This is a genomic window from Mucilaginibacter gossypii (assembly GCF_900100945.1).
GTDB classification, from domain to species: domain Bacteria; phylum Bacteroidota; class Bacteroidia; order Sphingobacteriales; family Sphingobacteriaceae; genus Mucilaginibacter; species Mucilaginibacter gossypii.
On the sequence record NZ_FNCG01000006.1, the window covers coordinates 115,343 to 230,685 of the forward strand.

Genomic DNA, 115,343 nt, shown 5'->3' on the forward strand with positions numbered 1-115,343 from the left:
CGATCATTACCTGTGCCCATGGCATTTCAGAGCAGTTTACGTATAGTATCTTGCTTTCAGGATCAACAGCAGCTCCACCCCACTCGCCCCCACCATCAAAACCGGGGAAGATCCAGCCTCCCTCCTTGCTTGGCGGGGTGAACATGATCCGGTTTTTAACCTGGTTATATTTTGACAGCATTTCCCTGTGCACTTCGGGCGTACGGTCGGTAACATCTTCGGGATTAAACATTTGCCGGGCGAAAGGTTGCGGCAAAGTTGGGATGGGTTGCGTAGGCCAAACTTCTTCGCCGGGCAGGGTTTTGGTTGGCACAGGTTTTTCCACTATTGGGAATATAGGTTTACCATTCGTTCTGTCGAACATAAATACATAACCATGCTTGGTGATTTGTGTTACGGCATCTATCTTTTTACCGTCTTTAACAATGGTTACAAGGTTTGGATTGGCGGGCAGGTCGCGGTCCCACAGGTCGTGATGCACAAATTGGTAATACCATTTCAGCTTACCTGTAGCTGCATCAAGTGCCAGCAACGAATTGGCAAACAGGTTTTGCCCTTTCCTGAACCCGCCATAAAAGTCGCCACCTACCGAGCCGGTGGGAATATACACGATCCCCCGCTTTTCATCCAAAGCCATCCCTGCCCAATTATTAGCCCCGCCAAATTTTTTGTAAGCCGCTGTATCTTTCCAGGTATTGTACCCCACTTCGCCGGGATGCGGTATGGTGTGGAAGATCCATTTTAACTTTCCTGTCCGGGCATCGTAAGCACGCACGTGCCCAGGAGCCGCATCAGCTGATTCGGATACGCGGTCACCAACAATCAACACATCTTTATAAACCACGCCGGGCGTAGTTCCCGCGACAAATGATTTGGTATCCCTGTCTAAATTCTTAGTAAGGTCGAGATATCCACCCTTGCCAAATGAGCGCACCGGAGTGCCGTTTTCGGCGTCAATAGCCCAGGTTTTAGCTCCCACGCTGTAGAAAATCCTTTTTTCGCCGCCATTATCATTTTGCCAGTATATTACTCCACGGCTCACTTTATAGTAAGCCATAGGGTCGCCATTATTAGTAGTATCATCCTTAGCGGGGTCAAACAGCCATTTTTGCAGGCCTGTAACAGCATTTAACGCAAACAGCTTCAATTTAGGACTGGTACCATACAAAATACCATCAACCATAATAGGATTGCATTGATTTTGGCTGAGATTGGCAGTATCCTTATCGCCTGTGCCAAAAGTCCACATCACTTTTAGTTTGTTTACATTATTTAAAGTAATTTCATCATTGGATGAATACCGTACCCCTTCTTTTGAACCCGCATAGGCAGGCCAACCACTATAGTTATTGTTTTGATTGCCTTGCTGATTTTTACAGGACGTATAAATGCCTGCCGCAAAGCACAGGGCTATCAAATACCGGGTGTTAATCATTTATAATGTAAAATTTGGCGTTAATTGGGTCCCGACGCATTTCAGTATACATGGCGCGGCGCGTGTTAGCAACAGTGCTCTCTAAATGTATGAATAAAAATTATTTTACAAATATTCATCCGTTGCCTGCGTATATCATTTCGTCCATAAAAAATGCCATAGCTAATAAAGCCATGGCATTACAAGATGTATCACAAGAATCCTCTACAGGGAATCCTTACTTTTATTTCTTCACTAAACTAACAGGTGCAACCTCCTGGCTCAACAGTTTTCCAAACAGCTCCCAGCGTTTTGCGGGAGCTTTTGTGGTGCCTCCGTTTGATTCAATGTAGTTTTTCACCAAATCCTGGCCGTAATTATAATTGATAACATAACTACGATATTTTTTGATAAAGCTGATTGATTTTTGAGCAGTCTCATCGTTCATAAGGCAATACTTTCTAAGGTACGACAATGCTTTATCCTGGCTCATGGTATTATTGATCAAGCCTCTTGCTGCCTCGTTGCGGGCATAGTTTAAAGTGCCTTTTATAGCAAGGGCCTTGAAATACAGGTCGGCACCGGCGGTATCCAAACCGGCCAGCGGCAGCAATACGTTTTTCGCAAACTTTATTTTATCATCACCGGGAAAAGCTACTTCAATACCGTAATTGGCACTGCCCTCGGCAATCAGCGATTGCGGACTGAACAACGGGTATAGAGAAATTTCAACCCAACCTTTATCATGGTAAAGGTTTTTCTCCAGCAACATATTGTATACATGGTGTCCGGGATAACTTTCATGACTGCCCACATCGATGGCACGGTCAATAAAAATCTTCAGATCGGTATTGATCTGTACGGTGCTCTTATACCCCCCTTTATACCAGTTATAACCCGACCATGGCTTATTAGTTACATATTCCAGCGTAAATGTTTCGCCGGCAGGCAGTTGGTAATGGGCAATTGTGCGCTTGCGGGCTTCGGCAATAGCCGCTTTTATAACAGGGTCTAATTTATCTTTTGGTATAATAAACTTATTGGCCAGCTTTTGAAACCTGTCGTTCACGTTTCCTTTACCCGGTAAAATGCTGTCGAGCAGGGCTATCTGCCCCTTAAAAAAATCATCGGTATAAACCGGGGCAGCTACACCAAATAACTCGCGCGATTCTTCATCAAAAGGCCTTTCCTCTCCCGAAAAAATACGGATCCGGCGACTGAAAGCAACCAACTGATCGGCCATCCAATTAGCGCGGATCTTATTGGTATCAATTTTCGAAGTATTGGCGATGGTGCGCAGGTCATTCATCAGGCTGTTTGCCGACGCCAGCAGACTATCCTTAGGGAAAGTTTTCAGTGGCTCCGATTTTGGCTTCAATGAATCCGGCCCATAATAAGCATCTACAAAGTCGCCGTCGTATTGCCCTATTGCAAGGCCAAGCTTTACATATTCAACAGCAAGGCTATTGAGCTTTTTATTTTCGAGCTGCTGTGCCGGGCCATGCCCACATGAAAACAGTAATAACAAAGGGGCAAAAAACAGTAGTTTTTTCATGGCGATTGATCTTGTACGGTAAATGTGGCGCAAGATAATAATTCCATTTAGTATAAGAGGAATGCTAGCCTTACCGTAAGGGTTGTACAAAAGCTTAGGGTTTGCTGAACGAATTAAGATTATACGTTACCCCCACCGCTACACCCGTAGACTGCAGTTTAATATCAGAATATCCAACTCCTGAAATTGGCACTTTCATATATGGCTGAACACTTACACCAACTTTTGAATTTATTTTATGTTCATAGGTTGCATTTATATTGATAATGCTCAATAAATACCCCTTACTGTTTGGTACGGTATAATTTTGAGGCCAAGCAGCACTGTTAGCACCATCGGCATAATTATAAGTATACTTTTCATGCAACATCAGATAGGACGATAAACCAGTGCCTACCGATAATTTATTGCGAAAATTGCCATATACCTGATAGGCTATATTAACCGGAATATCAAGCATTTTACAGTCTGCCGTTACATCCGTTGGCTCATTTTTAAACACATATGCAGTGCGATAATTGGCAAAGCTTGTATTGTAAGGTTTTGATGAATACACAACACCACTTGTAATTGTTAACTTTTTAGTGGCACCAAATGAAAGCAGCAAACCATAATTGCTGCCAACCTTGCCCTGGAACGAATTTGTACCATTAACATCAGAAGAAGCCAAGGCCGTGATAGCCCATTGCGGCCGGTAACCAAAGCTCTGTTTAATTATTTTTTTATTGGATTTCGTTGCAGGTGCTTGAATAGGTTGTCTTTCAATATTTGTTTTAAAATCAGGAACAGCTAAAGGAGAATATTGTATATCAAGTGATAACGCTCTATTTACCAGTAAATTTGAAATGGTACCATTATTATTAGCCGGCTCAGCACCTGCCATCAGGGCGCGATCGTGTTGCATAATGGTATCCCGGCCGCTGATTCCCTTTTTGTTTGCACCGCGAATATTACGGTGGAAGCTGGCGACAGATGGTGTTAAGCTTATCTGGCCTGTGTGAGCATGATTGCCTGTATTGCTGTTGGCAGCTATGTTGCTGTTCCCGGCTGGCCGGGTTGTTAATAAACTGTCTGTTGGTGGTTGCGGCGTACTCCCGCCACTGGTTCCGGGATTTGTTTTAGGCGCAGCGGGCTTAACCTTAGCCTGTTGTTGCCCAGCTGTATTATCATCCTTTACATTAGGTTTAAAAAACCACCATCCTAAAAACAGCAGTAACATCGCTGCTATTCCGCTTGCAATTGGCAACCAGTAAACAATTCCACGACGTTTCTTGCCTTTGTCAAGCATTTGCTCAAGCGCATTCCAGTCATCCTCGTTAAACGCGCGATGATTTGCCGGGTCTTCCAGTCCCTTCTTAAAAATGTTATCTAAATCTTCTTCGCTTTTCATCCTCTGATACCATTATTAAAAAAGGTTGTCCTTACATCTATACCTATGCCATTATAGGCCACAATTGGGTTAATATCCATACCCCTGTTGTAATTTGTTTTATTAGCAGTTTCCTCTGCTTTTAATATCATTTGTTTTAGTTTTTGACGCGCTTTGTGCAGGTTTGACTTTGATGTGCCCGAATTAATATTTAGCATTTCCCCTATCTCTTCATGCGAATAACCGTCAATCGCAAAAAGGTTAAAAACCGTACGATAAGCCTGCGGCAACTGCTGTACCATAGCCAGCAGGTCTTCATAATTTAAATTTTTATCTGTCAGGTCTCCCTCACTCACATTTTCTGCCTTCTCCAAATCCTCGGTATAGGCCATTTTTAAATTGGCACGATAATAATCAATAGAAACATTCATCATAATACGTCCAATCCATGCTTTAAACGGCCTTGAAGTATCAAACCTGTCTATATGGGTAAATACTTTCATAAAACCCTGGTTCATAACTTCTGCAGCTTCATCACGGTTACCTGCATAACGGAGACAAATGCCCATAGAAAATCCATAAAACGCCTTATAGAGCATTTTCTGACTTTTCCTGTCCTGCTTTACGCAGCCATTGATCAGTTGATGTAACTCTTCTTCGCCCATACGGGGGTTATAAACTCAGAATCAAACACATAAATTTAACCTTATCTACGCACATCACGGCAACTATTATTAAAAGGTTGCCCGTTGTGCAAAATAATTTAAATTTTTCTCACAATTGGATAAAATCATGCACACTTTTCTCACCTACGGAAATCATTTATACAAAATATGCACAAGCTAACACAGCCTCAATAAAATCTTTGCAAATAATTATATTTTTGCCAATGAGGCAACCTGTACGTGTATTTATAGCGTAATACCATGTAAACCCCGCCTGCTTTAAAGGCCTTTTATGAGAATCGACATAAACCCAAACTTCCCTGTAAAAAATTGTAAAACCTGCGGGACACGTCCGATAATTGAACAAGCAAAAGATCGCTGGATTATCCTGTGCCCCAATCCGAATTGTCGAAATGCCATTTCTGACAAGCTGATTAATATAACAGAATGGAATAAGCAAAATCCATAATGTTTTTTCGCCGGTTTATTTATCTTAAGGCAACCATCCCCGGAACATGCACGATATATATTATAAAAGGGCATAACAAGCCCTTAATAATTTATATACTAATAATACTACTGCTGCATGGTACCGGTGTCTGTTGTGATCATTACTAAAAACGAAGCTGCCTTAATTGAAGATTGTATAAAAATGGCTTCTTTAATTACCGATGATATTGTTGTGATTGATAATGACAGTACCGATGGCACGCCGCTTATTGCCTCCCGTTATGGCTGCAGGGTGTTTCAAAAAAGCTGGAGCGGATATGGAGCAAACAAAAATAAAGGGGTAGCCCAGGCCCGCTACAACTGGATCTTAAGTATTGATGCTGATGAGGTACTTGATTTGGAGCTTATTAAATCGCTCCATAATTTAACCTTTGACAAACCGAATGTTGTTTACGATATCAAATTCAAATCATACTTTGGCAAAAAGCTGATCCGTTTTGGTAATTGGGGAAATGATCATCACGTGCGTTTGTTTAATCGTTCATTGGTAAAATGGGGCGAAACCGAGGTACACGAAACCTTGCTTTTGCCTTCCGATGCCGAGATCAAAAGCATAGCGGGTTATATCCAACACCACTCTGTAACCGATATTGACGACTTTAAGCGTAAAGCTATTCTTTATGCACAGCTAAGCGCAGCCAAATATTACAAAGCCGGTAAAAAGGCAACGTTTATCAAGCTATATTTCTCGCCCGCTTTTGGCTTTTTACGCAATTACATTATCAGGCTTGGTTTTTTAGATGGAGCTGAAGGATTGGCTATAGCGCGTGTTATTTATAAAAACACACGCCTTAAATACGCTTATCTGAAACAATATAAAGAGTTGTCTCAAACGCGAAACACCTATCGTAACGAGTTGGCTATAGAGCAGATTAACTGACCAAGGTATGGTATGGTATCGTATAGTTGGCAGTCTGAAGTCAAAACTAAATAGGACTTTTGAGCTGAGGCTAAGTACTATCGACTTAAAACTATTTGTCCAGCACCTGTTGGTAAAACTTCAACGTTTGCCTGGCCAATATATCGATATCAAAACATTGTTTTACCTTTTCATTGCCAGCTAAAGCAAGGCGCAGGCGTTTTTCAGGCTCATTGAGCAATGTAACTATTGCCGATGCTAATTCCTCAATATTGTCTGGATCTATCAGCAGCCCGTTAACGCCATCATCAATAAGTTCGGTGCCGGATGTTCGGTTTGAATTGATCACCGCTGTTCCACATGCCATGGCCTCTAACGGCGCAAGTGCAAAAGCTTCGGCATATGATGGGAATACCGCCACTGCCGAATTACTTAAACAGGCATAAAGTTCATCCCTCCCCACATGCCCTTTAAACACAACACTGCTTTTTGCATCCTTCTGCAAGCAGGCGATTACTTTACTTACCGGGCCTTTCCCCAGTATCAGTAACCGGGCATCAGGGACCTGTTTTATAACTATATTCCAGGCCTCCGCTAACTGAAAAATCCCTTTTTTTTGTACAAGGCTCCCCGTAAAAACCACCTGCTTCGCACCGGACATGTCGCTGCTTCCAATGACGATATTTGTATCTATACCATTATACAACACCGTGATGGATTTGTTATACGACAGGTAATCAGCACTTTTTTCTGCGGTATAGGCGCTTGCACTGCTAACAGCCGCTGCGCGGTTTAAAATATCCTGCTCCATTTTCAAAATATGCGGTGCTACCGGTATCCCTGCCTCAGCATTAAAGTAGGTAATGGAACCATTAAATTTAACAACTACGGGAACAGGTAATGTGGGAAACGGCACATATGATTTACAAAACCTGATATAATCATTATAATCGGGCATTTCAATAATGTTGATCTGCTCATCGGCTATCATATGTTCCAGCTTTTTTTGATAAGCCGCAATGCTTCTTTTTATATCCCGTTGCGTAATACCTGTATCCAGTAATATCCTGTTAAGCATCCGTACCCCGGCAGACCGCTGATTTTCAAACCACTTATCATCAATACTCCAGCGATATCTCAAAACTTTTACACCTTCATCCTCAAATTCATCCGCGCCTCCGTATCCGCGGCTATACAACCCGGCAACAATTACCTTATGCCCCAGCTTTACCATTTGCCGTGCAATGAGCCGCACATAGGTTCCAATACCGCCATGCGGTCCGGGAGGATATTCATCGCACAGATATAAAATGTTCATTGCGCTAAAAACTGTTTACTGTTTTGAATATTGCGACTGCTCAATTGGTTTGACATTAAAGCTACTAACAGATAAAAAACTATCCCCAATAAAAGCCTGAACAAGAAATGTATGTTTATTGAAGCTGTGATAAACCAGCCAGCCAAAGCAGCAGGGAACAGTATCACAAATGGCCTTAAGCTGATATGCATGATATTTTTATTCACTAACCTGTAATAGAGCACCGCCTGTAATATATTGGTAATTAAAAATGCCATAGCCGAACCAATACCATTCAGTAGCGGGATCAATATCAGGTTAAGCGCAATATTTGTTGTAGCACAGATTACGGTAACAGATGATACAGCCTTGTACTTTTTAACGCTAAAACTTAACGACCAAAGCAGGTTTATGAAAAACTGCAGGGGTATACACAATGATAGGATCAAAAATTCGGTAGCATTGGCCGCGCCATATTTGTCGCCAGTTATCATCCCCACTACAGGTGTCCAAAGTATATTAAGGACAAGTGGTAAGAGCATAGCCAACAGCAACTCGACTGTATTAAAGGAATTTACCTGCTCCTGCAATTGGCTAGATGGCTTTAAGGCCATCAGCCTTGACAGGCGCGGTAAAATAACAGGAGCTATAATAAGCATTGGCAACCGCGAAAGCTCATAAGCCCGGTATGCGAAACTATAATCGGCCAACACGGTTTTGCTCGCCATAAAACCCAGCAATAGCCAGTCCATCCGCGACAAGCTCATATCAAATATTACCGATACGTACTGCGCCGTGGCCTCTTTAAGCAACTTTTTATAAGCCCGAAATTGAAATTTAAAACTGAAATCTGTTTTCGTGATAACATAAATGAGAAGGGCCAGCAATTCGGCACCGGCTGTGCCTATCATTACCATTACTATAGAGCGAACTTGTAATTGGTGTATAGTAATAAGATAAAATGCGCCACAAACCCTTAAGCTGTTACTTATAACGGCAATTATGCCATAGGGTGTAAATTTTTCCTTTGCGTTTAGAAACTGCTTTAGCGGAATACCCAGGAAAAGCAGGCCCTGGGCTATAAAAAACCATGGCAGCGCCCGGTAAATATTGTCGTGCAATATTAAACTTAATAATAACAGTACACCCAGGGTTACAAAAAAAGTAGTGAGCGAATGGAACAAAAATGCAGCCGCCGCCCAATCCGACCGTTGTGAGGCTGCTATACGCCTAATCACTACCTGCTCCAGTCCAAACCCCAGTATGGTGGTAACAAATATCGATAAGGCATTCATCCAGCTAATGGCCCCAAAACTGTCCTTACTCAGGTAAACAGAAATAATATAAAAAAAGATACTGCCAAGCACCTGCAAGGCAAGTGCCTGCAAACCTGACGAAAAAAACCTGATGAACGCTTTACTCCTGAACAACGACGTATATGTTTATACTCTTATACTATTGTTTTTATCGGCCGGTTGCCTGTAACATTTTAATATCCCGGTTAAATATCTGCATATATCAGCACATTAACGAGGCAACCATTCCATTTTTTGGCACGTAACCTATTTAAACAAAACAATTGCGACAAGGCCGGCAAAACCGGGAAATGAACATCAATAAATACAAGGGAATAATGACAATCAGTTTGCCGGGTTTTGATATTAAGAGGTGGAAAACTTATGCCGATTGGCGGCTGCTGATCTTCCTGCTGCTGTTTATCAACGTGCGGATCCCATTTAAGATAGTTGCGTTGATTTTTGTTTACATTAGCCAGTTTAACTTTCAATTTGGCTTTAAGCTGCGCAATTCAAGGATCCCGTTATTCTATCTGCTGGTTTTCCCTATAGCTATTGCCGCAGCAGTCATCAACCAAAATTTTTCCAACCTGTATTATATACCTGTTTTTGGCTGGGCTTTGATATGCTGGGCGCTGGCCCTGCTGGCGGTTCACCAGGTTAAGCTGATGGTTGATAAAACAGATGCCGAAACCATTTACCGTACACTGATCATTTTTTTTATCATAAACGCAGCTTTCTCGGCGGGTAACCTAACGCATATTATGTGGATCACTAAAAGCATTAACCCCTATGCTTTTATGGGAATGCATCAGCGCTATTATATCAATACCGGCGATAATGTAATGGGCATAAGCTTTGACATTTCATCAACCAATGCTGTTATCTGTGCTTTCGGTGTGTTTTACTTCATTTATAAGAATAGCTTGCCCATGATGATCGTGTGCATGAGTACGCTGGCACTTACCTACAGTAACCTCATCAGCATTTTGGTACTGCTGATTCTCGCTTTCATTTTTGTTTATAAAACCACGCGCAATCAAAAAAGCATGATAGTAGTGGCATTGCTGCTTTATGTAATCTCCCTCGTCAAAATATCGCCGCAAAATGAAAAGTATATTAACGAAGTGACTAAAAGTACGCTGCGGGAAAATCGTATTGAAAAACAGGGCCATGCAGCAGTGCAGGCAACAACTGCCAATCCCGGAGGGCGATTCATAACCAGGGATGAACAAAGAAGGAGATTTGCACAAAACTATCTGGATAGCCTAAGCAGGATAAAGGCTGAACAGGAAAAACCAAGCGCACTTGATAAAAAGATCAAAAGCTTGCCGCTTACCGATGACGGCAGGCTATACATCCCGGCACCAAACACACACTTTGCGGAATTTTATAACACCGGCGAAATGACACCCGACAGACAACAGCTTATCGACTGTATAGCTGCTCACAGGGCTCAGCTATCGCTTTGCCGGCTTGAGCCCTTCAATCCTGCATTGCCTGGAAAGATTACCGGTGCAATACAAACCTTTAATTACCTTACCAGCCACCCTTTACAAAGTATAGTGGGCTTAGCTCCCGGAAATTTTTCATCCAAAATAGCTTTCAGGGCGGTTGGTGCCGGTATAAGGGGCAATTATCCCCCAAAATACATCTATATCAACCCAGCATTTATGCACAATCATTTAGACCTGTACCTGAGCTTTTTCAGCAAGGATGCAGGTTTCCGTTCGGTACGCAATAACCCCTACTCCACTTACGATCAAATGCTTAGTGAATACGGTATCCTCGGGTTGCTTGCCCTGCTTATATTTTACATTGGCTTTTTTGCCCGGCATTATAAAAAGCTTAGTTACGGTTTGCCCATATTAATAATGGTAACGGGCATATTTTTTCTTGATTATTGGTTTGAGCAACTCTCGGTACTGGTAATTTTTGAATTGATGTTACTCCTCAATATAAAAGAAACTACTACACCCCATTTAAAAACAAAAACTACAGTGCAGGAGGAACTTGCGTATGCATAGTCCTCAAATTACTGTTTTAATGCCTGCTTATAATGCCGGTAAATATATTCGCGAAGCCATTACATCGGTACTTGAACAATCGTTTGCTGATTTTGAATTGCTGATTGTAAATGATGGCTCAACTGATGACACGGCAGATATTATTAACTCATTTAACGATGAGCGTATAGTGGTTTTGGGCCAGGAAAACAAAGGTGTAGCTGCGGCCCTCAATAAGGGTTTACGCCACGCGCGGGCGCCTTATATAGCCCGTTTCGATGCCGACGATGTATGTTATCCTTACCGCCTGCAGGTGCAGTATGATTTCATCACATCTCATCCCTATTATAGCATTATTGGTTCGGGAGTTGACTATACCGATGTTAACGGCGATCTGATATTTACCTGGCAACCTGACGCCCTGAGCCATAACCAGATAAGGCAGCTCAGTTACAGGATTTGTCCCTTCATTCACTCCAGTGTATTTTATAAGCGTGATACCGTTTTAAATGCCGGTGGCTACAATGAGCTGGCCTACACTTTTGAAGATCATTTTTTGTGGGCAGGTATTCTTAAACACGAAAAAGCTTTTAACCTTAATCAACCGCTCATTAAGGTGAGGCTCAATGCCGAATCCGTTACCATTGATGAAAAATGGCGTACAGGTAAATTCAGGCAGATCAAGTACAATGCCCTGCGCAAGGGGAGCATTACTGAAGCCGAAGGAAGGCAGTTGTCTGAGATCGGCATTAAACAGTTATCTCCACGCATCAAAAAAGGAGCTTATTATGCCCTGCTCGGCAAAAAATACCTGTGGAATAATTATCAGCCGGAAAAGGCAAGGGAAAACCTGCTGAAAACACTTTCTATCAGCCCGCTGCATCTCAAAAATTATTTTTTGCTGCTGATGTCATTTCTGCCCGAGCGTATGCTGATGAGTTTATATCAATTAGGTAAACGCAATTTCCGTTTAGCCGAAGCCGAGCTGCCAACCGCTGTTTTAAATCAAAACGAATTGAATTATGGCAGCTAAAAAGATAAAACTGTTTGTTGATGCCCACTCCTTTGATAAAGAATTTCAAGGAGCGCAAACTTTTATACGCGAATTATACAACCACCTGCTGGCCCACCGCCCGGACATAGATATTTACATCGGCGCCCACGATACCGATAATATCCGCAGATTGTTCCCGCTGCTGCCGCCGCAAAACATATTGCCTTATAAAAACAGGGGAATCAACATCCTGCGCTTTGTATTTGATATACCGGCCTACATCAAAAAATACAGGTTTGATTTTGCACATTTTCAATACGTCAGCCCTAAAAAAATGGCGGGCTGCAGGTACATAGTAACCATGCATGATATGCTGTTTAATGATTTCAGGAAGGATTTCCCCATCCTGTTCAGCTTAACGCGCAATTACCTTTTTGGTCGCAGTATTAAAAATGCCGACATCAAAACCACTGTATCCGACTATTCAAAAGAACGGATCTGTAATTATTACCAAATCCCCGCTGACGAAGTGCATATTATCCAAAACGGGGTAAATAACTCATTACTGCAATACCAGTCATCAAAAAAAAAGGCAGAAGATTGGGTAGCAGAAAAATTCGGCATAAGAAATTTCATCCTGTACACCAGCCGCATTGAACCCCGCAAAAACCACCTTTTGTTACTGCAAAAATATTTGAAACTGAAGCTATACGAAAAAGGCATTAGCCTGGTGTTCATTGGTAAAGCATCCATAAAAACTCCGGGCTTAGCCAAGCTCATCAAGAGCCTTACGCCTGAGCAAGAGCGGTTTTTCAGGTGGATACCGCGGGCAGAACAAGCGGATCTGGCAGCTTTTTACCGGGCCTGCAGGTTGTTTGTATATCCCTCAAAAGCCGAAGGCTTTGGGATCCCGCCGCTTGAAGCAGCCATTTGTGGGACGCCGGTACTATGCTCTTCAGAAACAGCCATGAAAAACTTTGGCTTTTTTGCGCCATATACTTTTAACCCGGCCAATCATACGGATTTTGAGCAAAAGCTATTACTTGCCGCACAGCAACCACCCGGCGATGCCTTCACCAGCCAGGTAGCGCGGCATGTTGAACAGCAATACCACTGGCAAAAAAGCAGCACCATATTTTACAACTTGTTACAAGCAAATTTTCATTGTCATGAAACTAAAAATAGCGATCTTAGGCACGAGGGGCATCCCGAACTACTATGGCGGGTTTGAGCATATTTCCGAATATGTATCGGCCGGTTTGGTAAAAAAAGGGCACTCAGTTACCGTTTATAACTCCCACAACCACCCTTATGAAGCCGATACCTGGAACGGCGTTAACATTGTACATTGTTACGATCCGGAGTATCTGATAGGCACTGCCGGGCAGTTTGCCTATGATTTTAACTGCCTTATGGATGCCCGTAAACGTAAGTTTGATGTGGTACTGCTTATGGGCTACACCAGCAGCTCGGTTTGGGGCCACCTTTACCCGCCCAACAGCGTTATCATTACCAATATGGATGGATTGGAGTGGAAACGCTCCAAATACTCAAAGCCTGTACAACAATTTTTGAAGTACGCGGAAAAGCTGGCCGTGAAACATAGCCAGTATTATATTTCCGACTCAAGGATAATTAGGTCATATCTTAAGGATAAGTACGAGGTCGACAGCCGTTATATCCCTTATGGAGCCGATCTGTTTTCAGACCAGGAGCGAGAGCAGTTTGATAAAAGCGAGGTGCTTAAAGAAGATTATTTTTTGCTGATGGCCCGCATGGAGCCCGAAAACAACATCGAAACTATTTTAGAAGGCTTTAACAACAGTTCATCAAAAAAAAGCTTTATGGTTTTGGGAGATACCAGTAACCGCTTTGGCAAATTCATAACCCACAGGTTTAAAAACGATGATCGCATCCAGTTTAAGGGCGCTAATTTTGACAATTCGGTTGTGCGTGCCCTACAGAACAACAGCTACCTGTATTTCCACGGGCATAGCGTGGGAGGTACTAATCCGTCCCTGCTTGAAGCCATGGCCAGCGAAGCCCTGATTGCGGCCCATAATAACCCTTTCAATAAATCGGTACTCAATTCAGATGCTTTTTATTTTGATAATGCTAACGAGGTACGCCATTTGGTTGAGAATGTACAGCGCAAGGATACCGAACGCGAAATGGTGAAAAACAATCTTCATAAGATACAATACCAGTTTAACTGGGAGGTAGTGATTAACGATTACGAAGATTTTATACTGGAATGCTATCAGCAACAACATGGAAAAGTTATTAAGGCCTGATGATGCTTTAAACAACAGGATAAGCTATTACCTGCTGATGCTGTTATTGCTGAGCCTGCCCTTTAACCTGTTTTACAGCCACCTGTTTTTAATAGGCCTGGCCCTGCATACTACTATCCAAATTCGCAAAACAACTATAAAGCCGCTATTAACAAGGGCTAACTTTGCTTTGGCTGCTGTTTTTTTTGTAACGCTTTTGAGCATTATTTACACCACCAATAAGCCCCAGGCTTTTACAGAGTTAGGCAGGCAGGTTACTATTTTGCTTATCCCGTTAATCTTTTGTTTTAACCCGCTCGATTTAAAAAAATACCGGCATAATTTTTTATTCGTATTTTCATTAGGCTGTACCATCACTATCACTTATCTTTTTTTACAGGCACTTTTTACCATAAAATATTATCATCTGCCTTTAAAAGCATTGGCTTCTTCTGCGTTCACAAACCACAATTTTTCGGAACCACTGGCGATCCATGCCACATTTTTTTCCATGCAGATAGCCATAGCGCTGGTTTATCTGCTGTATATTTTGGTAAGGGAACCGGTAAAGACCCGTAAATTTTTCTGGCTTACTTGCTGTGGCATTTTAGCAATGGGCATTCTGCAGCTTAGTTCAAAATCGATATTTATAGCTTTGCTGCTTATTATAAATATCGCGCTGCCCTTATTTATACTAAAAGGGCGAAACCGCTTCAGGTTTATGGCCATTAGCACAGCATTATTTATAGTGGTGATGGCAGGCATTTATACCCGGGATACTTTTAAAGAACGTTATGTAACCGAGCTAAAAAAAGACCTAAGTCAGTCAACCGATGCCGAGCTTACTGATCCGCGATTAGCGCGCTGGAACGTGGCCATTAGTGTGGGAGCACATTCGCCTGTTATAGGTCATGGCGCAGGCACTGAAATTGGTTTGCTCAAAGACCCATTTTTTGACCATCAATTTTACCGCTCGTACCTGGCCGGGTTAAACGCACATAACCAGTTTATCAGCTTTTTTATTAAATCGGGGGTCGTTGGGTTGATGGTTTACCTGTGCGTGCTGGCATTTGGCATCAGGGCAGCCGTTACAAAACGCGACCTATTGCTCATGGCTTTTATGGTTATTATAACCGTCGTTTCCTTTTCAGAAAACTTTTTAGATGTGGATAAAGGCATCTTTTTTTACAGTGTATTTTTCTCACTACTAATATTTTCTGCAAGCTCAGAAACAACAGCTACCCACGCTAAAAATATTGTGTAATTAGTTTATTAACAGGCAACCAAAGCTGCAAGGGGTACGTCATCATTATATATACAAAGACGTGAAAAGTACAGTCATCTTAGTTGAACAAAACAATAAACGATTGTTAAATATCCGGAATAATATTTTAGCTACCCTTGCCTATTTTGACATGTGGGACTACCCGTTAACCTACGGCGAAATATTACTGTTTTTAGAAAACAAGTATGGCCGGCATGATTTCACTGAAGCGCTTGATCAACTTATCGTCAATAAGCTGGTATTTCATTTCGATAGGTTTTATTCGCTCAAAAACGATTATATGATAGCGGTGAGGCGTAATAAAGGAAACAAAAAAGCTGCCGGGCTAATCAATAAAGCTAAAGAAATAGGCGCGTTCCTGATCCGGTTTCCTTACGTTCGTGGTATAGGCATTTCAGGTTCTTTGTCCAAAAACTTTGCCGATGACAATTCGGACATTGATTTTTTTATCATTACCGAACGCAACAGGCTCTGGCTTGCACGTACGTTTATGCATATGTTCAAAAAACTTACCTTTTTAGTTGGTAAGCAGCACAACTACTGCATGAACTATTATATTGACGAAGCCCAACTGCAGATAGTTGAAAAGAACATTTATACAGCAATTGAAGTAGCAACTATTATCCCATTAGAGGGTGACCTTACCTTTGAAAGCTTTTATAAATCTAATGCATGGACCTCCGGTTTCCTGCCTAACAAATGTATGCGCCTCGCTACTGCTAAACCATTAAAAAAGCGGTGGTATAAAACATTTACAGAAAGCCTGTTCAATAATCCATTCGGCGATTGGCTGGATAATGTATTGATGAAAATCACCTCCGGGCGATGGAACAAGAAAACTGAAATGAAGAAATTGAATATGCGGGGTACGGTAATGAGCATGGCCGCAAGCAAACATTTTGCCAAGCCCTCTCCCGAAAACTTTCAAATTAAACTGATAGAAAAATACCAGATTAAAGTTTCCATGCTGTTACAACAATTTGAAGAGCGGATGGCGCAGTAAAACTACTCCTTATCGTCATACCGAATTTATTTCTGCTCTAAAATGCTGAGTCTAAAATTTGCATGAGACAGTTGTTCTATAGTTTCCGCAAAAAGTTCGGGGCAACTTTATCAATTACCTTTTCCTCAGCGAAATAATATAATAATCGCCCACGTACTTAAACGGCCAGGTGGCCTTCAACCTATTCTCCCAACGGGCAAGTGTTTTATAGGCACGCGGATGTTTTTCGGCAAAGCCTTCAATATATGATGGCGGTACGATGGTACACAAGCCCTCAACATCCAATACTTTAAAGTCGGATTTTAAACGTTTTTTAATGTAGGATGGGTTGTAATAGAAACAATCAAAGTATACACCTTCAACATGCGCCTTGCGGCCATTACTGCTAAAAAACCGGCGAAAAGCAGTTTTAAATTTCCCTTTAAATACCAGTAAAGTTTCCCAAAGGCAGAATTTAGGCAGCACCACCAGGGTCACTGCGCCGCCGGGGTTTAGCAGCCCGGCAAATGAGCTCAATACGTTTTCCAGTTCGCCAATACAATTGAGGCCTGCAAAGTTGGAAAAGATCAGATCATAAGGGCCTTTGTTGTTTAGCTGTTCAAGCTGCGTATATGAACAAAGCTCATTGCTTACTGCATGCTGCATATCATACTTTACCACCTTTTCGCGTAGTTGCTGCTGCATCCCTTTTGAAATATCAGTAGCATGTACTTTAAATCCTTTTTGTGCAAAAAACAGTGCATCTTCACCGGTACCACTATTCAGTTCAAGGATGTTGCTTCCAGGCTTCAGGTATTGCAGGATATGATCACGCACGCGTTTGCGCTTGTACGCAATTATCGTGTCGCCTGAGTACAATTCATCAAAAACTACCGACTGGTTGCTAAATGCAGCCTCGGCAAATTGTTCGTTTATACTTGATGCGGTGCCGGTCATATTGCCTTTTCAAATTTCTCCAGTTTCAGCTTTTCAAGATAGGTAAGCGGTGCATAATAAAAAACCGATAATGCTTTCCTGATATTTTTTACCGAGCTCCCGAACGGATCTTTCAGCAGTTTTTGGAAGCTGTTTTTAGCCAGGTGCTTGTGATAGTTGCGGTGGACGTATTTATGCAATTGCTTGTAGTAAAAAGGCGGATAGGTATTTTTAAACATCAGCGCCATCTCGTCGGAGTCTGTCCAGTTGGTTTTCTTTTTCAACTCGGTTTTAACGCGTTCGTAAAAACCGGTACCCGGCAGCGGATACGATACCGAAATACCAATTTCAAATGGCAGCAACCGGTTAATCATATCTATGGTAAGCGTAATATCATCCCGCGTTTCTTCGGGATAACCGAACTGGATAAAGAACGATGGCTTAATACCATGCGCTTTCATGAGGTGCGTAGCCGTATGTATCTGATCGATAGTGATCCCCTTATCCATGGCGTCCAGTACCTTCTGCGATCCGCTCTCGGCCCCTATCCATACATTCTCACAACCGGCTGCGGCCAGGGCTGCTACGGCTTCTTTCTCGGCCAACAAATCGGCCCGCGACTGAATCTTGAAACGGATCTTAATTCCCTCCTGTGTCAGCAGCTTGGCAAATTCCTTTACCCAACCGGGTTTCAATCCAAAAATATCATCGCAAAACCAGATATGATCCATCTGGTACAGCTCCTTAAGCATTTTAAGCTCATTAACAATATACTGCGGACTGTGAGAATTATACCGGTTGCCATAAATAGGCTTGGCACACCAGTTACACTTGAATGGACAACCGCGGGTAGTTACCACATTAATTGAAAAACAACCCGCATTCTTCATCCACATATCCCGGTAGGTATCCATATTCACCAAATCCCAGGCGGGCATGGGCAAACTATCCAGTTCCTTCATTACCGCGCGGCCGGGTGTTTTAATGATTTCGCTGCCGTTCGTGTAAGCTAATCCTTTTATCTCAAAATGATCAGTATTGCCACTTCGGATATGTTCAATTAGTTCTATCAGCGTTTGTTCGGCTTCACCCAATATCACAAAATCAGCTCCTTCGGCAAGATATGCTGCATACCGATCGGTTGAATCTGAGCTGGAAACGATAACTGTACAACCACGTTCCTTAGCCAGCTTGCACATTTTAAATGCAGCTTCGCGCATATTAGTGAGGCACATTTTGGTCAGGTAGTTGAACCCATCATCATAAACCACAAAAAAATCCGGTTTATTCAACTCAATAGCGGCTATCACCTCGTCAGGATTGCTCACAAACATGGTATCAAACAGACTTACCCGGTAACCCTGCTCCCGCATCAGCGCAGCAGCGTATATAGTACCCAGTGGCGCATAAGGTTGCCCTATGCCCCATTGCTTTGGGTCGAACCGTAAAAAGTAAGAATGTGTAAACAGTATATTGTTCATGGTGTTTTAGCCTGTTTCTAAATCCAGGAAAATTTCCTATACCCTCCCAGGGGAAGAAATCGCACATTTCCGCGCTTCATTGCCTTTTTATTATCAATCCAACCTCGCCAGCGGCGATAAATTAAGCGAGCACACACATTTAACACAGGTAGGGTCATTAGCCATATCCAGTGTTTTGCGAAAATTGATCGCCTCTTTGCTGTTCAAAATATCATTTAATGAATTATCCCTGATGTTACCTATCGCCTCATGAAAAAAGCAAGGCCTTACCGCGCCATCAGCCTCAATCACTGCCGATACCCATGGTGCATTACACTTTTTAAACGGGAATGCATTATGGCCATAAAAAGCAGCATAATAACCATAAATATCCCGGATCCTAGCCGGAGATTCGGCAATGAACCTGTTGGCAAAATCGCTTTTATTAGCCAGCACCTGGTTTGTCATTTCCTGAAATTCGGCAAGTTCATTTTCAGTCGGTAATATCTCATGTTGCCGAGGCTCGGCCCATGCTGTTTGGCGGTTAAAGGCATGGCTGCTAACATCAGCCGGTAAAAAACTTACCTGGTCTATCTCCATTTGCCTTGCTGCTTCAATAATAGCCGGCCAGTTCCTGTAATTTAGCCGATGGACCACTGTACGAGCTGTTATGCGGTATTTTGGTTCAATAGATTTAATGAATTTCACCCCCTCCCGGAGTTTATTGAATGCGCCAGGTACATTCCGGATAGCGTCATGTAAAAGCTCATCGCCATCTAAAGAAACAATGAGGTCGTCAACCCATCTTAAAATATCGAACGCGTTTTTTTTGATAGACAAACCTGTCGACAGCAGCGTAACCTTGATCTTTTCAGCACGCAAAATCTCGCATAGCCTGAAAAAATTGGCATTCAGCAATGCCTCCCCGCCCGACATCAATACCTGCTTTGTACCGAATTTTCGTAAAGCACTTAACAGATCGGTCACGTCGGCTTCGGTAAGCTGCTTCAGGTTTTTATTATCCTTCCAGATATCGCACATAACGCAACGGCAGTTGCAGGCACTGTGCGGCATCAAAATCACGATGGGTAGCGCAGCGATGCGGTGCGTTTGCAATGTGCGGAAACGCTGAAAGGTATGATATAATGATTGGCCTGTCATCTGCATAAATTAAAATCCCTGTATTTCGGGCTGCCTGTAACGCCAAACCTTTTGTAGCAACTTTATTTCATAAGGATAATGGTACATGCTCGCCTTATAACGCATGGTTGCTACCAGTTTAATGGCCATACGTTTAATCATATTGAGCCTGATATCAGTTACCGTTGGATACACCCCGTTCAGCACTGTTTCAAAATTTCTGATCTTATCAATCATCTCCGGCGTGAGCCATGGCGTGAGCGGATTTTTACGAAGATCAAAGGCTTCCCATGCCGGGCTGATCCAGTCCTCCAGCGTTTCGGGGAAACGGAAGCCGCTTTTCATTACCTGCTTAAACAATTCCGACCCTTCGGTAGGCACAGGACTGTAGGTATAAATTACGATCTCGGTTTTACGGTTAACAGCCTTTACCTTTTTTATAAAGTCTATTTCAAAATCAATTTGCGACTGAACCTGTTCCTGAGTTGGCGCCGGAGTGCCTAATACAAAAGAATATTCGGGTATGATATCAAACTTTTTAAGGCGTTCGGCAAACTCAATGATCTGGTCGCCTGTTTGCGTGCCGCCCTTATCCATCTGCTCTAAAATGGTGTTGTTACCACTTTCGGCTCCGAAAAAGATGATCTTACATCCTGATTCGCGGATTGCGGCAAGGGATGAATCTTTAAATTTCGACATGGTATCGATGCGGGCCATACCCCACCAAGTCATGTTTTCGGGTTTGATTAAACGGGCAAACTCAACAGCGCGCTTTTCTGATACAAAAAAATTGTTATCATGAAACTCAATGGCATCTGCACCCCATTTATCTTTAATATATTTTACATCCTTATAAACATTCCGGGCCGATTTTGCCTTCCATCTTGCCTCATATATTGGCACTACAGCACAAAAGGAGCAGGTGAAGGGGCAACCGATGCTGGAGTGATAAGCCATCGTTTTTTCGCCCAGGTAAGTTTTACCCAAAAACTTGGTGATGGGATAAAAAGTATTCAGCTTATCATATGGCAAGGCCGGTAGGCTGTCCTGATCTAAAAGGTCTTCCTTAGCGGTTTTGATGATCTTGCCATCGGTTGCTTTATAGATGAGGTTGCGGATAAACTCATAAGGTTCGTTTTTCTCCAGGGCATCAATCAAGGCGGGGAAAGCGTGATCACCAGGCCCGTTGATAATAAAGTCGACATAACCGGAATATAAAACCGCGTTAGGTTGATTTGATGGGAAATACCCCCCCCAGATCATTTTGGTATTGGGATATCTTTGCTTTATAATTTTTGCCGCAGTAATAGCCTGCTTTAACTGCGGACCGGGCATAACTGTAAACCCAAAGTATTTAAACTCGCCGGTGCTTAAATAGCTATCTATCTTAACCATCGGGTCATGCTCACAATTGCCGTCAACAATTACCCAATCATATTTTCCATCAACCGAGGCCGCTATATTTAGTATCGAATTAGGTATGCGATACTTGTTATTTGCACTGCGCGGGTTAAATAATAATATCTTGTTCATCTGTTAGTATCAATACTTTGCTTTCAATCCCCCCGGCAATGGGTTTATCTTTTAGTTTAAGCAACCTGTAAAGCACCCCTGCCATTACAAAGTCTGCACACAAAATAAAACCCACTGCCATACCCAATCACAAATGAGGGGGATTGCCCATTCAACAATTAATCTGAGCTTCTACATTATCACTTTCACACTAATAAATACGCCCTGGCTTTCACACAGGTTGCCTGCCTTTATAAATAAAATAGCTGGCAACCATTATTATTTAACAGCCGTATCTGCTGATATAAGGTTTAATTAAATACCCCCGGAACCGTGATCCAAACTGTAAAAAATTATATTAAGCAGCGCTTTTTCCCGCCCGATATCATAGAGAAAAACTCGGTGGATGCCTACGATATCTGGGCCGAGCATTATGATGCGCAGCCAGGTAACCTCATGCTCGATTTGGATGAAGTTTTGTTTCCCCGCCTGGTTACGGATACAGTTATCGCCGGTAAAAACGTGGCCGATATTGGCTGCGGTACCGGCAGACATTGGGAAAAGATGTTTGCGCTAAATCCAGGGCGGTTAACAGGCTTTGACACATCGGGCGGAATGCTGTCCCGTTTACAGCAAAAGTTTCCATCGGCAAATATTTACCGAATTACCGATGACCTGTTCGGTGACATGCCATCGGGGAGTTTTGACACCATAGTTTCAACCCTTACCGTTGCGCACATCAAAAATATTGAAGTTGCCTTGCAGGCCTGGATGCGGATCCTGAAACCGACCGGCGACATCATTATTACCGATTTCCATCCGCAGACATTGGCAAACGGCGGCAAGCGGACATTTAAACATGGCAGTAGTTTTATAGCGGTCGAAAACTATGTACACCCAGTAAATACCATTAAAGATCTGTTGCTGAACAACGGTTTTAAGCTAATTGCCGAAGAAGAAATTAAAATAGATGAAACCATGAAGCATTATTATGCCAATAAAAACGCGCTTCATGTTTATGATAAATATAAAGGCTTCCCCATTATTTACGGGTTGCACTTGACGAGAACTGATGGTACTGAATAACGTGATGATACCGGGAAACGATGCCGTGGTGAGCATAAGTATAAGCGAGGGTAAAATAAAACAGGTTTCCCCCTCACATACTGATGACCGCGAACAGCTGACCTTTGTGAATGCCATTGCTTTTCCGGGCCTGATCAACTCGCATGACCATCTTGATTTTAATCTTTTTCCGCAGCTTGGCAATAAAACCTATGAAAGTTATACTGAATGGGGAAAACACATTCACCGCGCTTACGCCGTTGAGATTGCATCTGTGCTAAAAATCCCTATTGCCCTGCGCGAACGCTGGGGTGTTTATAAAAACCTGCTTTGCGGCGTTACCACAGTGGTAAACCACGGGGAAAAAACTACCATAAATGATCCTCTCATCACCATATTTGACAATTGCCAGAGTATCCACTCCGTCCGGTTTGAAAAAAACTGGAAGAAACGGCTCAATAACCCGCTTAAAATAAATAAACCGGCCGTCATCCATATAGGCGAGGGCACAAACGATATCGCCCATACCGAAATAGATGAACTAATTAAATGGAATATCCTTAAGCGTAAACTCATCGGGATCCATGGAGTAGCTATGGATCCTCAACAAGCCAAACATTTCGAAGCCCTGGTTTGGTGCCCCGAATCAAACTATTTCCTGCTTAATAAAACAGCGGCCATTGATGAGCTAAAAAGCAAAACAACGATTTTATTTGGCACAGATAGCACACTTACCGGGCATTGGGACATCTGGCATCACATTCGCCTTGCGCGTAAAACCCAAATGCTTAATGATGATGAATTGTACAACTCTCTTACTTCATCCCCTGCCCAAACCTGGAAACTAAATAGTGGCAGCATTACCAGCGGATTTGACGCCGATATTGTAATAGCCAAAGCAAAAGGCAAAGTTGGTTTGCAGGCTTTTTATAATATAACACCCAATGATATTTTACTGGTGATGCATAAGGGCGTGATTTTGCTGTTTGATGAATCGCTTTATCACCAGCTTACGGGTATAATTACCCAAAATTACAGCAAGGTCTTTACCGGCAACCATTTCAAATACGTGATGGGCGATATCCCTGGTTTAATAGCCGAAATAAAACGATACAAGCCGGATGCCTGTTTTCCCATACCTCACCCAGCCCTGCCTGCCGCATGAATATCATCAAAAAAATATGGTCAAAATCGAAATCCAAAGCGGTTTATTTAAGCGGTGGTGGATGCCACGTTTTGGGGTTGGATAAAGACCTTGATACCTCTAAATAAAAATAGCATTTGCTTTTGCCACCATTAATACTTTTTAAATGAGATACGTTTTAGCCAGTTATGTGTACACCAAAGAGTTTAACCAGCCACAGGCCTGGTTAAAGCGCATTAACATGTATACCGGCATATTAGATGCCCTGGCCAAAAGCAACGAGGTGATCAGCATTGAACAAATCAATTACGAAGGTGAACTGACACAAAACGGGGTTAACTACCATTTCAGAAGATACCCAAAAGCGGCGCTCAAATATTTTCCGTGGGCTTTGCATTTGTATATTAAAAGCCTTAAATCCGATGTGGTAATAGTACATGGTTTGCATTTCCCCTTGCAGGTTATCCAGCTACGCCTTATGCTTGGCCGCAAAGTAAAGGTCATTGTACAAAATCATGCTGAAAAACCTTTTACCGGTTTAAAAAAACTACTTCAGCGGGCAGCCGACCGGTTGGTTAACGCCAACTTGTTTGCATCGCATGATATGGGTATGGAATGGATTGCCGCCGGCAACCTCAAATCGCCCGGTAAAATACATGAGGTAATGGAAGTTTCCTCTGTTTTTTATCCTATAAGCCGCTTGGAAGCCAACTCTCAAACAGGTGCACAAGGCAACCCGGTGTTTTTATGGGTAGGCCGTTTAAACGAAAATAAAGATCCGTTAAACGTGGTGAAAGCCTTTTTGAAATTCGCCGAAAGTTCGCCCGGGGCAAAGCTCTTTATGATCTATCACACCGAAGAGTTACTGCCGAAGATCAACGATTTATTAAACTCATCACCAAATATAGAAGCCATTGAATTAATTGGCGAAGTACCACACGCCGATTTATTGTACTGGTACAACAGTGCCGATTTCATTCTCTCCGGCTCACATTATGAAGGCAGCGGCACCGCTATTTGCGAAGCCATGTCATGCGGATGCGTGCCGGTGGTTACAGACATCCTTTCGTTCAGGATGATCACTAACAACGGTGAATGCGGCGTATTGTATGAACCGGGAAATGAACCTGCATTACTTGATGTGCTCCTGCAAACTACACAAATGAATGTTGCAGAAAAGCGGAGATTATCCATTGAATATTATAAGCAAAACTTATCGTTTGAGGCTATTGCAGAGAGGATCGAGAGCATAGTGCAAAGCCTTTGAATGCTTGCTCTTACAATCACCAGCTGCGGATAAAACCTACCGCTCAAACAACCCCATCATCTTCCTCACATTATCCCTGATGTCATAAACCAATACATTTTTCTTCCCCGAATCCGGTTCATCCAAAATACAACGGATAGTTTGCCCGGCTTCTTCCATATTATTTACAATAAACCAGTTGGTAATATCATTATCCATCGGCTTAACAAAACTTACCACTTCGGCTGCCGCATACAGAGCTTCAAGGCAAACGGCGCCGAAGCCTTCATATTCCGAAGGATGAAATAACACTCTCGAGCGCTGCATCATTTTAAGCACTTCGTGATGCGGTAGTTCGCCTGCAAGGGTTACGTTACTTTCAAGTTGCTTTGATTTAATTCGTTTTATTAACTTTTCCTTTTCAGGGCCGTCGCCGCATATTACCGTTTTTATATCCGGGTAATACTGCTTCAGCATGGCAACAGTTTCTATAAACAGGTGAAACCGTTTCAAGGAAATAAGTGACCCTGCCCCTAAAATATGAATGTCTTTTCCGGCAGATAAATCACCAAATAATGAAATATCTATTCCCACAGGGATAACATTCAGTGGTTTTACATTGTAGTTTTTGGTGAACTCCCGCACAATAAAATCCGACAGCGCTATCAGCTCCTCTCCTTTGGGCTTTATCCACTTAGCATATTTGTTCCCCCTTTTTGCATCCTGCCCCAGCATCCAGCAGTGGTGCTTAATATTTTTTATCCGGGCAAAATAATGACCAACAAAGGCACATTCGCCAAGCCAAAAGCTTAACAAGCCCATTATTTGGTATTGTTTGTTTAAATTCCCTAAAGCTCGCCATACTTTTAGCCAGGTATTCAGCCTGAATAGTTTACCACGGCTTCTTCCTCCAAAACTGATCACCCGTATACCATGCCAATCATATTCGGCAGCGAAAAAGGGATATTGAAAACTTAGCACAATGATATGCAGTTCCGGATTTTCGGCCTTCAACGCCCGTACAAAAACCCGTTGAGGCGGTAAGCAGGTAGTATCGGCTTCGTTTTCGGGGAAACCGGGGCTCAGGATAAGCAATGCTTTTTTACGGTTATCATCCATTGGGCGAGATCACTTTATTACAGATAGCCAGGCTGTCCTTGTTATGGGTAATCAGGATGATCATTTTCCCCTGCCGGGCCAGTTGCCTCAATTTGGTTAACAATTCATTTTCCGCATCTGTATCCATTTCACTGAACGGCTCATCTAAAATTAACAGATCGTGATTATGATAAAGCGCCCGGGCCAGCATGATCCTTTGGCGCTGACCGCCGCTGATGTTCTTGCCGTTTTCGGTAATAACTTTAGCTGTGCCTTCTGGGTAATCCGCAACCAGCTTATTTAATCCGCAAAACTCCAGTACACTGGTTAACTTTTGCTCATCGGCAGTTTTATCGTCAAGTATGATGTTTTTCAGGATAGTATCATATATAAAAAACGGTTGTTGTTTAACCAGGGAAATGTTTTTACGGTAAAGCCGGCGCATTGGCGCGGCAGCAATTATATTGTTGATATAAATGCCCCCTTCGGCCGGCTCCAAAAAACCGGTTAACAGGTTAATGATAGTAGTTTTCCCCCTGCCTGAATTCCCCGAAATGCCCATAATATCACCGGGAGTTATCTCAAGGTAAAGCTCATCCAAAACAGTTTTGTCCGGATAACTGAAACTTACTTTTTCAAGTTTCAATGACCAAATCTGTTCGTCAACAACCTCATTAACCTGTGGTTTATCATCTTCTTCAATGATCAAATCGGCCAGGATAAATTCATAGGTCTTCATTTGCCCGCTGCTGTTCAGTATTTTTACAATACCTGGGATGATCTTATATGCTGCCGCCACAAAAATGCCGATGGTCAGGATACTAACCACCGGAGTATCGCCCGTTAATTTGTTTACAGCGATGAGAATAAAAAAACCCAGAACGGCAAATACTTCCATCAACCGTGAAGGCAGGTTTTGCCAGGTTTGCTGTGAAGCTATATTTTGATTAAGCTGCTGTTGGCAGCTAAAAAACCGGCGACTAAAGAAATCATTTTTTTGATAAATATTGCTCTCCACGTAACCTGATAAGGATTCGTTTAAATGCTGAAGCGTTTTTTCGCTCACAGTTTTGATCTGTGCCCTGATAAATTTTAGCCTGGTTTTAATGAACCAGCCCAAAGCCGCGACAGGTGGCAGCAGCAACACAAACAACAAAACAAACAAGGCCGGGTGATAGAACATAATAGCCCCAATAGTAAAAAGGATCAATACCGTTTGAGATACTATTTGCTGAAAATTGGTGAGGATGTAATGACTAAATTCAATCGGCTGCTGGCTGATTCGCCGGATATGGATAGATGAATCAACGTGTATAAACTGGTCAAAATCTGCATCAAGGTAATTCCTGATATTACGTTCGGACAGCCTTGAAGCCACCTTGTAAAAAAAATGCTGCTGCGCATTTTGCGCAAAGAAACCAATACAGTTTTTTACTGCAAAAAGCACCAGGAAAATACCGATGAGCCACAATGATTTATTATTGGTAAAGCCGACCGGTAAAAAACTATAATTATTTCCCGGCTCTCGCTGTGTATAAAAATTAACTATCAACAGCAGCAAGCCTAAAAAAGCAACATCCAACAGGGCGATAACAATATCGACAATAATTGACCTGATGAGCCTCCGCTTTTCAGATCGATCAAGTATGAGCAGAATACTTTTTAAAATTTGCTTCAAGAGGATGATAAAACAATAAAACCAGGTTCATCACTGGTTTCATTGTTAACTACGTTTTACACACCTTTAAGGTTGCTTTATAAAGGGGGATAAAATGCCCGACAAGCAATCAAAATAAATTGTTTAAGCTGTTACTTTTGATAAATTACAGGCATAGTTTAATAATCTCTATAAAATTGTTAAATTTCGGCTTCGCATTTATAAAAGAAGTAAAACAACCTTCATGAGTTTAGAACCTTTCCTTGCCGTATTTGTGATCACCCAATTCAGGAGGCACCTGAAGAACGACGGGCTGCTAACCAAATGGAACAAATACCTTAACATAGGCTATTATATTGCTATTGCCATATTTGTGTTTGGTGTAAGTTTTGACCACGGCGAGAGGCTGACTATGATACTCTCCCATTTGTTTTTCTTAGGGGTTGTCATATCACCCTATTATATCGAAGACCTGAAATCAGGCAAACAACTTGCTTTTGCATTGATTCCTTATGCAATTGCCGGTTTAATAAAAGACTTATTGGAAAAATGGTTCCCTAATTTTTACGACAATCACGATAACCTGATACAAAGCCTGGTAATGTTTTCGCTTATCTGGGCATTTTCGCTTTGGCTTATCAGTCGCAAACAAACCAAAGCACTTGAAAATGAGCGCAAACAACGCTTTGCCGAGCAGGAGCAAAACCGCATGATGGCCGCTATGAAGGTAAACCTTGAAAGCGAAGTTCGTGAGCGCACAGCCGAACTTACCCGCCAAACAGAAGAATTACAGCAGACCCTGTCCGAGCTTAAGAGCACCCAGGCGCAGCTGATCCAATCGGAAAAAATGGCCTCACTGGGTGAACTCACTGCCGGTATTGCACATGAAATTCAAAACCCGCTGAACTTTGTGAACAACTTTAGCGAGGTAAGCATTGAACTGCTTGAGGAACTAAAGGACGAAGTACTTGACAAACTGCCCGACGATGTGAAGGAAGATGCGGGCGATATTATTAACGACATTACCCAAAACCTGAGCAAAATAAACCAGCATGGCAAACGTGCCGATGCCATCGTAAAAGGCATGCTGCAGCATTCGCGTGCTACAACTGGTAAAAAGGAGCCCACTGATATCAACGCCCTTGCCGATGAATACCTGCGACTAAGCTATCACGGTCTGCGTGCCAAGGATAAATCATTTAATGCAGGCATGAAAACCAGTTTTGATCCTGATCTGGGTAAAATAGAAGCTATTCCGCAGGATTTGGGCCGCGTACTGCTTAACCTGTTTAACAATTCGTTTTACTCGGTAACCGAAAAGAAACGGATTTTGGGAGAAGGGTACGAACCAACCGTAACAGTTAATACCAAAAAGGTAAAATCGCCATCGGGTGCTAATATGGTGCAAATTACGGTGGAAGATAATGGCACTGGAATTCCGCAAAAAGTGCTGGATAAAATTTACCAGCCCTTTTTTACCACCAAGCCTACCGGGCAGGGCACCGGGCTTGGTCTTTCCATGAGCTATGATATTATCACCAAAGGGCACGGTGGCGAACTGAACGTTGAAACCGCCGAGGGCCAGTTTGCACGGTTTGTAATTTGCATACCTGTTGGTAATGTTGCCCAAAGTTAAACACGGGTAATTTTTGCGTTTTATCAAAATAACACCACACAAAAATATAACTTTGAAGTACTATGAAAATACTTGTTGTTGATGACGAGGCGGATGTTCAACCCTTGTTTTTACAACGTTTCAGAAAAGAGATTAAAAGCGGCGAAGTAGAGTTCAACTTTGCACTATCGGGAGAAGAGGCTCTTCATTTTTTAGAAGATCATCATTCGCAGGTGATCCTGATCTTATCTGACATTAATATGCCGGGCATGAGTGGTTTGGAGCTATTACGTAACATAAGGCGCAACTATGAAAAACCACCACCGGTGGTAATGATGATCACCGCTTATGGCGATGACGAAAACTACAAACAATCAATGGAGCTTGGTGCCGACGACTTTTTAACCAAGCCGCTTGATTTTAGCAACTTAAAAGACAAACTTAAACACTTAGAACAATAATGGCCAAGATACTGGTAGTAGATGACGAGCAGGACCTGGAATTACTGATCAGGCAAAAATTCAGGAAAAAGATACGGGAAGGTGTGTATGAATTTGTATTTGCCCAAAATGGTTTTGAAGCGTTAACTCAACTGGCCTCCCACCCCGATATTGATGTAGTTTTAAGCGACATCAATATGCCTGAAATGGATGGACTAACCCTGCTTACCAAACTGCCCGATGCTAATCCTATATTAAAAGCAGTGATGGTTTCTGCATATAGCGATATGGATAATATCCGCACGGCCATGAACCGCGGCGCATTTGATTTTGTTTGTAAGCCGGTAAACTTCGAAGATCTTGACATTACTATTGAGAAAACTTTACAACACGTTATCGAACTTAAGAAAACCATGCAGGCCATTAAGGAGAACAATATCCTGCGGATGTATGTGGATGAAAATGTACTTAACTTCATGACCCATAAGGAGTTTGAGAACAGCCTTTTGAGTAATGAAACTATCGAGGCAACTGTGCTATTTATTGATATCTGCGGCTTTACCGCCATAACCGAGCATGTTGCCGCCAATACGGTTGTAGGTATGATCAATAAGTACTTTGATGTAATGGTACAGGAGATCATTGCCCAAAACGGTCATATTGATAAGTTTATGGGTGATGCCGTAATGGCCGTTTTCCGCGGTGAATATCACCTTGACCGCGCTATTGACGCAGCCCTCGCTGTTCGCGATAAAATGCACGAGGCCGATGAAATCCAGGCGGGTGATAAAACTTTTAAGCCTTCTGTTTCAATTGGCATTAATTCGGGTGAGATGATTTCGGGTAATATCGGTTCGGCCACCTTAAAACGATTGGATTATACTGTAATAGGCGATGCTGTTAACCTGGCTCAGCGCCTGCAAACAGTAGCACAAGCCAACCAGATCATCGTTAGTGCCGATGTATATGAACAGGCTAAAGGATCTTTCGCCCTCAATAAAATTGGTGAGGTAAGCCTCAAGAACAAGTTAAAACCGGTGGAGATTTACGAGGTTGTTGATTAATTAAAAAATAGCTACCGCGGGTTTAGTGTAACCCGTGGTGTAGCATCATTGAAGTTTCCAACTTCACCCATCATTTTTGCCATAGATTACAAACGCAGGTCCGGATTAAGCACGCATAACCGTTAAAAGTTTGCAGGTTTGCTACGCTTCACTGCAATTTTGGTATAAACTCGCTTCAAGGACTTTCTGTTAGCAGCGTCATTCAATTCGTCGGCCACTGCAAAAGCTTTTGTAATCAATTCTGCCCATTCCGATGATTCATGTAACATTTCATTGATCCTATCACCGACGGAGTATATATCCTGATTGGTTATTATATGCAATTTGATGTGCCCCGGAAGAAGCGTATCGGCATCCCTTCTTCTCATTCTCGCAAAATGATATTGGGCCGCCACAACAGCTTCAATAGCTGCAGAACGTAAATCCACAGCCTTGTTATCACCAACATTTTTGCGGGCATTGGCGGTGTTAAACGCCCAAACCTTGCCATCAGAGAATGCAACAACAGCCTGTAGTACTGCATAAGTATGCATTTCTAATATCAGAGCAAAAGCGGTTTCTTCTTCATTGGGCGCCTCTATACCTAAGTCTTCGAATTTCAGCGCAAATATCTCATCTCTCAACTCCAGGTATCTTTCATAACGGTAGTCGGCTATTTCTTCACCCGTCTTACGGTAGCACCTTTTTTGGTAATACAGATAAAGCAATCTTCCGAAATAGAAAAGTACCAGGCCTCCAAAATACCAATATTCCTCTTTCATTTTGCAGTTTAGGTTGTTGTAAGATACGTGCCTTGCTGTTGTTGTTTTTTTCAACGACCACTTAAAATGGTTTTACGATTGCATCGCCCGTTCATTATAAATTCAAATCCTGCTTATGTACTCATTACAAATGAGCGCCAGCCCCCCTCATCAGCAGCAACAGTTAAGAAAAACTTAAGACTTAGAACCCAAGACTTAGAACTTCCAATTAATGATCTCTCACCTTTTTCTTCAACACCCCGCCCGCGGCTTCTTTGATGCTGTTTGTAAAAACAAAGGCCTTAGGGTCAATACTATGAACCAGGTTTTTTAATCTGCGAACTTCCAAACGGGTTACTACAGTGAAGATGATATCAACCGGTTGATGAACGTCAAAACTCTCCTTCATAAAGCCACGCTCACCTTTGTAAATGGTGATCCCGCGACCGAGTTCCATCACAAGCCGTTCTTTAATTATTTCGCTTTGACCAGAGATGATATTTACCGCCGTATATTCTTCCAAACCATCAATAACAAAAGTGATGGTGCGCGATGCCGTATAATAGGTTAAAATGGAGTACAACGCCGTAGGCAAACCCAACTCAACTGCGGCTATCAGGAAGATGATAATATTAATACCTAAAATAATCTCACTGATGGTAAAACTGCTGCGTTTTAATGTGTATAAAGCTAATATCTCGATACCATCCAATGCGCAGCCTCCTCTTATCGATAACCCCACACCCAGGCCCATAAACACGCCACCAAAAATAGACACCAATAGCTTGTCCTGGGTTATAACTGGGTACTCTATAAACTGCAGGCACAGGCCAAGTCCAATTACACAGGCAAGCGTTTTTAGCGCAAATGATTTATTAACCTGGAACATCCCCATAATAATAAAAGGGATGTTGGCTATAATTATTACATAGGCTATGTTGAAATGATAAAGCTCATGAATTAGCAATGAGATACCGGTTACCCCGCCATCAAAAAAGCTGTTGGGTACTAAAAAGCCTTTAAGTGCAAAACCGCAAAATAAAATGCCGATAATTACTGTGACTACGTCTTTTAAAATTTCTTCAATTTTCAAACCCGGTTGTGTCATTAATAGCAGTATTTAAATTTTTTTTGTGATAATTTTCAAATGCTCGTTTTTACCTTCAGCCCTGAGCCTGAGCGCCGTTTGGGTGAAGTAATGATGGCTTTGCAGGAATTTCACCTGCTGCCTGTCCCACTCCAATTCCGATTCAAGGTGATCTGTAATTACGAGTTCCGAAAATAACCTTTTGCTAAGGATAAAAAAATCATTTCGGCCCAAATAATCTAAATCAGCATCACAAATTATCTGGCCTAAATGATTGTGAGGGTTTTGCGGCATTTTGGTTGCCATAATAATATCGCAAACCTGCTCAATTTCATCACTTGTATAACCAAAATCAGGCAGATGTTGCCTCGCATTTTTGCATGAACCAGCCTCATGATTGACTTGCCCGAACAAAAAACCTGAATCATGATAGTAAGCGGCCGTAAGTAATAGCTCCAATTCGTCTCCGATTATCCCCTCACCCGCCGCAATTTGTTTTGCAGCAGTATAAACATCAAGCGCATGATCAGCATTATGGTAATGAAAATGTTTGGGGAGCTCTTTCTTTATTTTGTCGAGGATAAAGCCCCCGGCTTGTTCTACCTGCATTCAGTATTTATAATGGCGCTAATATATTAATTTAAGAAATATACGAATACACACAAGGACGCATAATTGCGTCTCCCTCGTACAGGTCATCATTGCATGATCGAAATAAATATTTAAAGCGGCAATTGTCTCTACAATAAAACAGAGCTTAAACAATTATCTTAGCACAATGAACAGCTGGTTTAAAAACTATAAAGGCATTATCTTATTACTAACAGGCATTATTATTGGCAGTATCGCCGGGGCAGTTTTAGGGAATAAAGTTGAAGTGATTAAACCTATTGGTGATATTTTTCTAAACCTGTTGTTCACTGCCGTTGTGCCGCTGGTTTTCTTTGCCATAGCATCGGCTATTGCAGCATTGGATAGTTCGCAAAAACTGGGCAAATTATTAGGCGTTACTTCTCTGGTATTTGTGTCGACTGTTTTAGTAGCTGCTATGGTTACCATTATAGCTATTTGGATCTTCCCTATCCATCAGCACCTTGTTGCCAGCCCCATAACTGAAGCTATCACCAAAAAACCATTCGGCGATCAGTTAACAAGCCTTTTTACTACCAGTGAGTTTTACCAGCTGTTATCCCGCAAAAGCATGCTGGCCATGATCATTTTTGCCGTGATCACCGGCTTTGCTACACTGCATGCAGGCGAAAAAGGCAAAGCATTTGCAGCTTTTTTACATAGCGGCAATGAGGTGTTCAAAAATATATTCAGCCTCATTATGAGGATTGGCCCAATTGGTTTGGGTGCTTATTTTGCTTACCAGGTTGGTGTGTTCGGTCCACAGTTGTTTGGCGGTTACGCGCGTTCTATGGCTTTATATTACGGCGTTGGTGCGTTTTATTATTTGGCGATATTTAGCATGTACGCCTTTATTGCCGGCGGCATTGGTGCAGTTAAGCGATACTGGAAAAACAACATTATCCCATCAGCTACAGCAGTAGGTACGTGCAGCAGCATCGCCACCATCCCGGCAAATTTGGATGCCGCAAAAAAAATGGGAATCTCTGATGCTATTGCCAATATTACCATTCCGCTTGGTGGCACTTTGCACAAAGATGGTTCAAGCATTTCGTCAATAGTAAAAATGGCTGTAGTTTTCGCGCTGTTTGGTAAAAGCTTTGACAACGCTGAAACTATAATCATAGCCCTTGCTATGACAGTTTTAGTGAGCCTGGTTGAAGGTGGCATTCCTAACGGCGGTTATATTGGCGAGCTACTTTTTATTTCGGCCTATGGTTTCCCGCCCGAAGCGCTCCCCCCGGCTATTATTATTGGTACACTGGTTGACCCAATGGCCACATTGTTAAATGCAACCGGCGATACGGCTGCTGCCATGCTGGTGGCCCGTTTTACGGAAGGAAAAGACTGGATGAAACCGCCCCCCGCTAAGGGAGAACTATAGCATATTCAATAAAGGTTTATTATATTGGCGTATAAATAAACCCTTCACTACCTGTATGCTTCACATTCTCTACATTATAGCCATAATTGCGGAAGCAATGACAGCCGCATTGTCCGCCGGGCGAAGAGATATGGATTGGGTTGGTGTTTGTATCATAGCCTGGGTTACAGCTTTAGGCGGCGGCACCGTTCGCAACATATTGTTTAATCATTACCCCATGAGCTGGGTTGAACACCCCGAATATTTAGTGATTACCGCAGCGGCAGCAATATTGGCCGCCATCATCGCACGCCTCATGACCAAAATGAAAACGCTGTTTCTTTACCTGGATGCTTTAGGATTGGTAGTATTTACTATTATAGGCTGCCAGATAGCGGAACAAATTGATCTGCCCTGGCTTATCATTTTGCTAAGCGGTATGATAACCGGTTGTGCGGGAGGCGTGCTGCGCGATGTGCTATGCAATGAGGTACCGTTGTTGTTCCGTAAAGAAGTTTATGCCAGCGCATCAATAGTTACCGGGGCATGCTATTTAAGCCTCGAACATTTGGGTGCTCCCAATAGCGCGACAATTGTAATAGCTTGTATTATTGGCCTCGCATTACGCCTGCTCTCTATCAGGTACAACTGGCAAATGCCCAAGTTTGTATATCGTGAAGAATGGCATTAATTCTTGATTTCGGAATTGGGATTTTCGATTTCGGATTAGTTATTAATTATACCTCCAAAGCTGAAACCATGGTTCACCACGGGCCGAAAGCCCACGCTAATTAGGCAGTGGCCGTTAACAGGAAAGGCGAGGTAAATCCTCGCCTTTCCTGTTTTAAATCTAAAAACGTCATTGTAATGACGAAATGTTTATTATTTCTCTGTACTCAACGAATACGGAACATCACTAACCTTCACACCTCTTATTTTATTAGGCTTAGGTGCCATATTAAAGTTAAGCACAGCTCCTTTTTTAAGTTCCGAATGGCTTAACCAGGTTAAATCATATGGCTTACCGTTAACGTTTAACATATTGATGTATTTATTAGCAGGGCTGTTGTTAGCTGCGTTAATCACTACGGTTTTACCATTCTCAAGGTTTAGCGTAATTTTCTTGAACAGTGGTGTACCCAAAACGTACTGATCACTGGCCGGAGTTACCGGGTAAAAGCCCATAGCCGAGAACACATACCATGCCGATGTTTGGCCATTGTCCTCATCGCCACAATAACCATCCGGAGTAGCTTTGTATAACTTCTCCATAGCATCACGCACATGGAACTGGGTTTTCCATGGTTCACCTGCATAATTGTACAAGTAAATCATATGTTGAATAGGCTGGTTGCCGTGGGCGTATTGCCCCATATTCATGATCTGCATTTCTCGGATCTCATGAATGGTTTCGCCGTAATAGCTATCGTCAAACACCGGTGGCATGCTAAATACCGAATCCAGCTTGGTAATAAATTTCTGACGTCCGCCCATTAAATCAATCAGGCCCTGCATATCCTGGAAAACGCTCCAACTGTAATGCCAGCTGTTACCTTCGGTAAACGCATCACCCCATTTAAACGGACTGAATGGTTTTTCAAAAGTACCATCCTGGTTTTTACCACGCATCAGTTTTGTTTCCGGATCGAACAGGTTTTTATAGTTCATGGCACGTTTTTTATAAATGCCAATCTCTGATTCGGGTTTGCCCAGTGCCTTGCCTAATTTATAAATCGCAAAATCATCATATGCATACTCTAAAGTACGGGCTGCGTTTTCATTAATCTTAACATCATAAGGCACATAGCCTAATTTATTATAGTACTCCACTCCCTCTCTGCCGGTAGCCTGCGGACCGGCATTATTTGCGCCGTGCACCAAAGCTTCCCACAAAGTACTGATATCATACCCGCGTAAACCTTTTAAATAAGTTTCAGAAACTACCGAAGCCGAATTATTACCGATCATCACCGCCGAATAACCCGGGCTCGACCACTCAGGCAACCAGCCACCTTCTTTATAATCATTGATGAGGCCTTCCTGCATTTCTTTATTGATGGATGGATAAACCAGGTTCAGGAAGGGATATAGCGCCCGGAAGGTATCCCAAAAGCCGGTACCGGCAAATTTATAACCCGGGAATACTTTACCTGTTGATGCGCTATAGTGTACAATCTTGTTGTCCTTATCTATCTCATACAATTTGTTCGGGAAAAATACCATGCGGTAAAAGCATGAGTAAAAGGTACGCATCTGATCAACAGAGCCGCCTTCAACCTGCAGGTGGTTTAGGGTTTTGTTCCAAACAGCTTTTGCCTTTTGACAAGTTACATCAAAGCTGTCTTTACCCTGCTCACGCTCCAGGTTCAACTCGGCCTGTTCAATGCTGATGAATGATGAAGCTACGCGCAAATGAACCTTTTCGCCTTGCGTAGTTTTAAAACCTATCAGAGCGCTTGCATGTTCAGCTTTTAGCTCCAGGCCATCAGTTTGCGTAGTATCGCTGAAAGTATGTGCATAGGTGATTGGCTTATCCACATAAATAACAAAATAGTTTTTAAAGTTTTTAAGCGGGCCGCGCGCATATTTGGTTGAATAGCCTACAATCTTCTTTTGATCGGGCATGATCTTTACGTATGAGCCTTTGTTCAGTGCGTCAATAACGATAAAGGAGCTATCAGTTTTAGGATAAGTAAACCTGAACTGTGCCGAACGCTCAGTTGGAGTAATTTCGGTAGTCACATCATGATCGGCCAGGTAAACGCTGTAATAGTATGGCTTAGCGGTTTCAGCTTTGTGCGAGAACCAGCTTGCCCTTTTATTTTGGCCTACTACTGCATGTTTGGTAACCGGCATAATGGCAAACTGTCCGTAGTCGTTCATCCACGGTGATGGCTGGTGGGTTTGTTTAAAACCGCGGATCTTGTGCGCATCGTAAGTATACGCCCATCCGTCGCCCATAACACCGGTTTGCGGTGTCCAGAAATTCATCCCCCAGGGAAGGGCAATAGCGGGATAAGTGTTACCATTTGAAAGGTCGTAGTGCGAGTCGGTACCCATCAACGGATTGATGTATTCAACAGGATCGGTAACCTTATTTACCTGCTGAGCAAAAGTACCGGATGCCAACAACACTGATGCGATAAGTACCAGGGCTTTTTTCATTGTTTTAATATTTGATTTTTGATGAAACGTTTTACCAGCCGTAAATATAAAAGACTGGCTTGATATAGCCAGTCTTTTAAGTGTATTATTTGCATTATACAATTACCAACCCGGATTTTGGGTTAATTTACTGTTAGTGCTGATTTCACGCTGTGGTATCGGCCACAGGTAATATTGAGTTTTAAAGGTTACACCCTGCTCTGTTTGCGAAGCGGTAGGATCGGCAAAGGTGTTTGATTGCGGCAAGTAGGCCATATGGGTACGCTGCATATCAAAGTATGCCTTATTTTCATAAGCAAGCTCATGGTAGCGTTCTCTCCAGATTGCCTGGCGGAAGGTATCTTTGGTTAAATTACTCAATGGCGCAAGTTTAGCGCGTGCACGGATAGCATTAACAGCGGCATAAGCTTCAGCAGTTGGCCCGCTTACCTCATTAGTTGCTTCGGCATAGATCAACTGAGCTTCGGGCAAACGCAATAAAGTCCAGTTCTCATCACTTCGACCGCTTTGAGCAGCACTTTCAACATGGAAATATTTATAAAGTGCATGTTCGCCAAACTGGATGATGTTGCCTGGGTTACCATATTGAGGATAGCTTGAGAAATAAAACTGGCGTTCCTGTGTACGCAGGTCGCCCGCCTCGTAACTTGCCACAAACTGATTGGTAGGGATCATAGCGCCAAGGTGGTCTCCATATGCACCAACCAACAGGTTAAACGGAATAGTTAACTGAGGAATGGCATTAGTTTGAGTACCCACCAGGTAATTGATCTGGAATATTAATTCCTGCTGATTTTTGTGCGCATTATCATGCAGGAATGCATAATCAGAAAACAGAGAGTACCAACCTAAAACAGGCTCAATTTCTGATGCTGCCTTGGCATAGTTTTCAGTTTGTTTTAGCGGGAAGCCTGCTGTTGTCAAGTAAACGCTGGCCAATAAAGTTTTAACAGCCCCCAACGAAACGCGACCGCTTGCATCAGTATTCGGCATGCCTGATGCTTCGGCTGCCTGTAAATCGCTGATGATTTGTTTATAAACATCGGCCACAGGTGTACGTGAAGGATACAGATCAGGGCTGCTCACTGTTTGCGACGCGGTAATCAGCGGAACATCGCCATATAAACGCACCAGGTGGTAGTAATAAAATGCCCTGAAAAAGTAAGCTTCACCTATCAGTTTCTTTTTTAATCCATCATCCATTGGTGATATACCAGGGATCTTTTCAATGGCAAGATTTGCATTGGCGATACCCTTGTAGCAGTTGTACCACACTGTTTCAAAACCAGGATTAACTGCATCGGTACGCTGATGGATCACATTACCATTGTTTACGCTCTGTCCTAACGAAGTGGCATGACCGGCAAACAACTCCAATGTAATAAAAGGGCTTTCACCATAAGCATCTCCGTTTTGAAAAAAATACATTACGTTGTACAAACCGTTTACAAAGGTTAAAGCCTGGTTTGAGCTGACAAAATAATTATCCTTAACAAAGTTGCTCTTATTTTTTTCATCAAGATATTTTTTGCAACCACTGCCTGTAGCAGCAGCAAGGATAAGTAACAGACCACCTACCCGGTATTTTTTAAAGTTAAATTTCATAATATGATGTTTTAACATTTTTTAATTAAAGACTAACATTAACACCTAACAGGAAAGTACGTGGTTTTGGATAATCATAAAACTGGATACCCTGGGTGAAGTTGCTTGAGGCATTGTATGTTGATACCTCTGGATCATAACCCGTGTATTTGGTTATCAGGAACAGGTTTTGTGCCTGCGCATAAACCCTTAAACGGCTTAACTTTAACTTTTTAAGAATATTGTCGTTAAAAGTATAACCAAGTGTTACTGCCCTGCCGCGAATAAAATTACCGCTTTCAACTTTGGTTGAATAAATTTCGGTTTGATAACGCACATAAGCGGGCCTACTTTCGGCAATGCTGGTATTTTGGTTAGTCGGTGTCCAGGCGTTAAGTACGGTAGCGTAGCTGTTTGCCTGACCAGTGCGGTCCTGGCCCGAGTGGCGGGTAAGGTTCATGATCTGATTACCGTAATTAAATTGCAGATCAACACCCAGGTCAACGTTTTTGTAGCGGAAGTTGTTGCTGAAAGTACCATAACCATCAGGTATTGATTTACCTAATACCACTTTATCGTCAGCGCTAACTTTGCCATCGCCATTGGTATCCTGTATCTTTAGGTCGCCTGGTAACAAGCCATATTTAGCAGCTTCGGTCGCCTCAGCAGTTCCCCAGGTTCCAAGCACTTTGTAACCATAAAAACTACCGGCCGGAAGACCGACCCGCATCAGGTTAAATTGCGAAAGGAAGGTTGGAGCAAGGAAGATATCATCATTAGATGCACCTAACTGCAAGATTTTGTTTTTTAGGAAAGAAATATTAAATGTAGAATTCCAGGTGAAATCCTGCGTTTTTATAGGAGTAGCATTGATCGTGAACTCAAGACCTTTGTTTTGCAGCTTACCTATATTTTTATATACGGTTTGAAAACCGCTTGTTTCTGGCAGTGGTGCATTTAAAAGCAATGCTTTTGTCTTTTTCAGATAAGCATCTGCTTCAATGTTTAAACGATTATTAAACAAGCCTAATGAAAAGCCTAAATCATACTCCGCGGTTTTTTCCCACTGCAGATCCTCATTACCTATCGAGGTTTGCGTAGTACCTACCGCACTGTTGCCACCAAAGGCGTAGCCAACTGTATTAATATTTGCGAGTGAACGATATTCACCAATTTCGGAGTTACCGGTTAACCCGTAGCTCAGTCTCAATTTCAGATCTGATATAGTTTTATTATCCTTTAAGAAATCTTCCTGAGATACGCGCCATGCAAACGCCGCAGAAGGAAAAAAGCCGTACTTTTTGTTGGTACCAAAGCGTGAGGAGCCGTCTTCACGCCCCGTTAAAGTTAACAGGTATTTCTCGTTGTAGTTATAGTTCAATCTGGCAAAAAACGACTGCATTTGCCATGCATCATAATCAGACTCTGGTTTATTGGGTACAATACCGGCAGATAAGTTATAATACTCATAAAAATCGTCAGACAATGTACCCGTTGATCCTTTTAAACGAAGTTGCTGATAGTTTTGACGTTCGGCACCTGCAACAAGGTTTATAGTATGTACCTTGTTAAAGGTTTTGTTGTAGGTGAAATAGTTTTGCCATTGCCAAAACGTCCTGTTAAACTCCTCTATCGAGGCCGAGCTATAGCTTTGTCCTGCAACAGGGCCGCCAACAAGCCCGCTTTGAGAAGCCGGGTTATAATTAGCAGATGTAGTTACTCCCAAAACGCTGCGAAATTCAAGACCTGGCAACAGGTTTAAATTTAAATAACCATTACCGCTGAAGATACGGTTGCGGGTAAGAGATTGAATTTCGTTAGCTTGTGCTACCGGGTTATCACCGCCTTCAAGGTTAGGATAATCAGTACGTTTACCATAGGTTCCGTCAGGGTATCTAACAGGAATAAAAGGCACCATCTCAATCAACATACGCGGAATGTTGTTGCCGCCTGTACCCTGATCCTGGTTACGGCCATCCTGGTAGTTGTAGTTTAATGTAGCACCAACCTTTACCCATGGTTTTATCTGGTTATCAACCGTTAAACGCACATTATAACGTTTCAGATAGCTGTTAAGGATAATACCTTCATCATCGGCATAGTTCAGGAATAAACCATAGTTTATATTTTCGGCGCCGCCGGTGAACGCAACGTTGTGGTTTTGGCTTACCGAAGTACGGGTTGTAGCCTTTTGCCAGTCAACGTCATATAATGGATTTAAATTTTGATCGAACAGTTTACCGATAAGTGCTGTTCTTTGCGTTACAGGGTTACGGTTGGTATAGTCGCCCGCAGCCCAGCCGGTAGGGTCATATTTTTTGATATTAGCATAAGAAACGTCCTCAATCTGCATAAACTGTTTTGAGTTAAGAACAGGTATCTCCTTAAACATATGATTTACGGCCATATAGGCATCGTACGAAATAGTACCGCCTTTTTTACCTCTTTTAGTGGTAACCAAAATTACGCCGTTTGCACCGCGTGTACCATAAATAGCGGTTGATGATGCGTCTTTCAGTACGTCGATAGTTTCAATGTCATTGGGGTTAATGGCGTTACCACCCTCTGTCCAAACCACGCCATCCACAACATATAACGGATCGGTATTGGTATTGATAGAGCTGTAACCACGGATACGGATCTTGGTTGCACCGCCGGGTGCACCTGAGTTACTTGATACGTTTACGCCGGCAATTTTACCAGACAATTCCTGCTCAAGATTGGTTTGCGGGCGCTCCTGCAATTGTTTTGCACCTACGCTGCCTACCGAACCGGTAAGGTCGACCTTTTTTGCGGTACCGTAACCAACCACAACTACCTCGCTCAATGCTTTTGGTTCTTCTGCCAATACAACATCAATCTGGCTCCTGCCTCCAATAGGCACATTTTGGGTTGTATATCCTATAAATGTAAACACCAGTGTTCCGTTGGCATCTGGCGCGTTGACGGTATATTTACCATTAATATCAGTTTGTACACCAACATTGGTACCTTTAACCTTAACAGTAACACCAGGGATAGGGCCTTTGGCATCGCTTACCGTACCCGTTACTTTAATTGGGGCAACAGCTACCTGGGATACAACAGGCTCATCCTTCTTTTTAACAACAATGGTCTGATCAAAAATTTTGTAGGTAAGCGGCTGATCTTTAAAGCATTGATCAAGCGCACTCTCTATAGTTACGTTTGCAACTTCAATGTTGATTGCTCCGGCCTTTGATACATCCTGCTTATCATACATGAAATGATAGCCTGTTTGTTTTTCAATGGAGCGGAGTACTTTTTCAACGGTAGTGTTTTTTTGGTGCAAAGTAACTATCTGGCTATAACTTTTGGCGCTCACATTGGTAAGGGCCGCAATTATAATAAAGGCAGTTAGCTTCATGGCCAATATAAATTTGCGTAATTGAGGCCATGCCAAAGGCGTAGCCTTAGAATTAAAATTCATAAGTTTGTAGAGTTTGGGTTAAACATTAACTTTCAATTCATCGATTGTACTTTTTTGGGGCCCAGATGTTTATGCCGGGAAAGTACTGCGAATACTTCCCGGTTTTTTTTTATGGTAACTTTTGAGATTACATGCATGTTTAAACGCATGATAAACCGTTTTACCAATGAGGCTCCTGTACCGTGGCTAACTTATCTCAGGTATTTCTTCCATCATAGGGTTGTTTAAATTGTTAACAATTGGTTGCTTAATATAGTAGGTATAATAATTATGCTATTGTTGTATGGTAATGCGCTTATCTTCAATTTTAAATTTTACCCCGGCATAGCCAAGCATGCTCATTAATTCGGATGCTTTTACATTTCGGGAGATTCGGCCTGTAAATTCGCGCTGTGGTATTTTGCCTTCGTAGGCTACCTTAACATCATACCAACGGGCAGCCTGCCTCATAATGGCATCTATCCCCGCATCCCTAAATTGAAAGATGCCGTCTTTCCAGGCTATCTCATCATCTACATCAACATCGTTAAGTACCTTTAACTTGCCCGCTTTATTGAGTACAGCCTGCTGTCCGGGTTTTAAAATGCCGATTGCAGTGCCGTTACTTATTTTTACTGATCCTTCTAATAAAGTGGTTTTCATTTCGGCCTCGTCATTATAGGCCATGATATTGAAATGCGTACCTAAAACCTCAACTGTAGTGTTATCGGATTTAACCCTGAAAGGCATCTGCGGATTTTTGGCAACCTCAAAGTAAGCTTCGCCGGTGATGGTGACCTCACGCGTTTTGCCCGTAAACCTGGTTGGAAAGCTTAATGATGATGCCGAATTTAAACAAACCTTGCTCCCATCCGGCAAAACTAACTGGTATTGACCGCCACGCGGAGTTGAAACAGTATTTATTACCGGAGCATCAACATTAGTACCGGTTTCGTAAACCAGCTGACCGTTGCGGGTTTTATTGATTTTGGTAGTACCCTGTTGCGCCAGCAGGCCGTTTTGCGCACTGTCAAGCGTAATAGTTTTGCCATTGGCCAATGTTAAAATTGCTTTGTTACCACCGGGCAAAGCATCATTTTTAGGATGAATTTTGGCAATATTTTTTTTTGCAATAACCTGCTTTTTTTGATAGCTATAAATGTAAGCGCCGAACCCAACAAGTAATAAAAATGAAGCGGCGACCCCTAACCTTCTCCACGGGAGATTATTATTCTTTACCGGTGCAGCAACAGATTGTTCGGGATTAGTCCTTAAAATCTGCATGAGCATATCCTCGCTCTTTGAGCGGTCAAAAAGCGGCCCATGATCGTCAAGCTTATCCCAGGCATGATGTATGAGCGATGCAAGCTCCGCATCGGTTGCCGATGAGTTGATGATCTCAAATAATTCATCGCGCTCGGCTGGCGTAGCAGTGCCATTATAATAAGTATTAAACAAATAATCAAGCCGGGCGTAAAGTTCGCTCATAGTAAATGTTTTTCAGTATAACTGTATAATTGGCTACAGTGAGTTGGGGCAGATCTCATATACATGACACCTGTGAGATTAAAAAAGGGGGTATTACTTTTTGAAAAAAATAAAAAAATGAATCAGCGCCATTACTAACGCTATCGCCTCCATATGTTCATGCACATAATCCTTTATGGATGAGGTGGCAATTTGAAGGTATTTCTTGACGGTTTCGCGGGATAGCTCGAGCTCATCGGCAATCTCATGATACTTTAAGCGGTTATGCCTGCTCATAAGGTAAACTTTTTGCTGCTGAGGCGGCAACTGATCAATGGCCTCATCAATCAAATTATAATAATGATCTGTTTCCTGAACTTCGGCATTAAAAGGCACAATGCGGGTTTCTTCCAACTTTTTAAGCTGCATCTGCTCGCGGGCAACTTTTCGCAAACAATTTAAAGCATGGTTTTTTGAAATTACAAACAGGTAAGCTTTGAAATTATCAACCCCCGTAAGCGTTTCGCGGGTCATCCAGATCTTCATAAACACATCCTGTACAACCTCTTCAGCCAGTTCAGCAGAATGGGTTATACGCAAGATATGAACGCCTAAACGCTGGTGATAAACAGAAAACAATTGACGAAAAGCAAACTCATTACCCTGAGCCACTTGCAAAAGCAGTTCCTTCTCATTTGATTGAGTAAATTCAAACATAGGCTAATGTATGGTTGCCGCAAATATTATAAAATTCGCAGTATTTGCAGCATTAATAATTATATCGATGAAACCAACGTATAACTGTAAAGAAATTAAAAATGTTTGAAAAAATATAAAACGGTCACATTCTCAAAGTTTTTTAACTATTATGTATGTATTAAATAAATGTCAATCAGTACAATGGTGTTGGCAAGCCATCTAAATTTACAACCCCTTTAATACCCCTATTGTATATTCCACCTGTTCGGCATGTACATCTAAATGAGTTACAAAGCGGATCCGGTTTTTACCTGTATCGCTTGCCCTGATGCCTTTGTCTGCAAGTTTGGCAAGCACCGCAGCAGCCGGTTCAACCGTATCAAATAAAACAATATTGGTTTCAACCGGAATTACATTGCTTACCCATGGCAATCGGCCCAGTTCCTCACCCAGAATCCGTGCATGGGCATGGTCTATCTTCAGGCGTTCAACATGATGGTCAAGCGCGTAGATCCCAGCGGCAGCTAAAAACCCCGCCTGGCGCATACCGCCACCCAATACCTTGCGGATACGACGGGCATATTTAATAGTTTCTTTGTCGGCTAATAAGACAGAGCCTACAGGTGCACCCAATCCTTTTGACAGGCAAACCGAAATTCCATTAAAATATCTGCCATACTCAACCGCAGCGTCACCGGTATGCGTAAGTGCGTTAAAGATCCGGGCACCATCAAGGTGAAGCTTTAAACCTTTCTCGCGGCACAAATCGGCAATGGGCTTGATATGTTCAAGCGTATAACAACTACCACCACCCTTGTTAACTGTATTTTCGAGCACCACCAAACTGGTATGCGGGTAATGGATGTTTTCAGCATTGATCTCCGGCTCTATCATTTCGGATGTAAGGATGCCCCGGTAACCATTCAACAATCGGGTTGATACTGCCGAATTAAAAGCAATGCCCCCGCCCTCGTACCTGTAAACATGCGCGGTTTGATCGGCAATGAGCTCATCAAGCGGTTGAGTAAAACATTTAATCGCTATCTGGTTGGTCATAGTGCCCGATGGGCAAAAGATAGCCGCCTCCATACCAAACATAGCGGCAGCTTTAGCTTCAAGGGCATTTATAGTTTCGTCTTCGCCAAAAACGTCATCCCCTACTTTGGCGCTCCACATGGCTTCGAGCATGCCGGGCGTTGGTTTGGTTACGGTATCGCTTCGGAAATCAACAGTGATCATATTAAAAAGTTAAAATTTGCGTTCTTTGTATCAGAATTCAGAACTCGTTATGCGCTCAATTTTAATCATTTTATTTTTCATGCTGTGTTTTGTATCAGCAAAATCGCAAAAATGGCAACAGGGTAGCTTTACTGATGTAAAGGGCAACCGCGAAACCGGGCTGATCCGCGCTAATCCTTCAGGAAAAGGGCCAATAAAAGGTGAAGGTTTCATTGAGTTTAAGGAAAACGAAAAAACTAATCCATATAAATTAAGCGCCAGCGATTTAAGATCGTATGTTATTGGTCAGGACAGCTTTGTTGTGGCGCATGCTCCGGCAAACGAATCGTGGACCAAAGAAGAAACCGACTTTGTAAAAGTAGTGCTTGATGAGCCGGTGAAGCTATTTATGGCTAAGGGAGGTAAAGGCGGGGGAGGCAGTGGCTTTGGTATTACACCGGGGATATCAGCAGGCTACGGAAGCGGTGGTTACGGCGGCGGAATTGGCGGCGGCATCGGCATTAACCTTGGCGGCGGCGGTGGCCGGGGCGGAAGTTCAAAAACAACCTATTATTATGGTGAAACCACTGCAGGTATGAAACGCCTCACCGATGAAAATTTTGAAGATATTATGAGCGATATCATGGGAGATGAACCCGACCTTGTTGATCAGATCCATGAGCATAAATACAATCTTAAGAGTATCGATAAGCTCATTGCAAAATTTGACGAATTGCAAAAAGCCCGGCAATAAATCTCTTTATCAAGCGGCAAACGGATAGATGACTACCTGATACATCCGGGTGGTCGTTTCTGTTTATAGGGACGCATAATTTACTTTTCCCCAAACGCTTATTCTCAAATCTTGCGTCTCAAATCTGCTACCTCCCACTCTTTTTTCTCCCCTGAACATCACGTGTTTAACCACAAATGTCAATAAATTAAAAACCATTTAGCATAATTAAAAGTTATTAAACTATAGTAATTCACCAAATAAATAACTTTTAATTAATTTATATCGACATCAACGGCTACTCATTACATTTTAATTCACTAATAAAAACAGAAAGAAAGATGAACATGAAAAAGTCAGTTTTAATAGCCGTTGCTTCATTAGCTATTGGTTTTTTATCAAACAAGGCAATAGCCCAAACACAGGATACAACCAAAAAGGACACTACTAAAGCAACTGCTGCTCCTGCAACATCAACAGCTGCCGCATCAGGCGATGTGGTTGGTGTGATGTCGACCTCAACTAACTACGCGCCAATGGCGCTTGCAATAAAATCAGCTCAGCTTGAGCCAACATTGCAGGCAGCCGGCCCGTTCACCATATTTGCCCCCAATGATGTAGCTTTCAGTAAATTGCCAAAAGCACAATTTGATGCCCTAATGAAAGATCCGGCTAAATTTGCTCCGATACTGAAGTATCACGTGGTAGCAGGTAAATACACTAAAACCGATATCATTAAGGCCTTAGGTACAGGCAAAGGCAAAGCCGACCTGAAAACCATCGACGGGCAAACATTGCATTTATCTGTAAATGATAAAAGCAATTTGCAGATCACCGATGCCAAAGGCAATGCAGTGTTGGTTACCGCATTTGACACCGAGGCCAGCAATGGTGTTGTACATGGCATTAATGGCATCATGATGCCTTAATCATAAAATACTTAGTTTAATTTTAAATCCATGAAAAACCCGGTCTCAATAACCGGGTTTTTCATTTAAGACGACCTTGTTAAATAATCGGCTTTAGTTAATCTAAAATCAAAATATTTACTTTTAGTCTTCTCGTCTGTAAAGTCTCCGGTAAGTGAAAAACCTGTCTTTTTTAACAGCCTTACCGAGCTTTCGTTCCCCTGTTTCGGACAAGCGGTTATCAATTCAAAATATTGATCATTAAAACCAAAAGCCAACACTGCAGAAATGGCTTCCTGCATAATACTCTGTCCATGGTAATCCGGATGAAGTTCATAGCCTATTTCGGCCTTTTTATTAGTTGGCTCAAGGTTCCAGTAACAAATAGATCCAATCAGCTCCTCTTTATCTTTTAAGGTTATCCCCCAGTAAAAGCCTTCGCCCCCACTTACTATTGCTTTTATCTTATTAATAAATGATAATGCCTGATCAATGGTGGTATCATTTGGCCGGTCCAGATATTTGTTCACTTCAGCATTAGAGCGGATAGCCAGGATCTGAGCGGCATCAGAATCAAGCAGCCCGCGTAAGCGCAAACGATCAGTAGTGAGCAAAGGTAATTCAGACATATGCATGTTATTCAATTTTTTTATTTTCCCTGTCGGCAATGAAAACCACGGGCAAACCAATACAGATCACCAGCGTAAGCATCCCAATGAGGATAGTAGTTACAGGTATATGGTACCCTGGCTTCGTCGTTATTTTACTGAGGGGTATTACACCTAAATTCATGATCAACCATGCCGCGATGCCGTATACAACTGCCACAAAGTACTTGTTGCGTAATCCGTTATAAAAGAATGGATACAGCAGAAAAAATACCGCGCTGAATAGAAAAGCGATCACATAATGAAAAATAACCCCGGCAACTATAATTTCGGCCCCGCCTGCAAAAGCCGCCGGTCCGAAGGCCCCGCTGGCAATAAACTTAAAAATAACACCAGGGTTTACTTTATAGTTCAGGATCATGGCTGCAAGTCCATCAAGCGTACCCGTTATAAACCCGGCGAACAGGATATTGACAAGTTTACTTTTCTTTTTCGGGTTTTCTTTTTTTAACATGGCAGAAGTTACAGAAGCGTAAATTTATGCTTTTAGGACGCTGTTTAAAAAAGAACAGAAAGTTTTTTGTAGAGGCGCATAATTGCGTCTCCCGGAAGACAAGCCGATTTAAAGGCTCCTGATCCTGTCGGAAATTGCATGTGGAAGACTCAATTATACGTCTCTACATTTAAAAACAATCAAATTTAAATAGCGTTTAAGACGCAATAAATTATATATGAAATACATTTTTAACCAATTGGATTCCAGCAATCAGATTATCACTTCAGATATTCATCCATAAAATAAAACACTCTTTTCCTGATCTCTTCGGCATCAAACATTACCCCGTAATGAGGCGCGTTGGGTACAATAATAAGTTCATTTTTAACACCGACAAGTTTAAGGTATGAACTTAGCAAAACCGATTGGGTGTAATTGACCGATTCATCCTTTTCGCCCTGAACAATGAGAAATGGCGGGTCGTTTTTATCAACATAGGTAACCGGGCTGGCTATATTGGCCAGATCGGGCCGCTCAATAGCATAAGCGCCAAGCAGCAGGTTAACCGGGCTCTTAGGATCATTAACATCGGTACCTTTAAGCGACAGGAAATTTGACGGACCGTAAAAGTCAAGCGCCAGTTTTATTTTAAAATGAGGTTTGTTTCCGTTGGGATAAAACTCCTTAATATTATTGTTATTGGATAAAGCAAGTAACGATGCCAGATGCCCTCCGGCCGAAAAACCTATCACCCCAAACTTATCTTTGTTAAGCTTATATTTTGATGCGTTTTGATAAAGAAACTCAATAGCCTGGTTACAATCCTGAATCTGCGCAGGAAATGGCGCGGTAGTACTCCAGCGGTAATCGATAGAGGCCACAGCATATCCGTTATCAATAAAACCCTGCACGGTTTTCTGCATATAGCCCATATCGGCATATTTATCATTCAGCATCCATGCACCACCGTGGATCCAGATAATAACCGAATAGCTTTCTTTGACTACCGGAGGCAGATAAACATCTAATAAGTGTTTTTTTAAGGTATCACCGGCATAATTAACATCACCATACAATATGGTGCCTTTTGGGAAAAATGGCTGTTTAGGACTTGATGTTTGTGCACAGACCGATATAGATAGGGTGCTAATCGTAACGATCAGCAGATTTTGGATTATCTTTTTCATAATTGGTTAATTGTTTAAAGATAATCCATATCCTTAAAAATCAACAACTAAATCCCAATCGAAAAATATAATATCCAGGCAATAAACAGTATTTGCAACGGAATGCGAAACCACAGGTAACCGGTACCGCTGCCATCATAAGTAGCTTTTTCTAAATCCACATGCTTCATGGCTGCATTGATATTAGCAGGCAGCATGACCACAAACAGAACAAGCAAGATAATCCCTGCTATATGCCTTGTAGCGTTAACCACCAGCAAAGCGCCGAGAACTATTTCCATTATCCCGGTTAAATAAACTAACGCTCCTTTAAACGGGATAAATGCAGGCATCATCATAACCATCCCTTTGGTAAACATAAAATGCCCCAATGAGGTAAACCAAAGCATCAGCATCATAGCTATGTTACCACTGAGCATGATATTCCAATCATCAACAAAAAGCCGGGAAATAACGGTCGTGAGGATAAAACCTATGATGAGAACGAGCAGGACTTTCATAAGGATTAACTAAAGTAAATATCGAATATCAGGCTTTTATCAATTGTTCGCCTTCTATCTTTTTTTGCAATTCCAATATAGCGCCAATTAAGGCTTCTGGCCTTGGCGGGCATCCTTGTACATAAACATCAACAGGAATTACCCTGTCAACTCCTTTTACCACGTGGTAGCCATGCTGCCAGTACGGACCGCCGCAGTTGGAGCATGAGCCCATCGAAATCACGTATTTAGGATCTGGCATTTGTTCGTAAAGGCGTTTAATACGTTCGGCCATTTTAAAGGTAACGGTACCTGCAATAATGATTACATCGGCCTGCCGGGCAGATGGACGCGGGAAAACACCAAAGCGGTCGAGGTCATAGGTTGAGGCCATGGAGCCCATCATTTCAATAGCGCAACAGGCTATACCAAAACTAAGCGGCCATAATGAAGATAAACGTGCCCAGTTAAGCAGGTCGTTCATTTTGGTTATCACTACACCACCATTCTCACTGGTTATATCGTTATTCATTTGCAGGCTTTTTAAAGGCGGGTTTAAACATAGGTTTGCGTGCGGGCTCAGTTGGCGGAGTGGTAGTAGCAGCGGCAGATGGAGTGGCAGCAGCAGTTGCAGTTACTACAGTATCAGCATTGAAAGCTTTTACCGTAAACCTGCTTTGCTCCTGATTTAACTGCTCATACAAGGTTGGCGGGATATGCACATCGGTATGCGGTACAACAGGGGTCGGTTTTATCCAATCCAGGTCGCCTTTGCGCCAAACGTATATTAAACCTACAATCAGGATACCTAAAAACACAAACATCTCAGCCAATGAAAGCCATCCCCAGCGCACATCCTGCGCAGCAATCTCATGGCTGCCAAATACCGTTGCCCATGGAAAAATAAAAACCATCTCCACATCAAACAACAGGAAAACTAAAGCTATAACATAAAAGCGGGGATTAAAGGGCAACCAGGCATTGCCTGTTGGTTCTTCACCACATTCGTACGAGCTAAGTTTTTCGGCGTTAGGATTATTGGGGGCTAAAAGTCTGTTGATAAAAAATATCACACACACCATTATTATCCCCGTAATAATAAAGATGAGTATCTTTCCAAATTCTGATATTTGCGAAACATCCGTCATGAGTACAAATTTAGTAAAACAAACAGATTTTGACGCTATAATAATTGGTGGAGGCGCATGCGGCCTCATGTGTGCCGTACAGGCCGGCTTTTTAGGCAAGCGGGTACTGGTACTTGAAAAAAACGACCGCGTTGGCGCCAAGATCCTTATTAGCGGCGGCGGGCGTTGTAACTATACCAACCTTTACGCTACAGATCAGCAATTTATATCGCAAAATCCACACTTCTGTAAATCAGCCTTTTCACAATGGACAGTTGATGATACCATCAGCTTTTTTGAAACTTATGGCATTACCGGCAAAGAAAAAACATTAGGTCAGCTTTTCCCGGTAAGCGACAAAGCAAAGGATGTAGTTGAGGTTTTCACGAACCTGTGCGACGACCTTGGCCAGGAGATCTGGGTAAATGCCGAAGTTAAAATGGTAGAAAAAACTGACGATGGTTTTACAGTTCGGGCCGAAGTTAACGGCAAACAGGAATATATAAGCGCTGCCAGTGTAGTGATGGCTGCCGGCGGTTTGCCCATCCCCAAAATGGGCGCTACCGATTTCGGACTCCGAACGGCGCGCAATTTTGGTTTAAAAGTTACCGACACCGCCCCTGCCCTGGTGCCCCTTACAATTACCGGCAAAGACCAGCCCTGGTATGAGCAATTATCAGGCAATAGCATTTTTTGTAGGGTTTGGAACGATAGGGCAAGCTTTGAAGAAAATATCCTGTTTACCCACTGGGGCCTCAGCGGACCAGCCATATTACAAATCTCCTCCTATTGGAAACCAGGAGAATCCATTAACATCGATCTCCTGCCCAATCAAAATATTGCCGGCCTGATCCAACAGGAAAAGGAAACCAACGGCAAAAAAATGCTGCTTGCATACATCGCATCTTTATATACCCGCAAGTTTGCCGAAGCGTTGAGCGACAAACTCCCCGCCGAAAAAAACATGGCATCGCTCACCAAAACCGACATTGAAAACATCAGCACCCTCATTCATGATTTTAAGGTAAAACCTGCCGGCGATAAAGGTTATGACAAGGCCGAAGTAATGCGCGGCGGTGTATCTACAGATGAGCTTTCGTCAAAAACACTGGAAGCTAAGAAAGTCCCCGGGCTGTTTTTTGGCGGCGAATGTGTGGATGTTACAGGATGGCTTGGGGGCTATAATTTTCAATGGGCCTGGGCAAGCGGCTTTGTGATAGCGCAAAACATATGACCGTTGACTTTTTTGCGATTACGCTGATTTCGTTGATGCTATTTTACCAGCTAACCTGCCACTATCATTCATTTGCCGACGTTCGGTGATGCCGGGAAATCCTCCTTTGCAATTGTAACAAATCGGGTGTCCCAATTTTTTGATTCTCCAAAAAAAAATAAAAAAAAGCCCGGCGTTCTTTTTTAAAAAAGAGGACTGTTCCATTTTTTGAGAGTGAAAACGCGGAACGCTTTAAAAATGAAACACATTGATTATCAAATACATAATATTTTACACGAAACACTGTTAAATATCTAATTATCAACAATTAAAACTTTAAGGAGTAAGCGCTTCTGGTTTCACATACGGGCTAAAACACCCTTTTTATTTTGCCATTTTTTAAGCCTTTTTGGATTTTTTTGATATTGACCGCGCCGGTTAGAAATAGCGCTGACAAAATAGCGCCACCAAAGTTATGAGTGTAAATACCTATTTTTAATAGCGTTTTTTAACTACCGCTCCACTATCTTATAATTCCTGTACTCACCAACGCGCCAGCCCGTAAGGTCTTCAATCTTTTGCAGTGCCTTACGGCGGAAGTCCATACCAGCCCTTAGTTTTTTGGAGTCAAAATCGATATTCCAGTTAGTAGCTGTTATTCGTTTTTGCATGGTTGCCGGATGCGTGCCGGTAAAGCGGATCAAGCGATCTGCATTGCCATAATCAAACTCATAGGTTTCGGGCAAGTGTTCAGCAAACCAGGTTTCGTCGTGATAAAATTTATTAAAGTTACGCACCTTATGGGTTAACCCTTGTGGTGGCTTTGCCCAGCCGTAATGATATATATAGGCATCAATAAGCTTTACGTTGATTTTACGATCATCAAGCCTGAATCCCTGAGCATCACGATATGAATGGATACCCTTAATATTTTTGAGCAACCGGATTTCGCGGCGGTACCAGCGCCTTGAATGCCCGTAATAGTCATATGAGCCATAAAAATGCAGGTATTTAAACAGTAAGCCTTCAATGTTGGGTTTATTTAAAGCTTCATGCATTTCCTTTTTGATAAGCGGATGATATTTTTCATGCACCGCTTCGTCGCCCTGGATATAGAAACACCAGTCGGCATCGGGCGATATAGCTGCAAAAGCCTTATCTGTTTCGGCAGCGAAAACCTTTCCGCCTTCCCTTAATGATTCATCCCAAACCGAATCAATGATTTTTATAACCGGCGAGTTGATGCCCTCGATCAATCCCCGGGTACCATCATCGGAGTTACCTACTACTACAATAAATTCATCGCAAAGCGGTAATATGGATGTAATGGCCTCAACAATGGGATAATCATTACGTACAGCGTTCTTGATAAAGGTAAAACCGGATACTTTCATATGCGGCGTAAAGATAATAACAGAATCAAGACTTCAGGATACAAGATTCAAGACATCGCTTCCCAAGATCAACAGATTGCAGGTATCTTCAATTTGTGACATTGGGATTAGTGCATTTTGCATCCCGATGCGTTACTTTGCAAATAATAAAATTACTGCGCAGTTTGCGGTAATCCATATCAATAAATATCACTATGAAGGCACTCGCCAGGCAACTTTTCAAAACTTTTCTTTTTTCGGTAATCATATCTATAGTAGCAAGTGCGGTTTATTACTCGCTGCAGCATAAAGGCGTAAGCCAGGACCTAAACGGGATACTCCCCTCATTGTCCGAAAGCGTGGCTTTACTCAACATCTTTATTTTAATAATGACCCTGCCCATGTTGTTTTTAGCCAACCCGGCGTATTACAACAATCTGTCTATAAGGCTGGTGCTTTATTTTTCGGGCTCTGTTGTATTTGTCATTACCGCCTTCCGTTTACAGCTAAACCCCGAAAACAAAACGCTTTACTTTATTACGGCCATTAGTTTTATCATAGTACACAGCGTTTTCTATTATCTAATGACCAAAAAACGACGTTGAACCATTGTTGTTTAAAGCATTTATAGGCTTTTTGAAAGATTTAGGCTAAACTTGCATCTTCAAATATGAAAGCATTTTACGGAGATTTAAAACTGGGTATTTTAGGCGGCGGACAGTTAGGACGTATGCTGATACAGCAAGCCATAAACTATAATGTTACTGTTAAAATTCTTGATCCGGACCGCGAAGCGCCTTGCCGCAAACTGTGTGACGAGTTTACCGTAGGCTCATTGGGTGATTATGAAACCGTTTATAACTTTGGTAAAACTGTCGACCTGCTTACCATTGAAATAGAGAAGGTTAACGTTGACGCCCTTGAACAGCTTGAAAAAGAGGGTGTACTGGTTTATCCGCAATCCCGCATTATCAGGCTGATTCAAGATAAAGGTTTGCAGAAGCAATTTTTCAAGGAAAACGATATCCCTACTGCCGATTTCCAGATCATATCATCACCCCAACAGCTACAACAAAGTTTAATCCCGTTTCCTTATATCCAGAAACTACGTAAGGATGGCTATGACGGCAAAGGCGTATACAAAGTAATTGATGAAAGTTACCTTGCCGGCGCTTTTAAAGAGCCGAGCCTGATTGAGCAATGGATAGATTTTGAAAAAGAGATTGCTGTAATTGTTGCCCGTAATGAAAACGGCGAGATCAGCACGTTCCCGATGGTTGAAATGGAGTTCAACCCTAAAGCCAACCTCGTGGAGTTTTTGATCGCTCCCTCTACCCTTCCATTCGCCATCCAACAAAAAGCAGAACAAATAGCTAAAAAGATTGCCGATAGTCTTAAAATTGTTGGCTTGCTGGCGGTTGAAATGTTTTTAGATAAGCAAGGCCGCATCCTGGTGAATGAGCTTGCCCCGCGCCCGCATAACAGTGGTCACCAAACTATTGAAGGCAATGTGATATCACAATTTGAGCAGCATTTGAGGGCGATATTTAATCAGCCTTTGGGCGATACCTCCTGCCTTAATAATGCCATTATGGTAAACGTTTTAGGTGAAGCCGGTTATGAAGGACCAGCTATTTACCAGGGCATCGAAAAAGTATTGAAAGTACCGGGTGTGTATATTCACCTTTATGGTAAAGCTTTAACTAAACCATTTAGGAAGATGGGGCACGTTACTATTGTAGATGCCGATAGAGAAAAGGCGATTGAAAAGGCAAGATTTGTGCAGAAAACACTGAAAGTAATTAGTTAATAAAGAAATAGCCACACGTCATTGCGAGGCACGAAGCAATCCCAAACTATACAGGGCGAACCTGCTAATCGGGGATTGCTTCGTGCCTCGCAATGACGCTTACAAACATAACCATGAGTAATCCAAAAGTCGCCATTATAATGGGCAGCAAATCCGATTTAAATGTAATGCAGGATGCTGCTGATGTTTTAGCCGAATTAGGCGTTGAATACGAAATAACCGTGGTATCGGCCCACCGCACACCCGATCGTATGTTCAGCTATGCACGCGCCGCTGCCGACAGGGGCATTAAAGTGATCATTGCCGGAGCAGGCGGCGCCGCCCACCTGCCGGGCATGGTAGCCTCATTAACCCATTTGCCAGTGATTGGAGTACCGGTAAAATCAAGCAACTCTATTGACGGCTGGGATTCCATCCTATCTATACTACAAATGCCAAACGGTATCCCGGTAGCCACTGTAGCTTTAAATGCAGCCAAAAACGCGGGCATCCTCGCAGCACAGATCCTGTCAACAGGAGACGAATACCTGGTAAAAAACCTTATCGACTTTAAAGAAAACCTTAAAAAGAAAGTTGAGGAGTCGGCAAGGGAAATGGAAGATAGTGATTAGAGGTTGGAGATTAGAGATTAGTTAGCTTAAGATTATACAAGTTAAATGAGAAAAGGCCGTAGTAAATTATGGCCTTTTCTCATTTCTAAATATTATAGTCTAACCTCTAATCTCCAACCTCTAATCACTCACCTTAATTCAACGCCGGATTTTCCGGAAAATTAGCAATGTGGGCATACCGCTGGCCAAGACTGATCACCACCTTGCGCCATAGATTTTGTTCATCGAGGGTAAATAGTGTTTCTATATCAAACTTATTAGTCACAATCCAGCTGTCTTCTTTTATTTCTTCATCAAGTTGCTGAGGCGTCCAGCCCGAATATCCTGCAAAAAATTTAATTTCTTCGGTGCTTAACTGGTAATTGGATATTAAATATTTCACCTGCTCAAAATCGCCGCCCCAGTAAAGGCCATTTGCTATTTCAATGCCGCCTTCTATTTTGTCAGGCGCGCAATGGATAAAATGCAGTGTATTTTTGGCTACCGGCCCCCCCTCGTAAACAGGCATTTCGGAGTATGATACATCAGGCAGTACATCGCCCAATAAATATTCGCTTTGATGGTTCAGGATAAAGCCCATAGCTCCTTCTTCAGAGTATTCTGTTAAAATTATTACGGACCTTCTGAAATTCGGATCCATCATAAACGGTTCCGAAATGAGTAAATGGCCTGCCGCGGCCGCAATAGGACTAAGCATAAAGTTTAGCGTTTAAATACATAACAAGCATAGCAAAAATATGTTCAATTATGAATAATGATTTACATCATTATATACGGTTTAATTAATTTGTAAGTTTGCATCAAAATGAATCAGCAGGAAATACAAAATTTAAGGCAGGACTATAGTGCCTCTACCCTATCAGAAAACAGCACTAAGGGCGATCCTATTAAACAGTTTGAACAATGGTTTAACGAAGCTTTGGAGGCAAAATTGCATGAACCCAACGCCATGACGCTGTCAACTGCCACCGTAACCGGCAAGCCTTCGGCACGTATTGTACTTTTAAAAGGCTTTCATGCAGGCGGTTTTATATTCTTCACCAACTACTTAAGCCGCAAAGGCAAAGAGATAGCCAAAAACCCCCAGGGCGCGTTAACATTTTTTTGGGGAGGCCTTGAGCGCCAGGTGCGTATTGAAGGCACTATTGAAAAAGTAAGCAAAGAAGAGTCTGAAAAATATTTCCATTCACGCCCTAAAGGCAGCCAGGTTGGCGCAATAGTATCTCCACAAAGCCAGGAAATTGAAAGCCGCGATGCATTGGAGCAAAAGTGGAACGCACTGGAGGCCGAATATGCTGATAAAGAAGTACCTAAACCATCGTATTGGGGTGGATATATCTTAAACCCGCAATTGGTGGAGTTTTGGCAAGGCCGGCCAAGCCGCATGCACGACCGCATCCTGTATAAAAAAACTGATAAAAAAATCTGGAAAAAAGTACGCCTTGCACCATGAGTTTTGATGATATTAAAAACCTGCTCACCGAAAAACTTGGTGATACGGTAATTACCGGCGAAGAAACAGGCGGTCTGCAACCCGCCTTGTTAATTAACCCTGATGATATTACAGCCGTATGCCTGGAGTTGCGGAACAATCCTAAAACTTATTTCGATTTTTTGTCGAGCCTGAGCGGTGTGCATTATAATGACGAAGCAAACCGCTATGGTGTGGTTTATCACCTGGCATCAATCCCTTATAAAACACAACTTACTTTAAAAATAAGCAAAGCCCATCCAAAAGAAAGTACTGAACTGCCCGAATTTAAAAGCATAACCTCTGTTTACCGCACTGCCGACTGGCATGAGCGCGAAACATATGACATGCTGGGGATTTACTTTGAAGGCCACCCCGATCTTCGCCGGATTTTGCTGCCCGACGATTGGGAAGGTTTCCCTTTACGGAAAGATTACCAGAACGCCGAATTTTATAAAGGCATCAGGATAGATTAACCTCAAATAAGCTTTCCTGGTGTTAACGGAGCGAAATGAGCCAAAGGCAGGCTATTAAATAACAGCTTTGTTTACTTCATTTTTACAGCGAAAGTAGCCCATAAATAAAAAAAAAAGCTGATTTTTGGTATCCGGCAATATGCCCCAAGCAATATATGACCGGATATAAATTTAACCGGATATAAAATTGGTCATTACAAACCCCAAATACGAAGAAGCACTCCTCAGGTATAATAAAAAGATAGCCGCGGCCAGCGTTGAGGATATGGTACTTAATGTAGGTCCGCAACATCCCTCAACGCACGGGGTTTTGCGCCTGGAATTAATTACCGATGGCGAGATAGTAAAAGAGGTGATCCCCCATATCGGCTACCTGCACCGCTGCTTTGAAAAACATGCCGAATCATTAACCTACCAACAAACCATCCCTTTTACCGACAGGATGGATTACCTGGCTTCGATGAACAACAGCCACGCCTTTGTAATGGGTGTTGAACGGATGATGGGTATTGACAAGGATATCCCTAAACGTGTTGAATACATCCGCGTGCTGGTTTGCGAGCTAAACCGCATAGCATCGCACCTGATAGCCATTGGCACTTACGGCATTGATATAGGCGCCTTTACCCCCTTCCTGTGGTGTTTCAGGGACAGGGAGCATATTATGGGGATGCTGGAGTGGGCATCGGGCTCACGTATGCTATACAATTACATTTGGGTAGGCGGTTTATTTTACGACTTGCCGGTTGGTTTTGAAGAACGCTGCCGGGATTTTGTGGAGTATTTTAAACCTAAAATGGTTGAGCTAAACCAGTTGCTTACCGACAACCAGGTATTTATTTCGCGCACAGCCAATGTGGGCGTTTTGCCGCTTGATGTAGCTATTAACTATGGCTGCTCGGGCCCAATGTTGCGCGCATCGGGCTTAAAATGGGATTTGCGGCGGATTGATAATTATTCGGCCTACCCCGAAATTGATTTTGAAATCCCGATTGGGCAGGGGCTGATGGGCAAAGTTGGCGATTGCTGGGACAGGTACAAGGTACGCGTTGATGAAATTGAACAATCACTAAGAATAATTGAACAATGCCTTGACCGTTTGCAAAAAGAGTTAAAGCGCACGCCTGATTTTGATCCCCGTGCTAAGATGCCCCGCAAAACCATTCCCAAAGCACAGGATTATTATGTACGCTGCGAAGGCGCCAAAGGCGAGCTTGGCTTTTATTTTATTACCGACGGCAAATCGGAGATCCCAACCCGTGTAAAATCCCGCGGGCCAAGCTTTAATAATCTTTCGGTACTGCCCGAGCTATCCAAGGGTGTATTAATTGCCGATTTGATAGCAATTGTAGGTTCTATCGACTTTGTTTTAGGCGAGGTGGACAGGTAGAGCCGTCTGAACTCGAATTAAACGAATTGTAAGAATTTAATGAATTTGCTAAGCTTTCTGTTAATTCTTCAAATTCTATAAATTCGAGTTCAGACAAACAAAAAAAGAGACCCCTCGCGGCGTCTCCTTTCATTTTAATATATTAATTTTTATTGGAATGGGCTAATGATTACTGGTTATACACTTTAACCATAAACACGTAGTTTTTGAGCTTGCTGCTCTGTTGAGTACGGCTTAATCCAGCTAACTTATTCTTTGTATTAAGATTAAGCGTTTTCGACAACGAATCGGTTGGAATATTTTGTATCGCCTTTAACAGGTAAGTTGATTTTTTAGCAAAATATGCACCTGCAACCTGGGTTTGACGTGCTGTAATTACACCTATCACGTTTCCTTTTTCATCAAGTAAGGGTCCGCCTGAATTACCGGGGTTTACCGGAACAGAAATTACATATTCGGTAGTATCGCCCGAATAATTTGCTGCCGAAGCTAAATAACCTCCTCCATAAACCATATTATCGGCCGGGTACCCGAGTGTGTATACGCTCTCTCCAAGATCGCCTTCCGCCCTTTTAACGTTATATGGTATAGGGCCAAGGTTTTTAAATGATGGATCATTGATCTGTAAAATAGCCAGGTCATACTGTGGTTCGGTATAAATAACCTTAGCATGAAATGATTCGCCCGCGGCATTCTGCACATAAACCGAATCGGCATTTTTGATCACATGGTAATCTGTAGCCAGGTAACCATTTGATGTAAGCGCAAAACCGGTGCCCCTGAAATTTGCAGGCGGCGTAGTTGCTTTAGGCCTTACAGGCGTACGGCCGCCCGCATTAACATTAATATGTTTAACCTTATCATTAATAGTTTTGATTTGGCCTTTCAATTCTTCGTACTTCGATCTCTCGTTACTTAATTTGCCTGTAACAATTAATACGCTCAATACGGCAAATATCATAACCGAAGCCGCCACCGATATTTTTGAATGGTGATTACGCCACAGACGTACAATCCATACCGGGTGGATCATCACTTCTTCTTTCAAAGCATGAACATCAATTTCATTATGAATGGCGTTTAAGCGATTCTCAAGCTCAAGGCGTTCGCCATATTGCTTCAGTAAGCCTATAAACTTAGCATGCTCGGTAACTTTACTTTCAACAGCCGCGTCGTTTTTGCGAAGCAGCTCAAATTGAACACGTTCTTCGGCGGTCATGCTACCGTCGAGATACCGTTCAATAAATTCTGTTAGTTGGTTATCACTCATCTCTTGATCTCCTTATTTCTGCTGAAAAAATAGTTTCTTCAGCCTTTGCAGGCATTTGTACTTCTGCGTTTTGGCATTATCCGCATTGGTGTAACCAAACCGCTCACAAATCTCCTGCATCGATCTGTTTTTTATATAAAAATCTTCCATAATGGTTTTACAGGGTTCGCCTAATAACTGGAGCGCACTCTCCATTTTACCAAACTGGATGTCCCTGTCGTTATGGTTATCAATTTCTTCTTCAACGGGTAAGTGTTCTTCAAAGTCCCTGATGTCACCACCATATCGGTTCATTTGGCTTAACCTTTTAAGCCAAAGCCGCCGGCAAACTGAGTATATATATGTTTTAAGCTTACTGTTTAGCTCAAAATCACCGGCTTTAATTTTATTGTAAAGAACGATAATGGCTTCCTGGTAAATATCCTTCGCGTCATCCTCATCGCCATTGTTGTTGATGATCAACTGTAATATCATCGGAAAATAGGTTGTATAGAGCCTCTTCAGCACTACCTCCGAGTTATTAAGTATCCCAAGAACTATTTCACTATCTGTTGGAGCCGAAGCTTTTAAGTCTTTATTCACTCTTAATACTATTTAGGTCAAATTGTAACCCACTATTATCAAAAAAAATCAAACTAAAATAAATTAATAACATTGGCATTACATTTCATTACCTGTAACAATTGTGTAATGCATTAATTTACCGTTAATACCGGCGGGTAAACAAGGTAACCCCAATGTTAAAAACTATGCAGGCAAATCTGCAATAAAAAAACCGCTTGCAAAAACCGATACGTAAACTATAAACCCTATGGAATTTACAAAGTTTAATTTTTATGGGTTACCTTTTCCATTAATGCGTATTAAGTAACAAACGATCACAAAACGTTAACATTTTAAAAATTAAGAAAATGAAAAACACATTTAAATTAGCATTCGTAGCATTAGTTCTGGCAGCTTCTTTTTCAGCTTGTGGCGGTGACGCTAAAAAAACTGATGGCGATACTACTAAAACAACTGTAGTTGACTCAACTAAAGTTGTTACTGACTCTACTAAAACTGACACTACTAAAGTTGTTGCTGATACTACTAAAAAAGACACCACCAAGAAATAATTATTTCTGATAAGATAGAAAGTAGTTAAATATCATTTTTAATCTTTTTCTATTGATTTTTTAGTTATCCATCAATAAAAAAGGTGACTTGTAATTTTTTTTCAAAATTATGGGTTACCTTTTTTTATTTCTGGTATTAAGCTGTAAACTATTAAATCACTTATTAAAAAAATTAAACATGAAAAATTTCAAATTAGGCTTTTTAGCTTTAGCTATCGCTGTTTCTTTCGCTGCTTGTAAAGGTTCTTCATCATCTTCTGCTGCTGATTCAACTAAAGCTGATTCTTCTAAAATGGCTGCTGATACTACTAAAGCTGACACTTCTAAAATGGCTGCTGATACTACTAAAGCTGACACCACTAAAAAAGACACTACTAAAAAGTAATTTAACTTTTTATGTAAAAAAACGTCCCCGGAAAACCGGGGGCGTTTTTTTTTACCCAAAACCGCCAAACAATTTCTATTGGTATTGCTTAATGTGATACATAATAAAATATGAAATATTCTGAATGGAAAACGCTTAGTGCCGATGAGCGTCAAAATATTGGCTGGCACCGTCATCCGCATATACGCACTGCAACCCTTTTTGCCATAGTTTTTGCGATAACATTTATTATAGTAGTGCTTGGCATAAGTAAAAACAGCACAATTCATCTTAACCGCAAACCAACTGCAAAGGAAGCTTTTACCATGGCGAAATTATTTGTAAAGGAAAAGCTGAAACAACCTCAAAAAGCTGTTTTTCCTAACAATAGTTTTAAATCGGTTATTGATACAACAACTAATAGCTACGAGGTACAATCAACGGTAAAAATTGAGAACGATAGGGGCAAAATGGAACAATCGGCCTGGGAAGTTAAAATGTTGTATACGGATGGTGACTGGGCCGAGAAAAATAGCTGGCAAGTTAAAAAAATAGACATTATTCCTCAGCCATAAAACCAACCGCTTAACAGTAATCATAAAAAAGGAGCAGTTATAAAACTGCCCCCGGTGGTTAATTAGTTATCAATAAATTTAGTGAACAGTATCACGCAGGGCTTTAATCTCGTCATGAGCATCAAGCAGCTCACTTTCCTGCTGGCTGATTGTTTCGCGCAGGTAGGCCGGTAAATTTTCGTCTTCAAGCGCGGTACGGTATGCTTTTAAAATGGCATCTTCGCCAAATTCGCATTCCTCCAGCACGTTGTGGGTATCATGTCCGGTAAATGCGGCTTTAACGTCAAGCCAGGCCCTGTGTATTTTGCCGCTGGTGGTTGTACCGGTTTCAATGTCATTTCCAAAAGCGCTAACCTCTGTACCCAAAGCAAGCCTGTAACCCTGGCTTTGGCCAATAAACCGTGTGAAAAGCGATTTTAGTTCGGCATCGCTATCCTTCAAATCCTTTGAGGCGCGTTGATAGCCCTCAATCCTGTCATTGTTGATCTGTATCAGATCATTTAAAATCTCTACAGTTGCTTGTGTATTTTCCATGATTAGATGTTTTTATATAATATCAACCCCTTTAAAATTAAATTGTTTAATTAATTATATAAAAAATAATCCAAAATGAAAATTAGCTTTTCCCCCTAAATAAAGAGATCACCCAAATAACAATAGCGATAACAACTATTACAGCTATGATACCGGTTACTGCTCCGGCCTTAAAAATATCGCCTATAACCGAGCATCCGCTCATCGTTAATAAGGCGAAAGTGAATAATAAAAGGTGTGAGTTTTTCATGGTTAATGTTTAAATAGATAAAAGTATGATGGTTGGTTAGTTCCCCGGTTACTATCGATAAAAGGAATGCAATAATCAGGCCTTTTTAACATCAGGCTAACTGGAGGGAACCAATTTAAATAGCGGTATATTTTAGCTAATTAATTGTATAGGTATGTATACAATGATGCCTGCAGATAATAAATAAGCGGTCGCTTTTAACCGAAATTTAATAGCCGAAATAATTTCTAAATAATCCTCAAATTTTAAAACCAAACACTACCATTAATCGTTCATAACATAATTAGTTATAAACCAATTAAACATATCAATAATTTAAAGATTATAGAAGGTTACATGTTTACACCGGCTGCCTACAGCAGGTTTGTTGCGTTTAGCATAAAATAATTTATTAACAATTTATCTCCAACCAACTATGATAATACCGGTACAACCAAACATTCAATGTGAAAACTGCATTAAATGCGGTAACAGGCCTCATGTTGAACAGCATAAAAAATATTGGGTACTTACGTGCCCTAACAAGAGCTGCAAAAACTTTGTAAAAGCGCTCACTATCGACTTTGCCACCTGGAACCGGCTCAACAAAAAGGCCAATGAAATACCGGCTACAACTGAAACCTTAAAACGCACGGCTTAATTACAGGAGAAGGATAGCAAGCGCCATAAATCCACAAAAATTTTTTATGGCTTTAACTCAGATGAGTACATTTACACGCTACTCTACTGGTTAAGCTATGACAAATGCACTTCTATCAATAAATAAAGCAACTGTACGTTTTTTAAATACGACATTATTTACCGGCTTAAGCTTTAGTATAAAAAAAGGCGAAAGCTGGGCTCTTATCGGCGAAAGCGGATCGGGGAAAAGTGCCCTGCTACAAACCATAGCCGGGCGTTTTAATATCACAGGGGGTGAAATAGATTATCATTTCTGGAATGAGTACTCCAAATTTTTCAAGGCCGGTGATATTGCCACGCCACATAAGCTTATAGCCCTGGTTGAGCCTAAACATCATTTCCGCAATCTTTCAAACACTACTGATTTCTACTACCAGCAACGCTATAATTCATCCGATTCGGAAGATGCGCTTACCGTTATAGACTATCTTAATACGATACCGCACTTTCCCGGCACCGATACATCCTGGACATTTGAAAGAGTAGTTTCATTATTACGGCTCGAACCACTGCTCAATAAACAGATCATTAAACTATCAAACGGCGAAACCAAACGCCTGATGCTGGCAGCCGCCCTGCTTAAAAATCCGGTACTATTAATGCTGGACAGCCCCCTAACCGGCCTTGATATAAAAACCCGCGAAGAATTTAATGGCATTATTGAGCAAATCATGGCATCAGGTATTAACATCATAATAGCCACCTCTATCCATGAAATCCCAACAGCTATTACCCATGTCGCCGTGTTAAGCAAAGGGGCTATTATCCACGAAAGCCTAAAACAGGATTTTAAAGCAGAACTTTTTGAGCAGGACAAAAGCGATACAATTGATACCAATGAATTGAATGCCTTACTCAACATCGATAAAAACCCTGCCACTTACAAGCACATTGTAAAAATGGATAAGGTACACATTAAGTATGGCGATAAGGTGGTGCTGGATGATGTAAACTGGCAGATTAACCCTGGAGAACATTGGGCTTTGCTGGGTCCTAACGGGGCAGGCAAATCAACGTTGCTAAGCTTAATCAACGGAGATAACCCGCAGGCTTATGCTAACAACATTATTTTATTTGATAAAAAACGCGGGACAGGCGAAAGCATCTGGGATATCAAAAAAAAAATCGGCTTCGTATCGCCCGAACTGCATCAGTACTTCCCTACTGATAATAGCTGTTTGCAGGTAATCGAGTCGGGCTATTACGACACCCTCGGCTTATTCAGGCCAAGCAATAAAGACCGTGCAGAGGTTGCTTTACGATGGATGAAGGCTTTGGAAATTGAAAAGTACGCGCGTGTATTGCTCAAAAACATCCCGGCAAGTGCACAACGCCTCTGTCTGCTTGCCCGGGCGCTCATTAAAAATCCGGCACTGCTTATTTTTGATGAACCCTGCCAGGGAATGGACGATCATCAGCAACTCCACTTTAAAAACCTGGTTGATACCATTTGCAGCCTGGGCAATGTTACACTTATTTATGTTACCCACTATCAACGTGAAATACCCAACAGTGTTGATAAAGTTTTGAGGTTGGATAAGGGAAAGGTAGTTTTTTAAGCTGAAAGCCAAAAGTTGAAAGCCGAAAGCTGAAGGAATAACAAGCTTTGGGCTTTCTGCTTTAGGCTTTACGCTTCCTTTCTATCTTTTTTGTCAATTATTTAACAGCCGTTAAAATCAAATTACCAACTTGCGTATATTTGCGTGATATGAATACAGCCGATCTGTTGCAGCGCGCTTTGCGGTTTGATTTTTTAACGCTTGAAGAAGGCGTTTACCTGTATAACAACGCCTCTACTGCCGAGTTGATGTACACAGCCAACGAACTTCGTAAAATACAGGTTCCGCATGGCAAGGTTACCTGGCAAATTGACCGTAATGTTAACACTACCAACGTTTGTATAGCCAATTGCAAGTTTTGTAATTTCTTTCGCCGTCCTGGTCATGAGGAAAGCTATATTACTGATATTGAAACTTATAAAAAGAAGATCGAGGAAACATTTCGTTACGGCGGCGATCAACTGCTGTTACAGGGCGGGCATCACCCCGATCTTGGCTTAAAATTTTATACCGACCTGTTTCGCGAACTGAAACAGCTTTATCCGAAATTAAAACTGCATTCATTAGGTCCGCCGGAAATTGCGCACGTTGCCAAATTAGAGGGCATGGCGCATATTGAGGTACTAAGAGCAATGAAGGAAGCAGGCCTGGATTCATTACCGGGTGCTGGTGCCGAGATCCTGAACGACCGCGTACGCCGCCTGATATCAAAAGGCAAATGCGGCGGTAAGGAATGGCTTGATGTCATGCGTGCTGCTCACCAGCTTAACCTGCCAACATCAGCTACGATGATGTTCGGCCACATTGAAACTATTGAAGAGCGCTTTGAACATTTGGTTTGGATCCGCGAGGTACAGGCCGAAAAACCTGAAGGCAACTATGGTTTTATAGCATTTATCCCCTGGCCTTTCCAGGATGATGGTACCCTCTTACGTAAAGTACGCGGTATCACCAATAATGTTACCGGCGACGAATATATCCGCATGATTGCCTTGAGCCGGATCATGTTGCCTAATATAAAAAATATTCAAGCTTCATGGCTTACCGTGGGTAAACAGGTTGCCCAAATTTGCTTGCACGCCGGTGCTAACGATTTTGGATCGATCATGATTGAAGAAAACGTTGTATCCGCAGCCGGTGCACCTCACAGGTTTACTGCTAAAGGCATCCAGGAATCCATAAAAGAAGCCGGCTTTGAGCCCCAGCTTCGTACCCAGCGATACGAGTGGCGCGAAATTCCCGTTGAAATTGAAGAACAGGTTATAAATTATTAAGCCCTTAGTAGCAGTAGCAGTGAAAAAGTAACTGCAACTAAAAACTGCAACTGCCACTGACTAAAAATGGAACAATACATAGAGGCCCTAATTTTTGCATCAGAGCAGGCAATCCGGTTGGAAGAGATCATGTATTGCCTCCAGGCTGCTTTTGAGCGCGATTTTGATATACAAGAAGTAACCGATGCTATAGGCAGGATCCACGAAAAATACCAGCATCATAGCTTAGCTATTGAGCTGGTTAAAATTGGCAACGGCTATCAATTCCTCACAAAAAAGGAATATCATGCTGTTATTAACCTTTTGCAGCTGCAACGGTCAAAGAAAAAACTAAGCCAGGCCGCTTTGGAAACCCTGGCTATCATCGCTTACAAACAACCCGTAACTAAGCCCGATATAGAACAGATCAGGGGTGTAAACTGCGATTATTCGATCCAAAAGTTACTCGAAAAAGAGCTAATAGCTATAATTGGCAAATCAGAAGGGCTCGGAAAACCTATCCTTTATGGTACCAGTGCTTTGTTTATGGACTATTTTGGCATTAACAACATTGAGGAATTACCTCAACTTAAGGACTTTACAAACAACACGGCCACCATTGGCGAGCAATCAGAATAATTTTAATTTCTGTTTTAAAAAAAACCATTTTTCATTATTTTTACTATTGAATCAATAGGGTAAAAGATTTTAGAAACGCTTTTCTTTATCTGATTTTAATTATTATTATTGACAAAGTTTAATTTATAAAATCCATTACAATGGGAGCGCCAAAGAAACCGAACACTAAAAAGATCGAAAACTCAGATAATGATCCTGATGATGATGATGAGTTTGACCCAAAAGTGAAAAAGAAGGTAGTTGATGACGATGATGATGATTTTGACGGACCATTAGATGATGATCTGGGCAGGGGTTACGAGTCATTCGATGACGAAGACGAAGACGACTATTAATTCTTTTTAATACATAACATTTTACAAAGCATTCAGACTATGCCTCTGGATGCTTTTTTTATTATCTACCGGTAGCGTACAATAAATGAAAGTAACAGAAGTAAAGGACAAAACAACAAAAAAGGCTTTTTTAGATGTGGCCCGCATCATTTATAAAGATGACGATAACTGGGTTTGCCCGCTTGATAATGATATTGAAGCTGTATTTAACCCGGCAAAAAACAACTTTCATCAACATGGTAAATGTACCCGTTGGATCCTGACAGATGACAATGGCCATCTAATTGGCCGGGTTGCTGCTTTTATTAATGAAAAAAAGGCATACAATTACGAGCAGCCAACCGGCGGTATGGGTTTTTTTGAGTGTATCGATAACAAAGAAGCTGCCTTTTTTTTATTTGATACCGCAAGAAACTGGCTCCGGGAAAACGGCATGAAAGCCATGGACGGCCCCATCAACTTTGGCGAAAACGACAATTTTTGGGGCTTGCTGGTTGAAGGTTTCACCCCGCCCTCTTATGGAATGAACTATAATCATCCGTATTACCAGGCCTTTTTTGACGAGTACGGCTTTAAAACCCAGTACGCGCAGATCACTAACCATGTTGACGCTCATAAACCTTTCCCCGAGCGGTTTACCAAAATAGCTAATTGGGTAGCCAAAAAGCCAGGGTACGATTTCAGGCATTTTGAAATAAAAAAAATAGAAAAATTCGCAGCTGATTTCATTGAGGTTTATAACGATGGATGGAAAGATTTCGAAAACTTTGTTCCTATCACATACGATACGATCATGGAAAGCTTCGAAAAAATGAAGCCCCTGATGGACGAAAAATTGATTTGGTTTGCTTACGTTGACGATGAACCAGCATCTTTTATGATCATTTTACCCGACGCCAACCAGATGCTTAAACCGCTAAACGGCAAACTGAACCTGATAGGTAAGCTCAAATTTTTATACTACCGCTGGAAAGGGGTATCCCGCATGCGGGCTATTGTGATGGGCACAAAACAAAAGTACCAAAAGCATGGCCTCGAGTCGGCTATGTTTATAAAATTAAAGGAATATGTATTGCCTCTCAAGCGTTATGATGAGCTTGAACTATCCTGGGTAGGCGATTTTAACGACAAAATGATAGCCATCCATGAAGCAGTTGGTGCTACATTTGGCAAAAAGCATTTAACAATGCGTTACATTTTTGATTAGCCCGGCCAAACCGGGCCACCAAATTATGCGGTTACTTTTGAATGTCGAAGTTCTTCAAATAGCTCAATTACTTTTTTCTGCAAATCGATTACTTCAGTTTCACGGTCCATTAAGCGTTTGTTAACGGTTTCAAGCTCGTTAACAAATTTCTGATCCTGTTCGGTATCATTAAACGTAAGCAACTGAACTACTGACATTTCAAACAGGTTTGCTATCTGCTCAAGCCTTGATAAATTAATATCAGTGATCCCTGTTTCAATCTTTGAGAAAGCAGGAATTGAAATATCCAATCTCTTTGCAACATCCTCCTGGCTCCACCCCTTTTGATGACGTAATAATCTGATTTTTTTTCCGAGAGTTTTCATTTGGTTAAATTAATAGTGTAGGTTTCGCAAAAGTTAATTACTTTACAATAATATTTATTATCACGCTAATTATCAACTAATTTGCGTAATTTTTTATTTTAAAGTGTAGTTAATTGTTGCGATTGGCAAATCCCTTAAATTAAAGCAAATAAATCATTCTAAAACATACCTGCTACACGGTATTTTTTTCGAGTAATTTAGGTCTGGATTTTCATCCCATTGTAATTTAGTGCGCAAAAAAGCGCAAAAAATTCTTCTTTTTAAAATTAAAATTTCATTTTTGTACTGTAATATTTTTTATTACAGATAAATGAACGGACAATTTCAAATAGCAACCCATGTATTAACCCTGCTTTGTAAGCAGCCGGGCGAGCTATTATCGTCTGATTATGTTGCCGGCAGCATGAACGTAAACCCTGTTCTGGTACGTAAAGAAATGCGCAAATTACGCGTCTGCGGGCTTATTGAAAGCAAGGAAGGTAAAACAGGCGGTTATTGCCTCGCCCTCCCCCCTCAAAAAATAACCCTTGCTGATGTTTATAAAGCTGTAAAACTGCCGCCGGCTTTAGGCCAGGCTAAAAATAAGCCCAACCCTGCCTGCCCTGTCGGTAAGCAAATTGGAGCTCACCTTGATCATTTGGCCGATGAGGTTGAAGCAGCCATTATCACAAAACTAAGCACCATAACCATTTTTGATTTTGTAAATCAATTTGATTAAAAAAATTTAAAACAAACTGTAACAAATTTAATTACAATATAAAAGCAAAAACAATGAAAATCGCATTAATTGGAGCCACAGGTTTTGTAGGCAAAGCCGTTTTAAACGAAGCGTTACAACGTGGATACGAGGTAACTGCTATAGCCCGTAACCCGAAAACAGATATTGAAAACCCTAAATTAACACTTAAAACTGCCGATGTATATAACGTTGATGAGTTAACCGAAACATTGAAAGGGCATGATGCTGTTATAAACTCATTTAACGCCGGCTGGGGTAACCCTAACCTGTACAATGATTTTATTAAAGGGTCAGAGGCTATACAACAGGCCACTAAACAAGCTGGTGTAAGCCGCCTGTTGGTTGTAGGCGGTGCAGGCAGCCTTTTTATTACTCCGGGCGTACAATTAGTTGACAGCCCTCAATTCCCTGCCGAATGGAAAACAGGCGCCACAGCGGCCCGCGATTACCTGAACATCATCAAAAAAGAAGAAGATTTAGACTGGACCTTCCTGAGCCCGGCTATACACCTGCATCCTGGCACCCGCACAGGCGTATACCGTATCGGTACGGATGAGCCTGTGTTTAATGACAAGCACGAACACGAAATTTCGGTTGAAGATTTGGCAGTTGCTATATTGGATGAACTGGAAAACAACCAGTTTGTGAAAAGAAGGTTTACTGTGGGATATTAATCAGAACCATGATTTGCAGGATTTTAGGATTCCCCTGATAGAAAGTAAAAAGCTTATGAAGTTTTATTCTTCATAAGCTTTTCTTTTTGCTACAATAAATCAGGCCATCGTAAAATCCTACGAATCAAGGTTCATTTAATAAACTTAGCAGCTACCCATTCCTTATCTTTTTTATGGGTAATGTATTTCAGGCCATACTTGCGGGCTTCGTCGGTAATGATATCCAGGTCTGGCGATTCATAGAAACCACTGAAGTAAATCTCGCCATCGGTCTTTAACGCTTCAGCATAACGCGGCATCTGGTCGATAAGGATATTACGGTTAATGTTAGCCAGGATAGTATCATATTGCTCGTTGGGGATAACTTCTTTTGACCCGCAAAGTGGTTTGATATTACCCACATTATTCAAAGCCGAATTTTCGATAGTACTTTCATAACAAACCGGGTCGTAATCAATGGCGGTGATATCGTCGGCACCCAGTTTGGCTGCCATAATAGCAAGGATCCCCGTACCGCAGCCCATGTCAAGCACTTTTTTACCGGCAAATTCATTTTCAAGCATCAGCCCCAGCATCATAGCTGTGGTTTGATGATGCCCGGTGCCAAACGCCATTTTAGGGTCAATAACAATCTCATAATCAAACTCAGGCTTTGGTTCATGAAAGGTTGCCCGTACATAAATCTTATCCCCTATCTCTATAGGTTCAAAATTACTTTCCCATACCTCGTTCCAGTTTTTCTGCGGAATGAGCATTATCTCGTAACTAAAAGTAAACAGGTCTTTATAGGGTAAAAGTTGTGCATCAAGCGCCTGCTGGTCAAAAACATCTTCGGGAATATAAGCTTTAAAGCCAAGCTCAAGCTCTTCAAAAGTATCAAAACCTATCTCACCCAAAGCATTTATCAGCAGGTCTTGCTGGTAATCTTCGGTAGTGATGGTGGTAAAAAACAGTTCGTAGTAATTCATTTTGATTTTTTTCGTCATTAACCTTCACCAGGAATCCGGTCAGCCGGCAGAGAATTTAAGCGGCAGCTTCAGGTTCAGCCGGCTCGCTATCTGCGCTTATCCTCTTCCTGTCGAGCAAATACAGTACAACAAAGTTAACAATCCAGTAAACAGCTTGTATTTCGGTCATATACCACCAAAAACTAAACAGGGGGCTATATCCATCCTCGGGCAACCATATAATATAGCTTAGGGCACCGGCAAATAATATACAAACCAGGGCAATGCAGCTTCCGGCAATAAAGCGCGCCGAAGCTCCTTTATGTTTAACCCAATTCCAAAGTGGTATGATGATCAGGTACTGGGTGAGGACTCCATCTGCAAGCAATAAGGTCCAAAAAAGGCTGAAGTAGGCCATGAGGCTATACAGGTTACCATTACCAATTTCGCCAATGCGCATAGGGTGATCGGGCATATTGAGGTATACAACCGCCCAAAACACGCCAAAATCGACCAAAACGGGTAAAAGAACTTTTAAAAGCTTCATGCTTCTGTTAGATTTGAGACGTGAGATATGAGATTTGAGAGTTTATTTTTCATAAACAGCGCAACCCTTTTTCTGTTTGAAATTATGTTTGCGCATTTTCTCATATCTCATATCTAAAATCTCATATCTAATATTAATTAAACGTTTTAACAATATCCGTAAAATCGCGCGATTTCAAAGAAGCACCGCCGATAAGGCCGCCATCAATATCAGGCTGAGCAAACAGTTCGGCAGCATTGGTTGGGTTGCAGCTACCGCCGTATAAAATGGTAGTAGCATCAGCAACTTCCTGGCTATACTTAGCGGCAATTTCTTTACGGATAAATTCGTGAATTTCCTGTGCTTGTGCCGATGTAGCAGTTACACCTGTACCAATAGCCCAAACCGGCTCATAAGCAATAACCAATTTAGCAAAAGCTTCAGCATCAAGGTGAAAGATGCCATCTACCAACTGAGTTTTGATCACATCAAAATGTGTATTGGCTTCACGCTCCTGCAAGGTTTCGCCAATGCAGAAGATAGGGCGAAGATCATTTTTTAAAGCAGTATCCGTTTTTTTGGCAAGCAAAGCATTGGTTTCGCCAAAATACTGGCGGCGTTCTGAGTGACCAAGGATCACATAAGCGGCACCGGTAGATTTAATCATCTTAGCAGAGATCTCACCTGTGTAAGCACCTTTTTCTTCCTGGTGGGCATTTTGTGCACCAACAGCAATTTTGCTATAACCCTTTGACAATTGCACCAGGCTATGAATGTGGATGAACGGACTGCAGATCACTGCTTCCTGCGTGCCGGTAGCCTCATCTTTTACCATGTTGATGATCTCTGAAAATAAAGCTAAACCTTCATTATAATCAAGGTTCATTTTCCAGTTTCCGGCAACGATTTTCTTTCTCATGATTTTATTATTTTATTTATTAGTGAATGGTTGATTGGGTTGATTAGGTGAGTAGTTCATAAAGTTCAATTAAATGGTGATATTACCCCACTCACCTAATCAACCACTCACAAAAATCAAAACTGCCTATACTTCTCCGTCTGTTCAAATATGGCTGTTAATAAATTCTGTTCGATTTCATCAAAATCACGGTGATCGCGGCGGTCGAATACTTTCTGAGCGGTTTCAAACATTTTATTGATCAAATAAACTTCGAAGCCCTGCGCGCCTCCCCATGAAAAGTCGGGCACAAAGTTACGCGGAAAACCTGCCCCAAAAACATTGGCCCCTACCCCTACTACTGTACCGGTATTAAACATGGTATTGATCCCGCTTTTTGCATGATCGGCCATAATGAGGCCGCAGAATTGGAGGCCCGTTTTACGGAAACGTTGTGTACTGTAATCCCAAAGTTTTACTTCGGCGTAGTTATTCTTCAGGTTTGAATTGTTTGTATCAGCACCGATATTACACCATTCGCCTAAAACCGAGTTGCCAAGGTAGCCTTCGTGACCTTTTGAGGAATATCCCCAAATTACCGAATTATTTATTTCGCCCCCAACCCGGCAATACGGCCCAACGGTGGTAGCACCATAAATCTTAGTCCCCATTTTCACCTGCGAATGTTCGCAAATAGCAAATGGCCCGCGGATATGGGTACCTTCCCAAATTTCGGTATTAGCCGAAAGGTAAATCGGTCCGTTAGTCGTATTAAATGTCGAACATTCGGCAACAGCACCTTCTTCAGCAAAAAAATCATCACCTATAATAACATTGGTTGAACTGACAGCCGCGCTTGTTCGTCCTTTAGTAAGCAGTTGAAAATCTTTACGAAGCTCAATGTCATTCTTTCTGAAAATATCTTCAGGGTATTTGATCGATAAAAAAAGGTTAGAATAGTTTATCACATCGCCAAAATCAGCATTAGCGTCAAAACTTTCCGCATCCGGGGCATTAAGTTTAACGGCTATTAACTGATCATTGTATTTAAGCGCCTGCCCGGTTTGTAGTTTATCAATTGCTTCAACCAGGTTTTCATCCGGACATATAGCGCCATTGATAAAAACGTTATCAGCCTCAATATTTACCGGGAACTTAATCTTTAAGTAATCAAGCGTTTGAAAAGAATAAGCGCTTTTTAAATGCCTGGCCCATTTTTCGGCAATGGTAAGCATCCCGATACGAAGATCGGCAACCGGCCGGGTATAGGTAAGCGGTAACAGCGTATGGTGTGCGTTATCGTCAAAAAGGATAATTGCCATGGCGCAAAAATAAAAAAAGTCCCGACTGCAAAGCCGGGACTTGTAAATATTAATTAAACAAAAATTACTTTTTGTTGTAACGTGAGCGGAATTTGTCAATACGACCTGCAGTATCAACCAGTTTCATTTTACCGGTGTAGAACGGGTGGGAAGTGTGAGAAATCTCTAATTTAACCAATGGATATTCGTTACCATCTTCCCATTTAACGGTTTCGCGGGTATCGATGCAAGATTTAGTGATAAAAGAGTAGTCGTTTGACATATCTTTAAATACAACTAACCTATAGTTTGATGGATGCAGATCTTTTTTCATTATATTATATAAACTTACCTTCTGTACTTTACTTAAAAGAGGTGCAAATGTAATAATAAAAGTGAAAACTGGAAAAGCAAATTAAAAATAAAATCAACCAGATAAGATGCCTATCAATTTACTTTAAATTTATATTTAGGGAAACAGTCTCCCTGCACTATTTGATAGCTTTTTAACGATAGCTACAATAAAACCGACTGTTTGTTGTTGTAATAATCAAACTTGAACCATATCCACATACATGAATAATAAAAGATTTGTTCCCGCTTTATTACTTATTGCAATTTCAACTTCTGTAGCATTATTTAGCTGCAGTAAAGATAAACCAGCCCCAGCCACGGATGACAACCCCAAATTAGAAAATCTTCCGGGACATACTTATACCCTGGCAGGTAATGGCACGTATGGATATGTTGATGGCCTAAGAGCAAATGCAGCACTCAATAATCCTAATGGTGTAGCGGTAGACGCCGCCGGCAATCTGTATGTTACCGACCAGGGCAACAATGCTATCCGCAAAATTACGTCCGAAGGCATTGTAACTACGCTGGCGGGCGGGACGGGGGACGGACTGGTTAACGGCCCCGCCAAATTGGCAAAATTTAATAATCCGATAGGTATTGCGCTCGACTCGAAAGGGAATACTTATGTTACCGATTTTGGCAACAACGTAATTAGAAAAATAGCAACCGACGGCACTGTGAGTACATTTGCTGGTTCGGGAGTAATAGGCTTTAACGATGGAAAAGGCCCGTTAGCAACCTTTAATGGCCCGGCGGGAATAGCAATTGACCACGCCGACAACCTGTATATAACAGATAATCATAACATTATCAGAAAAATTACGCCATCACAGGATGTTACAACATTTGCAGGCAATGTGCATTCGGGTCCCGGTTTTGCAGACGGAACAGGTTCAGAAGCCAATTTTCGGTTACCGGAAGGCTTAGCTATTGACGGTGCAGATAATATTTATGTAGCCGATTATAGTAATAATATGATCAGGAAAATAACCCCCGCCGCGGTAGTTACAACAGTTACCGGCAAGCTTGCACCCGGATCTGACAACGGTGCTTCAACATCGGCAACCTTCAACGGGCCTCTGGGTGTAGCTGTAGATAAAAACGGAAACATATATGTAACCGATAACCTAAGCTTGATTAGAAAAATAGCAGCAAGTGGCGAGGTAACTACGTTTGCAGGCACAAAAGAAAGGGGCTTTTATGATGGTGCAAACTTACAGGCCAAATTTAACGATCCCCATGGCATAGCGGTAGATGCCAGCGGTAACATATATGTTGGCGACGAACAAAATGCCAGGATCAGGAAAATTATCCCACCTGCAAAATAATATCGATTAAAGTTTAAATTTCCTGGCACAACTCTACCAACACCCCATTAGTACTTTTGGGGTGCACAAAGCAAACCAGTTTATTATCCGCGCCTTGCTTAGGCTTATCATTTAACAAAACAAAACCCTCATTTTTAAGGCGTTTCATTTCAGCTTCAATATCATCTACCTCAAAAGCTATATGATGAATCCCCTGGCCTTTCCTGGCTATAAACTTAGCAATGGCACTATCATCATTAAGAGCCTCGAGCAGTTCAATTTTGTTCGGCCCGCTTTGCAGAAAGGCGGTAATCACATGTTCGCTCTCAACAGTTTCGGTTTTGTATACCGGTGTGTTCAACAGTTTAGCGTAAATCTCGCCTGCTAATTTAACACTGTTAACTGCTATCCCAATGTGCTCCACTTTGTTCATGTCCAAATATTGTAAATTATTGGTCAGCTTTGGTTATTTGCGAAGGATTTTAGCTGAATTTCAATAAAAACTTGCGTATCTTTGTTTTGTTAATATATTTCAAAAGAACTATGAATATCCCAATTTATTTAGATAACAATGCAACTACACCGATGGACCCAAGGGTACTGGAGGCTATGTTACCATATTTTAATGAAAAATTTGGTAATGCAGCAAGCCGTAACCATGCGTTTGGCTGGGTTGCAGAGGAGGCGGTTGATTACGCACGCGAACAGGTAGCCAAATTGATAGGCGCATCTGAAAAAGAGATCATCTTTACCTCTGGTGCTACAGAATCAGATAACCTTGCTATTAAAGGGGTGTTTGAAATGTACAAAGATAAAGGTAACCACATCATAACTACTGTTACAGAGCATAAAGCTGTACTTGATGCCTGCAAACACGTTGAAAAACTGGGCGGCAAAGTAACTTATTTGCCAGTTAAAGAAGATGGTTTGGTTGATCTTGCAGCTTTAGAAGCGGCAATGACGCCTGAAACCATCCTGGTATCGATTATGTATGGCAACAATGAAATTGGTGTTATTCAGCCAATTAAAGAAATTTCGGCTATTGCCCACAAACACGGCGCATTATTTATGACCGATGCTGTACAGGCTGTAGGTAAGATTCCTGTTGACGTTAATGCTGATGGTATTGATCTTTTGGCTTTATCAGCACACAAAATATACGGCCCTAAAGGTGTTGGTGCATTATATGTACGCCGTAAAGGACCAAGGGTTAAAGTTACGGCCCAAATGGACGGTGGCGGTCACGAACGCGGTATGCGTTCAGGTACCCTTAACGTACCGGGTATTGTTGGCTTAGGTAAAGCATGCGAACTTTGCGGCCAGGAAATGGAAAGCGAAGCAAAACGCCTTTCAGCTTTGCGCGATAAATTGCAATCGGCTTTAACCGTATTGGAAGAAAGCTATGTAAACGGTAACGTTGAACACCGCTTACCACATGTAGCCAACATTTCATTTAAATATGTTGAAGGTGAAGGCTTGATGATGGCTATGAAAGATTTGGCTGTATCATCAGGTTCGGCTTGTACATCTGCTTCATTGGAGCCATCATACGTATTGAAAAGCTTAGGCCTGTCTGATGACCTGGCACACTCTTCTATCCGGTTCGGCTTAGGTCGTTTCACTACCGAAGAGGAAGTTGATTACGCAATTGAAGTAACCAAAAAAGCGGTTACCCACCTGCGCGACCTTTCACCACTTTGGGAAATGTTTAAAGAGGGTATCGACCTTAACTCAATTGAGTGGGCAGAACATTAATTTAATTTCGGATTTGGGAGGTTCGATTTCGGATTTTTCATTTCAGATACAAAAAATAAATATTACGAGTTTAAATTATTCAATAATTCACTAACTCACTAATTCAATAACTAAAAGACAATGGCATATTCAGATAAAGTAATCGATCACTACACTAACCCCCGCAATGTGGGCACTTTGGATAAAAGCAGCCACAAAGTAGGTACCGGTTTAGTTGGTGCACCTGAGTGCGGCGACGTAATGCGCCTGCAGATCCAGGTTGATGATAACAATGTTATCACCGATGCAAAATTTAAAACTTTCGGTTGCGGTTCGGCAATCGCTTCTTCATCATTAGCTACTGAGTGGCTTAAAGGTAAAAGCATTGATGACGCTATGAAAATCGATAACATGGATATCGTTGAAGAGCTTGCCCTTCCACCGGTAAAAATCCACTGCTCGGTGTTAGCTGAAGACGCTATCAAAGCAGCGATCAATGATTTCCGCGTAAAAAACGGCTTAGCGCCAATTGAAAGCGAAAAAGTACACCACTAAAAAAGACTTTAAGATGCAGGAGTCAAGAAAACAAGACTTTTTCCTGTATCTTAAATTTTAATTAGTGTGATACGTAAGAGAAGGCTGAAAAATCCTGGCTCTTGATTCTAACAATCTTGATTCTTTTTAAAATGGTAACTGTAACTGATAAAGCAAAAAGCAAAATAGAACACCTGATGCAGGATGCAGGGCTTGATGCCTCGTATTTTCTGCGTGTATCTGTTCAGGGCGGTGGTTGCTCGGGCTTATCATACAATCTTGATTTTGATAACGAAGAGAAAAAAGGCGATCAGTTTTTTGAAGACCAGGGCATCCGCATGGCGCTTGATATGAAATCATTCCTGTACCTCGCCGGTACCGAACTTGATTTTTCTGACGGTCTTAACGGTAAAGGCTTCAATTTTCACAACCCTAACGCCAGCCGTACCTGCGGTTGCGGCGAAAGTTTTTCGGTATAAAAATTAACCTTAAAATATAAAAAGAGGCGCGATGAGCGCCTCTTTTTGTTTTACTAAAGCTGCAAAGCTGCCGCGGGCTTCCAGCCCGTGTTTTAACATGAGCCAGCTTTCAGCTGAATTCACTAAAACATATCCTCTACTTTAACATCATCGGGTACAACCTGTTCCACACTCCAGTGTTCTGCAATTTTACCCTTAGCCACCCTGAATATCTCATAAAACACAAACGTTTTGCCGCTCCTGTTAAACTGCGATTGGGTTACCACGAAATCCCCTTCAGCAATGAGCCTATGAATTTTAACAGATCGATCAGGCTCAGCAAGATAATCAGCCAATCCCAAACCTGATGCAATTACAGAAGCAGCATGCTCAATGTAAGCAGCATCAATAAACAGATTATCAGATTGTTTATTTACAACCGATTTATAAAACTGCTCAACAACAGATCTGCTACTTTCTGTGGAGGCATTATGATCAATTTCAGTTATTCCATTAGTAGCAGTGACTGTTTTCCCGCTTTCATCGGGCAAAGGCTGGATAGCATCCCAGTGCTCTGTTAACATACCGTCCTTTAACTTAAAAAGGTCGATCACAGCCATCCGCTTCCCCATAAATGAAACATCAAGATGGGTAACTACTAAGTCGCCATCCTGTATCGCTCTTACAATTGGCGACTTTGCATCTTCGGGCGGTGGTGGTAAAGTTTTCAGATAATTGACCATTTCTGTTATGCCTGCCCTCCCCTGCTTAACGGTAGGGTTATGTTGTTTATAATCTTCGGCTATAAATTCTGGGATCAGCTCAGCTTTACGTTGCCCCACTATTTGTTTATAAAAGGACAGCACTTTTTGTTTATTGGTTATGGTATCCATACAGGTATGAGATTTTGCATCCAGGGCAATGCACGTAAAAATGCAGCAAATGCCCAAAGTAAATACTTGAGTAATTTTCATTACCGTTAAATAAAATTGATTTGAAATTTTTAGACAATACTAAACACTACCGCAAAAAGCAGCGCGTTACCAAACCTGTATCAACAGGCCGGGGCCTTAGGCGACCCTTGTTTTATATGTAGAGATAGTAATTATGCAGTGAAGATAGGGAAAGTTTGGAAAATAAAATAATGTCATTGCGAGCGCAGCTTGGCAATCGCATGCTATATAGGGTGGCTATACTTCCGTGCGATTGCTTCGTTCCTCGCAATGACATGTAGTTTGTTTTTATCAAAACACCTTGATCACCTGTCCTGTAATGGCCCCAAGTACGCTTTTAACGTAAGCGTTGGCTACCTTATCCATAGCAACGGGCTCGTGGCCGGGGAAGTATTCAAAGTAACCAGGTGAATCCTCAACAACACCCGGACTTACCGCGTTGATCCGCACACCATTTTGTAATTCAATGGCCGCACTTATTACAAAGGAATTTAGCCCACCGTTAATGGTACCCAAATTCACGCCGTTTACAACCGGATCTTCCGATAGGATACCTGAGGTAAGCGTAAATGAGCCCTTATGATTAATATAATGCTGGCCTATCAGTACAAGATTTATCTGCCCAAGTAGCTTGCTTTCAATTCCTTTTTTGAAATCGGCAGGGGTTGTACTCGCCAGTGGGCCAAAATGCCCCGATCCTGTAGTACTCACCAACGCATCAAACGGGCCAACCTTTTCATAAAATCTTTCAATTGATTCGGGTGAAGTAATATCCAATTGAAAATCACCACTTTTTGAGCCTGCAGTAATAATCTCGTTTTTGCCTTGCAATGCTTCGGTAACTTTTTTGCCAATAGTGCCCGAAGCACCGATAATAATTATCTTCATAGTATATGTTTTTATCCAAGTTAGTAAGCTTAACGTAAATCAGCATCATCACAAAGTAAAACACGTTCAGTTGTCAAATACCCGTATCAATGCTTGTTTTTATAAAAATAGATTTAGATTTGTTCCAATATCCGATTATATAAATGAGTAAAAATACCGAGCTTTCAACTGTTCCAAGTTTCATTCGCAATACCGTTGCCAAAATTCATCCTTTAGATCATACTTTCCTGCTCCATAAAGTTAAAGATACCTGGGTAGAAATCAGCTACGGTGAAGCCTTAGAAAAAATAGACGCGATTTCGGCCTGGTTCCTGCACATCGGTATCAGGAAGGGCGACAGGCTCTCGCTCATCATTGAAAATGGCCCCAATTACGTTTATTATGATCAGGCCCTGCAACAGATTGGTGCTGTTAACACCTCTATATACCCCACCCTCACCGAAAACGAGATAGAATATATCCTAAATGATTCGGGGGCTCGTACTATCATCTGTGGCAACCCTTTCCTGTTCAGGAAAGTTTTAAAAGTGGCAAACAACTGTCCGGAATTAATCCGCCTGATCCCGGCGTTTGATGATTTTGAAAAATTCAGCGATAAGGTAAGCTTAAATGCAGGCGTAATTGGTTTTGACCAGGTAATTGCCGAAGGCAGCAAATTGCTGGAGCAATATCGCCATGCCATTAATGCCGCACGTGAAGCTATCTTAACAACTGATACTTCATGCCTCATTTATACTTCGGGGACTACAGGGGTACCTAAAGGCGTGGTACTAACTCACCATAACCTCACGCAAAACGCTATCAATAGTTTAATTCAGATTCCGTTTGTTGAAAAAACTGATAGATTTTTATCATTCCTGCCGCTATCGCATGTATTTGAGCGCACCATTTACCATATAGCTATTTACCGGGGATCACAAATAGCTTTCGCCCAAAGTTTGGAGCTGCTGGCCAAAAACATGGGCGAGGTTAAACCTACTATACTTTGCTGCGTGCCGCGGTTACTGGAACGTATCCACGACAAAGCGATCAAAAGCGGCACATCGACAGGCGGCTTTAAAACTAAGATCTTTCTTTGGGCATTTGAGATCGGTAAAAAAGTACGCCTGGTACAGGAGGCCGGTAAGTCACCGGGCGTAATCCTGAAGGCACAACACGGCATTGCCGAGAAACTGGTATTCAGCAAGATCAAGGAAAAAACCGGCGGACGGCTGAAATTCATGGTTTCAGGAGGTGGAGCATTGCCTAAAAACATCGGTGAATTTTTTGGCGACCTGGGCATTGTAATCTTAGAAGGTTTTGGCTTAACCGAAACATCCCCCGTAATGGCGGTTACAGAGCGCCATAGGGTAATTTATGGCACCGTTGGTCGTATTATTCCCGGTATTGAAGTGGCTATCCAGAATGTGGATACCAAACATATCTACAGCATCCAAACTCATGATAACTTTAAAGAAGATACCCTTACCGAAGAAGGCGAGATCATTGTTCGCGGGCATTGCGTAATGAAAGGCTACTGGAACAAGCCCGAAGAAACCGCCACCGTTATTGATTCGCACGGCTGGTTCCATACCGGCGATATCGGCAGGTTTTTCCGCGGTAACCTTCAAATTACTGACCGTCTCAAAAATATGCTGGTGAATGCCTATGGTAAAAATATCTACCCTACTCCGGTAGAGAACACCTACCTCAAAAGCCCTAAAATTGAACAGGTGTTTTTAGTGGGCGATAAACGCGAATACATTGCCGCCATTATTGTGCCGGCACGCGAGACCCTGCAGGAAACTTTCAACCTTCAAAATGATTTCTTTGAACGTTCTGAAGTATTCATTGATGATAAAGAAATAATTGACTGGATAGGCGCCGACATCAGGAAATACAGCAATGAGCTGGCTAAGTTTGAACGCATCAAATCATTCAAGATAAAACGTAACCCTTTCAGCATGGATGATGGCGAAATCACCCCTACGATGAAAGCCAAACGTAAGGTCATCGAAAAAAAATACGCCGCCGATATTGACGAACTGTATGTTGGGGAGACGGAGGAAGATTAGTTTTTGGGGATTACACCGATTAATTTTTGATTTCACCGATTTGAAAATCTGATTAGATTATTTTTGATTAATAACTTAAATGCCGTAGACTCAAATCTGCGGCATTTTTGTATCTATCAATCCGAAACTCATCAAACAATCGGTGTAATCTCAAAAAAAACAATCGGTGTAATCCCCAAAAAATACTAAATTTGTTAGCATGAAGCGATCAGGCAGTGCTGACTTACCTTTACATTATGGCTATGTACCGCAATGGCTTGCCGAGCGCATGGCTAAACTTGGCCTTGCTGTGGTGGAAACCATTGTGATGGACTATGGCAAAGATGAAGTGCTTCGCCGGCTAAGCGATCCTTTCTGGTTTCAGAGTTTGGGAGCTGTTATGGGGATGGACTGGCATTCCTCGGGCATAACCACTTCTGTAATGGGAGCTTTAAAAAGGTCAATCAACCCGCATAGCCGCGAATTGGGCATTTATATCTGCGGCGGTAAAGGAAAACATTCTACTCAAACACCTGCCGAACTGGTCAAGGTTGGCCAAACCACCGGACTTGATGCAAATTACCTGGTAAAATGCAGCAAGCTGAGCGCCAAAGTTGATAATACCGCCATACAAGATGGCTTCCAGCTTTACACGCATAATTTTATTTTAAGCGATACCGGCAAATGGGCCGTGGTGCAGCAAGGCATGAGCGATGTAAGCCGTACGGCCCGCAGATACCACTGGCATTCCGAACAGTTAAGCTCATTTGTTAACGACCCGCACACTTTTATCTATGGTAAAAACAGCGGCTATATCCTTAACATGACAGATAAGGGAGCGGATGGTTCGCGCAATGGTGTTATGCAGATTGCCGCCGAAAACCCGGGCATCATGCTCAACGAGATCAGTAAACTGGTGATGCCCAGCCATCATGAAGTACATGCCAAAGATGTCGACCTAAAACGCCTTGGTGCCGTACTTTGGCTGGCACACGAAAAACAACCCAAAGATTTTGAAGAACTGCTATTGCTGCAAGGCTTAGGGCCCCGCACCTTACAGTCGCTGGCCCTGGTAAGTGAAGTGATCCATGGCACACCATCCCGGTTTAAAGACCCGGCGAGGTTTTCTTTTGCACATGGCGGCAAAGATGGCGCCCCATTCCCGGTGCCTACCAAAGTTTATGACGAAACCTTAAGCACCCTGCAAACGGCTATTCAAAAAGCAAAAATGGGCAACAGCGATAAAAATGAAGCTATCAAACGCCTTTCCCAAATAGCCGAAAGGGCTGAAAAAGATTTCACGCCCAATGCCAACTTTGATAAAGTTATTGAAAAGGAACGCAACGACTCGTGGAAATATGGGGGCCGTACCGTTTTTGGCAAAGCCAAACCACCTGTCGAGCAGCAATTAAAGTTATTTTAATGTACTGCTAATCAGCTTTGCAGTATCTAAATGAGCTTGTAAACCAGGTAACATTTTATTTGCAAAATCGGCAAGGCTTGTATTTCTCCGGTCTTTTCCTGCTGTTTTGTATAAAGCTATTTGTTCAGTATGATCGTTTATAACCAATTGGATATAGGCCTTGTCAAACGCGCTGGCGCGTTTTGTATCCAAATCATTAATAATTTGATGATGCATAGGGCTAATAACAACCGAATCGGCAATAAAATTATCGGTCCTTAATTTTTTAAAATCATCTGCCAGCATGGTATGGTCATCAATCATGAGCTTGGCAAACTGAATAACGCGCTGATTTTTTGAATTGGCGATTGCCAAACCAGATGCTTTTACAGAGGCGAGAGTTGATTCTTCCCCGCTTTTAATAAACAATAAACCGTTATCATCAACCAGGGCCTTGTTATAATTATTGGCATGCCGATTACTTTGGCATGATTGTGCCATCACTAAAGCGAACAGGAATAATAAAAAGCTGGTTAATCGGCTCATGTTGATAGTTTAGTGTTTCAATATAACAAAAAAAAGTCGCTGTGGTTTTTTATCCTTATTCCATCTAAATTCAGCATCTAACCATCGTTTAAAACAGCTTGTTCGCAGGTATTAAAATTAATATTTTACAGCCGATGGCGGCCTCAAAAAGAAACGGATTGTCAGTTTAAACATACACATGGCTTATAAAAAACACACTTGTATTTATAGTTAATCTTTTTTATATTTAAATTAATTCGCTTAACAGCTGCGGTTATAAAAATGTTAAAATGCAACTATTTTAGCCCATGAATATAATCAGCTCAGCATTAGGGAATTGAATTTTATAACCCTTAACAATCCTGACAAAATAGAAGCCGCTTTGTAAATATTTAACTACAAACCAACAAGGGGCATCAATGTTGAGGCAATTTAAAATGAACTACTAAACAAAACCTTTACACTATGGCCAGCACCGAAAAAATCACCTGTTATTGCTTTAATAAAGATTGCGCAAACTCCATATATAACGATGCCACCTGCTTATCAATACAAGTACCACTTGAGGTTGCGTTATCACGTACCTTGAATTGTATTGAATGCGGTACTGAACTTTTGTCTCCGTTACTTATCGAAATCAAAAAAGATATCCTCAATCTTATTAAAGACGATCAGCACCGTTCGGTCGCTATCATTGACGATGACATTATTTTTCATGAAACGGTTAAAATCATATTGAAAGATAATTGGTTAAATGCAAGTTTTTATATGGATCCGGAACCTGTTTACAAAGCATTATATAACAACCGGGATAAACATGCAGAAATACCCAACATTATTTTTCTTGACCTCGATATGCCGGTAATGGATGGGTGGGAATTTTTAAAGTTATTCAATAACATTTACAGCTCATTAGTAAAACCTGTTTCGGTTTATATTATTTCAAACTCTGTTGACCCTGCCGATCAGAAACGGGCTAAAGCATATCCCTTTGTCAAAAGCTTTATTTCAAAACCATTAACAAGGCATTTTTTGGGTAAGATAAACGAAGAGCTTTCAAGGAATACAATTGCTCTTGAAACAAAACCGGCACCTAACTGGCAGCAATAATTTGTTAATCAGGATATGAAAAAGGGGACATTCAAGTCCTCTTTTGTGTTTTATGTGATTATACAAAAGCCAGGCTTAAGCTTTACCTTTGCAAAATGGACTATTTTAAAAAACTGCTCAGCTTATTGCAAACTGAGCAGGACGAAGACCGCCAGGCTTACCTCAAACTAACTGAAACATCTTCAGCTGCCGAACGCCGGGCAGCAGGGCTTACATGGTACCCCATAGCCATAAAAGGCACGGAAATAGGACGCGGCGATTACCTTACGGTTGAGGTGGAACGGCCTTCTCACCAAGACCTTAGTCACCAGTTCAGGTTCGGCGCTTCAGCTGCATTGTTCTCCAACCATGATCCTAAAACCGATCGTGTAAACGGCACGGTATCATACCAAGGCGGTAACCGCCTAAAATTAACTTTGAACACCGACGAGCTGCCCGACTGGACCAGGAGCGGCAAACTCGGCATCGACCTGCTGTTTGATGATAACAGTTATGACGAGATGCAGAAGGCGCTCAAACTATCTGCCAGGCTTGTTGATGATCATAAAGAAGGCCATCTCACCCGGGTGTTAACCGGGCAAAGTACGCCGGCTTTTATCCCCGAAACAATTCATTACCCGCTTAATGGTTTAAACGCTTCACAACAGCAGGCTGTTCAAAAAATAATTGAGGCACGGGAGCTTGCAATAGTTCACGGCCCTCCGGGCACCGGTAAAACAACCACGCTTGTACAGGCTATCAAGGCACTTATCAGGCAAAACAAACAACAGATCCTTGTTGTAGCGCCAAGTAATACAGCGGTTGATTTGCTAAGCGAAAAGTTAAGTAATGAAGGTTTAAATGTACTCCGCATTGGCAATCCGGCAAGGGTATCTGAAAAGTTAATGGCTTTAACTTTAGATAGCAGGATAAGTGCCCATAGCGATATGAAGGAGATTAAAAAGCTTAAAAAGCAGGCTTCAGAGTACAAGAACATGGCGCACAAATACAAGCGCAATTTTGGCAAAGCCGAACGTGATCAGCGCAAAGCACTTTTTGATGCAGCTCACCAGCTCATTAAAGAAGTGGATAAAACCGAACAATTTATTACGGAGGACCTGATTGGTAAAGCGCAGATAATTACGGCAACCCTTGTAGGCGCTAACCATTATACCATCCGCAATTTAAAATTCCATACGGTAGTTATCGACGAAGCCGGTCAGGCGCTTGAGCCCGCCTGCTGGATCCCGATATCGAAGGCGCAAAAAGTGATCTTTGCCGGCGATCATTTGCAGCTCCCGCCTACCATCAAATCGCAACAGGCAAGTAAGGATGGCCTTAGCACTACCCTGCTTGAGAAATGCATTGTCCTCCACCCCGAATCCGCGATATTGCTCGAAGAACAATACCGTATGAATGAAGCCATTATGGGATTTTCATCCAAAGAGTTTTATGACAACAGGTTAAAGGCGCACTCCACCGTTGCCCATCAGCTGTTAATTCCCGGCGATTTGCCTGTAAGCTTTGTCGATACCGCGGGCTGTGGTTACGATGAAAAACAGGAAGGCACCAGCACGGCGAATCCTGAAGAGGCTGCATTCCTGTTTAAACATCTGCATAAGCTGGTTGGTGAGCTTAAGGAACATTATCCGTCGGAAAACTTCCCAACCGTTGCAGTTATATCTCCTTACAAGGAACAGATCAGGATTTTAAACCAATTGTTATTGGATTCGACAGAGTTGATGGTTTACGCAGATAAAATTGCCGTGAACACGATTGATAGTTTCCAGGGGCAGGAACGCGACGTGGTTTACATCAGCCTCACACGCAGCAATACCAACGGAGAGATAGGCTTCCTGAACGATATCCGCCGCATGAACGTGGCCATGACCCGCGCCCGCAAAAAACTGGTAATGATCGGCGACAGCTCAACACTTGCGTATGCTCCCTTTTATGGAGATATGATCAGTTATACGGAACAGCTAAACGGCTATCAAAGCGCATGGGATTACGCAGGCTACGATTAAACGTCAATTGTTTGTTACATAAGCTTTAGCATCATTACAGCATAGGATAATGGTTAAATTTATCCTTTCATCATTATCCACGCCTGTATGAATTTTAAAGCACACTATTTAACAAAACTCATCACGCTCGCAAGCTTTTTTATCTTTTTAGGGCAAACAAACAAAGTATCGGCCCAGGTCACTACCGATGATCCGCATTTGGGCATTATCCCTGCCCCTGCTTCCATTACCAAAAATAGCGGCACGTTTACATTTAGCCAGCTTACAGCAATCAAGGCTGATAATCCGAAAGATAAAGCTGTTTTATGGCTAAAAAGCTATCTGCAGGATACCCGGCGCCTGAATATTAAAATAACTAAATACAATTCAAAGCTTAAAGCCGCAAAAAGCAGGGGGCTGATCTTAACTGCAAAGGGAGCCAATAAATTACCCGCGGAAGGTTATAAACTAACCATCACCCCTCGTAATATCATCATAGTTGGTAAGGATGCAGGCCTGTTTTACGGTATCCAAACCTTACTGCAACTTTTCCCGGTTGAAAACGCAGCCGTTTACAAATTGCCTTGCGCGGTAATTGAAGATTCGCCGCGCTTTGGATACCGGGGAATGATGCTGGATGTATCGCGTCATTTCTTCACCATTCCGCAGGTAAAAAAGGTGATCGAACTTATCGCTTCTTACAAACTCAATACCTTTCACTGGCATTTGGTTGATGGCCAGGGATGGCGTATCGAAATCAAAAAATATCCTAAACTTACGCAGGTGGGTGCATTCCGTCAGCAAACCATGTTTGGCAGCAACCGCGACTGGCTCGATTCGCTTAGCTACGGCGGCTATTATACCCAGGATCAAATTAAAGAGGTAGTAAAATTCGCGGCCGACAGGTATATCAACGTTATCCCCGAAATTGAAATGCCTGCCCATTCCGAAGCTGCCTTACGTGCTTACCCTGAGTTTAAATGTGATACAGTAGTTGGACAAAAAGCCCCGCGCGATATCAATAATTTGTACTGCCCTACCGAACAAACGTTTACCTTTTTACAGGATGTGCTTACAGAAGTGATGGCTTTATTCCCAAGTAAATACATTCACATAGGCGGTGATGAGGCAGGTAAAGAACCATGGAAACAATCGGCATTTTGCCAGGCTTTGATGAAAGAAAAAGGCTTGAAAGATGAAAAAGAACTGCAAAGCTATTTTATCCAAAGGATAGAAAAATTCATCAATTCCAAAGGCCGCAGCATTATAGGCTGGGATGAGATATTAGAAGGCGGCCTCGCCCCTAACGCCACCGTGATGAGCTGGCAGGGCGAGGAAGGCGGCATTAACGCTGCCCATCAAAAACATAATGTGATCATGACACCGCAAACCACCGGTAATTACTTTGATCATTATCAAAGCAGTTCGCCGCAGGAGCCGGTATCATTTGGCCGTTATGCTACTTTAGAAGAAACATACAATTATGATCCGGTTTCAAAGCAGCTTACTCCCGACGAACAGAAATATGTAATAGGCACCCAGGGCAACTTGTGGACAGAGTATGTGCCTACCGTAGCCAAACTTCAATACCAGATCATGCCGAGAGTATTCGCCCTTTCAGAAGTAGCCTGGAGCAAGCCGGAGAACAAGGACTATACAAATTTTTCCGAAGTAAGGCTGGCCAAACACTTTGCAAAGCTTGATGCCATCAATTATAACTACCGTGTTCCCACTGCGCTGACAACAATTGATACCATGGTAGTAGGCCCTCATTTTGTTTACACGCTAAAATCGGTGGTACCCGGCGCTAAGATTTATTATACATTAAACGGCCGTGACCCGTTGGATACCGATTTGCAGTATGAGGGGCCTATCACGTTCTCCATTCCGCAAAACGAAAAACGGGAATTGAGGACAAGGGTAATTACACCATCCGGGCGCAGGAGTATCGCCACCCGCACTTTGATGTACAATAAAGCGCCACTACCTCCGGTAACCTACACGGCCAATAAACAGGGGCTTAAATACAAGTGGACAAAAAATACATTCACCTCACCCGATCAGCTTAGTTATACAGCACCTCAAGATTCGGCTGTCAGCAATAAACTGGATGCTGAAGCTTTGAAAAAAGACAACCCGAATTTTGGTGTAGTTTATGACGGTTACGTGAATATATTGGCCGATGGTACTTATAACTTTACCCTTGCAAATTATGCCGCCAGCCAGTTATTTATTGATGGTGAACAACTAACAGAAGCCGAATATGCGCTGCCACTGGCGAAAGGTTTTCATCAATTAAAGGTAAAGTATATATACAACGCACCGCCTCCCCCAACCGGCAGGTACAGGCAACGTGCAGCACCACTTAAAGTATATGTTACCGCACCCGGAAGTTTTGAAAAGAAGGAGCTTAACGCAGCCGATCTTTATTATTGATACATGGAATTAGGTATAAGCACCTTTGGTGAAATCCATCCCGATGGGACGAGCGGCAACGCCGTAAATGCCCATAAGCGGGTTGAGGAGTTATTGGAAGAAGTAAAGCTGGCCGATGAGGTGGGTTTAGATGTTTATGCCTTCGGCGAACACCATCGGCCCGATTTTGTGATCTCGGCACCCGAAATATTGATATCAGCAGCAGCAGCTATTACCAAAAACATCCGGCTGTCAAGCTCGGTTACCGTATTAAGTTCGGTCGACCCTGTTCGTACATTTCAAAATTTCGCCACTGCCGATCTGGTATCTGGCGGTCGCGTGGAGATGATAGCCGGTCGGGGTTCCTTTATTGAATCTTTCCCGCTTTTTGGTTTCGACCTGGATGATTACGATGCATTATTTACAGAAAAACTCGAAATGTTTTTGCAGATTAACAAGCAGGAAATTGTTTCGTGGCAGGGTAATTTCAGGGCACCAATCAGGAACCAGGGCGTATATCCTCGTCCGCTGCAACAGGAAATTCCGGTTTGGATTGGCGTTGGCGGAACCCCTGCCTCAGCAAAACGGGCAGGAGCACTTAACCTCCCTATGATCATCGCTATTTTGGGCAGCGCGCCAAAACATTTTGTACCCTTTGTTGAGCTTTATCGCGAGTCGGCAGCCAAAGCCGGGCACGATGTAAGCAAGCTCCAATTGGCCATCAGTTCGCAATTTTATATTGCAGGGACCTCGCAACAGGCTGCCGACGAGTTTTATCCAAGCTACGAAGCCCTCATGACCCGTGTTGGCAAAGACAGGGGCTGGTCGCCCATGACAAGGGAACAATTTGAATATCTTCGCGATTTTGGGCCATTGGTAGTAGGCGATCCGCAACAAGCCATCGACAAGATCATGCAACAATATGAGCTTTTCGGTAACACCCGTTTCGTAGCCCAGTTAGTTACGGGCTTTACCAAGCACAAGGATATTTTAAAAGCAATTGAACTTTACGGCACCAGGGTTGCACCTGTTGTACGTAAAGAAACTAAGGCAAAAGTTTAAGCTTTTGCCTTAGTTAAAAACTCTTCAATGATAGTTACCGCCGGGTAGTTCCCATCTTCACGAACCTCACTAATCTCACCTATATAATCGCCATGGCCTGCGGGCAAAATACAAAGTTGGGCATCGGGAAGCATGCGGTATAGCTCAAGCGTATGCTCAGGCCTGATCACGTCTTTATCCCCGGCAATAACTAATGCGGGCATGGTGATAGAACGGATAGCCTCATCACTCCAATCCTGAAAACCCTGCATCCTATGAAGGTCCCGCTTATGCATTATTTCTAAAGCGGCCTGGTCATTGTTTATGGCGAGGAAAGCGTCCTGCAAAGGTTTGGGCATACTGTCAAGGGTTGCGTTCTTCATAAAATCCCAAAACCAGTCATCAAAACCACTGCGTTTATAGAACGAAGAAGCAATCACTATTTTATGAACCAATTGTGGATGCCTGATGGCTACCTGCATGGCGGTATTACCTCCGTTGCTAAAACCCATAATATCGGCCTGTTTTATGTCCAAATGCTTAAGCAAAGCGGCTACGTCATCTGCATCTTGTTCAAATGAGGTAGGTACACCTCTATCGGGCGTACGGCCATGCGCCTGCAGATCAACCCCTATAACCTGGTGATTTTGTGCAAACGCAGATAATATCCTGCCAAAAGTAACGCCGATATCTGAACCGCCGCCATGGATCAATACCAGCGGGAAACCCTCGCCGTGAATTTCATAATACATTTTAAGGCCGTTAACAACGGCATAGTTACCCCCAATATTTGTTTGTGTCATATCCATAGGTTTTTAATTCAATACAAACTTAGCAGTATGAAGATAAGGCACCGGGTATTAAATATGACAATTTGAGGTATAAAAAATGACAGCTCCGAATTATTACTGGACAGCCATAGCGGTAACGGCCTGCAAATACCAGGCGGCATGAGGCAACCATTGTTCTGTCCATCGCCATTCGTTGCCGTTGTCTTTTATTTTAAAATCGATACCGCTGCCGTCGGAATTTTCCTTTTTACCGGTAATTCCGTTAGAAATCCCACCCTTGCCCGATCCATGGCCGAAATTTGAACTCATATAAGGCACATTGTTTTTACCATACTGATACATAAAGCACATTTGGTAAGGGTTACAACCCAGTATCCAGGCTATCTGGTGCGATGCATACTCTGCCAGTTCTCTTTTTATGCCCCAGCCACCTTTTTCGGGATATACTAACCGTCCCCCTACCAATGCCGCCGCAGCCAGCGAACCCAGGCGGGCATTTTCTCCCTGCCACCACCAGCCGGTTTCATTTTCATGCGGGATAAAAAAGCCATCTTTTACCGCACCTCTAAACTTAAAAGATTGGCGGGCATAGCCAAACGGATTATCCACATTAGCGGTTACCTTCAGGTTATAATCCAGTGCTTTTTTTATGGTTGATAACGCACCAGAACGCTCATCAGCTTCTTGCTCCTTATCCAGGTACCTGCATAAAGCGATAACGGGTAAGCCGGCATCAGCTGCGTGCCAGAAAGGCCTGTCGCCATCATCAGCAATAAAATACCCTTCGGGGCTCATTCGCTTGTTCAAATTTAGCGCACGTTTTCGGGCTTCATCACGATAAAGGGAACTATCGGTAGCAATCCACAATTCGGTAGCAGCCATCAGGGCACAATAATCATCAATAATATTTTCCTTGCCATCGTCATCATATCTGGTATTGTTTGCCAGCAAGTGCGCGAAAGCCCGTTTGGCAGCGGCAAGATATTCCGCCGACTTAAAGTCACCGTCTTTTTTCAGTTGCGAGATCCGTGCCAACGATGCAATAGCGATCCCCCCTCCTTCCCGAAAAGCAGCCTGGTACTCATCTGTAGTAACGCTGTTTGCTTTTAGCCCTACAACACGCCTGGCTTTAGGGTCTTTATTAAAATAGCTGAATACGATCATGTAAAAATAATCGTCTTTTGACAGGGCGCGCATCATGTAATCAGCACCCCAGAGTGCTTCGTTCACCATACCGTCATATACGTTTAGCTTATTTAACAAACCCAGCGCGGTTTGCACCGTATTGATCATTGACCAGGTTACCAACGGTATTTGCTGGGGCGACATAAAATTAGCATAAGCTAAGTGCGAAAAGTATTTGCTTACATCGCCCGACGCATCGCACCAGCCGCCACGCAGGTCGACTGTTTTATCGCTGCCATAAAGTTGAACGGCTGCGTCGGCCTGCAGCTCCGTTGGTGTGTTAGCCCGCTGCTTATTATAATAACTCAATACCGATGGGATGGTAGTTACTGCCAATGCGTTTCCCTTAATCTGAAACCAATCAGATTGAGAACTAAAATCTTTGGCACCAATGTAAACTCTGTATTTCCCTTCCGCTGTAAATTCCGAAAAATCGGCCTGGTAAAAATATCCGTCCTTGTCCCATTCCTCAACCTTTAACGGACCATTTAACGGAGCAATATATACAGCATTACCATTTGAGTTTTGCAACGCGAAAAGTATACCCGGCACAAGTTTGGTATCGCAACGCACAACAACAGTTTTTGCTCCCCGGGCATCATACCCCACCTGGTTCATGTAAAAAACAGGATCCGCTTTGCACAGACAGCAAAACAGCGAAAAAAAGGCTGACAGGATAATTTGGCGAACAAATGAATTCATGTAAATGAAGTTTAATGATCAATGCAATTTACAGTATTTATAAACCGACAGTTAGTAACCCTGGCCTAAAAATCGGCAACCATCCCCCTAATTTACCACTACAATTTATCCAACAACTCTTTATAATTTAATTGGGGTATTAAAACAAACTATAACATGCTGCCTGTTTACCCATTTTATTTAGGTAACTTTGAAACTTATAAAAATTGGCCGTTACATTAAGCTGATTTATTGAAAACTATTAATGCCGGGAGGTGTAACAATCTCTTTAACCCGATAACCGAAGCCCTTGTATAAATACTTTACGAGGGCTTTCGCTTTTACAAACACTATTATGGACGAAAGAAATTATTTAAGCACGTGGCAAAAGTACATGCCTGTAATACGCCTGCACTTGAAAAGAAGTCTGCAGGACGAGCAGCAGTTTAAGTTAAATATAACTGATTTTGAAGCGGCCGGCAGCAGGGGAAAATCCGGTTATACCTTTAATATCAATATCGAAAACGGCAAGGTCACCAACAACATCAGCGGATCGGCAGTGGCGCGCGATTTGTACGAACTCCTTAAAGCCGATGAAGCTGTTAAAGCGATTTTAAAGGACAAAAATGTAAAGATAAGCGTTGGCAAATCGTTTGTCCTTAGTATTAAAACTACGCACTTATCTTCATACAGATAATAACATCCGGAAGTAATTTCAAAAGGGAAATAACCTAGAGGTTATTTCCTTTTTTTATGAGATGATTTTTTGCTTTTACCTGAAGAAGAAGATTTTTTTGAAGATGATGACTTCTTAGAGGAAGAATGCTTTGATGAAGAAGAATGTTTTGACGAATGAGAGGTTCTTTTTGAAGACTTTCCATGTCTTCTCCTCGGGCGGTAACCTTCATCTTCTATATTCTGATCTGCCGGTCTCTCCATTTTCCTGATCTTCGGACCAAAATCAATAGCCTCATCATGGAAAAACTTATCAAAAGGATTAAAATAATAGATATTAGCTGCATCGTAGATTTTGATACTTGCTTTTAAACGGTTATTGAAAGCTTCTTCGTCCTTAAGCTCAGGGGCTGTCCATCCAGCTTCGGCCAAACCTGCTATACGCGGAAACAGCATAAAATCAAGGCGCTTTTCAGAGCCGATCATTTCAGTCCAGATATTGGCTTGTACACCTATGATCTGTTTTGATTGCAGGTCTTCGTTATTCTGCATCTGCCTTTCAGGGAAACCATAAACACTGCCCACAGTATTATACACACCTTTCCACCTGCGGCCCGAGATATGGTCAGCATCCTGCACAAAATCAAAATACATAGGCAGGCGCGGACAAAGCACTACCTGGTAGCCTTTTTGAACGGCTAAATGCAGTTGGCCCGGTAAATTTTGTCTCCACCAAAAAATAATGGTTTTATCAGCCGGCAGGTTTGTTCCGGTTGCTTCATCCCAGGCCAATACTTTATTACCTGCATTTATGGCGGTGTCGGCTACGCGCTTAAAGAAATAACGCTCCAGCTCGCCTACATCGGCAAAATTATTTTTCTGCATAAACCCGGCTATTGAAGGGTTAAGCGACCAGGCCTTAACACCCAAGGCCACTTCATCGCCTCCCAAATGGATCATTTTAGAAGGAAAAAGCGTGCTGGTTTCCTTAATGATGTTACCAAGAAACTGGTAGGTACTATCGATTGCAGGATTAAAAGTAAAATTAGGATAGCCTTCAACACTGCCGCCGCTAAACTGCGGATACGCTTTGTTAGCTGCGGTAGCATGGCCGGGCATATCAATTTCGGGGATCACGGTTATAAACCTTTCCGCAGCATAAGCAATGATCTCTTTGATCTGGGTTTGGGTATAATATTGAGGATCGGCTATCGAATCACTGTAATTACCGATACCGCCAATCAGTGTCAGTTTAGGATATTTCTTTATCTCCAAACGCCAGCCCTGGGCATCGGTTAAATGCCAGTGAAACTTATTTAGCTTATAGTAAGCCATCCAGTCAAGGATTTGCTTAACTTTTTCCATCCCGAAAAAATGGCGGGATTCGTCAAGCATTAGCCCCCGCCATTGATAGCGCGGCGTATCGGTAATGGTTAAAGACGCTAAGCTGATGGTTTCGCCCCGGGGCTGGTCTTTGATCATTTGCAGCAAGGAAATCATCCCATAAAACACCCCGTCACGGTTTGACGAAGAAATGGTAATTTCATTGGCAACAATTTTTAAGGAATATGCCCCCGCGGCGGGATCGCCATTGGTTAACAACAAATGAATAACACTACCTGCATCTTTATTATCAACGGCAAGCGTAAAACCTGCCGACTGGCTTACCTGTTTTTGGAAGTAACGGGCTATTGGCAACAACGAAGCATCATTTACACCAACGGTACTGTGATTACTGAATGTAAACTGCCCTGTACCATTAACAACAGACTTGGGCTGCGGGATTATATTGACATTTTGCGCCCGTACGTATCCGGAAAACAAAATAAATACAAGTACGATCTTAAATTTCATTTAAAAACAACTCAAATAGTTTGGGGCTGCTATGATATGAATTTTCTTTGAAAAACCCGGTAATTTGTTTGTAACAAAGTGTTTAACTGCTGCAACCGGGCAGGTTGTTATCCGTAAGGTCATGAAATCACCTGTCAATGCACTCAGGGAGTTGTATAAATTGTTTCACAATTTTTGAGATACGATTGTGAGTTTAGCTATAACAACATGTAAAGCGTTACTAAAATTACCACAGCGCGAAGAACAATCACAAAACGAGCGTTCTGGATAAATTGCAAATTACTAAATTACAGCAATTTACATCAGCACAAGTATTGCATCCTATGAACCAGGCTCGCATCAAAGGAGCGGGAAGGAATATTTCTGGCCTGTTATTCCGCAACAGATATTTCGTGATTGCTTCGGTAGTAATTGTTGTTTTAGCAACTTCAGTTTATTTACTTTTTTCATCCCCTAAATACAAAGTGAGCGTAGAGTTGGATGCTTCCGATGATTGGGAACTATTAACGACAGCAATTAACGAGTTGCGCTCTGAAACCACGATAAAAAAAGCGGTCAATGCATTGGGGCTCCAGGTAAGTTATTATCATAAGGGAACTTTTACAACAAAAGAGATTTATGGCAATTCATTACCCATTAAGCTTATACCCGGAAAGAGCAACTTCTATACTTCTGCTGTTGAAATCACCATCAATTTAATTAATGGCGGCGTTTGCAGGATTGATCAGGATAATGTACTCACAGATGTACCTTTATACCACCCGGTTAAGTACGGATCTCTAAGTTACACCATAATAAAAGGGCCAGCTTTTAAATCAATACAACTACCGCTGATAGTAAAACTCACTCGCTCTGCCGATTTAACTGAACAATTTAGCAAAAGTATGCGTGCGAAAATTTTGAACGATAGCAGTTTTGAATTGAGCATAAACACGGATAATGCTCAAAAGGGGCATGATTTTTTGAATAAACTTGTAGAAATAATTAATGCCCAATATGCTAAACCTGTTTCACCCACTAAACCGGCTGTTATTGATACCACGTTACTTCTTAAATTAAACGATAGCATAGCTTATTATAAAGCGGTGGCAGATAAGTATCACGAACAGCAAGCCATACTGAACAACATTAAAAAGCCCAGACAAATGCCGAAGCGGAGAGCTGTTCCGGTACTGGTGACGGCGAAAACGGCACTGACGGAAAAAGAAAGAGCCGGCCTAAATGCACTTACTGCTGTTAAAGCATACGCCTTGAAACCTAATGACGCTTTTGTTATCATACCGGATAATCATCAGGTTAGCGATTACCGTATCGAAGCACTCATACAAGATTTTAATAAAGCGCAACTCAATAAACAGCGGGTAATGCAGGATTCGGACAATGCTGATGCAAGCGTTTACGCTTTCAAACTCGAACTTAATTCAATAAAAGAAGCACTTGTTAACGGCATAACGGTAAAAGAACAAAAAATCAGAAATGCTCATCAAATTAAAGATGTCCGCCAACTTAAGTACGTTGATCAACCAAAAGATGTTGAGCAACCTCAAGATAGTGTGCAACCAAAAGATGTCGATCACCCAAAAGATTCAAAATCAATAGCATCATTTTTATCGCTGCAATTGAATGATTCTATCGCCCAAATAAAAGCTTTAATTGAAAACAAGCAACAACAGTATAACAGGCTGTTACATGGCTCAGGCGGGCAAGCCCCCGGGCCAAGGCTCATTATAAGTGAAACGTGGCATGCGAAGGAATCAATGCTCTCCAAATCATTATTAGTATATTTTTTTGCTTTACTGACAGGTTTGCTGCTGCCTGTTTTATTGTTGATTATAAATGAATATATAACATCAGCTAAAAAAAGCCGGTGCAATAAAACGCAGGGAAAGGCATATCCCTAACATGGAAAACGGCCGATCAGGATCTCTGATCAGCCGTTTTCCATTTTCACGGGGGGTGGATAACGCTTATTTCCAGCCGCCGCCTAATGAGCGGTAAAGCTCAGCGTTGGCACTAAGTTGAGCCATTTTAATAGATGCTAATTCAAGCTCACCTTGCAATACATTACCTTGCGCAGTAATCACCTCAAGATAGGTAGCAAGCCCGTTTTTAAACAACATGCTCGCATTGCTTGTAGCTTGTTGCAATGTTTTAACACGGTTTGCAGCGATAGTTTGTTGTTCTTTAAGCTTTTGGAGCCTTACCAAAGCGTCAGATACTTCGCCAACCGCATTTAATACAGATTGACGGAATTGGATCACTGTTTTTTCGCGGTCAACTTTGGCAACTTCATATTGGGTACGCAGTTGTTTATGTTGTAACAACGGTTGCGCTATACCACCTGCTACTGTACCAAATAATGAAGCAGGGATGTTAAACCAGTTGCTTGATTTAAATGAGTTTAAACCACCCTGACCGGTTATAGTTAATGAAGGGTAAAGCTGGGCTTTAGCGATACCAACCCTCGCGTTAGCTATATTTAAAGCCAACTCCGAACTGCGTACATCTGGCCTGCGGCTCACCATTGCTGATGGTACACCTGCCGAAAGTGTTTCGGGGAAAGTAATATCATTAAGTTTAGCGCTACGTTCAATAGCGTCAGGTAACCTACCTGCCAATATGCTCAAGCCATTCTCCTGAACATTGATATCGCGTTCAAACTGAGGAACCAATTGCGCGGCAGCTTCTAACTGGGCCTGTGCCTGCTGAACACCTAACAGAGTAACCTGACCGGCATCGTATTGCAATTTGATGATGCGCAATGTACTGTCATTCAGTTTTACGTTTTTCTTAGCTATTTCCAGTTGCTCGTCAAGCATCAGCAAGTTATAGTAACCTTGTGATACACTTGATACGATGTTGGTTTGGATAGCCCTTTTAGCTTCATTAGTTTGCAGGTACAGGGCCAAAGCTTCACGGTTTTGACTGCGGATTTTACCCCAGATATCAGCTTCCCATGACAGCGCCAGGTTAGCATTATAATCTTCGACATGTTTAGTACCAATATTGTATTGTTTGATACTTAAACCGGTAACACTGTTATCAGACGGGCGGTTGGTGCTTGCAGTAACGTTTAAGCCAAGAGTAGGAACATAATTCCACTTAACTTGTTTAAACTGCAATTGTGCAGCCTCGATATTTTTTACGGCCACCTGCATATCGTAATTTTTAACGATAGCACTGTCAATCAGCTTTTGAAGAGCAGCATCGGTAAAAAAGTTTTTCCATTGCAAGTCAGCAATGCTGCTGGTATCGCCGGTGGTAACAGCGTTCCTGAAGGTTTCAGGTTGCGCGTCCTTTGGCGTAGCAACATCTTTTGAAACTTTACAGCCGGCAAGCACCACCAGTGCTAAAGCCAAACTGCCTATTATATTTTTCATTGTTATATCTTTTTTAAACTATCACGGATTTTAACGGCCGTGATAGTTTTAGTTGATGTTTTGATTGATTAAGCTGAATATTCGTTTTCTAAAACTACAGCATCTTTACCATGGTCGCCGGCAGCGGCAAGCGGCTTAGGTTTGCCACTAATGCGTTCCTGCAAGCCCTGGAATATCACGTATAGTACAGGTATAATAAATAAACCTAACAATACGCCTGAAACCATCCCGCCTGCTGCACCAATACTGATAGAGTGGTTACCCTGTGCAGATGGGCCGGTAGCGATACTCATCGGGAATAAACCGAATACGAAGGCCATGGAGGTCATGATGATTGGACGGATACGGAGCTGAGCAGCTTCGATAGCCGACTGAACCAGCCCATGCCCTGCCCTTCGCCGTTGCACCGCGAACTCTACGATCAGGATGGCGTTCTTGGCCAGCAAGCCGATGAGCATGATCAGCGCAACCTGTACATAGATGTTGTTTTCGATACCGGTTAAGCCTAACACAATGAATACCCCGAATAAACCTGTAGGTATTGAAAGTATTACCGCCAATGGCAGGATATAACTTTCATACTGCGCAGACAGCAGGAAGTATACAAACACCAAACACAACAGGAAGATCACAGTCGACTGACCACTTGAAGAAATCTCCTCGCGGGTTTGGCCAGTAAACTCATAGGCAAAACCTTGCGGCAGTTGCTCCTTAGCAGTTTCCTCAATCGCTTTAATGGCATCACCAGAGCTGTAGCCAGGTTTAGGGATAGCATTAATTTCGATAGAGTTGAAGAGGTTATAACGTGAAGCAGTTTCTGAACCATACACACGGGTTAATTTAACCAGGGTATTGATCGGCACATTTTCGCCCGATTTGTTTTTAACAAACACACGGTCAATTGCCGATGGATCTGTCCTGTCTGCAATATCTGCCTGAACAACCACACGGTAGTATTTACCAAAGCGGTTAAAGTCTGATGCCTGTGCGGTACCAAAGTAAGCCTGCATGGTTGACAGGATGTCTTTAACACTTACACCCAACTGGTTGGCTTTTTCGTCATCAACTTCTAATTGTAACTGAGGGTAATCAGCTTTGTATGAAGTAAAGGCGAAAGCAACCGCTGGTTTCTGCATCAGTTTCATGATAAAGTTATTGGCAACACCGCTAAATTTATCCAACCTGCCGTTGGTTTTATCCTGCAGCATTACGTCAAGCGCTTCCACGTTGCTGAAACCAGGAACGGTTGGGAAACTGAACACGAAGAACGTACCACCTGGTATGCCTGCTAATTTGCCCCTAACAATATTCTGGATAGCATCAATATTTTTAACTTCTCCCCTTTCTTCAGTAGGCTTCAACAACAGGAAGATAACACCTGCTGACGGGCTGCTGGATTGTGTTAAGAAGTTAAAACCAGAAAGCGCGGTAACAAATCGTGCTGACGGCAGTGTTTTCAACTGATCCTCAGCCAGTTTAAAGGTTTTGTTAGTTCCTGCTAATGAAGTACCTGATGGTGTATTTACTGCTATCGCCACAAAGCCCTGGTCCTCGGTAGGAATAAAGCCTGTTTTGGTTTTGTTTACCATGTAAACTGTAGCAACAACTACTAAGGCAAGGCCGGCCATACTGATCCATTTATTACGGATCAGAACTTTCAAGCCGCCAACATACCTGTTGGTCATATAATTGAAGCCACCATTGAAGCCCGCGTAAAATTTCTCTACAAAGCTTTTCTTAGGTGCGTCATGACCATTTTCGCTATGTTTATTCTTTAAAAACAAGGCTGCCAGGGCAGGACTTAAGGTTAAAGCGTTAACAGCTGATATAATAATAGATATAGCCATGGTTAAGGCAAACTGGCGATAGAAGATACCTGTTGAGCCCGTCATGAAGCTCACCGGTAAAAACACCGCCGCCATAACCAGCGTAATGGATATAATAGCACCCGTAATTTCGTGCATGGCCTCCGTAGTTGCAGCCTTAGGGGTTAGGCTTGGGTCATGCTCCATTTTGGCATGCACCGCCTCCACTACCACAATGGCGTCATCCACCACAATACCGATGGCCAATACCAATGCGAACAGCGTTAACAAGTTAACTGAGAAACCGAAAAGGTTCATAAAGAAGAACGTACCGATAATAGCAACCGGAACCGCTATCGCCGGGATCAACGTTGACCTGAAATCCTGTAGAAAGACGAATACCACGATAAACACAAGGATGAAGGCCTCAACCAAGGTATGCTCAACCTGGTTGATAGACTCATCAAGGTCGGTTTTAGTACGATAGAATTGGTTGTATTTAATCCCGACAGGGAAATCTTTAGATAATTTCACCATCAGGTTGTCGATAGCGATCTGGATTTCGTTGGCATTTGAACCTGACAATTGGATAATACCGATGATAATACCATCGTGGCCATTCAGGTTACTAACACTATTGTATGAATAAGCACCCAGTTCAACACGTGCTACGTCTTTTAAACGCAATACAGAGCCATCTGCATTAGCACGGATGGCGATGTTCTGGTACTCCTCTGGTTTGGTAAGTTTACCTTTATATTTAATTACATACTCAAATGCTTCGTTACTGCGCTCACCAAATTTACCTGGTGCTGCTTCAAGGTTTTTGTCCTGTATAGCGGCTGTAACCTCGGCAGGAGTAACATTGTAAGCTGCCATTTGGGTAGGATTTAGCCAAACACGCATTGAATAATCCTTAATACCACCAAAGATACTGGCAGAACCTACACCCGGAATACGTTTAATTTCCGGAACGATATTGATCTGTGCGTAGTTGGCCACAAAGGTTTGATCGTATTTTTTAGGATCCTCAGAGTAGATGGCCATAGCACCGATAAAGCTGTTTTGCTGTTTGGTAGTTGTAATACCGTATTGCAAAACCTCGGCTGGTAATTGGCTTGAAGCCTGTGAAACACGGTTTTGAACGTTTACCGCTGCCTGATCGGGGTTAGTACCCTGTTTAAAGTAAACGGTAATACCCAATGTACCGTCATTACTGGCGGTAGAGGTCATATAGGTCATATTTTCCACACCGTTAATCGCTTCTTCTAACGAAGGCGTAACGGAACGTAAAATAGTTTCGGCATTGGCACCCGGATACACAGCCGATACCAATACTGACGGAGGGGCAATATTAGGAAACCGCTCTAAGGGCAGTTTTGTTAAACCAAGCACACCTACTATCACCAGCAATATGGAGATAACAGTTGAGAGTACCGGTCTTTCTATAAATTTCTGAAACATGACTTTAAAGTTTAAGTGTATGTATTATTTCTTAACTACAGCGGCTACTTTATCTGCAGCCTTTTGAGGCTGGATAACCATACCTTCCTGTAGTTTATCAATGCCCTCTAACACGATCTGGTCGCCGGCTTTAATAGCTTCTTTATCTTTAACCAGGTAATGATCACCTGATTTACCAATTATGTCGATAGGTTGTTTTTTCACTTTGCTGCTATCGCCAACTACAAATACAAATACTTTATCCTGCATTTCGATAGTTGAAGCTTCCGGAACAATCAAAGCATCTTTATGGCTCAGGCTTAAACGGATCTTGCCGGTATTACCAGAGCGTAAAAGACCGTCGGGGTTTGAGAAATTTGCCCTTAAAGTGATAGCGCCGGTGTTTTTATCAAACTGGCCGTCTACAATATCAATTTTACCTTGTTTAGCATATTCTGTATTATCAGCTAACAATAATGATACTGATGGTACATTTTTCAATTTATCTTTCAGGCTGGCACCTGGATATTGTTCTTTAAAGGCAACAAAATCTTTTTCGCCCAATGAAAAGTAAACGTGTACATCATGAACATCTGATAATTGAGTTAGTGGAGCAACATCCGCAGGAGCAACAAGGCTACCTTGTTTCTTAGCAAGCAGACCGATATAACCGCTTACAGGAGCTTTTATTAAGGTATAACCTAAATTGATCTGCGCGGTAGCTACGTTAGCTTTAGCCGATTCGATATTGGCTTTCGCTACATCAGCTGCTGCCTTAGCTGTTTTTAGCTGGTAGTCAGAAACTACTTTATTAGCTACAAGCGGAGTTAGTTTTTCAACTTCCAGTTGCGCATTTACATGTGCTGCTTCGGCGGCATGTAAGCTTGCCAATGCATTATTTAAAGCTGCACGGTATGGTTGTTCATTAATTTTAAATATTGGCTGACCGGCAGATACGAAAGCGCCTTCGTCAACAAATACTTTATCTAAAGTACCGCTTACCTGTGGCCTGATCTCTACGTTAACGGCGCCTTCAATTGAAGCGGGATATTCCTGGTAAGTAGTTTCGGTACCTGATACTATAGAAGCAACCGGTAAAGCCGGTGGTGGAGGTGCTGTTGGAGCCTGCGGTGCAGATGAACATCCATATAATGTTAAAGCTGCAACTGCTGCTAAAAGGAGTGTTTTCATGAGTGATGATTTTAAGAGTGGTGAATGAATAGGATTAGAAAAAGCCGTTGGGCTTGTGATATATGATGATTTGATTGTTTTCATTGTTTTACTATTGCCGATCATTTTCAATTGAGATGCCAGTTACATACTTAGCTGACTATCAACTATTTATATTTATAATATTTAATTTCCAATGCCTTATATCGTTATTTTCACGATTTTTCATGACGATATACCGAAACGATGTACGCTAATTACAGCAAGTACATAAATTAGATGTTACAACACCGTTAAATCGTTTAACACTGTTAAATAGACTGCGTGGGTTGTGAGTGAGCTTTTTCATTGTATTAAGAGTTTGTTTTAAAAAGTGCTTAACAATTACCTAACACTGTAAGGTAATTTAACAGTGTAGTTTTCAAGTCACAGAAAGAATTAATCTTTCATCGACCTGATGATACCGCCTATGGTATCTTTTAAAACCTGGCGGTTAACTTCGTCAGAGAATCCCCTGCTCAGTAAGTTGATGGACACCAAACCGTGTACGACCGACCAAAACGTATAGTACTTGGTGCAGATCATTTCGTCATTGATATCTTTTATATCCATCAGTTGCATAATAGCCTCGCTAACCATAGTAGTAGGGAGCTGGGCTTCGGGCATTGATTTTACCATCTCGCAGCAACAGTTCATCTGTACGCCAAACATAACCTGGTAAAGTTCCTTATTTTCAAAAGCAAAGTTCCAGTAAGCAAGCCACATGGCTTCCAGCTGCTTTTCGGGCAGGCGGTGCTTTTCTTTGGCTTCCTCCATGTCTTTTGCTAATATCAAATAGCCTTTGCGGGTAAGTTCCATTAATATAGCATCCTTATTTGCAAAGTATTCATATATAATGGGTGCGGTGTATTCAATTACATCGGCAATCTTCCGCATGCTTAAAGCCTGCCAGCCTTCATGCTTAACTATGTGGAGCGCGGCATCCAGGATATTAACCCGGGTTTCTTCTTTTAAGCGCTGGATTCGTTCTTTACTTGCCATTTTGATCACACTATTAAATCATTTAACAGTGTTAAGCAAAAGTATAACGGTTTTCAGGATTATTTACCATCCCTTTGTAAAAAACGTTTCATCCAATTGTCATGGATTAAACCTTTTGAGTCAAATCCGGTCGGCAAACGCTTATTTCTTTACCAGGTAAACCAATTGCCCAATATGATAGCCCTGGTGTATAGTACGATTAATCAGGATATTTAATCTGTTACGGTGCGGCTCTTTTGCAAAATCATCTGCTGAAATGGCGCTATGCGGCTTAAACCATTCTTCGGGCTGCATAGCATTCATCCTTTCGGTTAAAACCTCATTTACTTTAGCCCAATATTGTTTAAGCTCAGCCAGTGACGGTTTCTCCAACCCAGAATTTTCAGGACTTTTAACAAAAATTTGATCCAGCTGGGGATAGAGCCTTTCGCCCAAACCTAAATAGGTAAACATTCCGTCGCTAACAGCAGTAAGATGGCCCAGCAGGTAAATACCGCTGTTTCGGCCGGGAGCAGTTTCGGCAGCAAGAGCTTCGTCAGTTAACTTATCGAGTAAACCGTTTAGGCGACTGTTTTGCAGTTCCCAGTTGGAGACTACCATTTTGATAAATAATTCTGTTGACGGCTGTATGCTGGTTTCGGTAATGTTTGTGCTCATTTGTTGCAGATGTTATATCAAACCAGTGGATTTGATGACACAATTATAAGCTAAAACGGGGCTGGCGTAAATACTAAGCAGCTTATATGACAAAACTATGATACCACAGGCTCATCTTCAATTTTACGCACCAGCCATATCATCATGGCAGCAAAGGCGGCAACAACAAAAAAAGCTATTTGCAGGTTTGCTGCCTGAGCAATAAAACCAACTATTGGTGGTACTATAACAAAACCCAGGTAACCAACTGTTGATATGGCGGCCAGTGCCTGGCTGCTGTTCATTGTTTTTGATTTACCGGCCATGCTAAAAATCAGCGGCACTATACATGACACCCCCATGCCTATCATGGCGTAGCCCAAATAAACGGTTAAAGTATATGGTAAAAACACAGATACCAGCAAACCGGCCAAAACCAGCGAGCTGCTATAAGTTAACACCTTTTTTATACCAATGGCCGATACTACCCTATCGCCCGCGAAGCGGCCAATGGTCATGGTAACCATGTAAACTACAAAGCCGGCCTCAGCGAATGATTTGGTGGCATGGACTACCTTTTCAAAATAAACACCGCTCCAATCGTACAGCGTGTTTTCGCAGGCCATAGAGGCGAAACATATTAAAGAAAATTTAAGCAAGTGTTTATCGGGCATGGAAAACACCGATTTATTGGGTGTTTCGGCAGGCTGATAATCATATGTTGAGGGATAAAATATTACCGAGAGGATCAGCATTGCAATTCCTACTGCTAATAAATGATATGACGGCTCTACGTTAAATAATACCATTAAATAGCCGACAGCAGCGCCGCCAAAACCGGCCAGGCTCCAGATGCCGTGGAATGTTACCATGATCGATTTATCATACAAAGCCTGGATCCCCACGGCCTGCGAGTTCATGGATAAACCTAATATATTACGGGTTGAGCCAACAAAAAATAAAACTACTATCAGTTGCCACATATAAGCTGCAAAACCGGGCAGGCAAAGCACCAGACTAAAGGCCAGTGCACCTATCAGCATCATTATACGGCTGCTGAAATGCTTGATCATTTTAGCCGTTAAAGGCATGGTAAGCATCAGGCCAACAGGCATAGCAAACAGCACAACCCCCAACTGGGCTTCGTTTAAATTAAGCTGATGTTTTATGGATGGAATACGCGAGGCCCATGAAGAATACCCGAAGCCCGAAACAAAGAAGAAGACACTGTTGGCAATCCGCATTTTTGATTTGCCCGCAGCCGTTAGCTGATCCATACTTAATAATTACACGCAAATTTAGCTATAATTTATAAGGACGGTTGCCGTTATCTGCAATTAAATACAGCTTACATACATGGCTGAAGTTCGCCGCAAGGCTGATTATTTTGAGCCGCTTTATGAAAAACTTTATTGAAACCTTGTTGTACGTAAGTTAACCCGAGGTTTAAAAGGGCTGATACCTGCAGTGGTGTGGTATCCGGCAGGGTGAGTGATATGAGGTGTGATATGAGTTTCATGATTACATTATCGTTTCAGGCTGCAAAATTGCTACAATAGTTTCAAAAAAAATTCACCTGGATCAACAACTGACTTTAGGAAGATAATTGATAATGAGTATGATAAACGGTTGACAAACAGCCTCATTTAATCCTCCCCCTTTGGAAAAGGGTTTGGGATGAGGCCGGCTCATCTAATTGCAATATTGATGCGTTAGTTTGTTAGCATGTTTTTTTAGCTTTACTTTTGAGATAAGTATTTAAATGAAAGACACCACCAAAACTTTGAGTTCAGGACCTACATATAAAGCAGCCGGTAAAGTAGCAACCATTATTGAAAGGCATTTCAGGCATTTTCATGCCAAGGCGCTTGCCGATAATAATGAGATAGACCTTGCTCCTACCCCCAGCTGCACCACTATCGAATCACTCATCGATATCTCATTTTGGGCAAGCTTGCGACGGGAAGAGGGATTTTCACCAAAATTCACACTTGCTTTTTTGCCGCCCGAAGCTGCCGGTCAGCCGTTGTTGTTTGGTGGAAAAATTAAACTCGCGCCTAATATCCTCACCAAATTTGCCTCGGCAGTACAACAGCCGGGCATTCATTTAGGCATCTGGATAGAAGATGATGAACTATACATCTGGGGAACTACCCTGGCTATTCCGGCTTACTGTTTTGTGCTGGAAGTAATTGAACCCGGATTATTGGTGATCAAACATCGCCGTGTAGAGGGTTTTGGCAAATTTGTAAACATAGCCATATTAAAAGGCGACGATATCAAAGTTGTTGACGAGCACGGCTCCAGCATTTCTGATTGCCCTAATGTACTTTCGGCCATGCTTGATTTTACTTTGCCGTCTCTATGGAATGATCCGGTAAACGTATTAGTTCAGCTGGCTACCTCCATGCAAGCCCATAAACGTGGCGGCATATTATTAGTTGTGCCCTCCGGAAATGAAGAATGGCGCGAATCTATCATTACCCCGATCTCCTATCCTGTCGATCCTCCGTTCTCAGGTCTTACCGATTTGATGATTCACGAAGGCATCGACCGTTACCACACCTCATGGCAGGAAAAAATGCGCCGCGCGGTTGATACCATAGGCGGATTAACCTCGATAGACGGCGCAACGCTGATAAATGATAAACATGAGTTGCTGGCTTTCGGTGCCAAAATAGGTCGTGCAGCAAAAAGCTCACCTGTCGAAGAGATCGTAGTGACCGAGCCTATTGTCGGTTGCTCAACCCGGGTGATCCACCCGGCGCAAAACGGCGGTACAAGGCATTTAGCGGCGGCACAGTTTGTTTTTGATCAAAAGGACGCCTTAGCACTGGTAGCTTCGCAGGATGGCCGGTTTACAGTATTTGCATGGTCGCCGGTTGTGGGGATGGTGCATGCGCACCAGATTGATATATTGTTGCTGTAGCCCCCCGGCCCCCTAAAGGGGGAGATAGAAAGGTATCTCGCAATAATTTTCGTAAATTAAAACAAACAGATAAACATCTTTAGTTAATGATTTAATCTCCTCCTGGATTCCTAATCCTTAATCTCCAGTCACTAATCTATGTCCCTAACCTCCCCCTTTAGGGGGCTGGGGGGCGTTTAATCGCAGTTCAACAATAAATCGTAATATTTCCGCATCAGTACGGTATCGTAATTAACCAGCGACTGATAAGCTTCTGAAACCAGCTCATTGAGGATAGATGATCCAAGCTGACCGCCTCCATTGGGAATGGAGTCATAATAAACAATAATTTCTTTAACCCTTATTATTTCGTAGAGCAACTGCTGAACCAAATCAATTTGAGTACCCGTCTGCATTCCAGCCGAATTCTTGCTCAGAAAATCTAAAGGATCGTTAGTAGCAGGGGTCATTTTTTTATCAAACAGGATCGGAATTATGGTTTTATCAACTACGTATTAACAGTTAATAAGTTTAAACATCCGCTTTTTGTTTTAAAAAAATAAAAAAAATTAAAACAAAATAGCAAAACCCTCATAAAGAGGGTTTTGCTACTGTATAAAAATACTTAATTATTTTGCTTTGGTTCAGGCTTAGGTAGCAGAACCTTGCGCGATAGCTTTAGTTTACCTTGCTTATCTACGTCAAGCAGTTTAACCCTTACTTCGTCGCCTATCTGGAAGATGCCATCCATCGTTTCAATACGGCGGTGATCAATTTCAGATATGTGCAGCAAACCATCTTTACCTGGCATAATTTCAACAAACGCACCGAAAGGCATAATTGATTTTACTTTACCTTCGTAAATCTCGCCAACTTCTGGTTTTGAAGCGATAGCGCGGATGCGACCCAACGCTGCGTCGATAGAAGCCTTGTTATCGGCAAATACCTGAACGATACCCTGGTTGTCTTTTTCTTCGATAGAGATGGTAGCACCAGTTTCGCGTTGCATTTCCTGGATGATCTTACCACCGGGCCCGATAACTGCACCAATAAATTCTTTATCAATTTTAATGGTAACGATACGCGGAGCGTGTGGTTTGTAGTCGGCACGTGCCTCGGTAATGGTTTTAGCCATTTCGCCAAGAATATGTAAACGGCCATCTTTAGCCTGGTTTAACGCGTTGGTTAATACTTCGTATGAAAGGCCGTTGATCTTCAAGTCCATCTGTACAGCAACGATACCGTTTTTAGTACCGGTTACTTTAAAGTCCATATCACCTAAGTGGTCTTCATCACCAAGGATATCAGAAAGGATAGCATATTTGGTACCCATTTCGTTGGTGATCAAACCCATCGCGATACCTGATACAGGCTCTTTAATTTTAACACCTGCATCCATAAGCGCCAGTGTACCGGCACAAACTGTAGCCATTGAAGAAGAACCGTTTGATTCCAAAATATCAGAAACTACACGGATAGTGTAAGGGTTTTCATCTTCAGATGGCAATACCTGTTTCAATGAACGCATAGCCAGGTTACCGTGCCCAATTTCACGACGGCCGGCACCCCTGTTAGGCCTAACTTCGCCGGTTGAAAAACCAGGGAAATTGTAGTGTAACAGGAATTTCTGGTAACCGTTAATGAACGCACCGTCAATCATTTGCTCGTCATCCTTAGCACCTAAGGTAACGGTAGTTAATGACTGGGTTTCGCCGCGGGTAAATATCGCCGAACCGTGAGCCGATGGCAAATAGCCAACTTCGCTCCATATCGGGCGGATCTGTGTAGTAGTACGACCATCTAAACGTTTGCCTTCGTCTAACACAAGGTTACGGATAGCATCATATTCCACATCGTGGTAATATTTTTTAGCAAGGCCTTTAGTAATATCATCTATCTCACCTAAGGTTTCGATATAGGCGTCACGCACTTCTTTAAACTTAGCACTCCGCTCTTCTTTTGCAGATGCAGCAGAAGCAATGGCGTAAACCTGATCATAAGTAGCAGCGTAGATAGCTTTTTTCAAGTCCTCATTGCTATGCTCATGGCTATAAACACGTTTTTCGGTTTTACCAACTTCAATGGTCAGTTCTTTTTGAGCTAAACATTGCAGTTTAATAGCAGTATGGGCAAATTTGATGGCTTCAACCAATTCAGCTTCCTGAATTTCTTTTGATTCGCCCTCAACCATGTTGATATCATGCTCGCTACCTGCAACAATAAATTCTAAAGTTGCATTTTCAAGCTGGCTTAAAGTAGGGTTAATTACTAACTGCCCGTCAATTTTAGCAACACGTACCTCAGAGATTGGACCGTTAAAAGGTATATCAGATACAGATAAAGCTGCAGATGCTGCCAAACCGGCCAATGCATCGGGCATAATATCTTTATCGGCAGATATTAAAGAGATCATCACTTGTGTATCAGCGTGATAATCTTCAGGGAATAATGGACGTAAAGCACGGTCAACCAAACGGGAGATCAAAACCTCATAGTCTGATAAACGGGCCTCGCGGCGTAAAAAACCACCCGGGATACGGCCTGTTGCAGCGTATTTTTCCTGGTAGTCAACAGATAAAGGCAAGAAGTCAACTCCTTCTTTAGCTTCAGGCGATGATACAACAGTAGCCAATAACATGGTGTCACCCATTTTTATCACTACCGAACCATCCGCTTGTTTGGCCAGTTTACCTGTTTCGATCTCAATGGTGCGTCCGTCGCCCAGATCAATAACTTTTTTAATTACGTTTAAACTCATCTTTTTTTGTTTGTGATGCACTTTTCATCTTCGGGAGCGCATCGGATTTTATGTGTGTAAATATATGTTGCAAAAGTAAAAAAGCCATCCTAAAATGGGGATGGCTTTTAAATAAAAAAGGAGAGAATTACTTAATGATATCCCTTAGCTGTAAAGCTTTGATGATAGCACGGTACCTTTCAATGTCTTTATTATACAGGTAAGCAAGTAACGCACGACGTTTACCTACTAATTTTTGTAGCGATAATTGAGTTGAAAAATCCTTTTTGTTTTTTTTCAAATGCCCTGTTAAGTGAGCAATACGAGTAGTAAATAATGCTACCTGACCTTCGGCCGAACCTGTGTCAGCTGCTGATTTACCGTGTTTTGCAAAGATCTCTGCCTTTGCTTCTTTACCTAAATACATTACTTGAATAATATTAAAGCGTTAACTATTTTATTAATTGTGGGTGCAAAGATAGTGATTAATTATGCAAAAGCAAGGGGTGGGTTGATTTGTTTTTTGGATTAGGTGAGTGGTTGATTGAGTTGGATTAAGTGAGTGGTTGTTATTGTCGGAACTCGAATTTATGGAGTTAAGGGAATTTATAGAATTTGCAATTACTCTGTCTATTCTTTAAATTCCATAAAGTGGGGCTCAGACGTAATAAATTCGAAATTGAAAATCCCAACTCCGAAGTCAATTTATACTACCACCAGCCAACTATCAAAATAACAAATACTCTCCTGCTTTACCATACTTCTCCAGTTGCCTGATACCTGTACTTGAGATGTGTTCAAATTCCATATCACAAAAAATGGCCGTTACACTGATGTTTTTGCCGCCTAACTCTTGAAGATAGCGGTATTGGTTCAGTTCGTACTGTAAATCCGATCCATTTCGTAATCCCCGGATAATAGTAACGTCATACCCCAAACCATCTACAAATTCGGTGAGTAATCCTTCGTAAGTTTCAGTTTGCCTGTATCTTAATATTTCCGGCAATTCGTATGTGGCTTTATCTTTACCTGGGTTAACACCACGGGCTATAATCACCTTATCAAAAATTCGCTCGGCCTTTTGGAGTATATTATAATGCCCTTTGTGGAATGGATTAAAGCTCCCCGGATATACTGCTATACGGGGTTTAAAGTTTTCTACATGGGCTATTAAATAATCCAGGGCCGGGTTATCAACACTTTGTTGCAGGCTTGTTAATACCTCTACTCTTTTTTCTTTATAGATTTTGTGATCTACAAACTGAAATTCCTTAAATATTTGCTGCTCATAAATCAGCAGTTTGTCAAATGGCTGTTTTAAGATATTAAGATCGGCTGCACTGAAAATCTCTGACAATGCCGAGCCCGGCTTGTGATGTTTGGTATCGAGGATAATATCTGTTACAAGAGCTTTGAGCGCTCCATCCCCCGTAAACGTTTCGTTAAAATATCTCGCCGAATCCTCTTCGTTTGTGCCGGATCTCGGATCGTAAATGATATCATGGAAAATTGTAGCCAGCAATAATACATCATTATCACTGTAGCCCCGGTTCTCTAATTGTTGCCATACATCGTCCAGATGCTCAAGGGTGTGGTAAAACCGATGGGGCTCCCGGTAGCGGTCTAACACAATTTTGTCAACGCCAATTTTGGTTAACCGGGCTGTTTGTTCTGCAATTTTCATAGTATTAAGCTTGCTCTGCAATTTAGAAAAACTTAATTACTACTCCATGATCAATGCCTTTGCTTTTTCAAGCGGCTCGTCAACTCCAGCTTTGATACCTTTAATAGTAGGTTTTACTATAACATCAATTTTCACACCCTTTCGCTGGGTTTGAGTTCCATCCGGGTATAATACCCCTATTCCCGAAAACAGGGAACTTATACCGCCCGGCAAAATAATCTGCGATACATTGCCATCAGCTCCTGCCGTGGTACTACCTATAACCTTAACATTGGGTGAACTTTGAAAAGCCATAGTAGTGTACTCTGCCTGGCTCTGTGATTGTTCATTTACTATCACCACAACTTTACCCTGGTAAGAATCATCAGGCTTAATATTAAGCGGTGGTGTTTCCACAAATAAACCCGACTTATTAATACTTCCATTAGTAAACTTAACAAATGGAGTCGTGCCTGATTTAACGTACGCTCCAAAGGTAAAGGGCATAAATTCCGAAGGATAACAACGCATATCAATAATAATACCCCTTGTATTCTTAAACATCTCCCGGATAGCAGGCAGATTTGCATTGTGGTATTTTGCCGGATATAGATAGCCTATCTGCTCATTGATTAAATAATAACCAGGATCTTTAACACTAAGATTGCTGCTACCCATTAAGCCGTTTTTTGAAACGAGTACTCCTTCCACAACCGCATTTAATTGATTTCCATCGCGCTGCATGGTAAATTCAAAATGTGGATTATTACTCCTCAGTAAATAGTTGCCCGGCATATCCCTTAACTGAGTTGCGTAATTAGACGCCGCAGTTATAGGCAGATATTTTTTGATCAGTTCATCTATAGCAATGCCATTAATAGCAGTTATCACATCCCCTATCCTGAACTTTTCTTTAACAGCAAGTGAATCAGACTCAAAACTGGTTATCACCAGTTTATTCTCCACAAAACCGGCCTTAAATGATGGCCTGTATTTACCGCGATAGGCTTCCAGCTCAGCGTTTCCGCTCCAAATATTAGCGTGCGTATCATGAATACTACTGATAAGCTTGAGCGTTGTGAGTATATATTCTGTTGAATTTTTGTCGTTCACAAACTGGGGGATAAACTCAGGCAGGCTTTGATTCCAATCTTTTCCTATCAAATGCTTGTAAGGAAAAAAGTATTGTACCATATTCCAATATTTAAACAGGCACAGCAAGCGGTAACCTGCATCAGGATATTTCATTTGGTAATA

General features: G+C 42.1%; 106 protein-coding genes (2 of these 106 running past the window's edge). 48 read left to right on the top strand and 58 right to left on the bottom strand.

Annotation, left to right across the window (positions count from 1 at the left end; genetic code table 11):
- The 4 genes from BLS28_RS13630 to BLS28_RS13645 form a co-directional block, all read right to left on the bottom strand.
- Positions 1 to 1,435, bottom strand: partial view of an outer membrane protein assembly factor BamB family protein gene (locus tag BLS28_RS13630; RefSeq protein ID WP_091167866.1) — the 5' portion only. 776 nt of this gene lie to the left of the window's left edge; 1,435 of the gene's 2,211 nt are visible here — the first part of the coding sequence; its start codon is at positions 1,433 to 1,435; its stop codon lies beyond the left edge, outside the window.
- Between the two features lie 223 nt (positions 1,436 to 1,658).
- Complete coding sequence (locus BLS28_RS13635) at positions 1,659 to 2,969, bottom strand: hypothetical protein (RefSeq protein WP_091167869.1); 1,311 nt, start codon at positions 2,967 to 2,969, stop codon at positions 1,659 to 1,661.
- A gap of 94 nt (positions 2,970 to 3,063) precedes the next feature.
- Positions 3,064 to 4,359, bottom strand: a complete 1,296-nt coding sequence (locus BLS28_RS13640) for a hypothetical protein (RefSeq protein ID WP_091167872.1) — start codon at positions 4,357 to 4,359, stop codon at positions 3,064 to 3,066.
- Positions 4,356 to 5,003 (bottom strand): RNA polymerase sigma factor, encoded by a 648-nt coding sequence (locus BLS28_RS13645; RefSeq protein ID WP_091167875.1) that lies wholly within the window; start codon positions 5,001 to 5,003, stop codon positions 4,356 to 4,358. The genes BLS28_RS13640 and BLS28_RS13645 overlap by 4 nt, the downstream gene beginning before the upstream one ends.
- Positions 5,004 to 5,589: 586 nt before the next feature.
- Between BLS28_RS13645 and BLS28_RS13650 the strand changes: the two genes are divergently transcribed.
- On the top strand, positions 5,590 to 6,393 hold the full coding sequence (locus tag BLS28_RS13650; RefSeq protein WP_091167877.1) for a glycosyltransferase family 2 protein: 804 nt from the start codon (positions 5,590 to 5,592) through the stop codon (positions 6,391 to 6,393).
- A 91-nt stretch (positions 6,394 to 6,484) separates the two neighbouring features.
- Here the strand turns inward: BLS28_RS13650 and BLS28_RS13655 are convergent, their stop codons facing one another.
- Together BLS28_RS13655 and BLS28_RS13660 are read right to left on the bottom strand one after the other, a co-directional pair.
- Positions 6,485 to 7,690, bottom strand: a complete 1,206-nt coding sequence (locus BLS28_RS13655) for a glycosyltransferase family 4 protein (protein WP_091167880.1) — start codon at positions 7,688 to 7,690, stop codon at positions 6,485 to 6,487.
- A complete protein-coding gene (locus BLS28_RS13660) occupies positions 7,687 to 9,099 on the bottom strand; it encodes an oligosaccharide flippase family protein (RefSeq protein ID WP_091167883.1) in 1,413 nt (470 codons plus the stop codon). The genes BLS28_RS13655 and BLS28_RS13660 overlap by 4 nt, the downstream gene beginning before the upstream one ends.
- Positions 9,100 to 9,275: 176 nt before the next feature.
- On the opposite strand from BLS28_RS13660, the gene BLS28_RS13665 reads away from it, so the two are divergent.
- The 6 genes from BLS28_RS13665 to BLS28_RS13690 all read left to right on the top strand — a co-directional run bounded on the left by BLS28_RS13665 (position 9,276) and on the right by BLS28_RS13690 (position 16,525).
- Positions 9,276 to 10,991: a hypothetical protein gene (locus BLS28_RS13665; RefSeq protein WP_091167886.1), complete on the top strand. Its 1,716-nt coding sequence runs from the start codon at positions 9,276 to 9,278 to the stop codon at positions 10,989 to 10,991.
- Positions 10,984 to 12,003 carry a glycosyltransferase gene (locus tag BLS28_RS13670; protein ID WP_091167888.1) on the top strand — a complete coding sequence of 340 codons (1,020 nt, stop codon included), beginning with the start codon at positions 10,984 to 10,986 and terminating at the stop codon, positions 12,001 to 12,003. Before BLS28_RS13665 ends, BLS28_RS13670 begins: the two co-directional genes overlap by 8 nt.
- On the top strand, positions 11,993 to 13,195 hold the full coding sequence (locus tag BLS28_RS13675) for a glycosyltransferase family 4 protein (protein ID WP_091167890.1): 1,203 nt from the start codon (positions 11,993 to 11,995) through the stop codon (positions 13,193 to 13,195). Before BLS28_RS13670 ends, BLS28_RS13675 begins: the two co-directional genes overlap by 11 nt.
- Positions 13,134 to 14,258 carry a DUF1972 domain-containing protein gene (locus BLS28_RS13680; protein WP_091167893.1) on the top strand — a complete coding sequence of 375 codons (1,125 nt, stop codon included), beginning with the start codon at positions 13,134 to 13,136 and terminating at the stop codon, positions 14,256 to 14,258. Before BLS28_RS13675 ends, BLS28_RS13680 begins: the two co-directional genes overlap by 62 nt.
- Complete coding sequence (locus BLS28_RS13685; RefSeq protein WP_091167896.1) at positions 14,236 to 15,501, top strand: O-antigen ligase family protein; 1,266 nt, start codon at positions 14,236 to 14,238, stop codon at positions 15,499 to 15,501. Before BLS28_RS13680 ends, BLS28_RS13685 begins: the two co-directional genes overlap by 23 nt.
- Before the next feature lie 61 nt (positions 15,502 to 15,562).
- On the top strand, positions 15,563 to 16,525 hold the full coding sequence (locus tag BLS28_RS13690; RefSeq protein WP_143020756.1) for a nucleotidyltransferase domain-containing protein: 963 nt from the start codon (positions 15,563 to 15,565) through the stop codon (positions 16,523 to 16,525).
- 114 nt (positions 16,526 to 16,639) lie between these two features.
- Here the strand turns inward: BLS28_RS13690 and BLS28_RS13695 are convergent, their stop codons facing one another.
- The 4 genes from BLS28_RS13695 to BLS28_RS13710 form a co-directional block, all read right to left on the bottom strand.
- Positions 16,640 to 17,461: a class I SAM-dependent methyltransferase gene (locus BLS28_RS13695; protein WP_091167902.1), complete on the bottom strand. Its 822-nt coding sequence runs from the start codon at positions 17,459 to 17,461 to the stop codon at positions 16,640 to 16,642.
- A complete protein-coding gene (locus tag BLS28_RS13700) occupies positions 17,458 to 18,921 on the bottom strand; it encodes a B12-binding domain-containing radical SAM protein (RefSeq protein ID WP_091167906.1) in 1,464 nt (487 codons plus the stop codon). The genes BLS28_RS13695 and BLS28_RS13700 overlap by 4 nt, the downstream gene beginning before the upstream one ends.
- 93 nt (positions 18,922 to 19,014) lie before the next feature.
- Entirely contained in the window at positions 19,015 to 20,061 is a 1,047-nt protein-coding gene (locus BLS28_RS13705; protein WP_176844456.1) for a radical SAM protein, read from the bottom strand.
- 9 nt (positions 20,062 to 20,070) lie between these two features.
- A complete protein-coding gene (locus BLS28_RS13710) occupies positions 20,071 to 21,573 on the bottom strand; it encodes a B12-binding domain-containing radical SAM protein (RefSeq protein ID WP_091167912.1) in 1,503 nt (500 codons plus the stop codon).
- 312 nt (positions 21,574 to 21,885) lie between these two features.
- On the opposite strand from BLS28_RS13710, the gene BLS28_RS13715 reads away from it, so the two are divergent.
- The 3 genes from BLS28_RS13715 to BLS28_RS13725 all read left to right on the top strand — a co-directional run bounded on the left by BLS28_RS13715 (position 21,886) and on the right by BLS28_RS13725 (position 25,028).
- The gene (locus BLS28_RS13715; protein WP_091167915.1) at positions 21,886 to 22,638 is read left to right on the top strand and encodes a class I SAM-dependent methyltransferase; all 753 of its coding nucleotides are present in this window, start codon (positions 21,886 to 21,888) and stop codon (positions 22,636 to 22,638) included.
- Positions 22,625 to 23,782 carry an amidohydrolase family protein gene (locus BLS28_RS13720; protein WP_091167917.1) on the top strand — a complete coding sequence of 386 codons (1,158 nt, stop codon included), beginning with the start codon at positions 22,625 to 22,627 and terminating at the stop codon, positions 23,780 to 23,782. The genes BLS28_RS13715 and BLS28_RS13720 overlap by 14 nt, the downstream gene beginning before the upstream one ends.
- A gap of 145 nt (positions 23,783 to 23,927) precedes the next feature.
- The gene (locus BLS28_RS13725; protein WP_091167920.1) at positions 23,928 to 25,028 is read left to right on the top strand and encodes a glycosyltransferase family 4 protein; all 1,101 of its coding nucleotides are present in this window, start codon (positions 23,928 to 23,930) and stop codon (positions 25,026 to 25,028) included.
- A 36-nt stretch (positions 25,029 to 25,064) separates the two neighbouring features.
- Here BLS28_RS13725 and BLS28_RS13730 read toward each other — a convergent pair whose 3' ends face one another.
- Together BLS28_RS13730 and BLS28_RS13735 are read right to left on the bottom strand one after the other, a co-directional pair.
- Positions 25,065 to 26,126 carry a glycosyltransferase family 1 protein gene (locus BLS28_RS13730; protein WP_091167923.1) on the bottom strand — a complete coding sequence of 354 codons (1,062 nt, stop codon included), beginning with the start codon at positions 26,124 to 26,126 and terminating at the stop codon, positions 25,065 to 25,067.
- Positions 26,119 to 27,783 (bottom strand): ATP-binding cassette domain-containing protein, encoded by a 1,665-nt coding sequence (locus BLS28_RS13735; RefSeq protein WP_091167927.1) that lies wholly within the window; start codon positions 27,781 to 27,783, stop codon positions 26,119 to 26,121. Before BLS28_RS13735 ends, BLS28_RS13730 begins: the two co-directional genes overlap by 8 nt.
- A 223-nt stretch (positions 27,784 to 28,006) precedes the next feature.
- Between BLS28_RS13735 and BLS28_RS13740 the strand changes: the two genes are divergently transcribed.
- The 3 genes from BLS28_RS13740 (at position 28,007) to BLS28_RS13750 (ending at position 30,881) form a co-directional block, all read left to right on the top strand.
- Complete coding sequence (locus tag BLS28_RS13740; protein ID WP_091167929.1) at positions 28,007 to 29,398, top strand: sensor histidine kinase; 1,392 nt, start codon at positions 28,007 to 28,009, stop codon at positions 29,396 to 29,398.
- Between the two features lie 62 nt (positions 29,399 to 29,460).
- On the top strand, positions 29,461 to 29,838 hold the full coding sequence (locus tag BLS28_RS13745) for a response regulator (RefSeq protein WP_091167932.1): 378 nt from the start codon (positions 29,461 to 29,463) through the stop codon (positions 29,836 to 29,838).
- Positions 29,838 to 30,881, top strand: a complete 1,044-nt coding sequence (locus BLS28_RS13750) for an adenylate/guanylate cyclase domain-containing protein (RefSeq protein WP_176844457.1) — start codon at positions 29,838 to 29,840, stop codon at positions 30,879 to 30,881. The genes BLS28_RS13745 and BLS28_RS13750 overlap by 1 nt, the downstream gene beginning before the upstream one ends.
- A gap of 122 nt (positions 30,882 to 31,003) precedes the next feature.
- Here BLS28_RS13750 and BLS28_RS13755 read toward each other — a convergent pair whose 3' ends face one another.
- From BLS28_RS13755 to BLS28_RS13765, 3 genes are all read right to left on the bottom strand, one after another.
- Complete coding sequence (locus BLS28_RS13755; RefSeq protein WP_143020757.1) at positions 31,004 to 31,642, bottom strand: hypothetical protein; 639 nt, start codon at positions 31,640 to 31,642, stop codon at positions 31,004 to 31,006.
- A gap of 208 nt (positions 31,643 to 31,850) precedes the next feature.
- Positions 31,851 to 32,729: a YitT family protein gene (locus BLS28_RS13760; protein ID WP_091167940.1), complete on the bottom strand. Its 879-nt coding sequence runs from the start codon at positions 32,727 to 32,729 to the stop codon at positions 31,851 to 31,853.
- 12 nt (positions 32,730 to 32,741) lie between these two features.
- Complete coding sequence (locus BLS28_RS13765) at positions 32,742 to 33,317, bottom strand: HD domain-containing protein (protein ID WP_091167942.1); 576 nt, start codon at positions 33,315 to 33,317, stop codon at positions 32,742 to 32,744.
- A gap of 169 nt (positions 33,318 to 33,486) precedes the next feature.
- Between BLS28_RS13765 and BLS28_RS13770 the strand changes: the two genes are divergently transcribed.
- A complete protein-coding gene (locus BLS28_RS13770; protein WP_091167944.1) occupies positions 33,487 to 34,722 on the top strand; it encodes a dicarboxylate/amino acid:cation symporter in 1,236 nt (411 codons plus the stop codon).
- A gap of 55 nt (positions 34,723 to 34,777) precedes the next feature.
- Complete coding sequence (locus BLS28_RS13775; protein WP_091167946.1) at positions 34,778 to 35,392, top strand: trimeric intracellular cation channel family protein; 615 nt, start codon at positions 34,778 to 34,780, stop codon at positions 35,390 to 35,392.
- A gap of 191 nt (positions 35,393 to 35,583) precedes the next feature.
- Here BLS28_RS13775 and BLS28_RS13780 read toward each other — a convergent pair whose 3' ends face one another.
- The 6 genes from BLS28_RS13780 to BLS28_RS13805 all read right to left on the bottom strand — a co-directional run bounded on the left by BLS28_RS13780 (position 35,584) and on the right by BLS28_RS13805 (position 46,282).
- On the bottom strand, positions 35,584 to 37,866 hold the full coding sequence (locus BLS28_RS13780; RefSeq protein WP_091168309.1) for a GH92 family glycosyl hydrolase: 2,283 nt from the start codon (positions 37,864 to 37,866) through the stop codon (positions 35,584 to 35,586).
- A gap of 102 nt (positions 37,867 to 37,968) precedes the next feature.
- Positions 37,969 to 39,471 carry a RagB/SusD family nutrient uptake outer membrane protein gene (locus tag BLS28_RS13785; RefSeq protein WP_091167949.1) on the bottom strand — a complete coding sequence of 501 codons (1,503 nt, stop codon included), beginning with the start codon at positions 39,469 to 39,471 and terminating at the stop codon, positions 37,969 to 37,971.
- A gap of 25 nt (positions 39,472 to 39,496) precedes the next feature.
- Positions 39,497 to 42,898: a TonB-dependent receptor gene (locus tag BLS28_RS13790; protein WP_091167952.1), complete on the bottom strand. Its 3,402-nt coding sequence runs from the start codon at positions 42,896 to 42,898 to the stop codon at positions 39,497 to 39,499.
- A gap of 273 nt (positions 42,899 to 43,171) precedes the next feature.
- Complete coding sequence (locus tag BLS28_RS13795; protein WP_091167955.1) at positions 43,172 to 44,365, bottom strand: FecR family protein; 1,194 nt, start codon at positions 44,363 to 44,365, stop codon at positions 43,172 to 43,174.
- A 93-nt stretch (positions 44,366 to 44,458) separates the two neighbouring features.
- Positions 44,459 to 45,061, bottom strand: a complete 603-nt coding sequence (locus tag BLS28_RS13800; protein WP_091167958.1) for an RNA polymerase sigma factor — start codon at positions 45,059 to 45,061, stop codon at positions 44,459 to 44,461.
- A 207-nt stretch (positions 45,062 to 45,268) separates the two neighbouring features.
- Positions 45,269 to 46,282, bottom strand: coding sequence for a threonine aldolase family protein (locus BLS28_RS13805; protein WP_176844458.1), 1,014 nt, complete (start codon positions 46,280 to 46,282; stop codon positions 45,269 to 45,271).
- A gap of 79 nt (positions 46,283 to 46,361) precedes the next feature.
- On the opposite strand from BLS28_RS13805, the gene BLS28_RS13810 reads away from it, so the two are divergent.
- Positions 46,362 to 47,015, top strand: a complete 654-nt coding sequence (locus tag BLS28_RS13810; protein ID WP_143020758.1) for a hypothetical protein — start codon at positions 46,362 to 46,364, stop codon at positions 47,013 to 47,015.
- Between the two features lie 326 nt (positions 47,016 to 47,341).
- The gene (locus BLS28_RS13815; RefSeq protein ID WP_176844459.1) at positions 47,342 to 47,923 is read left to right on the top strand and encodes a fasciclin domain-containing protein; all 582 of its coding nucleotides are present in this window, start codon (positions 47,342 to 47,344) and stop codon (positions 47,921 to 47,923) included.
- Positions 47,924 to 47,988: 65 nt separating this feature from the next.
- On the opposite strand, the gene BLS28_RS13820 is transcribed toward BLS28_RS13815, so the two are convergent.
- The 6 genes from BLS28_RS13820 to BLS28_RS13845 all read right to left on the bottom strand — a co-directional run bounded on the left by BLS28_RS13820 (position 47,989) and on the right by BLS28_RS13845 (position 51,754).
- Positions 47,989 to 48,531 carry a GNAT family N-acetyltransferase gene (locus BLS28_RS13820; RefSeq protein WP_176844460.1) on the bottom strand — a complete coding sequence of 181 codons (543 nt, stop codon included), beginning with the start codon at positions 48,529 to 48,531 and terminating at the stop codon, positions 47,989 to 47,991.
- 7 nt (positions 48,532 to 48,538) lie between these two features.
- Entirely contained in the window at positions 48,539 to 49,024 is a 486-nt protein-coding gene (locus BLS28_RS13825; protein WP_091167969.1) for a hypothetical protein, read from the bottom strand.
- Positions 49,025 to 49,284: 260 nt separating this feature from the next.
- Positions 49,285 to 50,193, bottom strand: coding sequence for an alpha/beta hydrolase (locus BLS28_RS13830; protein ID WP_091167972.1), 909 nt, complete (start codon positions 50,191 to 50,193; stop codon positions 49,285 to 49,287).
- Between the two features lie 47 nt (positions 50,194 to 50,240).
- Positions 50,241 to 50,693 (bottom strand): DoxX family protein, encoded by a 453-nt coding sequence (locus tag BLS28_RS13835; RefSeq protein ID WP_091167975.1) that lies wholly within the window; start codon positions 50,691 to 50,693, stop codon positions 50,241 to 50,243.
- A 28-nt stretch (positions 50,694 to 50,721) separates the two neighbouring features.
- Complete coding sequence (locus BLS28_RS13840) at positions 50,722 to 51,204, bottom strand: NADH-quinone oxidoreductase subunit B (protein WP_091167978.1); 483 nt, start codon at positions 51,202 to 51,204, stop codon at positions 50,722 to 50,724.
- Positions 51,197 to 51,754, bottom strand: a complete 558-nt coding sequence (locus BLS28_RS13845) for an NADH-quinone oxidoreductase subunit A (protein WP_256337425.1) — start codon at positions 51,752 to 51,754, stop codon at positions 51,197 to 51,199. Before BLS28_RS13845 ends, BLS28_RS13840 begins: the two co-directional genes overlap by 8 nt.
- Positions 51,755 to 51,818: 64 nt before the next feature.
- Here BLS28_RS13845 and BLS28_RS13850 point away from each other — a divergent pair, with 64 nt between their 5' ends.
- A complete protein-coding gene (locus BLS28_RS13850; RefSeq protein WP_091167983.1) occupies positions 51,819 to 53,033 on the top strand; it encodes a BaiN/RdsA family NAD(P)/FAD-dependent oxidoreductase in 1,215 nt (404 codons plus the stop codon).
- Positions 53,034 to 53,524: 491 nt separating this feature from the next.
- On the opposite strand, the gene BLS28_RS13860 is transcribed toward BLS28_RS13850, so the two are convergent.
- Positions 53,525 to 54,406 (bottom strand): glycosyltransferase family protein, encoded by an 882-nt coding sequence (locus tag BLS28_RS13860; RefSeq protein ID WP_091167987.1) that lies wholly within the window; start codon positions 54,404 to 54,406, stop codon positions 53,525 to 53,527.
- Positions 54,407 to 54,600: 194 nt separating this feature from the next.
- Here BLS28_RS13860 and BLS28_RS13865 point away from each other — a divergent pair, with 194 nt between their 5' ends.
- The 3 genes from BLS28_RS13865 to purE all read left to right on the top strand — a co-directional run bounded on the left by BLS28_RS13865 (position 54,601) and on the right by purE (position 56,806).
- Entirely contained in the window at positions 54,601 to 54,990 is a 390-nt protein-coding gene (locus BLS28_RS13865; RefSeq protein ID WP_090524856.1) for a hypothetical protein, read from the top strand.
- Positions 54,991 to 55,055: 65 nt separating this feature from the next.
- Positions 55,056 to 56,195 carry a 5-(carboxyamino)imidazole ribonucleotide synthase gene (locus BLS28_RS13870; RefSeq protein WP_091167991.1) on the top strand — a complete coding sequence of 380 codons (1,140 nt, stop codon included), beginning with the start codon at positions 55,056 to 55,058 and terminating at the stop codon, positions 56,193 to 56,195.
- A gap of 113 nt (positions 56,196 to 56,308) precedes the next feature.
- Positions 56,309 to 56,806, top strand: coding sequence for a 5-(carboxyamino)imidazole ribonucleotide mutase (gene purE / locus BLS28_RS13875; RefSeq protein WP_091168316.1), 498 nt, complete (start codon positions 56,309 to 56,311; stop codon positions 56,804 to 56,806).
- A gap of 133 nt (positions 56,807 to 56,939) precedes the next feature.
- On the opposite strand, the gene BLS28_RS13880 is transcribed toward purE, so the two are convergent.
- Entirely contained in the window at positions 56,940 to 57,503 is a 564-nt protein-coding gene (locus tag BLS28_RS13880; protein ID WP_091167993.1) for a YqgE/AlgH family protein, read from the bottom strand.
- 108 nt (positions 57,504 to 57,611) lie between these two features.
- Between BLS28_RS13880 and pdxH the strand changes: the two genes are divergently transcribed.
- The 3 genes from pdxH (at position 57,612) to BLS28_RS13895 (ending at position 60,143) form a co-directional block, all read left to right on the top strand.
- Positions 57,612 to 58,259, top strand: a complete 648-nt coding sequence (pdxH, locus tag BLS28_RS13885; RefSeq protein WP_091167996.1) for a pyridoxamine 5'-phosphate oxidase — start codon at positions 57,612 to 57,614, stop codon at positions 58,257 to 58,259.
- Complete coding sequence (locus tag BLS28_RS13890) at positions 58,256 to 58,753, top strand: NADH-quinone oxidoreductase subunit C (RefSeq protein WP_091167998.1); 498 nt, start codon at positions 58,256 to 58,258, stop codon at positions 58,751 to 58,753. The genes pdxH and BLS28_RS13890 overlap by 4 nt, the downstream gene beginning before the upstream one ends.
- A 193-nt stretch (positions 58,754 to 58,946) precedes the next feature.
- On the top strand, positions 58,947 to 60,143 hold the full coding sequence (locus BLS28_RS13895) for an NADH-quinone oxidoreductase subunit D (RefSeq protein ID WP_432329820.1): 1,197 nt from the start codon (positions 58,947 to 58,949) through the stop codon (positions 60,141 to 60,143).
- A gap of 169 nt (positions 60,144 to 60,312) precedes the next feature.
- Here the strand turns inward: BLS28_RS13895 and BLS28_RS13900 are convergent, their stop codons facing one another.
- Positions 60,313 to 61,413 carry a S1C family serine protease gene (locus tag BLS28_RS13900; protein WP_091168003.1) on the bottom strand — a complete coding sequence of 367 codons (1,101 nt, stop codon included), beginning with the start codon at positions 61,411 to 61,413 and terminating at the stop codon, positions 60,313 to 60,315.
- Between the two features lie 12 nt (positions 61,414 to 61,425).
- Positions 61,426 to 61,995 carry an RNA polymerase sigma factor gene (locus BLS28_RS13905; protein ID WP_091168005.1) on the bottom strand — a complete coding sequence of 190 codons (570 nt, stop codon included), beginning with the start codon at positions 61,993 to 61,995 and terminating at the stop codon, positions 61,426 to 61,428.
- Between the two features lie 329 nt (positions 61,996 to 62,324).
- Here BLS28_RS13905 and BLS28_RS13910 point away from each other — a divergent pair, with 329 nt between their 5' ends.
- From BLS28_RS13910 to BLS28_RS13920, 3 genes are all read left to right on the top strand, one after another.
- Complete coding sequence (locus tag BLS28_RS13910; protein ID WP_091168007.1) at positions 62,325 to 62,528, top strand: hypothetical protein; 204 nt, start codon at positions 62,325 to 62,327, stop codon at positions 62,526 to 62,528.
- A 178-nt stretch (positions 62,529 to 62,706) separates the two neighbouring features.
- Positions 62,707 to 62,913, top strand: a complete 207-nt coding sequence (locus BLS28_RS13915) for a hypothetical protein (RefSeq protein WP_090526183.1) — start codon at positions 62,707 to 62,709, stop codon at positions 62,911 to 62,913.
- 110 nt (positions 62,914 to 63,023) lie between these two features.
- Complete coding sequence (locus BLS28_RS13920; protein WP_091168009.1) at positions 63,024 to 63,467, top strand: hypothetical protein; 444 nt, start codon at positions 63,024 to 63,026, stop codon at positions 63,465 to 63,467.
- A gap of 78 nt (positions 63,468 to 63,545) precedes the next feature.
- Here BLS28_RS13920 and BLS28_RS13925 read toward each other — a convergent pair whose 3' ends face one another.
- Positions 63,546 to 64,001 carry a PA2169 family four-helix-bundle protein gene (locus tag BLS28_RS13925; protein WP_091168011.1) on the bottom strand — a complete coding sequence of 152 codons (456 nt, stop codon included), beginning with the start codon at positions 63,999 to 64,001 and terminating at the stop codon, positions 63,546 to 63,548.
- Between the two features lie 82 nt (positions 64,002 to 64,083).
- Positions 64,084 to 64,251 carry a hypothetical protein gene (locus BLS28_RS30820; protein ID WP_176844461.1) on the bottom strand — a complete coding sequence of 56 codons (168 nt, stop codon included), beginning with the start codon at positions 64,249 to 64,251 and terminating at the stop codon, positions 64,084 to 64,086.
- Positions 64,252 to 64,666: 415 nt separating this feature from the next.
- Between BLS28_RS30820 and BLS28_RS13930 the strand changes: the two genes are divergently transcribed.
- The 6 genes from BLS28_RS13930 (at position 64,667) to BLS28_RS13955 (ending at position 69,925) form a co-directional block, all read left to right on the top strand.
- Positions 64,667 to 64,891, top strand: coding sequence for a hypothetical protein (locus tag BLS28_RS13930; RefSeq protein ID WP_090524834.1), 225 nt, complete (start codon positions 64,667 to 64,669; stop codon positions 64,889 to 64,891).
- Between the two features lie 97 nt (positions 64,892 to 64,988).
- Complete coding sequence (locus BLS28_RS13935) at positions 64,989 to 66,491, top strand: ATP-binding cassette domain-containing protein (RefSeq protein WP_091168014.1); 1,503 nt, start codon at positions 64,989 to 64,991, stop codon at positions 66,489 to 66,491.
- 149 nt (positions 66,492 to 66,640) lie between these two features.
- Positions 66,641 to 67,765, top strand: a complete 1,125-nt coding sequence (mqnC, locus tag BLS28_RS13940) for a cyclic dehypoxanthinyl futalosine synthase (protein WP_091168016.1) — start codon at positions 66,641 to 66,643, stop codon at positions 67,763 to 67,765.
- Between the two features lie 66 nt (positions 67,766 to 67,831).
- Entirely contained in the window at positions 67,832 to 68,383 is a 552-nt protein-coding gene (gene scpB / locus BLS28_RS13945) for an SMC-Scp complex subunit ScpB (protein ID WP_091168021.1), read from the top strand.
- A gap of 140 nt (positions 68,384 to 68,523) precedes the next feature.
- Positions 68,524 to 68,718 carry a hypothetical protein gene (locus BLS28_RS13950; RefSeq protein WP_091168023.1) on the top strand — a complete coding sequence of 65 codons (195 nt, stop codon included), beginning with the start codon at positions 68,524 to 68,526 and terminating at the stop codon, positions 68,716 to 68,718.
- An 85-nt stretch (positions 68,719 to 68,803) separates the two neighbouring features.
- The gene (locus BLS28_RS13955) at positions 68,804 to 69,925 is read left to right on the top strand and encodes an N-acetyltransferase (protein WP_091168026.1); all 1,122 of its coding nucleotides are present in this window, start codon (positions 68,804 to 68,806) and stop codon (positions 69,923 to 69,925) included.
- A 23-nt stretch (positions 69,926 to 69,948) separates the two neighbouring features.
- Here the strand turns inward: BLS28_RS13955 and BLS28_RS13960 are convergent, their stop codons facing one another.
- Entirely contained in the window at positions 69,949 to 70,290 is a 342-nt protein-coding gene (locus tag BLS28_RS13960) for a helix-turn-helix domain-containing protein (RefSeq protein ID WP_090524822.1), read from the bottom strand.
- A 310-nt stretch (positions 70,291 to 70,600) separates the two neighbouring features.
- Here BLS28_RS13960 and BLS28_RS13965 point away from each other — a divergent pair, with 310 nt between their 5' ends.
- Positions 70,601 to 71,008: an Rrf2 family transcriptional regulator gene (locus BLS28_RS13965; protein WP_091168030.1), complete on the top strand. Its 408-nt coding sequence runs from the start codon at positions 70,601 to 70,603 to the stop codon at positions 71,006 to 71,008.
- Positions 71,009 to 71,061: 53 nt separating this feature from the next.
- The gene (locus BLS28_RS13970; protein ID WP_091168032.1) at positions 71,062 to 71,703 is read left to right on the top strand and encodes an NAD(P)-dependent oxidoreductase; all 642 of its coding nucleotides are present in this window, start codon (positions 71,062 to 71,064) and stop codon (positions 71,701 to 71,703) included.
- A gap of 131 nt (positions 71,704 to 71,834) precedes the next feature.
- On the opposite strand, the gene prmA is transcribed toward BLS28_RS13970, so the two are convergent.
- The 5 genes from prmA to BLS28_RS13995 form a co-directional block, all read right to left on the bottom strand.
- A complete protein-coding gene (prmA, locus tag BLS28_RS13975) occupies positions 71,835 to 72,671 on the bottom strand; it encodes a 50S ribosomal protein L11 methyltransferase (protein WP_091168320.1) in 837 nt (278 codons plus the stop codon).
- Between the two features lie 55 nt (positions 72,672 to 72,726).
- The gene (locus tag BLS28_RS13980; protein WP_091168035.1) at positions 72,727 to 73,197 is read right to left on the bottom strand and encodes a hypothetical protein; all 471 of its coding nucleotides are present in this window, start codon (positions 73,195 to 73,197) and stop codon (positions 72,727 to 72,729) included.
- Positions 73,198 to 73,330: 133 nt separating this feature from the next.
- The gene (gene tpiA / locus BLS28_RS13985) at positions 73,331 to 74,095 is read right to left on the bottom strand and encodes a triose-phosphate isomerase (RefSeq protein ID WP_090524814.1); all 765 of its coding nucleotides are present in this window, start codon (positions 74,093 to 74,095) and stop codon (positions 73,331 to 73,333) included.
- A gap of 116 nt (positions 74,096 to 74,211) precedes the next feature.
- Positions 74,212 to 75,396: a GlmU family protein gene (locus BLS28_RS13990; RefSeq protein ID WP_091168038.1), complete on the bottom strand. Its 1,185-nt coding sequence runs from the start codon at positions 75,394 to 75,396 to the stop codon at positions 74,212 to 74,214.
- A 64-nt stretch (positions 75,397 to 75,460) separates the two neighbouring features.
- A complete protein-coding gene (locus BLS28_RS13995; protein WP_090524811.1) occupies positions 75,461 to 75,709 on the bottom strand; it encodes a type B 50S ribosomal protein L31 in 249 nt (82 codons plus the stop codon).
- A gap of 241 nt (positions 75,710 to 75,950) precedes the next feature.
- On the opposite strand from BLS28_RS13995, the gene BLS28_RS14000 reads away from it, so the two are divergent.
- Positions 75,951 to 77,060, top strand: a complete 1,110-nt coding sequence (locus BLS28_RS14000; protein ID WP_091168042.1) for an NHL repeat-containing protein — start codon at positions 75,951 to 75,953, stop codon at positions 77,058 to 77,060.
- A 13-nt stretch (positions 77,061 to 77,073) separates the two neighbouring features.
- On the opposite strand, the gene mce is transcribed toward BLS28_RS14000, so the two are convergent.
- Positions 77,074 to 77,472 (bottom strand): methylmalonyl-CoA epimerase, encoded by a 399-nt coding sequence (gene mce, locus BLS28_RS14005; protein ID WP_091168044.1) that lies wholly within the window; start codon positions 77,470 to 77,472, stop codon positions 77,074 to 77,076.
- 110 nt (positions 77,473 to 77,582) lie between these two features.
- Here mce and BLS28_RS14010 point away from each other — a divergent pair, with 110 nt between their 5' ends.
- From BLS28_RS14010 to BLS28_RS14020, 3 genes are all read left to right on the top strand, one after another.
- Positions 77,583 to 78,794, top strand: a complete 1,212-nt coding sequence (locus BLS28_RS14010) for an IscS subfamily cysteine desulfurase (RefSeq protein ID WP_091168046.1) — start codon at positions 77,583 to 77,585, stop codon at positions 78,792 to 78,794.
- Positions 78,795 to 78,914: 120 nt separating this feature from the next.
- A complete protein-coding gene (gene iscU, locus BLS28_RS14015; RefSeq protein WP_076378185.1) occupies positions 78,915 to 79,328 on the top strand; it encodes a Fe-S cluster assembly scaffold IscU in 414 nt (137 codons plus the stop codon).
- 131 nt (positions 79,329 to 79,459) lie between these two features.
- Positions 79,460 to 79,786 (top strand): HesB/IscA family protein, encoded by a 327-nt coding sequence (locus BLS28_RS14020; protein WP_091168048.1) that lies wholly within the window; start codon positions 79,460 to 79,462, stop codon positions 79,784 to 79,786.
- A gap of 122 nt (positions 79,787 to 79,908) precedes the next feature.
- Here BLS28_RS14020 and BLS28_RS14025 read toward each other — a convergent pair whose 3' ends face one another.
- Positions 79,909 to 80,739, bottom strand: coding sequence for a nuclear transport factor 2 family protein (locus BLS28_RS14025; RefSeq protein ID WP_091168050.1), 831 nt, complete (start codon positions 80,737 to 80,739; stop codon positions 79,909 to 79,911).
- 270 nt (positions 80,740 to 81,009) lie between these two features.
- Entirely contained in the window at positions 81,010 to 81,606 is a 597-nt protein-coding gene (locus BLS28_RS14030) for a short chain dehydrogenase (protein ID WP_091168053.1), read from the bottom strand.
- Positions 81,607 to 81,749: 143 nt separating this feature from the next.
- On the opposite strand from BLS28_RS14030, the gene BLS28_RS14035 reads away from it, so the two are divergent.
- Entirely contained in the window at positions 81,750 to 83,660 is a 1,911-nt protein-coding gene (locus BLS28_RS14035; protein WP_091168055.1) for an AMP-dependent synthetase/ligase, read from the top strand.
- A 199-nt stretch (positions 83,661 to 83,859) separates the two neighbouring features.
- Entirely contained in the window at positions 83,860 to 85,062 is a 1,203-nt protein-coding gene (locus tag BLS28_RS14040; protein WP_091168058.1) for a DUF763 domain-containing protein, read from the top strand.
- Here the strand turns inward: BLS28_RS14040 and BLS28_RS14045 are convergent.
- Positions 85,054 to 85,587, bottom strand: coding sequence for a DUF4142 domain-containing protein (locus tag BLS28_RS14045; RefSeq protein ID WP_091168061.1), 534 nt, complete (start codon positions 85,585 to 85,587; stop codon positions 85,054 to 85,056). The genes BLS28_RS14040 and BLS28_RS14045 overlap by 9 nt on opposite strands.
- Positions 85,588 to 86,031: 444 nt before the next feature.
- Between BLS28_RS14045 and BLS28_RS14050 the strand changes: the two genes are divergently transcribed.
- The 4 genes from BLS28_RS14050 (at position 86,032) to BLS28_RS14065 (ending at position 92,138) form a co-directional block, all read left to right on the top strand.
- The gene (locus BLS28_RS14050; RefSeq protein ID WP_091168066.1) at positions 86,032 to 86,676 is read left to right on the top strand and encodes a response regulator; all 645 of its coding nucleotides are present in this window, start codon (positions 86,032 to 86,034) and stop codon (positions 86,674 to 86,676) included.
- A 95-nt stretch (positions 86,677 to 86,771) separates the two neighbouring features.
- Positions 86,772 to 88,682: an AAA domain-containing protein gene (locus BLS28_RS14055; RefSeq protein ID WP_091168070.1), complete on the top strand. Its 1,911-nt coding sequence runs from the start codon at positions 86,772 to 86,774 to the stop codon at positions 88,680 to 88,682.
- A gap of 87 nt (positions 88,683 to 88,769) precedes the next feature.
- The gene (locus BLS28_RS14060) at positions 88,770 to 91,097 is read left to right on the top strand and encodes a family 20 glycosylhydrolase (RefSeq protein WP_176844462.1); all 2,328 of its coding nucleotides are present in this window, start codon (positions 88,770 to 88,772) and stop codon (positions 91,095 to 91,097) included.
- Between the two features lie 3 nt (positions 91,098 to 91,100).
- A complete protein-coding gene (locus BLS28_RS14065; RefSeq protein WP_091168073.1) occupies positions 91,101 to 92,138 on the top strand; it encodes an Atu2307/SP_0267 family LLM class monooxygenase in 1,038 nt (345 codons plus the stop codon).
- Here the strand turns inward: BLS28_RS14065 and BLS28_RS14070 are convergent.
- Together BLS28_RS14070 and BLS28_RS14075 are read right to left on the bottom strand one after the other, a co-directional pair.
- Entirely contained in the window at positions 92,135 to 92,920 is a 786-nt protein-coding gene (locus BLS28_RS14070; protein ID WP_256337420.1) for an alpha/beta fold hydrolase, read from the bottom strand. The two genes, BLS28_RS14065 and BLS28_RS14070, sit on opposite strands and share 4 nt — an antisense overlap.
- A gap of 102 nt (positions 92,921 to 93,022) precedes the next feature.
- Entirely contained in the window at positions 93,023 to 94,795 is a 1,773-nt protein-coding gene (locus BLS28_RS14075; protein ID WP_091168079.1) for a glycoside hydrolase family 9 protein, read from the bottom strand.
- Positions 94,796 to 95,129: 334 nt separating this feature from the next.
- Between BLS28_RS14075 and BLS28_RS14080 the strand changes: the two genes are divergently transcribed.
- The gene (locus BLS28_RS14080) at positions 95,130 to 95,471 is read left to right on the top strand and encodes a hypothetical protein (protein WP_091168082.1); all 342 of its coding nucleotides are present in this window, start codon (positions 95,130 to 95,132) and stop codon (positions 95,469 to 95,471) included.
- A gap of 41 nt (positions 95,472 to 95,512) precedes the next feature.
- Here the strand turns inward: BLS28_RS14080 and BLS28_RS14085 are convergent, their stop codons facing one another.
- Entirely contained in the window at positions 95,513 to 97,303 is a 1,791-nt protein-coding gene (locus BLS28_RS14085) for a beta-N-acetylhexosaminidase (RefSeq protein WP_091168086.1), read from the bottom strand.
- Positions 97,304 to 97,626: 323 nt separating this feature from the next.
- On the opposite strand from BLS28_RS14085, the gene BLS28_RS14090 reads away from it, so the two are divergent.
- A complete protein-coding gene (locus BLS28_RS14090; protein ID WP_091168089.1) occupies positions 97,627 to 99,204 on the top strand; it encodes a hypothetical protein in 1,578 nt (525 codons plus the stop codon).
- A gap of 66 nt (positions 99,205 to 99,270) precedes the next feature.
- Here BLS28_RS14090 and BLS28_RS14095 read toward each other — a convergent pair whose 3' ends face one another.
- The 7 genes from BLS28_RS14095 to BLS28_RS30825 form a co-directional block, all read right to left on the bottom strand.
- Entirely contained in the window at positions 99,271 to 100,683 is a 1,413-nt protein-coding gene (locus BLS28_RS14095) for an efflux transporter outer membrane subunit (protein WP_091168093.1), read from the bottom strand.
- Between the two features lie 68 nt (positions 100,684 to 100,751).
- A complete protein-coding gene (locus BLS28_RS14100) occupies positions 100,752 to 103,952 on the bottom strand; it encodes an efflux RND transporter permease subunit (protein WP_091168095.1) in 3,201 nt (1,066 codons plus the stop codon).
- Between the two features lie 24 nt (positions 103,953 to 103,976).
- Positions 103,977 to 105,122, bottom strand: a complete 1,146-nt coding sequence (locus BLS28_RS14105; RefSeq protein ID WP_091168324.1) for an efflux RND transporter periplasmic adaptor subunit — start codon at positions 105,120 to 105,122, stop codon at positions 103,977 to 103,979.
- A gap of 417 nt (positions 105,123 to 105,539) precedes the next feature.
- On the bottom strand, positions 105,540 to 106,142 hold the full coding sequence (locus BLS28_RS14110; protein WP_091168098.1) for a TetR/AcrR family transcriptional regulator: 603 nt from the start codon (positions 106,140 to 106,142) through the stop codon (positions 105,540 to 105,542).
- 141 nt (positions 106,143 to 106,283) lie between these two features.
- Positions 106,284 to 106,799: a DinB family protein gene (locus tag BLS28_RS14115; RefSeq protein WP_091168101.1), complete on the bottom strand. Its 516-nt coding sequence runs from the start codon at positions 106,797 to 106,799 to the stop codon at positions 106,284 to 106,286.
- Positions 106,800 to 106,894: 95 nt separating this feature from the next.
- Complete coding sequence (locus BLS28_RS14120; protein WP_091168104.1) at positions 106,895 to 108,055, bottom strand: MFS transporter; 1,161 nt, start codon at positions 108,053 to 108,055, stop codon at positions 106,895 to 106,897.
- A gap of 71 nt (positions 108,056 to 108,126) precedes the next feature.
- Positions 108,127 to 108,297: a hypothetical protein gene (locus BLS28_RS30825; RefSeq protein WP_167516166.1), complete on the bottom strand. Its 171-nt coding sequence runs from the start codon at positions 108,295 to 108,297 to the stop codon at positions 108,127 to 108,129.
- A gap of 243 nt (positions 108,298 to 108,540) precedes the next feature.
- Between BLS28_RS30825 and BLS28_RS14125 the strand changes: the two genes are divergently transcribed.
- The gene (locus tag BLS28_RS14125) at positions 108,541 to 109,707 is read left to right on the top strand and encodes a putative sensor domain DACNV-containing protein (RefSeq protein WP_091168108.1); all 1,167 of its coding nucleotides are present in this window, start codon (positions 108,541 to 108,543) and stop codon (positions 109,705 to 109,707) included.
- A 176-nt stretch (positions 109,708 to 109,883) separates the two neighbouring features.
- On the opposite strand, the gene BLS28_RS14130 is transcribed toward BLS28_RS14125, so the two are convergent.
- The 5 genes from BLS28_RS14130 to BLS28_RS14150 form a co-directional block, all read right to left on the bottom strand.
- Positions 109,884 to 110,156 (bottom strand): hypothetical protein, encoded by a 273-nt coding sequence (locus BLS28_RS14130; protein WP_091168111.1) that lies wholly within the window; start codon positions 110,154 to 110,156, stop codon positions 109,884 to 109,886.
- Between the two features lie 155 nt (positions 110,157 to 110,311).
- The gene (pnp, locus tag BLS28_RS14135) at positions 110,312 to 112,444 is read right to left on the bottom strand and encodes a polyribonucleotide nucleotidyltransferase (RefSeq protein ID WP_091168327.1); all 2,133 of its coding nucleotides are present in this window, start codon (positions 112,442 to 112,444) and stop codon (positions 110,312 to 110,314) included.
- 127 nt (positions 112,445 to 112,571) lie between these two features.
- On the bottom strand, positions 112,572 to 112,850 hold the full coding sequence (gene rpsO, locus BLS28_RS14140; RefSeq protein ID WP_090524765.1) for a 30S ribosomal protein S15: 279 nt from the start codon (positions 112,848 to 112,850) through the stop codon (positions 112,572 to 112,574).
- A gap of 300 nt (positions 112,851 to 113,150) precedes the next feature.
- Positions 113,151 to 114,107, bottom strand: a complete 957-nt coding sequence (locus tag BLS28_RS14145) for an adenylyltransferase/cytidyltransferase family protein (RefSeq protein ID WP_091168116.1) — start codon at positions 114,105 to 114,107, stop codon at positions 113,151 to 113,153.
- Positions 114,108 to 114,146: 39 nt separating this feature from the next.
- Positions 114,147 to 115,343, bottom strand: the 3' portion of a protein-coding gene (locus BLS28_RS14150; RefSeq protein WP_091168119.1) for a S41 family peptidase. Its footprint extends 1,038 nt past the window's final position; only the last 1,197 of its 2,235 coding nucleotides appear in the window; its start codon lies beyond the right edge, outside the window — the gene reads right to left on this strand; its stop codon occupies positions 114,147 to 114,149.

Coding starts and splice junctions, on each gene's coding strand:
- BLS28_RS13635 (WP_091167869.1), bottom strand. CDS start 2,969: ATGAAAAAACTACTGTTTTTTGCCCCTTTGTTATTACTGTTTTCATGT.
- BLS28_RS13640 (WP_091167872.1), bottom strand. CDS start 4,359: ATGAAAAGCGAAGAAGATTTAGATAACATTTTTAAGAAGGGACTGGAA.
- BLS28_RS13645 (WP_091167875.1), bottom strand. CDS start 5,003: ATGGGCGAAGAAGAGTTACATCAACTGATCAATGGCTGCGTAAAGCAG.
- BLS28_RS13650 (WP_091167877.1), top strand. CDS start 5,590: ATGGTACCGGTGTCTGTTGTGATCATTACTAAAAACGAAGCTGCCTTA.
- BLS28_RS13655 (WP_091167880.1), bottom strand. CDS start 7,690: ATGAACATTTTATATCTGTGCGATGAATATCCTCCCGGACCGCATGGC.
- BLS28_RS13665 (WP_091167886.1), top strand. CDS start 9,276: ATGAACATCAATAAATACAAGGGAATAATGACAATCAGTTTGCCGGGT.
- BLS28_RS13670 (WP_091167888.1), top strand. CDS start 10,984: ATGCATAGTCCTCAAATTACTGTTTTAATGCCTGCTTATAATGCCGGT.
- BLS28_RS13675 (WP_091167890.1), top strand. CDS start 11,993: ATGGCAGCTAAAAAGATAAAACTGTTTGTTGATGCCCACTCCTTTGAT.
- BLS28_RS13680 (WP_091167893.1), top strand. CDS start 13,134: ATGAAACTAAAAATAGCGATCTTAGGCACGAGGGGCATCCCGAACTAC.
- BLS28_RS13685 (WP_091167896.1), top strand. CDS start 14,236: ATGGAAAAGTTATTAAGGCCTGATGATGCTTTAAACAACAGGATAAGC.
- BLS28_RS13695 (WP_091167902.1), bottom strand. CDS start 17,461: ATGACCGGCACCGCATCAAGTATAAACGAACAATTTGCCGAGGCTGCA.
- BLS28_RS13700 (WP_091167906.1), bottom strand. CDS start 18,921: ATGAACAATATACTGTTTACACATTCTTACTTTTTACGGTTCGACCCA.
- BLS28_RS13705 (WP_176844456.1), bottom strand. CDS start 20,061: ATGACAGGCCAATCATTATATCATACCTTTCAGCGTTTCCGCACATTG.
- BLS28_RS13710 (WP_091167912.1), bottom strand. CDS start 21,573: ATGAACAAGATATTATTATTTAACCCGCGCAGTGCAAATAACAAGTAT.
- BLS28_RS13720 (WP_091167917.1), top strand. CDS start 22,625: ATGGTACTGAATAACGTGATGATACCGGGAAACGATGCCGTGGTGAGC.
- BLS28_RS13725 (WP_091167920.1), top strand. CDS start 23,928: ATGAGATACGTTTTAGCCAGTTATGTGTACACCAAAGAGTTTAACCAG.
- BLS28_RS13730 (WP_091167923.1), bottom strand. CDS start 26,126: ATGGATGATAACCGTAAAAAAGCATTGCTTATCCTGAGCCCCGGTTTC.
- BLS28_RS13740 (WP_091167929.1), top strand. CDS start 28,007: ATGAGTTTAGAACCTTTCCTTGCCGTATTTGTGATCACCCAATTCAGG.
- BLS28_RS13745 (WP_091167932.1), top strand. CDS start 29,461: ATGAAAATACTTGTTGTTGATGACGAGGCGGATGTTCAACCCTTGTTT.
- BLS28_RS13750 (WP_176844457.1), top strand. CDS start 29,838: ATGGCCAAGATACTGGTAGTAGATGACGAGCAGGACCTGGAATTACTG.
- BLS28_RS13755 (WP_143020757.1), bottom strand. CDS start 31,642: ATGAAAGAGGAATATTGGTATTTTGGAGGCCTGGTACTTTTCTATTTC.
- BLS28_RS13760 (WP_091167940.1), bottom strand. CDS start 32,729: ATGACACAACCGGGTTTGAAAATTGAAGAAATTTTAAAAGACGTAGTC.
- BLS28_RS13765 (WP_091167942.1), bottom strand. CDS start 33,317: ATGCAGGTAGAACAAGCCGGGGGCTTTATCCTCGACAAAATAAAGAAA.
- BLS28_RS13770 (WP_091167944.1), top strand. CDS start 33,487: ATGAACAGCTGGTTTAAAAACTATAAAGGCATTATCTTATTACTAACA.
- BLS28_RS13775 (WP_091167946.1), top strand. CDS start 34,778: ATGCTTCACATTCTCTACATTATAGCCATAATTGCGGAAGCAATGACA.
- BLS28_RS13780 (WP_091168309.1), bottom strand. CDS start 37,866: ATGAAAAAAGCCCTGGTACTTATCGCATCAGTGTTGTTGGCATCCGGT.
- BLS28_RS13785 (WP_091167949.1), bottom strand. CDS start 39,471: ATGAAATTTAACTTTAAAAAATACCGGGTAGGTGGTCTGTTACTTATC.
- BLS28_RS13790 (WP_091167952.1), bottom strand. CDS start 42,898: ATGAATTTTAATTCTAAGGCTACGCCTTTGGCATGGCCTCAATTACGC.
- BLS28_RS13795 (WP_091167955.1), bottom strand. CDS start 44,365: ATGAGCGAACTTTACGCCCGGCTTGATTATTTGTTTAATACTTATTAT.
- BLS28_RS13800 (WP_091167958.1), bottom strand. CDS start 45,061: ATGTTTGAATTTACTCAATCAAATGAGAAGGAACTGCTTTTGCAAGTG.
- BLS28_RS13805 (WP_176844458.1), bottom strand. CDS start 46,282: ATGATCACTGTTGATTTCCGAAGCGATACCGTAACCAAACCAACGCCC.
- BLS28_RS13810 (WP_143020758.1), top strand. CDS start 46,362: ATGCTGTGTTTTGTATCAGCAAAATCGCAAAAATGGCAACAGGGTAGC.
- BLS28_RS13815 (WP_176844459.1), top strand. CDS start 47,342: ATGAAAAAGTCAGTTTTAATAGCCGTTGCTTCATTAGCTATTGGTTTT.
- BLS28_RS13820 (WP_176844460.1), bottom strand. CDS start 48,531: ATGTCTGAATTACCTTTGCTCACTACTGATCGTTTGCGCTTACGCGGG.
- BLS28_RS13825 (WP_091167969.1), bottom strand. CDS start 49,024: ATGTTAAAAAAAGAAAACCCGAAAAAGAAAAGTAAACTTGTCAATATC.
- BLS28_RS13830 (WP_091167972.1), bottom strand. CDS start 50,193: ATGAAAAAGATAATCCAAAATCTGCTGATCGTTACGATTAGCACCCTA.
- BLS28_RS13835 (WP_091167975.1), bottom strand. CDS start 50,693: ATGAAAGTCCTGCTCGTTCTCATCATAGGTTTTATCCTCACGACCGTT.
- BLS28_RS13840 (WP_091167978.1), bottom strand. CDS start 51,204: ATGAATAACGATATAACCAGTGAGAATGGTGGTGTAGTGATAACCAAA.
- BLS28_RS13845 (WP_256337425.1), bottom strand. CDS start 51,754: ATGGTGTGTGTGATATTTTTTATCAACAGACTTTTAGCCCCCAATAAT.
- BLS28_RS13850 (WP_091167983.1), top strand. CDS start 51,819: ATGAGTACAAATTTAGTAAAACAAACAGATTTTGACGCTATAATAATT.
- BLS28_RS13860 (WP_091167987.1), bottom strand. CDS start 54,406: ATGAAAGTATCCGGTTTTACCTTTATCAAGAACGCTGTACGTAATGAT.
- BLS28_RS13865 (WP_090524856.1), top strand. CDS start 54,601: ATGAAGGCACTCGCCAGGCAACTTTTCAAAACTTTTCTTTTTTCGGTA.
- BLS28_RS13870 (WP_091167991.1), top strand. CDS start 55,056: ATGAAAGCATTTTACGGAGATTTAAAACTGGGTATTTTAGGCGGCGGA.
- purE (WP_091168316.1), top strand. CDS start 56,309: ATGAGTAATCCAAAAGTCGCCATTATAATGGGCAGCAAATCCGATTTA.
- BLS28_RS13880 (WP_091167993.1), bottom strand. CDS start 57,503: ATGCTTAGTCCTATTGCGGCCGCGGCAGGCCATTTACTCATTTCGGAA.
- pdxH (WP_091167996.1), top strand. CDS start 57,612: ATGAATCAGCAGGAAATACAAAATTTAAGGCAGGACTATAGTGCCTCT.
- BLS28_RS13890 (WP_091167998.1), top strand. CDS start 58,256: ATGAGTTTTGATGATATTAAAAACCTGCTCACCGAAAAACTTGGTGAT.
- BLS28_RS13900 (WP_091168003.1), bottom strand. CDS start 61,413: ATGAGTGATAACCAACTAACAGAATTTATTGAACGGTATCTCGACGGT.
- BLS28_RS13910 (WP_091168007.1), top strand. CDS start 62,325: ATGAAAAACACATTTAAATTAGCATTCGTAGCATTAGTTCTGGCAGCT.
- BLS28_RS13915 (WP_090526183.1), top strand. CDS start 62,707: ATGAAAAATTTCAAATTAGGCTTTTTAGCTTTAGCTATCGCTGTTTCT.
- BLS28_RS13920 (WP_091168009.1), top strand. CDS start 63,024: ATGAAATATTCTGAATGGAAAACGCTTAGTGCCGATGAGCGTCAAAAT.
- BLS28_RS13925 (WP_091168011.1), bottom strand. CDS start 64,001: ATGGAAAATACACAAGCAACTGTAGAGATTTTAAATGATCTGATACAG.
- BLS28_RS30820 (WP_176844461.1), bottom strand. CDS start 64,251: ATGAAAAACTCACACCTTTTATTATTCACTTTCGCCTTATTAACGATG.
- BLS28_RS13930 (WP_090524834.1), top strand. CDS start 64,667: ATGATAATACCGGTACAACCAAACATTCAATGTGAAAACTGCATTAAA.
- BLS28_RS13935 (WP_091168014.1), top strand. CDS start 64,989: ATGACAAATGCACTTCTATCAATAAATAAAGCAACTGTACGTTTTTTA.
- mqnC (WP_091168016.1), top strand. CDS start 66,641: ATGAATACAGCCGATCTGTTGCAGCGCGCTTTGCGGTTTGATTTTTTA.
- scpB (WP_091168021.1), top strand. CDS start 67,832: ATGGAACAATACATAGAGGCCCTAATTTTTGCATCAGAGCAGGCAATC.
- BLS28_RS13950 (WP_091168023.1), top strand. CDS start 68,524: ATGGGAGCGCCAAAGAAACCGAACACTAAAAAGATCGAAAACTCAGAT.
- BLS28_RS13955 (WP_091168026.1), top strand. CDS start 68,804: ATGAAAGTAACAGAAGTAAAGGACAAAACAACAAAAAAGGCTTTTTTA.
- BLS28_RS13960 (WP_090524822.1), bottom strand. CDS start 70,290: ATGAAAACTCTCGGAAAAAAAATCAGATTATTACGTCATCAAAAGGGG.
- BLS28_RS13965 (WP_091168030.1), top strand. CDS start 70,601: ATGAACGGACAATTTCAAATAGCAACCCATGTATTAACCCTGCTTTGT.
- BLS28_RS13970 (WP_091168032.1), top strand. CDS start 71,062: ATGAAAATCGCATTAATTGGAGCCACAGGTTTTGTAGGCAAAGCCGTT.
- prmA (WP_091168320.1), bottom strand. CDS start 72,671: ATGAATTACTACGAACTGTTTTTTACCACCATCACTACCGAAGATTAC.
- BLS28_RS13980 (WP_091168035.1), bottom strand. CDS start 73,197: ATGAAGCTTTTAAAAGTTCTTTTACCCGTTTTGGTCGATTTTGGCGTG.
- tpiA (WP_090524814.1), bottom strand. CDS start 74,095: ATGAGAAAGAAAATCGTTGCCGGAAACTGGAAAATGAACCTTGATTAT.
- BLS28_RS13990 (WP_091168038.1), bottom strand. CDS start 75,396: ATGGCAATTATCCTTTTTGACGATAACGCACACCATACGCTGTTACCG.
- BLS28_RS13995 (WP_090524811.1), bottom strand. CDS start 75,709: ATGAAAAAAGATCTGCATCCATCAAACTATAGGTTAGTTGTATTTAAA.
- BLS28_RS14000 (WP_091168042.1), top strand. CDS start 75,951: ATGAATAATAAAAGATTTGTTCCCGCTTTATTACTTATTGCAATTTCA.
- mce (WP_091168044.1), bottom strand. CDS start 77,472: ATGAACAAAGTGGAGCACATTGGGATAGCAGTTAACAGTGTTAAATTA.
- BLS28_RS14010 (WP_091168046.1), top strand. CDS start 77,583: ATGAATATCCCAATTTATTTAGATAACAATGCAACTACACCGATGGAC.
- iscU (WP_076378185.1), top strand. CDS start 78,915: ATGGCATATTCAGATAAAGTAATCGATCACTACACTAACCCCCGCAAT.
- BLS28_RS14020 (WP_091168048.1), top strand. CDS start 79,460: ATGGTAACTGTAACTGATAAAGCAAAAAGCAAAATAGAACACCTGATG.
- BLS28_RS14025 (WP_091168050.1), bottom strand. CDS start 80,739: ATGAAAATTACTCAAGTATTTACTTTGGGCATTTGCTGCATTTTTACG.
- BLS28_RS14030 (WP_091168053.1), bottom strand. CDS start 81,606: ATGAAGATAATTATTATCGGTGCTTCGGGCACTATTGGCAAAAAAGTT.
- BLS28_RS14035 (WP_091168055.1), top strand. CDS start 81,750: ATGAGTAAAAATACCGAGCTTTCAACTGTTCCAAGTTTCATTCGCAAT.
- BLS28_RS14040 (WP_091168058.1), top strand. CDS start 83,860: ATGAAGCGATCAGGCAGTGCTGACTTACCTTTACATTATGGCTATGTA.
- BLS28_RS14045 (WP_091168061.1), bottom strand. CDS start 85,587: ATGAGCCGATTAACCAGCTTTTTATTATTCCTGTTCGCTTTAGTGATG.
- BLS28_RS14050 (WP_091168066.1), top strand. CDS start 86,032: ATGGCCAGCACCGAAAAAATCACCTGTTATTGCTTTAATAAAGATTGC.
- BLS28_RS14055 (WP_091168070.1), top strand. CDS start 86,772: ATGGACTATTTTAAAAAACTGCTCAGCTTATTGCAAACTGAGCAGGAC.
- BLS28_RS14060 (WP_176844462.1), top strand. CDS start 88,770: ATGAATTTTAAAGCACACTATTTAACAAAACTCATCACGCTCGCAAGC.
- BLS28_RS14065 (WP_091168073.1), top strand. CDS start 91,101: ATGGAATTAGGTATAAGCACCTTTGGTGAAATCCATCCCGATGGGACG.
- BLS28_RS14070 (WP_256337420.1), bottom strand. CDS start 92,920: ATGACACAAACAAATATTGGGGGTAACTATGCCGTTGTTAACGGCCTT.
- BLS28_RS14075 (WP_091168079.1), bottom strand. CDS start 94,795: ATGAATTCATTTGTTCGCCAAATTATCCTGTCAGCCTTTTTTTCGCTG.
- BLS28_RS14080 (WP_091168082.1), top strand. CDS start 95,130: ATGGACGAAAGAAATTATTTAAGCACGTGGCAAAAGTACATGCCTGTA.
- BLS28_RS14085 (WP_091168086.1), bottom strand. CDS start 97,303: ATGAAATTTAAGATCGTACTTGTATTTATTTTGTTTTCCGGATACGTA.
- BLS28_RS14090 (WP_091168089.1), top strand. CDS start 97,627: ATGAACCAGGCTCGCATCAAAGGAGCGGGAAGGAATATTTCTGGCCTG.
- BLS28_RS14095 (WP_091168093.1), bottom strand. CDS start 100,683: ATGAAAAATATAATAGGCAGTTTGGCTTTAGCACTGGTGGTGCTTGCC.
- BLS28_RS14100 (WP_091168095.1), bottom strand. CDS start 103,952: ATGTTTCAGAAATTTATAGAAAGACCGGTACTCTCAACTGTTATCTCC.
- BLS28_RS14105 (WP_091168324.1), bottom strand. CDS start 105,122: ATGAAAACACTCCTTTTAGCAGCAGTTGCAGCTTTAACATTATATGGA.
- BLS28_RS14110 (WP_091168098.1), bottom strand. CDS start 106,142: ATGGCAAGTAAAGAACGAATCCAGCGCTTAAAAGAAGAAACCCGGGTT.
- BLS28_RS14115 (WP_091168101.1), bottom strand. CDS start 106,799: ATGAGCACAAACATTACCGAAACCAGCATACAGCCGTCAACAGAATTA.
- BLS28_RS14120 (WP_091168104.1), bottom strand. CDS start 108,055: ATGGATCAGCTAACGGCTGCGGGCAAATCAAAAATGCGGATTGCCAAC.
- BLS28_RS30825 (WP_167516166.1), bottom strand. CDS start 108,297: ATGAAACTCATATCACACCTCATATCACTCACCCTGCCGGATACCACA.
- BLS28_RS14125 (WP_091168108.1), top strand. CDS start 108,541: ATGAAAGACACCACCAAAACTTTGAGTTCAGGACCTACATATAAAGCA.
- BLS28_RS14130 (WP_091168111.1), bottom strand. CDS start 110,156: ATGACCCCTGCTACTAACGATCCTTTAGATTTTCTGAGCAAGAATTCG.
- pnp (WP_091168327.1), bottom strand. CDS start 112,444: ATGAGTTTAAACGTAATTAAAAAAGTTATTGATCTGGGCGACGGACGC.
- rpsO (WP_090524765.1), bottom strand. CDS start 112,850: ATGTATTTAGGTAAAGAAGCAAAGGCAGAGATCTTTGCAAAACACGGT.
- BLS28_RS14145 (WP_091168116.1), bottom strand. CDS start 114,107: ATGAAAATTGCAGAACAAACAGCCCGGTTAACCAAAATTGGCGTTGAC.